The organism is Streptomyces zagrosensis (genome assembly GCF_014203645.1).
GTDB classification, from domain to species: Bacteria; Actinomycetota; Actinomycetes; order Streptomycetales; family Streptomycetaceae; genus Streptomyces; species Streptomyces zagrosensis.
Genome location: NZ_JACHJL010000007.1, coordinates 115,344 through 230,686 on the forward strand (window position 1 = coordinate 115,344; position 115,343 = coordinate 230,686).

The window sequence follows — 115,343 nt, forward strand, 5'->3', positions numbered from 1 at the left end:
CGCTGGAGACAGGCACCGTGACCCAGTCGCCAACAGAGCCACCGACCACGGCGCAGGACGCATGGCGATGGCGTACCCCCTGACGTGGCCGCAGGCTATGGGCATGCGCATCAGCTACGGCGCGGTGATCACGCTCCTGGTCGTCACCGGGCTCCGCGGGGTGATCATGAACGCCAACCCGATAGAGAACTGGCTCGGCGCGAAGTAACACGCCCGCGCCGGCCGCCCGCTCGTACGCACCATCGAGGCAAACGCCAAGGGAGATGAACACCATGCTGGACATCGCCGAGGAGCTCCACCGGTGGTGCGAGCGGGGGCTCGACTTCGCCGTCGCCACGGTGGTCGCCGTCAGCGGCAGCGCGCCCCGACTGCCCGGGGCCGCGCTCGCCGTGGACAGCCGGGGCGAGGCGGTCGGGTCGGTCTCTGGCGGGTGTGTGGAGGGGGCGGTATACGAGATGTGCGAGCGGGCCCTACACAGCGGCGAGAGCGCCGTCGAACGCTTCGGCTACAGCGACGAGGACGCCTTCGCCGTGGGCCTCACCTGCGGCGGTGTGATCGACATCCTGGTCACACCGGTGTTCCACGGCACCGGGCCGAAGAGCGCTGCGACCGCACCCTCGCCGGCCGGCGCTCCGCAGGCGGGTGCCTGCGCCGGCACTCCGCAAACACTCACCGAAGCGCTGGCCGTCGCCGCTCGCGGGCAGGCGGCGGCGGTCGCGCGGGTTGTCGCGGGCCCGGCCGACCTCATCGGCGGGGCCCTCCTCGTCCGACCCGGTGGCCAGTACACCGGCTCGCTCGGCGGCCACCTCGAACTCGACCGGACCGCAGCCTCCGAAACGGCCGCCCTACTCGACGCCGGCCGCACCGGCACCCGCACCCTCAGTGCGGCGGGCACCCGGTGCGGGCAGCCGGTCACCCTGCTGGTCGAGTCCAGTGTGCCGCCACCCCGCATGATCGTCTTCGGCGCCATCGACTTCGCGAGCGCGCTGACACGGGTCGGCAAGTTCCTCGGCTATCACGTGACGGTGTGCGACGCCCGCCCGGTCTTCGCCACCGCACGTCGCTTCCCGGACGCCGACGAGATCGTCATCGAATGGCCACACCGCTATCTGGACGCGCAGACGGAACGTACGGCTGAGCCGGTGACGGAGGCCGGGGCCGGGCCTGGGGCCGGGGCCGGGGCCGGGGCGCGGGAGTGTGGCCAGGGAATCGACGCCCGCACGGTGCTGTGCGTACTCACTCACGACGCCAAGTTCGACATCCCGCTGCTGGAACGCGCGCTACGGCTACCGGTCGGCTACGTCGGGGCCATGGGCTCGCGACGCACCCACCTGGATCGCCTGGACCGGCTGCGCGAAGCCGGTCTGACCGAGCGTGAACTGACCCGGCTACGTTCCCCGATCGGCCTGGACCTCGGTGCCCGCACGCCCGAGGAGACGGCCCTGTCCATCGCGGCCGAGATCGTGGCCAACCGCCGCGGCGGCAGCGGCATCCCGCTCACCGGCGCGCACACCCCGATCCACCACGACCCATCGGTACGCAGCGGGCGCCTCGGCTCGCTGGCCTGACCGGACAGGCCAGCGCCGGGCCGGGGCGCGCCACACAGGCGTGACGCCCCGACCCGGCGATCTCCTCCCCACCCCGGTCTTCAGCGGCCTCACGGCCGGCTCAGCGACGGGCCCCGGCGCTCTCCCGCACGTCCTGCGGGTCACGGTCTTCTGGGTCGGCCTCGTCCCCGTACTCGTCATCCGCGAGATCGTCGGCGTCGGCGTCGGCGTCGGCGTCCTCGCCCTCAAGCTCCGCGTGCGGGTCGGCGCCGACTTCGTCGTCCTCGTACTCGTCGTCGGCCTCGTCCTTGTAGGCACCCTCGCCCTGTTCGCCGCCGTCGAGGTCCTCGGGATCGGAGTCAGCGTCGCCGTCCTCGTCGTCCGCGGAGTCGTCCGCGTCCGCTCGGGCGTCGCGCTCGTCCGGGTCCTCGTGTCCGCCGCGGGGCTGCGATTCCTCTTCCTCCACGGCCTCCTCGTGGCTTTGGACGACCTCGCCATCCTCGACGGTGCCGCGCCAGCCATCCGTTGCCTCGCCGCGCGTCATGATGAAGGCGCGGTAGAGCTTGAGGTCGAGACGGGCCCGGCGGCCCTGTGCGCGCCAGAGGTTGCCGGTCTTCTCGAACAGGCCCTTGGGGAAGTATTCGAGGACCAGCAGCACCCGGGTGAGGTCGTCGGTGATGGGGTGGAAGGTCACCACACCCTTGACGGTTCCCTTGGCGCCCTCGGTGGTCCAGGTGATCCGCTGGTCCGGCACCTGCTCGGTGACGTTCGCCCGCAGACTACGGGTGGACTTGGCCACCTTCACCTTCCAGTTGCTGGTGGTGTCGTCCGTCTTCTCGACGCTGACGACGCCCTTGGCGAAGCGGCTGAACTCCTGGAACTGCGTCCACTGGTCGTACGCCTCGCGCACCGGCACACCCACGTCGATGTCCTCGACGATCACCACGCGCTTGGACGTACCACTGCCCCCAGGGCGGCCCTTGCCCTTGGCCTTACCGAATACGCTCTTGACCTTGTCCTTCACGGTCTCCCCGAGCTGCGACGCACCCGCGGACAGCGCTGCACGCGCCGGCGACTTGCCTTCGCTGAGCGCCTCACCGCCCTTGGCCAGCCCCTTGGTGAGGGCGCCGGCGCCCTGGCCGGGCTCGCCCAGACTGCTGACGCGTTGGCTCAGCCGGTCGCCGAGGGCGGATACGGCGTGTTCGGTACGGGCCTGGAGGTAGTTCCGCAGCTCCTCCTTGAGGTGCTCGGCGGCCGGGCTGCGGGTCACCTGGTCCTTGACGTTGTTGCCCTGTGCCTCAGCCACGGCCACCTCCCCGCTCGCTGGTCTTCCGCGGCGTCCTGGCGGTCTTCTTCCGCGTGTCCGACGTCTTCTCGCGAGCGGCGGAAGCGGTCTTTCGCGCGCTACCGGACGCCGTTTTCTTGGCGGTTCGGGGCGTCCGGGAGGCACGGGCCGACGCGCCGGAGGTCTGACGGGGGGCCTTCGTCCTCTTCTCCCGCGCGCCGCCCGCGCTCGGCTGCTCGTCCGCCGGTTCGTCGGCCTCGCCAGACTCTTCCGACTCTTCGGCTGCCTCCGGCTCATCGCGCTCGTCCGCGTCATCACGGGCGTCACCGTCGCGGGCGTCGTCGCGGGCCGTATCGTCATCGTCGCGCTGGCCGTCGAGGTCCAGCGTCCGTTCGTGCAGGGAGTCCGCCATGCTCGTCATGCGCCGAGTCAGCGCGGAGGTGGCCGCCGACTTTGTGGCATCCACCAGTTCCCCACGGACCTGCTCGTTGAGCGAGGAGAGCACCGGAGACTTGGCGGCCAACTCGGCGAGCTGCTTGGGATTGGTGCCCAGCTTCTTACCCGCCAGGAACATGCCCAGGCCGAGCGCCAGTTTCGCCTTCTTTGTACGCCCCAGGGCGTAGCCCCCGACGAGGGCCACACCTATCTTGGCGTTGTTGATCATCTCTGCTGCACCTCATTCTCCCGCGCTCAGAAGCGGGTTCGCGAACACCGCTGTCGGTCTTCGGCCGGGCCGAGGAGGCGAGTGCCCCGGGCGCGGGGACCTATGCGTGCGCCTCGAATCGCGCCGGGGCGCGGGGGCGGCGGGGGTACCGATAGGGCTGCGGCTTGGCCGGCCGCAGGTTCCCCTTTGGTAGGGAGGCGGTCGGAGCGCGTATCCCGGCATCCGTGCTGCTCACGGTCAAAGGCGGGTCGGTGCTGCACGCTGACGACCCGATGGGAGGGCGCTGGTTCCCTGCCGGGCCAGCGATTCAGGTGGTCCAGCGGGCCTTCGCACGGTTGGGCGCCCGCGTCTTCGCGTGATGGTGACTGATTGCCCGACCTGAAAGGGCCCCGGGCCCCGGGCCCCGAGGCCCCCGCGCTCAAGGCGCCGGCGCCCGCCCCATCCGGCCGCGCCCCCGCACACGGCCGCGCCCCCTGACGCGCCCGTGTGCGCTCCGGGCTTGCCCGTTACCCGCTACCGGTCCCTGCGGTACTGCGCCGCCGACCCCTTCGTGCCCTTGTCCTCGTACGCGCCCGCCGTGCCGCGGTCCACGTGGAAGGTGGTGAGGGTGGTGACGGGGGCGACCGGGTCGCGGCGGTCGGCGATGACGCGCATGTGGGTGCTCCAGCGCTTGGGTGTGACCTCGTGGATGTCGTAGCCGTAGCGGTTGCCCTCGAAATACTGGAGGTGGGGGTTGGCGGCGCCCATGAGCGGGCCGTTGGTCTTGTTCCACTCTGCGCTGTAGGCACCCGATGTGACGGAGTGGGCCGTGAACTCGGTGCCGATGACCGGGGACGAGGTGTCGTCGTAGTCGGGCCTGATGTCATCGACGAAGGCCGAGTGCCAGTCGCCGGTGATCACCACGAGGTCCTCAAGTCCGGCGTCGTGCACCCGCGTCAGCACCTCCTTGCGTTCGGTGAGGAAGCCGTCCCACTGGTCGGTGAACATATAGCCGCCGCCCGGCCTGCCGCGGAGTTGGCTGAGCATGATCGAGTTGGCCCAGCAGTGCCAGGCGTCTCCGGCGTTGCCCAGGCCGCGTCCCAGCCACTCCTTTTGTTGGGCGCCCAGGATGGTGCCGTCCGGCAGGTTCTGTGCGGAACGGTAGGAGCGCAGGTCGAGAATGGTCAGCTCCAGCAGGTCGCCCCAGCGCCGCAGCCGGTGGATCTCCGGGTCCGGCAGCGCCGAGTTGCCGGCGTCACGGTGGGGCATGTGCTCGTACCAGGCCTGGTACGCGGCGGCTCGCCGCTGCATGAACGGCGCCCCGCCACCGGTGCCGCTGTAGTCGTTGACCACCTCGTGGTCGTCCCAGGTCAAAAACCACGGATGGGCGGCGTGCGCCTCGCGCAGCGACGCATCGCCCTTGTACAGCGCGTGCCGTACGCGGTAGTCGGCGAGGGTGAGCACCTCGGGCGCGTTGTGGTCGCGCACATGGTCGCCGCCGACTGGGCCGTGCTCGTAGATGTAGTCGCCCAGGTGCATCACGAAGTCCACGTTCTCGCGGGCGATGCCCCGATGTGCCGCGTAGAAGCCGTCGTGGAACGCCTGGCAGTTGGCGGCGGCGAAGCGGACCTTCGAGACGCGGCCAGTTGGCGCGGTCTTGGTGCGGCCGACTCGGCTGCGCTTGCCAAGGGCCCGGAAGCCGTACCAGTAATGGCGCCCCGGGCGCAGGCCGTGAACGGGCACGTGCACGCTGTGGCCGAGGGTGGCCGACGCCGCGACGGTGCCGCTCGCCACCACTCGCCGCAGCTCGCGGTCCTGCGCTACGACCCAGTGGACTTCGACGATTTCCGGGAGCTTTTGTTCGGCGGCCAGCGGCTCGGGCGCGAGTCGGGTCCACAGCACGACGCTGTGCGGCTGCGGGTCACCCGATGCGACGCCGAGGGTGAACGGGGCCGGGTCGTAGTCCGCGCCCAGTGCCTCGGCGGCCTCCCGGGCCTGGGCGGGCGAGAGTCCGGCGCTGAGCGGCCAGACGACGTTGAGGGCGCCGGCGGCGGCAGCCGCCTTGAGCAGGTCACGGCGGTTGAGGTTCACGCCCGGCCTCCACGGTGATGGGTGAGGGTGAGGGACAGGGCGTCGGCGTAGCCGTCGTTGGAGGTGCCACCGCCGGAGCGGGTGAAGACGAGCAGGAGCCGCGCCGTACGTGACCTGGGTGGCACCGTGCCCGTGCTCGTACGCTCCACCAGGCCCGTACGGTTTTCGCGTTCGCCCGCGGCCACGGGGCCGAGTACGGCGAGGGCGAGCGGCGTCCCGTGGGCGTCGCGGAACTCGACGGAGAAGCGGGCACCGTCCTGCTGCCCCGCATAGCCGCCTAGCCAGGCGGCGGCGGTGAAGCGCACGGCACATTGATCGACCGCACGCCGCCCGGTGCGACCGTGTCTGGGCAGCCTGACGTCTTGGACCAGTGCCGTACGCGGGGAGTTGCCGCCGGAGAAGAACCGGCTGCCGCGTCTGGCGGGCCCGGGGTCGGCCGGCGAGGGGTAGCCGCCGCCGATGTCGTAGCCGATGAGCGCGGGCGCTCCCTGCGTGACGGCCCAACCGGTTACCGATGCGACCGGCTCGACATTGCCGCCGGGCCCCGCCTCGGCATCGCCATTGACCACCAGGTTCATCCGCGCCTCCAGGTGCTGAGGTGACGCGGGTGCGTCACGCGCCAGGCATCCCACCAGGGGCGCATGAACGGCGGGCGGCCTGCGGCGGAACGGGCCATGGCCGCACCTCGGGGCGCCGGATGGACTTCTTCCGTTTCCCGTCTGGGCAGGTCAGCCCACCGCCAGGGCTGTCAGCGCGGTTGGCTCGCGGAGAAATACGAGGCAGCAGCATGGGCGCATGTGCGAGCCTTCGTCTCTCAGACGCCGACCGGGTGGCCCCAGTAACCGTTGATGACGCCCCCACACACCCCGCGCCCCGCCCCCGCCCCCGCGGGACGCCGGCTGCGGACGCGCAGGTAGGCTCGCCTGTCGGTGCTGGCTAAGGGGGCGGCGATGGAAGGGCTACGGCACAGCGACCCGCCACGAATCGGAGAGTACGTCACGCTTGCCCGATTGGACGCAGCGAGCGATAGACGTGTGGCACCCGACCGCCGCTACGTGGCGCGCAGCGCGGACGGGGCACGCACCGTGCTGATGAGCCTGCCCGCGCCGGGCGCAGACCCGGGCCGCTGGGCTGCCGAGGCACGCTGGGCCAACCAGTTGACGCAGCCCGGGTTCTGGCCGGTGGCGCAGGTCGGGGGCACCGCGGCCTTTCCCTGGCACGCCACTCCTTACCGCCCCGTCCTGCCCCTGACCGCGGCCATCGCCGCACACGGCGGCCCACTGCCCGAGGAGTCCGTGCGCGTTATCGGCGCAGCGTTGGCCGAGGCGTTGGCGTCGGCACATGTGCTAGGCGTGTCCCACGGGGGCGTTAGCCCTGCCACGGTCCTGCTCACCGCGTACGGGCCGCTGCTGGCCTGCCTCGGAGCGACGCGCATAGCGGCGCTCCACGACCCAGCGGCGCGCGCAGCGGCGCCCGAGGGCACACCGCACGCCGAGCTGCCCGGCCTCGATCGAGGGTGCGTGGCGCCCGAGCAGTTCGCGGGCCAAGCCGTCGATCCGCCGGGCGATGTGTACGCGCTGGGTGCGGTCCTTGCGTATGTGGCGACCGGACATACCGTTCCGGAGCAGGTCGAGATCCCTGCCGGGCTGCGCACGGTGATCACGGCCTGTCTTGCGCGGGTCCCGGGGGAGCGGCCCGAGCCGGTGCGCGTCATGCAGGAGTTGGCGCCGGGCGCCGCGTACGGAACCCATGTCGAGCGCAGCGAGCCCATGTCGCTGCCGGGCCGCGTTGTTGCGGCGCTGTCCGAGCAGGCGGCGCGCGTGCTCGCCATGGAAATGCCTGCGAAGGTGCGTTGAGCCCTTGCCGTCCGCTCTGCTCCACGACGACCCCCACACCATCGGGCCCTACCGGCTGCTGGCCCGGCTCGGCGCCGGTGGCATGGGCACGGTCTATTTGGCCCGCACCGCTGGCGGGTGCACCGTGGCCGTCAAGGTGCTGCACCATCGGCTGGCCTCCGACCCGGCGGTACGCAGCCGTTTCCGGCTTGAGGCGGATGCGGCGCGCGTCATCGGTGGCCGGCACGGCGCCGCCGTCCACGACGCGGACCCGTCCGCGCCTGGGCCCTGGCTGGCGACCGAGTACGTGATCGGCCCGCCGTTGGATGACGCGGTGAAGACCGGTGGCGCCTTTCCTGAGCTCGCCGTGCGGGTGCTGGGCGCTGCCCTGGCGGAGGGGCTGGGGCAACTCCACCGCTCGGAGGTGGTGCACCGCGACCTCAAGCCGGCCAACGTCATGGTGACGACGTCAGGACCGAAGATCATCGACTTCGGGATCGCCCGGGCTGTTGGCGAGGAGCCGCTCACCCATGTCGGCAACGCCATGGGAACCCCTGCCTTCATGTCGCCTGAGCAGGCCGCGGGTGCGGAACACACCGCGGCGGGCGATGTGTTCGCGCTCGCCGGCGTACTCGTCTTCGCCGTCTCCGGACACGGTCCCTTCGGCGCGGGGCAGCCCACCGACTTGCTGTACCGCGTCCGGTACGCAGATCCGGACCTCGGCGGGGTGCCCCCAGAGCTCGTGCCCGTACTCGTGCGCTGCCTGGCCAAGAGCCCGGCGGACCGCCCGACGACCGGGGAGTTGGCCGCCGCACTCACCGAAGGCGCCACACTCATCCAGGGCTCAGCAGACTCAGCAAGCACAGCAAGCACAGCAAGCACAGCCCCGCGCCGCTTCGTGGACGTGCTGCCGGACGCTGTGCTACGCGAGATCGCACGGCGCGGTGAACACGTATGGCGGCCGGCCCCGCCCCGGCTGCCGCCCCCGCCTCCCGAGGCGCCGCCGGGGGCCGCCCCGAACCGCCCCGGCATGTCGCGGCGCCGGATGATGGCGGTGACCGCCGGCGCGGTGCTTGCCGGCGCCGGCCTGGCGGGCGGCGGCGCGTATGCCCTGCTCGGCGGCCGGGACGGCACGGACCGTGCGGACGGCAGCGACGGCAGCGACGGCAGTAACGGGGATGCCACGAAGCAGCCGAAGGGCATGCCACCGCCGCCCCGGATATGGACGTTCCCGGTGCGCCGCCCGGACGCATGGGGTGACGTCCTGCTGACCGAGCACGGGTTGGCCATCCCGGCGGGGATCGTGCTGACCGGCGTCAACGCCGAAGCGGCGTGGGTACTTGGCAGACGAACATGTCCGATGGGTGGCGGTGGGCCACCGACGGCACGAAGGTGTACGCGCTGCGCGAGCATGACGAGGGCGACCGGCTCGCCCTGTGCGAGATCGCCCCCACCGATGGCGCACTGGGCAAACCGTTGGTCGAGACGGCGGATTTCGCCGGCGATGAGGCCCGCAATCAACTGCTGTGTGTGGTGAAGGGCAGCGCCTACCTGGTGGCGCGCGCCTCCTCCGGGGGCCAGTGGCACCTGCTCGCCTTCGACCTGCGCACTGGCCGACAACGTTGGCGCGAGCCGGTGGCGGAGCCGGAGGACGCACGCCGACCACCGATGCTGTGCGGCGCGGTACGCGGCGACCAACTGCTGCTGTGCCGGGGCCTGCCGGACACCGATATGTTCGAGCTGTCCGCCCACGCCCTCGCCGATGGACAGAAGCGCTGGTCGCTTCACGAAAGCTCCGAGGGTGCGCCCCCCAGCCAACTCGCCCACGACGAACGGCACCTCTACCTCACCGGCACGTCGCTCCAGGCCTACCGGCTCTCCGACGGCGGCTCGGAGTGGCTGTTCGGCGAGCCGCGGGACGTCGGCAGCAGTGCGGGCGAGACCCGACTGTACGGGGCGCCCACCGTGCGGGACGGCGTCGTCTACTGCTCGGAGGGCGACCGTGGGGTGGTCGCCGTGGACGCCATCACGGGCAGCATCAACTGGCTGGAGAAGGATCTGAAAGGCAGGAGCCTGAACCGTGAGGTGCCGCCGGTGGTCGGCGCGAAGTATGTCTACAGCCTCGACGACAAGGGACTGCGCGCCGTGGACCTGCGCACGCGTCGCGCGGTGTGGACGTTCGAGACCGACGCGACCGTCCTGACCGCCGACCATCAGCGAGGCCGCCTGTACGCCCGCGAACTGCGGCAGACGTTCGCCCTGCCACTCGCCTGAGCGCCGGCCGCCCCCGGCACCTGTCGCCCCCACTCATAACCCGCAACCCGTCGCACACCACCTGGCACCCGCCACCCACCACCAAGACACCCGCCACCCACCACCAAGACACCCGTAGCCCACCAGGAAGGGACGCCGCGTGCAGCCGCTCGGCCTCGGAGATCCACTCCGCCTCGGCCCGTACCGCATAGCCGGCGTGCTCGGCCAGGGCGGCATGGGCAAGGTCTACCTCGGGCGGGACGCGACGGGGCAGGCTGTCGCGGTGAAGGTGCTGCTGCCCGACCTGGTGAATGACGGGAATCTCACGGAGCGCTTCGTTCGGGAGGCGCAGACCGCGCGCGCAGTGACCAGCGACGGTGTGGCCCGGGTACTCGGCGCGCAACTGGAGTCTGGACGGCCATGGATCGCGACCGAGTTCCTCGCCGGGCCCACGTTGGATGACGCGGTACGCCGGTACGGGCCGTTCGGTGACGCCCTGATACGGGAGGTCGCCCGTTCCTTGGCCAGCACGCTCCGCGACATTCATGCCACCGGCCTGGTCCACCGCGACCTCAAGCCGTCCAATGTGGTGCTGACCTCGGGCGGACCACGGATCATCGACTTCGGCATCGCCAGGCCTGAGCACGGTCTGACGCTCACCCAGACCGGCCAGGTCCCGGTCACCCCGGGATACGGAGCGCCGGAGCAGGTGCTGGGGCGGCGCGTCGGGCCGGCGGCGGACATCTTCTCGCTCGGCGCGGTCCTCGCCTTCGCCGCAACGGGCCGGCCGCCGTACTCGGGTGCGGCGGTGGCGGCGCTGCTGTACGAGGTGGTGCACGGCACCCCCGATGTGGAGTTGGTCCCCGCCCCGGTGCGGCACCTGATCGAACCGTGCTTCGCCAAGGACCCGGTCGCCCGGCCGCTGCCCGAGTGGGTCGCCGACGCCGCCCAACCACCCCACGGCTCCGAACGGCTGTGGACCATCGGCCCGTTGGCCGACGAGATTCGGGGCCTTGAGGCCGCGGCCCGGCGCCTGGTGGGGGACGAAGGACCGGCCGGCCCCCGACCGGGCCACGCCCCGGACCTACCAGCAGGCGGCGCCCGCCCCGCCCGCCGCCGGCTGCTGCTGGCCCTGGCCGGTGGGGGCGCCGTGCTGGCGGCCGGCGCGGGTGGAGTGGCGTGGTGGCTCACCGATCGCAGCGGAGGCGGCGGGGGTGGCGGCGCGCGGTCCAACCCGTTCGATGTGCCGCCAGCCGTGGACGTACGGCCCGCGCAACTCGGCTCCGACACCGGGACGCCGCAACCCCTGTGGGGCCCGGTGCAGGGAGTGGCCGACGCCGGGTCGCCGCCGCCGTTGCCGGTGCGGGACGTCGTGGTGTTCGCGGCGGCCGGCGGCGGCATCGCGGCCCACCGGGTCACGGACGGGACGCAGCGATGGCGGGCGGGCGCCGCGCACGCCGCCGCCGGCTATCTGTCCATCGCCGACCGGCTCGTGGTCACCGCGGATGCGGACGGCGTGCTGCGTACCTACGTCGCCTCGACCGGCGAACCCAAGTGGACCGCCGACGTACGGGCGAGCGCCCTGTTGGCCGCGGACGCCGACCACGTCTACGCGCTGACGTCCGAAGGCGCCCTGGTCTGCGTGGCGACGGCCGACGCAGGCGTGCGCTGGACGCGCCCCCCTGCCTTGCCGCTGCCCGGCGGGCGTCCGGCGGCGGCGCTCGGTGCGGGTGTCCTGGTGGTGTGCGGTGCCTCGGGTGACGTGGTCGCGGTGCGCGCCAAGGACGGTGCCAAGGCATGGGTGCGTAAGGGACAGGCCGCCGCCGCCCTGGCCCCCGCCATCGACGGCGGCACCGTCTTCCTCGGCGGTCACACCTTCGCGGGGGTGCGCGCAGGCGACGGCAAGGAACTGTGGAGCCGGGAACCACTGCACACCGTGCGGCGCGGGTCGTACGGCTGGGGTCCGCCCACGGTGGCGGGCGGCGAGGTGTTCACCCTGGACAGCGAGGCACTGCGCTACCTCCGCCCGAACGGCGAGGACGCCAGACCCGTGTCGTTCGTTGCGGGGGCGGCACCGCCTTGGCAGCCACCCGTCGTGCAGGCAAACAGCGTATGGGTGGTCGAAAGCCAGGGACCCGGTGTGAGCGGTCTACCGCGCTCCACCCGCAGCCTCGCCCAGTCCTACCCGCTCACGGGCGGCCGGGGCCGCACGGCCGCGGGCAGCGGGAACCGGTTGTTCGTCCTCAACACCGAGACGCTGCTTGCGCTCCCGGTCTTCTAGCTCCCGGACTGCTGCCGGACTGCTGGACGTGCGCACGCACGGGGCGGGGAGCCCTCCATGTTCACGAGGGCCACGAGGGCCACGAGGGCCACGAGGGCCCGAGGGCCACGGGGATGCTGCCGGTAGGCGGAGAGGGTCGCTGGGCAGGTGAGGGCTGCGGGGTTCCGATGGCTAGAGGGCCGGCGGGCCCTGCTCGATGCGGCGCATGAGGGGAGCGAGCCGGTCGAGTTCCTCGTGAATGGGGCGCCGTTCGTCCCACCAGGTGGCGCCCGCGTCGATCAGCGGCCCGAGCAGGTCGCGTGCGTGCGCCGGGTCGGTGGGGCTGGCGCCGCCGATGACGATATCGAACGGTTGGTCCCGCAGTGCGCCGCGATGCTCCCGGACATAGCCAACCAGATCGCGTACCTCATCGACGGACGGCGTTTGGCCATGCTTGGCCGAGTTGAAGAGCGGGATCGCGCCTTCCCACCGAGCGGCCCGCCGCATCGGGGGGCGATGCGGCCAAAAGCCGGCGACCCAGATGGGCACCCGCGGACGCTGCACCGGCGTGGGCAGCAAGGTCACGTCCTCGACCTGATAGTGCCGCCCGTGGTGGGTCACCGACTCGCCCGACCAGTAGCGGGTCAGCAACTCCAGGCCCTCATCCAGGCGTTCGGCGAGCACCTTGGGGTTGGTGGACTCGCCGAAGCTGCCGTACTCGTCCTCGATCGGCCCGCCAAGACCCACGCCCAGGATGACCCGCCCGCCGCTCAGCACGTCCAGGGTGGACACCTGCCGGGCGAGCTGCTGCGGTCGCCGCCGGGCAACCGGGGTGACCATGGGCCCGAGCGCGATCCGCGTGGTGGCCAGGGCCGCCGCGGTCAACAGCATCCAGGGGTCCCCGAACGAGCGGCGCAGCCGTTTCTCGTGCACCACGTGGTCCCAGACGAACAGAGCGTCCCATCCGGCTTCTTCCGCCGCTGTTGCCACCGTCGCCACAGTCCGCGGATCGGCGAAGTCTCCGAAGTTCGGGATGTTGAGGGAAAAGCGCATTCTGGCATGGTCCTCCAGGGCACAAGAGGCGGCAACCGCAATACCCGCCTGGCCGCCCGGCACTTGACCCCGATGCTTAGCCTTTCGGTGTCTGGCCCCCCGGCACCTGGTTCATGGCCGGTGTTCGGTGGCCCGCCGAATGGCCGTGCTTACCAGGGAGCGCAGCCAGGCGTGGGCCCGATCGTCCTCGTACCGCTGATGCCACGCGACGATCACGGGCACCGGTGCCGCATCGAGGGGGAGGGGAAGCAGGCGGAGCCCGAGCTCATCCGCAGCCGGGCGGCGAGGAGCGAACCTGTGACCTGCTCGTCGGCGCCGATGGCAGCTGGTCGCGGGTCCGGCCCCTGCTGACCGATGCCACGCCGACGTACACCGGTGTGAGCTTCATCGAGATCAGCATCGCGGAGGTCGAGCGCCGCCGGCCCGCGCTGTCGCGGCTGGTCGGCCACGGCAGCCTCTTTGCCTTCGCGGACGGCAAGGCGCTCATGGCGCAGCGCAACGGGGACGGTTCGGTCCGTACCTATGTCGGACTCAGCGTCCCCGAGGACTGGTTGACCACCTCGGGAATCCGCTGCGACCACCCCGCCCAGGCTCGCACCGCACTTCTCGGTCACTTCGCCGACTGGGCACCGCAGTTGACCGACCTCATCCGCTACTGCGACGACGCCTTCTTGCCCCGTCCACTCCTGATGCTCCCGGTCGGCCTGCGCTGGCCCACCCGGCCGGGGGTCACCCTGCTCGGCGATGCGGCCCACCTCATGTCGCCGTTCGCCGGCGAAGGGGCCAACCTCGCCCTCCAGGACGCCGGCGAACTCGGCCTCGCCATCGCAGAGTCGGGCGGCGCCGGCATCGCCGTACTGGAGAGTTACGAGCAGGCGATGTTCGAGCGCGCCACCCCGCACGCCGCACAGTCCGCTGCCAACCTCGAACTCTGTTTCTCTCCCGACGGCGCTCGCGCGATGGGCGCACTACTCAAGGAACAGGACGGCGGCGGCAAGGGCGGCGACGCACCGCTGTCTCAGTCGTCTCGCTTACCGCAGGCGGCACGGTGATCGACTGGATGCACATGGCCGAAACGCTGATCGCGTCCCCGTGGTTCTACGGCGTGCTCATCGCGGTGTCCCTGCTCGACTCCTTCTTGCCCCTCATACCGAGCGAGCCCGTCATCGTCGTCGCGGGCGTGTACGCGGCGAGCGGCGACACCCATCTCCTCGCCTGCATCGCTGCCACGGCACTCGGCGCGTTCTTGGGCGACCTGATCCCCTACCTCCTCGGCCGCCTGGTGGCAGAGCGCATCCGCGCCCGCCTGCGCCCCGGAACCAAGCGCCGGCGGGCGCACGACTGGATCGCTGGCTCACTGGCGGCTCGCGGCGGCTATGTGCTGATGACCTCCCGGTTCATTCCCTTCGGGCGCTATCTGGTCACCGTCTCGGCCGGCATGGTCGGCTACCCGTGGCGCAGATACGTCTGCTTCGCCGCCGTCGCGGGGCTGTGCTGGAGCACGTACACCGTGCTGATCGGCTACGTCGGCGGCGCCCTGTTCCAGGAGAACGACCTGGTGGCCGTGGGGGTGGGCCTGGGGCTCGCGTTCTTGCTGAGTGGCGTGATCGAGGCAGTGCGCTACGTCCGCAGGCGGCGCTCGGCGCGGCACAACCCGGCTGGGGAGCACGGCCATGCCGTGGGCCCCGATCTTGCCGGGAAAGCCGATCTTGCCGGGGAAGCCGACTTCGCGGCAGGGCCTGACCTCGCGGCCCTACCGGCGCCGCGCGGGCGCGGCTTTTGAGTTGCGCGCCGTGGCATGTAGGTACTCCAGCGCGTCGATGACCACGGTGCGGTCGTACCAGAACAGCCAGCGCCCGGCCTGGCGCCCGACGCGCTCCATGGCGTCGATTTGGGCGGTGGACAGGGGGCGCAGGACGTGATCGAGGTGGGCGGACACCATGCCCAGGCATACGCCGGAGTCGCTGGTCAGCGGCACGCTGTGGGCGGCCTTGCTGCCCGCGGCCAAAATCACCCGGCGCGCATCCTCGGTGAACACCGGCTCCTGCTCCACATCGTGCACGGTGATCTGCCTGTTCTCCTTCGCGGCCCGCGCGCAGGAGGTGCCATCTGCTCCGACGAAGTGGAAGAAGCGTACGAAGTCGGAGTTCAGGCCCACGTGCTTGGCCATCCGCAGTCCGCGTGCGGGTCGGTCGGCGAGTTGCACATTGCCCATGGTCGTATCGGTGATGGCCAGCACCTGGGAGAGAACGGCATCCAGCACGGCGCCCCGGTTGAGGTGACCGGGATCGTCGAGACCGAGGTGGTCCAAGGCCGGCGGGACGCGGCGGGTGCGCCCCGGAAACCACAGGTCTCGGTTCTCGTCCGGGCGCGGCGCCGCGACCAGCGCCTCCGCCAACGCGCGTAGCTTGACGTTGCGCCGCTGGGAGACGTGCTGCAACAGCGCGAAGGCGCTTTCCACGTCCGCGAGCCGGTAGCGCTCCTGCACCACCCCCTGGGCCTGGGCTATCAGTGGCCAGGCCACCGTGCGGGCCCGCAGGTGGTGGACTTCCTCACGCAACCGCTCCAACTCTTCCCGGTCGTCCTCGGTGACCTCGGCGCCCGTCCTGCACGTGTCGGTCATGGCCCGCACCCGCCCCTTCCTCGCTACCCCGTCGGTTCTGGAAGCCGATCCTCTACCCCGCGCCGCTCCCAGCATGCCCACGGTGTGCGCCAGCGCGGGCAGGCCGGTGTACTCCTCTGCTGCCTGCGCGCTAGCTGCTGCGTCTGCCTGGTCGGCGCAGGTCAAAGGCCCTACCAGCCCCCTACACCGGCGGCGCCCAGCGCGAGCCTTGGCCCCGTGGCCGTTTCCGTGCAGGGGCCTGGGGTACCCGGAAACCCGTGACGGGGCCTGCTCAGTCGTGAGCAGGTGCGCACGGGCGAAATGCGGGCATAAAACGGGTGAAACGCGGCGAAAGGGGACCCGTCAGCATGGGCCAGGCCAGCACAGCGGGCGCCACCGATGGGCCAGGGCCGCGCGCCGGCTCCTTGCGGGTGGTCGTCACCGGAGCCAGCGGCAACATCGGAACCAGCGTCGTACGCTCGCTCGCCGACGATCCGAACGTGGCCTCCATCCTCGCCCTGGCCCGCCGCCGGCCCGACTGGACCGCGCCCAAGACCACCTGGGCGAGCGTGAACGTCGCCGAAGACCCCGACCTCGCGGCGCACTTCGCGGGCGCCGACGCCGTCATCCATCTGGCCTGGCTGTTTCAACCCACCCGCGCCCCCGCCATGACCTGGCACAACAACGTCATCGGCAGCGAACGAGTCTTTAGGGCCGTTGCCGCGGCCCACGTACCCGCCCTCGTCCACGCCTCCTCCGTGGCCGCCTACGCACCAGGGCCCAAGGACCGCGCCGTGGACGAGGGGTGGCCAGCACACGGTTGGCCGGAGTCCGCGTACTGCCAAGAGAACGCCTATGTGGAGCGGCTGCTCGACCACTTCGGCCACGAGCACCCCGAGGTACGCACGGTGCGGCTGCGTCCCGGAATCATCGTCAAGCCCGAGTCGGCCAGCCAGCAGCGCCGCGTGTTCGTCGGCCCGTTCCTGCCCGGCGCCCTGCTCCATCCGCGGTTCCTGCGGGTGCTGCCGGACGTGCCCGGGCTGCGCTTTCAGGCCCTGCACACCGAGGACGCGGCGCGGGCGTTTCACCTGGCGGCGGTGCGCCCGGTAGCGGGGGCGTTCAATGTGGCGGCCGATCCGGTCGTCGATGCCCCGATGCTGGCCCGAATGTTCGGATCACGCGTCGTACGGGTTCCGCACCGTCTCGCGCGGGCGGCGGTGGACACCGCGTGGCAGCTGCGGCTGCTGGCCTCACCAGGTGGGCTCTTCGAGGCCGTACTGCGCTTCCCGCTCATGGACACCACCCGGGCCAGGACCGAACTGGGCTGGGAGCCCGCGCACACCTCGGAAGAGGCGATCACCGCGTTCCTGACCGGACTGCGGCACGGAGCGGGAATGGCGACGCCCCCGCTGGCGGCGGATTCCCCCGGCGGTCGGCTGCACGAGGTGGTCACCGGCATCGGCAGGCGCCCATGAGCGGGGGGCGTGCCGAACGTGCCGAACACGCCGAACACACCGAACACACCGAACACACCGAGCCAGGCCGTACCGCGGGCCGACTACACGCGATGGGGGAGCGGTCATGACCACAACGCCCGACGCGGTGATCGTGGGCTCGGGGCCCAACGGTCTGGTAGCGGCCAATGTGCTCGCCGACGCCGGCTGGCACGTCCTCGTGCTGGAGGCCCAGCCGCATCCAGGAGGCGCCGTACGCAGCGATCGCGGCGTACACCCGAACTACGTGAACGACGTGTTCAGCTCCTTCCACCCGCTGGCCGTCGCCTCGCCCGCCATCCAAGCCCTGCACCTGGAGCGTTGGGGCCTGGCCTGGAGCCACGCCCCCGCCGTGCTGGCCCACCCCCTGGCCGATGGGCGCTGCGCCGTACTGCACCGGGACCGGGAGCGCACCGCCGCGGGCCTGGACGACTTCGCTAGTGGCGACGGGGCGGCGTATCTGCGCCTGACCGACCTGTGGGAGCGGCTTGGCCCCGACCTGATGCAGGCGCTGTTCACCCCCTTCCCGCCGGTCCGCTCGGGGCTGGCGCTGGCGGCCAAGCTGCGGGCCGCCGGTGGCATGCGGCTGTTGCGCATGCTGACGATGCCGGTGCGCCGCCTGGGCGCAGAGGAGTTCACCGGAGTCGGGGGGCCGCTCCTGCTCGCCGGCTGCGCCCTGCACGCCGACCTGTACCCCGAGTCGGCGGGCAGCACCGCCTTCGGCTGGCTGCTGGCCATGCTCGGTCAGCAGTACGGCTGGCCGGTGCCGGTCGGCGGCGCGAGCGCACTCACCGACGCCCTGGTACGGCGCCTTGAGGCACAAGGTGGCCAGGTGCGCTGCTCCAGTGCCGTGCGGAAGATCGTGATCAGGGAAGGCCGGGCCGTGGGCGTGGTCACGGCGGACGGCACGAAGGTCGGCGCCGGGCGAGCCATCCTCGCGGACGTATCGGCGCCCGCGCTGTACGGCCACCTCGTGGACCGCGAACTCCTACCGGCCCGGCTACGCGACGACATCCGCCGCTTTCACTGGGACTACGCCACCTTCAAGGTGGACTGGGCGCTGAACGGGCCCATCCCGTGGACCGCACCCGATGCGGTCGGCGCGGGCACCGTGCACCTGGCCGAAGGCATGGACCACATGACGCGCTACAACGCACAGCTGTCCACCGGCCATATCCCCGACCGGCCCTACGCACTGCTCGGGCAGATGACCACCGCCGACCCCAGCCGCTCCCCGCGCGGCACCGAAGCAGCCTGGTCGTACACACACCTGCCACAGCGCACAGCCGGCGACGCGGGCGATGCCAGGCTGACCGGCCGGTGGGGCCCGGGCGAACGGGAGCTCATGGCGGAGCGCGTCGAAGCCGAGGTCGAACGGCTCGCCCCCGGCTTCCGCGACCGCATCACGGCGCGCCGCATACTCGCCCCGCCGGACCTGGAAAGCCGTAACGAAAGCCTGCACAACGGTGCGGTCAACGGCGGCACGGCCGCCGTCCACCAGCAACTCTTCTTCCGCCCCGTGCCGGGCACCGGGCGCCCCGAGACCCCGTTCACCGGCCTGTATCTGGCCTCGGCCTCCGCGCACCCGGGCGGCGGCGTGCACGGGGCGTGCGGGGCCAACGCCGCCCGCGCGGTGCTGCGCGCGCAGCGCCCCGTGGTGCGCCATGCGCTGGCGCCGGGTTGGGCGGCGCTGCAACGGGCCTTCACCTCGGGAAGCGAACCCACACACCGCGAGCGCCCGGCCGCCCCACCGTGACGTCCCACGTGGCCACCCCGGACCCCACCCATCTCGGCACCTCGGCACCTCGGCGTTACGGTGCCTCGGCAATCAGGAGACTTCATGGCAGAACGACACGTACTGATCCAGCGGCCCCCGCAGGCGGTGTGGGACGTCCTCAGCGACGGCAACCTCTACAGCCAGTGGGTGGTCGGCACCCACGACTCGAAGGAGGCCGACCCCGCCTGGCCCGCCGAGGGCGCCAATCTGCGCTACTCCATCCGCATCGGCCCCACGACCCTCCACAACGAAACGGTCGTCCGCATCTGCGAGGAGCCGCACACCTTGGAGCTGGAGTCGAAGGCCGGCTGGTTGGGGACGGCACGCATCGCCATCCGCGTACGGCGCTGGGCGACCGGCTCCCTGGTGACGCTGGACGAGCACCCGTTGTCGGGGCCGGGGGCCCGGCTGCACAACTCCGTCATCGACGCCTTTTTGCAACTACGCCATCGCAGCATGCTCGACCGGCTCGCCAAGGTAGTGGAGTCCCGCACCCCGGCCCCCGCCAAGGCCCCGTAGCGACGCCACGGGCCCCGCAACCGGCCGACCCTGCAACCGGCCGGTCCCGCAACCGGGCCGACCCTGCAACCGGCCGACCCCGCAACCGGCCGGTCCCGTACGCCGATATGCCGCGCCCGGGACGCTTGCCCCGTTGCCCCGTTGCCCCGTTGCCCCGTTGCCCCGTTGCCCCGTTGCCCCGTTGCCCCGTTGTAGCGCGGCCACGCGGCGCGTAAATAGGCGAGACGAAACGGTGCGGCTTGCGTTAGCGTACGGGCATGAGATTCTTCTACTTCCTGTGACGGACCGCGCAGCGGCCTGCCCCTCGTGACGTTCACCCGAGGCAGCGGGCCGCTTTCCCTGAGCGCGCCCATCGGCCCTTCAGCGGCCGTCCGTCCGTAGACCTTCAGGAACAACCGCTCCCGACGCCCCGGCGGCGCTCACTGCCGCCTGCTTGCCTGCCGTCCGACGACGTTTTTCGCCGTCCGACGCGTGGGGGCGGTTCCGGTTTGGAGAATCATGCACGCCCTCACCACCCCTGCGCGCGCCCGAGCCCAACTCATCGCGTCCGACGTCCATCTCGCCCGCGGTGGACGACCTGTCCTCGCCGGTGTCAGCCTGACCATCACCCCTGGTGCGCGCTGGGGCGTGGTCGGGGAAAACGGCCGCGGCAAGTCCACCTTGCTCCATGTGCTCGCGGGCGTCCTGACCCCCGACGCGGGCTCCGTGCGGCGGGTGGGGACCCTGGGTAGCGTCGAGCAGGAGATGGCGGCGGGCGAAGGCCAGACCGTGGGCGACGTCATCGCCGCGCATCTCGCCGACGCCCGCAGCGCGCTGACCGCCCTTGACGCGAGCGCAACCGCGCTCGCACACGGACGGGACGCAGCAGCCGAGGAGTACGAGGCCGCACTGGAGGCGGCCGAGGCGCATCAGGCGTGGGACGCGGACCGGCGGGTGGCCGTGGCCCTCGACGCCCTTGGCGCAGTGGCCGACCACGACCGCCCCCTGACCGCCATGTCGGTGGGGCAGCGCTACCGCGTACGCCTTGCGTGCCTGCTCGGCGCGGCCTACGACTTCCTCCTTCTCGACGAGCCGACCAACCACCTCGACCAGGCGGGACTCGACTACCTGACCGGCCGCCTCACCCAGTGGGACGGTGCGGTCGTGGTCGTCAGCCACGACCGGGCCCTCCTACGCGACGTGACGACCACGATCATCGATCTCGACCCGAGCGCGGACGGCACCCCGTCCCGCTATGGCAACGGCTACGACGGATACGTGAGCGGTCGCCGCGCGGCACGCCAACGCTGGGAAGAGGAGTACGCCAAGGAGCAGACGGAGCACGCCCGCCTCGCCCAGGACCTGGCAGCGGCGCAGCAGCGCCTGGTCTCCGGCTGGCGCCCGGACAAGGGCACCGGAAAGCACCAACGCGCCACGCGCGCCGCGGGGTTGGTCCGCTCCGTACGTCGGCGCGAGGACGTTCTCACCCGGCACCCGGTGTCGTTGCCCGAGCCGCCGTTGACCCTGGCCGCGCCGAGCTTGCCGGCACGCGCGGGGGTGGCCCTGGTCCGCGCCGATGAGGTCACCGTCGCCGGCCGTCTCGGCACGCCCGTCACCGTGACGCTGGAGTCCGGGGCACGGCTGGTGGTCAGCGGCCCGAACGGGGCGGGCAAGTCCACCGTGCTCGCCGTCCTCGCCAGGCGCCGCACGCCGGATACGGGCCATCTCCAGCACGCCCGGCGGGCCCGCATCGCCCTGCTCGGCCAGGAATCCGAGCCCCCCAGCCGGCTGCCGGCCCGTGTTGCCTACGACACCCACATCGCCGCCCTGGTCTGCGCCGGGCTGCTCGACGTGGAGGACACCGTGGAACTGGCGGAGCTCGGGCTGTTGGCACACCGCGACATGGACCGGCCGGTGCGCGAGTTGTCCATGGGACAGCAGCGGCGTCTTGACCTCGCCCTCGCCCTGGCTGCCCGCCCACATCTGCTGCTGTTGGACGAGCCCACCAACCATCTGTCCATCGCCCTGGTTGACGAGCTGACCGAGGCCCTGGAGGCGACGGCCGCCGCGGTGGTCGTCGCCACACACGACCGCCAACTGCGCCGCGACGTCGCCCACTGGTCCCACCTGGCCCTCCCGCCGACGTGGCACCTTCTGAACGATCAAAAACGGCGGGAGGTTAACATGTGAGCGCCGCCTAGCTCGAAAGATAAATCTGTGACTGTCAATGAGGACTCGTTCACTAACTGGAAAAACCGCGAGGAGATCGCGGAGTCGATGATCCCGATCATCGGGAAGCTGCACCGGGAGCGGGATGTCACCATCTTGCTGCACAGCCGCTCCCTGGTGAACAAGTCGGTCGTCAGCATCCTGAAGACGCACCGATTCGCCCGGCAGATCGCCGGTGAGGAACTCTCGGTCACCGAGACGCTGCCGTTCCTCCAGGCTCTCGCCGCGCTCGATCTCGGCCCGTCCCAGATCGACATCGGCATGCTCGCCGCGCTGTACCGGACCGATGACCGGGGTCTGTCGGTGGAAGAGTTCACCGCCGATACCGTCGCCGGCGCCACGGGTGACAACAAGATCGAGCGCCGTGAGCCGCGCGATGTCGTTCTCTACGGGTTTGGCCGCATTGGCCGCCTCATCGCCCGGCTTCTCATCGAGAAGGCCGGCTCCGGCAACGGTCTGCGGCTGCGAGCCATCGTCGTCCGCAAGGGCGCCGGCCAGGACATCGTCAAGCGCGCCTCTTTGCTGCGCCGCGACTCCATCCACGGCCAGTTCCAGGGCACGATCACCGTGGACGAGGCGAACAGCAAGATCATCGCCAATGGCAACGAGATCAAGGTGATCTACTCCGACGATCCGACCGCCGTGGACTACACGGCGTACGGCATCAAGGACGCCATCCTCATCGACAACACCGGCAAGTGGCGCGACCGCGAGGGCCTGTCGAAGCACCTGCGCCCCGGCATCGCCAAGGTCGTCTTGACCGCGCCGGGCAAGGGCGATGTCCCCAACGTCGTCCACGGCGTCAACCACGACACGATCTCGTCGGACGAGCGGATCTTGTCCTGTGCGTCGTGCACCACCAACGCGATCGTTCCGCCGCTGAAGGCGATGGCGGACGAGTACGGCGTGCTGCGCGGCCACGTGGAGACCGTCCACTCGTTCACCAACGACCAAAACCTGCTGGACAATTACCACAACTCCGACCGTCGTGGTCGCTCAGCAGCGCTCAACATGGTCATCACCGAGACCGGTGCCGCCTCCGCCGTCGCCAAGGCGCTGCCGGACCTCAACGCACGGATCACCGGCAGCTCCATCCGCGTCCCGGTGCCGGATGTTTCGATTGCGATCCTCAGCCTGCGGCTCGCACGCGAGACCACCCGCCAGGAGGTCCTTGACTACCTGCGCAACGTGTCGCTGACCTCACCGCTCAAGCGCCAGATCGACTTCATCAGCGCGCCCGACGCGGTCTCCAGCGACTTCATCGGCTCGCGGCACGCCTCGATCATCGACGCCGGAGCCACCAAGGTCGAGGGCGACGACGCGATCTTGTACCTGTGGTACGACAACGAGTTCGGTTACTCGTGCCAGGTCATCCGCGTCGTTCAGCACGTCTCCGGCGTGGAGTACCCGACCTACCCGGCCCCGGTGGCCTGACCTCGGCCCGTATCCGCCGCAGCCCCGTATCCGCCGCAGCCCCGTCATGCGGGCTGCGGCGGGCGGGCGTGCGCCGCGTCGCCGGTCTCGGCGGGCCTGGTGGAAGGCAGTTCTCCGGTGTGCGGGTAGCGGCCGGTGCGGCCCATGGCAAAAAACGCGCCGTTGGTGACGCGCAGGGCGAAGCGGTCGCGATGCAGCCGGTCGAGCACGTCGAGAATGCGCTGGGTGTCGCGTACGAGGCGAAACGCGACGGCAAGCGGTAGATGGCGGTCGCGGTGAACCGACAAAGGTGGAACGGGTCCGACTCCTCCGGCATGCCGCAGCCCCATCCCATCGATGACGCACTTGCGACTCTGTACCGCGTGGCGATGTGCGGCTGACCGGGCCGGGGAGGCCGCGGCCCGGCCGTCGATTTCTCTACATGGCCACCGCGGAGTTCGACGGTTGCGCGACGAAGGCATCGACTACGCCCTGCTTCTGCTCTTGCTGCGGCACATTCCACGGGTTGTCGTCCCGCAGCGGCACGGGCAGCAGGTCCTGCGGCACGCCCTGATAGGCGACCGGGCGCAGGAACCGTTCGATGGCGGCGCTGCCCACCGAGGTGGTGGTGGGTGTGGTGGTCGCCGGGAACGGACCGCCGTGCTGCATGGCGTGGGTGACCGAGACGCCGGTGGGCCACTGGTTCCACAGAACCCGACCGCTGCGGTCGGCCAGCACCGCGGTCAGCGCCCCGAGCTCGCTGCTCTCCGCCAACTCGCCCTGCACACTCGCGGTGAGTTGCCCCGGCAAAGCCGCCAACACCGGTACTAGATCAGCTAGTTGGCGGTACGTCACGATAAGCCCGAGCGGTCCGAAGCACTCCGCCGAGGCCGCGCTGCCGGCGGCCACGAACGCGTCCACATCCATGGCCAGAAGCCGCGGTGCGGGCTGGTGATCGTCCGCCGGCCACACCAGGCGGCGGGCGCCGGAAAGGCCGGACAGCTGCTCCGCTACGGTGCGGTACCCCTCCGCGATGCGGTTGCCGAGCATCGGTGCGGTGGGGGCCGCGCGCAGCAGTGCGGCGATCCGCTCCACGAGACCGTGCTCCCCGGCCGGGACGAACAGCAGCCCGGGGTTGGTGCAGAACTGCCCTGCGCCCAGAGTGAGTGAGGCGGCGTACCCGGAGGCGATCTCCTGCGTACGGCCGTACGCGGCCCGCTCGGTGACAACGACCGGGTTGGTGCTGCCCAACTCGCCGTAGAAGGGGATGGGTTCGGGGCGGTCGGCCGCGATCCGGGCGAGGAAGAGGCCGCCGCGCTCGGAGCCGGTGAAGGCCGCCGCGCGCAGGGCCGGGTGGCGCAGTGCGTCCAGACCGGCCTGTTCGCCCTCGATCAGGGCGAAGACGCCATCGGGCGCCCCGGCCCCGGCCAGCGCGCGCCGCACGATCGCGGCGGTCTCGCGCGACAGCTCCGGGTGGCCGGGGTGGGCCTTGACGACGACGGGGCAGCCAGCGGCCAGGGCCGAGGCGGTGTCACCGCCGGCCACGCTGAACGCGAACGGAAAGTTGCTCGCCGCGAAGACCAGCACCGGGCCGAGCGCGGTGCGGTACCTGCGCAGTTCGGGGCGTGGGCCGGTGGGCCAGTTCGGGTCGGCGCGGTCGATGCGTACGTCGTAGTACGCGCCCGACCGCGCCTGGTCAGCGAAGAGGCGCAACTGAAAGGTGGTACGCGTCAGTTCGCCGTTCAGGCGGGCAGTGCCCAGGTGGGACTCACGGTCCGCGGTGGCGATCAGCTCGGGGCGCGCCTCCTCCAGGGTGTCGGCGACCGCGGCCAGCGCCCGCGCCCGGTCGGCGGGGGCGGCGCGAGCCCAGGTGTGGGCGGTGCCGGCTGCGGCGATGAGGACACCGTCCACCGGGTTGTGGGCCGCGGCCGAGGCGTCGGGCGGATTCATCGAATCGTCCATGGGGGAGTTCACTCCTTCTTTGGAGGGGGCCGGTTTTCCTGGGTGTTGTGGTAGCCGAACCGGGCGTAGAAAAGCAGTCCTAGCCCCATCCGGAACGCGAAGCGAATCCAGGTCACCGGGTTGAGCTTGCTGATGAGCCAGACCGCGAAGAACACCTCAACGGCCGGTATCCACGGCACCAGCGACGTGCGGAAAGTTCGCGGCAACGTCGGCCGGGTCGTGCGCATGACCGCGCGGCGACCGTGACCACGACAAAGCATGACAAAGGCTGCCAGGATGCCGATGTTGGTGGTGCGGGCAGGGGAGCGCTAAGGGAGCGGGGGAGTGCTGGGGGAGGGGCAAGGTGTCGTGGAGGCGTTGACCGCTGTCAGAGCACGAAGCCGTGCGGGAACGGGTCGCGCGGGTCCAGCAGGTACGTGGCGGTGCCGGTGATCCAGGCCCGGCCGGATACCTGCGGAATCACCGCGGACAGGGGGCCGACCTCGGAGGTGGCGACGAGCCGTCCGGTGAAGTGGGTGCCGATGAATGACTCGTTGACGAAGTCGGTGTGCAGGGGTAGTTCGCCGCGTGCGTGCAACTGCGCCATCCGGGCCGATGTGCCGGTGCCGCACGGTGAGCGGTCGAACCAGCCAGGGTGGATGACCATCGCGTTACGGGAGTGCGCGGCATTGGAGCCGGGCGCAAGGAACTGCACGTGTTTGCAGCCGGCGAGCTGGGGATCGACTGGATGCACAGGTCGATCCTGCTCATTGACGGCCCGCATGACCGCAAGGCCGGCGGCGAGCACGTCGTCCTTGCGAGCATGGTCGAACGGCAGCCCCAGGGAGCCGAGTTCGACGATGGCGTAGAAGTTGCCGCCGTACGCCATGTCGTAGCGGACCGCGCCGAGCCCAGGCACCTGTACCTCGGCGTCCAGCCGCAGCGCGAAGGAGTCGATATTGCGCAGCGTGACCTGCTCGGCCACCCCGTCCCGCACGGCCACCCGGGCCTCGACCAGGCCGGCGGGCGTGTCGAGGCGGACCACGGTCTCGGGTTCGGTGACCTCGACCATGCCGGTCTCCACCAGCACGGTCGCGACCCCGATGGTGCCGTGGCCGCACATCGGCAGGAAGCCGCTGACTTCGACGTACAACACGCCCCAGGCGGCGTCGGGCCGGGTGGGTGGCTGGAGGATCGCGCCACTCATCGCCCCGTGGCCACGAGGCTCGTCCACGAGGTACCGGCGCAATCCGTCGAGGTGCTCGATGGCGTAGCGGCGGCGTTCGGCCATCGTGTCCCCGGGTATGGGGGCCACGCCGCCGGTGACGACACGGGTGGGCATGCCCTCCGTGTGCGAGTCAACGGCGCTCAGCGCCCGGCGGGACCGCATCAGAGCGACCGCTGTGCGAGGGCGGCGATCGCACGGGCCATGTCGGCCTCGACACCGGCACGCAGCACCGGGGAGAGCGGTCCGCGCGGCGGCCGGCAGGGCCCGCCGAACCGGCCGACCTGCTCCATGCCGAGCTTGATGGCCTGCACGAACTCGGTACGTGAGTCCCAGCGGAAGGCGGCCACCAAGGGCTCGTACAGGGCGCGGGCCGCGGCGAGTTGGCCGGTGGTGGCGAGTTCGTACAGGCGGGCCGACTCGGCGGGGAAGACGTTGGGGAAGCCGGCGAACCAGCCGGTGGCGCCCATCAGCAGGCTTTCGAGTACGACGTCATCGGCGCCGCTGACGATCTCCAGGCCCGGGGCCTGCTCCTTGATCTCCAGGACGCGCCGCACATCGCCGGAGAACTCTTTGATGGCGGCGACATTGTCGAGCTGCGCGATCTCGGCGACCAGGTCGGGGGTCAGATCAACCTTGGTGTCGATCGGGTTGTTGTACACCATGACCGGCAGGCCAACGGAGGCCACGGCCTCGAAATGGGCCAGAATCTCGCCTCGGTTGGCGCGGTAGACGGTCGGCGGCAGGCACAGCACGCCATCGGCGCCGTCCTCGGCCGCGACCTCCGCCCAGTGTTTGGCCTGGTGCGAGCCAACGCCGTGTACGCCCACGATCACGGTGCCGCGGCCACCAACGGCCTCGATCGCGGTGCGCGCGACCTTGCGGCGCTCCTCGTCGGTGAGCGAGGAGTATTCACCGAGCGAGCCATTGGGCCCAACGCCGCGGCAGCCGTTGTCCACTAGCCACTGGCAGTGTTCGGCGTAGCGGTCGTAGTCCACCGCGAGACCGGCCGGAGCGGCGGCGTCTTCGCGGTACGGCAGGGCCGTGGCCACGATGACTCCACCAAGGGGGCCGTGCGCGGCGTGCTGCGTGCTAGTCATCTAGGTAACTCCCATTGCCGAAAATAGGTGATAGTGAGCCAAACCAGCCAAGGCTTCAGGGCCTTAAGCGCCGTGGTGTTCGGGTGCTGCGTCGGGTGGCTCGGGCGGCCTGGCGAGTTCTCCGAGCCGGATGGGCTGGGCGAACGGCCGGTGGTGGGGGCCGGCTGCCGGGAGCCCATCGGCGGGGACGGCGTCGGGCGCCGCGCCGCGCAGCCGCGCGGCCAGTTCGGTGACGGTGGGGCCGCAGACGCGGGCCTGGCAGGGGCCGAGCCCGGCGCGAGTGGCGAGCTTTGCGGTACGCGCCGCTGCGCCGGGCTGCTCCTGTACGGCGCGGCACAGCGTGGCGTAGTCCGTTTCCTCGCAGCGGCAGACCAGCGTGCGAGGCCCCAGCCAGCCGGGCCAGGCCGCGCCGATCGGATGGGCGCGGGCGAGCCGGGCGGCGAAGTCGCGGCCCTGGTCACGGCTGCGCCGCAGCGCGGGCAGGGCGCGCGCGGCGGGACTGCCGCCCCCCGCGTACCAGCCGGCGACGGCTCCTTCGGCGCGGGCCGCGGGCGCGCCCGCGATGCCGGTGATCTCGCCGGCCGCCCACACGCCATCGGCCGTGGTGCGCTGCCGCGCATCGGTTTGTACGAACTGTGCGCCGGGCGTGCCGCGCAGGGCGCAGCCGGCGGCCACGGGCAATTCGAGCTGCGGGCTGAAACCATGGCTGACGCACACGGCGTCCACCGCGAGGGTGCGCTCGCTGCCGCGCACCACCGACCAGTCGGGGCGCAACCTGGCGGTGACCACTTCCTCGACCCGACCCGCGCCACGCGCCTCGATGACCGTACGGCCGGTGCGGAAGGGAACCCGGCCGCGGACCAACTGGCCCGTAAAGTCGATCAGTTCGCCGGCCTTGCCGAGTTGGGCGGCCAATTGCCACGGCTTACGGGACCAGCCGCGGGCCAGGACGGCGGCGGGGTTGGCCTCCAGGACCGCCAGGACCCGGGAACCTGCTTCCACCAGGGAGGCGGCCACCGGGAGCAGAAAGGGACCACTGCCGGCCACGACGACCTGCTCGCCCACCATGAGCCGCTCACCCTTGGCTAGAGTTTGGGCCGCTCCGGCGGTGAAGACGCCGGGCAACTCCCAACCCGGGAAGGGTAGGACGCGGTCGTGGGCACCGCAGGCGAGGACGAGCGCATCGGGTTCCAGGATCTGGCGCACCCGATGGGAGCCATCGGCGGGCCCCCGCAGGAGGTGGACGCGGGGTGGCCCCTGTTGGCCGGGGTCGCGACGTTCCAGCGCCCACACCGAGGTCTCGGGCCACCAGGCGCACCGCGGGTGGCCGAGCAGCTCGCGCCGCAGCTTCGCGAAGGCGGGCCAGCCGTGCTGGAGGGCTTCGGGCCGCGAGGCCGCGTACTCCTCGGGCGGCGTCCGGTGGTACTGGCCACCCAGCTGCCGCGCCGCGTCGATCAGCGTCACCTCCGCGCCCGCGCCAAGGGCCGCACGGGCGGCGGCGAGTCCGGCGGGCCCGGCCCCGACGACGGCTACCTGACGACCTGTCACAACACAGATCCATCAGGGGAGTCGGAGTCCCTGGGCACGGTGGACGCGTCCTGATCGCCGCTGTGGTGGGCCCCGTCCCGGCGTTGGGTGTGCACCGTGTCGCCGTCGTGAGCCCGGCGCAGACACGCGCGGACGTCGCGGTCGCCGTTGATGGTCACCAGACAGTCGAAGCAGGCGCCGATGCCACAGAAGAGGCCGCGCTGCGCGCCCGATGGGCCGGTGCGCCAAGACGGTCGGCCCGCCGCGAGCAGTACGCCCGCGATGCTCTGACCTGCGATGCCGTCCAAGGGCTCGCCATTGACGGTGATCCGTAGCGGTTGCTCCCGCCGGCCCGTGGCATCGCAGGCCGCGGGTATCAGCCTCGCGGTCATGAGTCCTCCTGCGTTGAGGTCTGTCCGAGGACGGCCGGGCGGTCGGCCTGGAAGGGTGCCGTGTCGATCGGTGCGGGGCGCCCGAGGACCAGCGCGCGCAGAAGCTGCGCGGTGCCAAGGCTGAGGCCGATGCCGGCTCCCTCATGGCCGCCCGCGTGCCAGAGCCCGGCGAGCCGCGGATCGGCGCCGACGACCGGCAGATGATCGGGAACGTAGGGGCGGAAGCCGCCGTACGCGCGCATCACCGAGGCCGTGGCGAGCACGGGAAACAGACGCAGTGCCTTGGTGGCGACGGCGGCGAGCACCTCGGGCCGCAGCCGGTCATCGAAGCCGACCCTGCGCCGCGAGGAGCCGAGCAGCACACTGCCCGCTCGGGTGGACTCGACGACGGCGGAGGTCTGGAGGCCGCCGTCGTCGCTGCTGACGGCGCCCACGTAGTCGGCGTCGTAGACCTTGTGGAAGACGGTGGGCGGCAGCGGAGTTGTCACGAGCACATCGCCGCGCCGCGGCCGGACGTCGATGGGGGCGCCGAGCCGCGCGGCGACCTCGCCCGCCCAGGGCCCTGCGGCGTTGACGAACAACTCGGCCTCCAGGAGTCCGGTGGAGGTGCGCAACCCGATGAGCCTGCCGCCGCGCGTGACGGCGCCGAGCACATCGCATCCGGTACGCAGCTCACACCGGAAGGTGAGGGCGTCGGCGAGCAGCGCGGTGGCCGCTGCCGCGGGTTGGACCTGTGCGTCGTCCGGGTAGTACACGGCCGCCTGGTGGTCCCGTGTCAACAGCGGCTCAATGGCGGCGAGTTGCCCGGCATCCAGGTGTTCCGCGCGTACTCCGGCGGCGCGCTGCCCAGCGGCGAACCGGGCCAGTGCGCGGGCGCCCCCGGCGGTGGTGGCGACCACGATGCCGCCCTTGGGCTCCCACTCGACGGCGCGCACCGACTCGGCTCCGCTGGCGGAACGATCAGCGATCTCGGCGAGCACCTGTGGCCATAGCTGGCGGGAGAGCTTGGCCAACTCCAACTCGGGGCCGGGGCCCTTGTCGGAGAGCAGGATGTTTCCCTCGCCGTGCGCGGTGGTAGCCGAGGCGGCGCCGCCGCGGTCCACGACGGTGACCGCGAACCCGGCGAGCGCCAACTCACGCGCGCATGCGGCGCCAACGATTCCGGCACCGACCACCACAGCCCGTGTTCCGCACATCGAACCCCCCCGTTCGTTTTATCGAACGACTTGAGGCTAGGAGCACTCCTTCGCAGTGTCAACGGTGTCAACGGGTATCGATGCCTGTCCATGAGACGCCCGGCGCAACGCGCCGCATCCCCTACGGGCGCGCCGAGCTAAGCCGCCCCGGCGCCCTCAGTGCCCTCAGTGCCCTCAGTGTTCTCAGCGCCCTCAGTGTTCTTTGCGGGCGGCGGCCTCGGTCTCGCCCGCCGGCCCCACGTGCGGCGGCGATAGGCGACGTTGGGCCGCTCCGTACTGGAGTAGCAGCACAGAGCGCACCGGGCCGTCGAGCGCGGTATACGTATGGGGCAGCAAGGCGTCGAAGCCCACATAGTCACCGGGCCCGAGTTCGACCTCCTGCTCCGCCACCCGCACACCGAGCCTGCCGGCCTGCACGATGGTGTGCTCGGTGCCGACATGGCCGAGCGAATTCCGCCGGGAATCAGCCTGTACCTGCTGGTCGTAGACCTCGAAGACGGTGTCGCCCGACTCGATGCGCTGGAGCGGACGCAGTTCGAGGCCCTCACCGCTCAGCACATCGACTTCCGCCGCGCGCACCACGCGCAGACCGCCGGGCGGGCGGGTGTCCAACAGATCGGAGATCGGCACTTCGAGCACCCGCGCGAGGCTGAAGACCGTTTCGATGGTCGGGTTCCCGGTGCCGGACTCCAGTTGCGACAAGGTGGCCTTGCCGATCTTCGAGCGCCTGGAAAGCTCGGAGATGGACAGCCCTTTCCCTAGCCGTAGGCGCTTGAGATTGACCGCCAGCATCTCCCGGATCGAGTCCGAGCCGTCAGGAGCGCTCACTGCATTTTCCTTCTCTCATGAAGACGACGACCTGAGGTGCCTGCCCTGGAGAGTCGTTCGCTTCAATGAACGAGCTCTCCGAGCCTGTTCATTATCTCGATCACTGGCAGGGAGCGCACAGTCCCCGCACCCTGCCCGTGAGCGGCACCTTCAGCCCGGTTCAACGGCGGGTGTACGACGCGGTGCACGAGGCACAGGAGGCAGGCATCGCGGCCGTGGCGCCAGGCGCGCGCTACCGTGACTTCCACGACGCCGCGCAACGCTACCTGACCGCCCGACTCGTGGAGTGGGGCTTCATCGAGGGCCCTGTTGAGCGTGCGTACGAGCTCGGCCTCCAGCGGCGGTTCACCATGGCCGGCACCGGCCACATGCTCGGTCTCGACGTGCACGACTGCGCCCAGGCGAGGTCGGAGAGCTATGTCGATGGCGTGTTGGAACCCGGTATGTGCCTGACCGTGGAGCCGGGACTGTACTTCCAACCGGACGATCTGACAGTGCCGCCGGAGTACCGGGGCGTCGGCGTGCGCATCGAGGACGACCTCGTCGTCACGGCCGATGGCAACGAGAATCTGTCAGCGGCGCTTCCGCGCTCCGCCCCGGAGGTCGAGGACTGGATGGCGCGACTGACACGCTGACCGGGCGCGGGCGCGGGCGCAGCGAGGCGTGGGCGCAGCGACGCGGTTGCGCCGCATGCCGTCCGCGCTGCCCAGAACCCACCCGGCCGGGGTAGCCCGCCCGGTCTGCGGCGCAACCCGAAACAGCCCGGTGCAGGCACCGCACGCCGTCTCGGGCCCCACCGCCACACTGCCCCGCCGAACCTGCCGAACCGCCGAACCCGCCAGATCGTTGAACCTGCCGAACCTGCCGAACCCGCCGAAGAGTAGACGGCGAACCATACGCGGTGAGCCGCTACGTACCGCTCAGCTGGTCAGCGCCGATGCCATGGCTCCCGGCGCGCCCGCCACCTCCGCCAGTGTCACCTGGCCGCGCAGCAGTTTGCGGCTCGCGGAGTCGGTGAGGCCGCGTCTGCCGTGCAGGGTGCGCTGGTTGTCGATGACGACGAGGTCGCCCGCCGTCCAACGGTGTTCGTACAGGTAGCGGTCCGATGAGAGATGCGCGCGCAGGGTGGTGAAGAATCGTTCCGACTCCGCCGCCGGCACGTGGGGCACCCGCACGTCCCAACTCGCCAGCGCTTCATCGGCCTGGAAGGGGAGGGCGAGGTTGAGCGACTTCACCCGGCCGTAGTCGCGAAAGGTGGGAATCGGGTACCAGCCCTGGGGGACGCTCGTGAAGTAGCCGCGTTCGGTCGCGACGTACTCCAGGTAGCCGCGGTCGAGCACCGCGCGCAGGTCGTCGGGGAGTTCCTGCCACGCCCTTATCTGGTCGCATACCAAGGTCGCGCCATCGGCCTTCAGCTCGCGCACCTCGGCGGCGTACAGGACTATCAGGTCAACCTGCGTGCTGAGCAGCACCCCGTCGGTGTGCAACGGGAGGCCGCCGCGGCCGGTGATGACCTTGCCTTCTTCGCGGGTGCCGTCCAGGTGCAGAATGTCCGTGAACCCGTACCCGACGCTGGCGTCGTCATCGTCCTCGTAGGAAATCGTGTCACCGAGCCCCGAGACGAACTCGCGGAACTCCTCCTCGGTGAACTGCTGGCCCTTTATGACCGCGACGCCGGACTCCAGCGCGAGTTCGCGCACGGTCTTCGGGTCGGCCCGTGCGCCGTCGTCCCGCAGTGCTCCAAACCCGGACGGGGTGAGCGCTGAAACATCGGACTGAGTCATCGTGTACCGCCTTTGCGCTGATGAAGAGTGACGAGGACGAGGTGTTACGAGACATCGCTGGACACCTGGGCAACCGCCCGGTCGTAGAGCTCACGGCCTGTCAGCGAAGCCAGCGGATTGTGTGTCGCGGCGGCGATCTGGGACGTCAGCAGCGCACGGTAGACGAGCGCCGTGCCGCCGGGCACACCAGTGTGTGCCTCGATGAGTTGGGAGAGATTGGCGCCGAGCCCATTGCCGTGGTGGATCGCGGTCTTCCGGCGCCACGCCACCGCCTCGGGCAGCAACGCCTGGGCCGCGAGCCGCAGATGGCCCTTTTCCCTGTGACGGAACGTCTTGACGCCCGGATCGGTCGCCAGCGCGACATCCAGTACGCCGGGGTGCCAGTACGGGTGCGTCAGCCGATAGCCGCGTTCGGCACCGAGCGCCGAGGTGAACTCCGACGAATAGCGGGTGCGCTCCACCGCCTCCCTGACCTTGGCGCCGATATCGCCGTCAATGTCATCGGCCGTCGCCATCCCCGAGTTCAGCAGATCCGACCCGTAGCCGGTGAACAGCAGCCGTTCCGCCGCGTACTCACCCCGGCAGAACGCGGTCAGCGCGACGCCGATCGCGATCGCCTCCGGCTCACCGTGGCCGAACGCGCGCACCGTGGCCGGAAGGGCTTCGACGATGTCATCGGCCCCCAGCGCCGTACGCCGCAGATCCAGCCCGATCGCGTGCGCGGCCTCGGCAGCGTCGTCGAACTCATCACCCCACTCGGTGCCGATGGTGTAGGCCGTCGCCGGCACACCGCACTCCGCGACCAGGGCCGCCACGAGCCCGGAATCCACCCCGCCGGACACCAGCACACCGGCCCGCTGCTCGGCGGACAGCGCACCGGCGATCGCCGCACGCAACGCGTCCACCTGAGCCTCGCCCGCGAGCAGCGCGTCATGGAACCTGATCGGCGCTTGCGCGACGTTGACCCGTCTGGTCCGTGTGCACTGCCACGTCCCGGAGGCCGGCCGCAGGTCCAGTTCGACCAGGTGCTCCAGGCGTTCGACGCCGACCACCGAGGACAACGGGCCGCAGTAGACCCCGATATCGTCCCGTAGCGCCGGGGTCGTCCCGGTCAGCGATGCGAAGGCCGAAGCGGTCGTCGGCAGGTCGGTGCCGACGACGAACCGGCCGGTTGCCGCCTGTGCCGCGAGGTATACCGGGCTGGTGTTCCGCTGCGACACCGTGACCCGTACCCGGTCGGCCGCGAGGTGGATGGACGTCCCGCCCGCCTCCACTTCGAAGGTCATTGCGTCGCCATCGGGGACGGGGGAGCACCCAGAAGCATGCACCCGCACGCTGCCCAGTGCGAGGGGTGACAGCACCTCGTCGAAGCCGGGAAGCGGACAGTTCGACACCACCAGCCACGGCATGCCGGTCATCGGCCCACCTCGGCCAGCTCGGCGCCCGCACCAATGACGCGGTGCATCTTGCGCTGCGCATCCCCCGCGGCGAACGCCGCCCGATGGGCCAGCTTTCCGGCCACCCTGGTCCGCTCAAGGCCCTCGATATACGTCGCGTTCAGGTATGGCTTCGTCTTGCGAAAGCCCGCCGTGGTGAAAGCGGCGGCGTGTTTGGCGTGGCGTAACGCGGTGTCCCGCAGACCCTCCGCCGGCACGACCTCGTGCAACAGGTTGTCCCGTTCCGACCGGCTGGCATCCCATTCGACGCAGGTCATCAGCATCTTTTGCATCACTGCCCGGCCGACCGCCTTCTCCAGCATGAAACCGCCGAATGTACACGCGATACCGAGTTCAAATTCGGGCATTTTCAGCAGACATCGGCTGCTGCCGATGCGATAGTCGGCGGTCAGTGCGAGCTGTAGACCGATGCCGATGGCATAACCGTCGATCGCCGCGATCAGCGGCCGATCCAGTCGAAGCGCCGCGACGTAGAGATCGGTCACCTGGTCGATCCACGCGTCCACCTCGTCACCACCGGTGAACTTCACCGTCTCGTGGAAACTGCCACCCACGCCGAACGATCGGCCGAGGCCGCTGAACAGCACGACCGAGCGCACCTCGTCATCACGCCCGAACTCCGCAAGCAGCCGAGCGAGTCCGTCCATGCGCGGCATCGACCACGGGTTGTGTCGATGCGCGTCGTCGAACTTGACCAGCGCGACCCCGTCCGCCACGGTCACACCGAAGCCGAACGCTCCATAGTCGTGAGCCATCGTAATCCGCCTCCAGGTTTTCCTTGAGTTCCTGCACAGGGAAATTCGGTAGCACGAGGAAAGGACGCCGGCGGGCGCCCATCACGTAACGTTCGACGCCTCTTTGCTGCGATTACCGAAGGGCCTCCGGCGTATATGCAACCCCAACCATCGTGTCTCGTCTCCGATAGGCCCGGAGGCTTCTTCCTGCACTGGGGGAAGAAGGCACAGGATTCGGGTGGTCATTCCTTTCCCCCCGTGCGTGCCATGAGTAGTGGGCGTGCGGCCACCACCCCGGCAGCGGTCACCGCCGTGAGCGCGGCCATGAGCCACCACAGCCCGGCGGGAGCTGAGTCGAGCAGCGCGGCCACCACGAACGGCACCAACGCGCCGAAGATTCCGGCCGCGATCTGGTTGAACGCCAGGAACGAGCCGAGTTCGGCGGCCGGCGGCAGATCGGTGAGTAGCGCGTAGCGCGCGTGCGTGGTCGCCAGTTCGCCCAGCGTGTAGATCACCATGCCGATGACCAGCAGGACGACCAGTGCGGTTCCGCTCAGTGCGGTGCCCAGCGCCATGGCCACCAGGAAGATCGCGACGAGCAGCGTGCCCGCGAGGAGTACCGAGATGTTTCCCCGGCGCTCCAGCGCTGAGGTGAGCGGCAGTTGGAGGACGATCAGTAGCCCGGTGTTGACGGCAAAGAGCATGCCGGCCAGCCAGGCGGGCGCACCAAGCGAGCCGACCAAATAGGCGGACATGCCGGTCTCCACCGCCAACGCGACCAGCCACAGCGCGGAGTTGATCGCGACGACCATGAGGAAAGGCCCGTCGTGCCAGGGCCCGCGACTGGCCTTGGCGCGATCCACGGGTGGAACCCGGGACGCTCGTAGCGGCCACAGCATGAGCCCCGCGAGCAGGAAGCTGGCGGCGTTGGCGAGGCCGAGCCACATCAGTGCCGTCTCACCGCCGACGATCAAGGCGCTGCCCAGCAACGCACCGCCGCCGATGCCCGCGTTGAAGACCGTACGGGTGAGCGCGAGCCACCGATTGCGTTCACCTTCCGGCGCGAGCGCGACCGCTAGCGCGGGTGAAGCTGCCTGCTCGGCCCGGTTGCACAGTGCGATCATGACGCTGAACAGGGCGAAGGCCGCGACGTGCTGGATCGCCACGTACCCGGTGAATCCGGCGGCGCGCAGCAGTGACGCCGCGATCAGCACGGACCGTGCGCCCGTCCGATCGATCAGCCGCCCGACCCAGAACATTCCCGGCAACGCGACCAGCGCCGTGCTGGTCAGTATCAGGCCCACCTGCGTGAGCGAAATGCCCAGCAGGGCGGGGAAGAACAGCAGCGTGTACGGGTAGAAGACGCCGGTGCCGAGCGCGCTCACCAGGCTGGAAAGGCCGAATGTCACGACCCCGCGGCCATGTGGCAACACGGCCCGTAGGCCCTTGCGTAACGGGGCCTTGGTGGCGCTCACCGGAGCACCTCTACCTGTATCTGGCCGAGTGCGGCGTCGGCCAGTCGCACCGCCTCGGCCGTGTTGGCGCCGACCGCGATGATCCGGCCGATGGTGTCCATGTTGCTGGTGGGCAGTCGGACTTCGTCGCCCACCGTGACCTCCAACTCCACGTCGATGCTGTCGGCGACCCGGTGGGCCAGCTCGACACCGTGCACGGCGTGCACGGTCCCCGTCGCACCGGCCGTGATGTACCGGGACGCCGCCGCCCGGTTCCGCACGGGTGTGACGTCGGCAGGCAGCCCGGTGTGTAGCCGCACTACCTGGGACGGCAGGTCGATCCCGGTGGCCTCGGCGATCAGGCGGGTGATGTCCCCACCGGCCGGGCGCGCGTTGATCTCCACCAGCTTCGCGCCGGTGCCGGTCACCTTCAGCTCCACGTGTGCCGCCCCGAAGTCGTGCCCGATGGCGTCCAGCGCGGCCTGCGCGACCTCGGCTGCGTCGCGGGACACCGGTTCGGGGAGCATCGAGGGGAAGCTCTCGCCGATTTCGACGAAGTGCGGGTGGGCGGCGAGTACCTTGTCCACCACGCCGAGCACCCGGCACCGCCCATCGATAAGCACGCATTCCACGCTCACCTCGTAGCCGACCAGATACTCCTCAACCAGTGCCCCCACGGGCTTGGCCTGCCCCCGAAAGTCACGCTCGTCCCCCACCAGGGCGCAAAAGTGTCGCCGCACTTCACCGGCGTCCCGGCACAGCCGTACGCCGATGCTGCCTGCTTCCGTAGCGGGTTTGACCACGCACGGATAACCCATGGCGTGGGCCGCGGCGACCGCGGCCTCCTCGGTGTCCGCCCAGGCGAACAGCGGCGCGGGCACCCCAGCCCGCGCGCAGGCCCGCCGCGTTTCGAGCTTGTTGCGAGCCCGGCGCGCCGCGTCCGGCGACAACCCGGCCAACCCAAGCTCCCTGGCGGCCTGCGCCACCACGGCGACGCTGTAGTCGGTGAACGTACACAGGCCGCGCACCTGACCCAGGTCCGTGGTGGACCGGACGGCGGCAACGACGGCGCTCGCCTCACGGGTGTCCGCCTGGACCACGCGATCGGCCAGGTCGGCAGGGCCGACCGGCACACCGTGCCCGGCGTAACGACCAGGGTCTCGGGCCACGAAGACGGTACGCAACCCCAGCCTTTGCGCCGCTACGAGCGGACTCAACCCAAAGTGCGAGAGCTGGGTCTCCACCACGAACAGCACGCCCTGCTGGCTCACCCGCGCTGTCCCAACGGCAACACATGGCAGCTCAACCGGCTCGACGCACAGCCGCGGGATCGCTTCGCGGTATCGCTGCCGATGCCGTACTGGATCGTCGCGACGCCGAGCTCGGCGGCGCGTTCCACGGCGAAGTAGTACAGGAGCTCGTAATACAGCGGCAGCTTCCCGAGGAAGCCATAGTCAAAGCCGCACTGCCGGGCGTACCACTGGTCGCCGCGGCGCAGCATCAGCGCGAATCCACGGATTGCGCCATCCGCCCGGCCAAGCAGCACGGACGCGTCATCTTCGAACCGGGCGGCAGCGGTGCCGATGGCCGCGGCGGACCGCTCAACCGGCCACGAAAGGCCGTACTTGGCGAGCAGTTGCACCTCCAACTCGGCAAGCGTGCCGATGATCTGGGGTGTGACGGGCTCGTGCGTGATGTTCAGGCCCGCCGCGCGCACCCTGCCGCGTTCGCTGAGCACGCTCAGCCGGCGTTTGCGCGGCAGCGCGGCCACGTACGCGGAAAACCCGGCCGGGTCGATCGGCAACGCGTGGTAGTTGCCCGACGTGAACGAGGAGTAGCCCCGGTCGCGCAGCACCTCAACGAGCACGGTGTCCCGCTCATCGACGTACGGGTACGACACCGAAGCGGAACTGCTGTCGGCGGCGATCTTCTCCGCCTCCGCGACCAGCAACTCGACGTCCTCGCGCGACGCGTGTAGTGGCCCGGCCGCGTGCAGCACGCGCGTGCGGCCCACATGCCTGCCGCCACAGTGCACCGTGGGCAGCAGCGACGTGGCGCCGCCTGCCAGCCGTCGCATGAGGTCGGCGGCACCGTCGAAGCCCTCGTCGGCGCAGCGGTCGAGTAAGTGGTCGATCCGCCCTGCCACCCACGGCACGTCCGCCGTCGCGAGTGCCGTGGCCAGCGCGGCAACCGGCTGGTCAGCGCGCTGTACGCACAGGTACCGCATCGGCGTCCGGGCAGTCTCCTCCACCACCCGCAGCCAGCGGTGGGACAAAAACAGGTCATCGGGGCCCGTCAGGCCATCCCAGTCGTCCACCGGTATGTCCGCGGTGTGTTCCCACCGTATGAGGGCGCTCTCGCCGCTACGCATGATTCCCCCTGATCCCCGACGCACTGTCCCTCGCCGGAATGCGTCAGGTCGTGTAGTCGGCGTTGATCCTGATGTATCCGTCAGTGAGATCGCAGCCGTAGACGGTGAACTCGCCCGAGGCGATGCCAAGATCGATGCCGATCACGACCTCGCCGCCCTTGAGGTGCGTCGTTGCGGCGGCCAGCACTTCATCGGTCGTGGGCGCCGGGTAGGTCTCCACGTTGCCGAAGCGGATCACCACCTTCGCGGGGTCGATGTCCAGGTCGTCCTCGCACTTGCCGATCGCCATCGCGACGCGGCCCCAGTTGGGGTCGGCGCCGTGCACGGCGGTCTTCACCAGCGGCGAGTTGACCACGGTCTTGCCGACCCGCTTGGCCTGCGCCTCGTCGCGCGCACCAACCACCTGTACCTCGATCAGCTTGCTGGCACCCTCACCATCGGAGGCGATCTTGCGCACCAAGTGCAGAGCGGCCTTGTACAGCACGGCCTCGAACTCGGCCTCGTCCACCGGACCCGCCAGGCCGTTGGCGAAGATCGCCGCACTGTCGCTCGTGGACGTGTCGGTGTCGATGCTCAGCGCGTTGAACGTCCGGTCGATCACCCGGCGAAACACCCGGTCAAGGACCGGCTGGTCCACCTGCGCGTCGGTGAAGAAGAACGTCAGCAGCGTCGCCATGTTCGGCTCGATCATTCCCACGCCCTTGGCGATGGCGGCGACCGTCGCGGCACCACACGGCAGCGCCACATGCTTGGCGACGGTGTCGGTGGTCATCATCGCCCGCGCGGCGGCCTCCAAGTCCGCTTCCGGCAGCGGCCACTCGACCGTTGCGAGCCCGGACCTGACCCGGTCCATCGGGTACTGCCGCCCGATGACCCCGGTGGACGCGATCAGCACTTCCTGTGGCGCGAGCCCGGCCGCCTCGGCGACGGTGGCGCGCACCTCGCGTGCGTTCGCCATGCCCTGGGCGCCGGTGGCAACGTTGGCATTACGGGAGATGACCACGACTCCGTACGCCGTGCCTGCCGCCGCCGACTCGCGGCTCAGCGTGACACTGGGCCCCACGAACCTGGAGCGCGTGAAGACCGCCGACACCACGGCGGGCACATCGGACAAGACGACGGCGAAGTCGTCCGCCTCGCTCTTGATCCCCAGTGCCGCTGTACGGCTGCGGAAACCTCGTGGGCCCGGTGACGACATGACGTCGCGTCCTTTCATCCGGTGCGTCGGGAACGTCGCAGCGAGTACACAATATGCACGACTACGAATGACCATACCCCGGGCCGATTCTCGTATGCCGGATGCAACGCCTCAATCGACAAGGGCGATTGGCCGAAAAAAGGCTGATGCTGGCACACCTGGCGGCACGCATGCTGGACAGCCCACTGCATGACCATGCAGTGTCGAGGGTGGAGGAAGGCCGCCAGCCGACGGGGGAAGCTGATGTGCACCGTGTTCTTCCGCGTCCGCGCATGTCTGGATGCGGCCCTCGTACTGGCCGCTGTGCGAGATGAGTTCTTGGACCGGCCGTGGGCGCCACCACGGCGGCACTGGCCCGCCCCGTACCTCATCGGCGGCCTCGATCTCGTCTCTGGCGGCACCTGGCTCGCCGTGCGTACCGACCGGCCCGCGGTCGCGGTGCTGGTGAACGGGCCGGGCGAGGCATCGGAAGTGCCCGGCAGCCGGGGCGTGCTCCCACTGCGGATGCTCGATCACGGCGAGCCGACCCAGGACGACGTCGCCGGGTTGCCTGGCTTCCACCTCCTGCACGCCGAACCCGGCCGGGCCCGAGTGATCAGTTGGGACGGGCGCACGCTGCGTGCGGTGGACGTGCCCGAAGGCGACCACATGCTGACGTACGGCGGACTGAACGCCCTTGACCACCCACGGGTCCGCCGCTTCCTCCCCAAGCTGGCAGGCCTCGCCGACGACGCATGGCCAACCCTGCTCGAAGACCCCGAGCCCCTCCCCGCCGCACCCCAGGCCCTGCTCGTCAACCGACGTGAGCTGGGCAAGCCGTACGGCACGACATCGGCGTCCCTCATCTCCATCAGCCGCAACGCACTCACCTACGACTTCACCTCGCAGCCGCACAACCCCGGAGCCTGGCACCGGGTGACCGACCGTTCGCCCAGCCACCCTGAGGGAGAACCGCCTTGTTGCAACCGTCATCTACCACCGGGCAGCGCGCGCCCGCCGTGCCCTCCTGGGTGGGCGCCGAGCCGACCTGGTCAGCCCGCCCCGCCGAACTCCTCGGCTGCCGAGGCGAGGTCGTCGCCACCGTGGACCACGCGAGTCGCCTAGTGCAGCAGCGCATGGTGAACCGCGCACGAGCGAGCGCTCCCGCGTTGCAGTCCATCGCGGACGACGAGTGGTTCGCGCTGTTCCGCCGCGCGGCCGAGACCGTGCGGCAGCGGATCGAAAGTGGGGCCCTTGACGCCGAGTTGGCGGCCCTCGCCTCGGCCTGCGGACTGCCGGTGCGCCGGGCCACCCGCGGCATCCTGGCCGTCGTGGACCAGATGCTGTACCTGGACAAGATCATGGCCGTGCAATCGCCGGACGGCACCACCACCGCGTACCGCACCGGCCGCACCCGGCACGGCTGGTCGTGGCTGCCCGCCGGGCGCACCGCGATGGTCAGGGTGCCCGCCAACTTCCCCACGATCGCCATCGAGTGGCTACAGGTGCTCGCCAGCAGGCGGCCGACCCTGATCAGTACCGCGAGGCACGATCCGTTCGTGGCGGCGATCTTCGTCGAGGCGCTGTACGAGGCGGGGCTGCCCGCTGGTGCCGTGTCGATCTGCCACGACAGTGCCGAAACCTTTCACCGGCTGGCCGACCAGGTCGTGTGGCCGGGTGAGCAGTACCCGCCGGGCCTGGACCCGACCAAGCTGAAGCTCTACCACTTCGGTCGCAGCAAGGCCGTCCTGCCGCAGGACCCCGGCGACGACGCGTGGGCGCGGCTCGCGCGGCTCGCGTTCCAGGGCTGTGGCCGGCTGTGCACCAACGTCAGCAGCATCGCGGTGCCATGGTCGGCGCACGAGGCGGCCGAACGACTCGCGGCCAAGTTCGCTAACTTTCCGGTGCTTCCGCTGGCCGATCCGCTCGCGAACGTCCCCGCATTCACCGACCTTGACGACTGGAACTACGTGGCCGGGCTGGTCGAACGCGAGATCGCGGCGGGAGCACAGGACGTCACGGCCCAGCTGACGGACGTGCCGCTGCGAGTGGAGTTGGACGGGACGCGGTTCCTGCGCCCCACCGTGTTGCTGGTGAAGCCGGACTCGCACCTGGTGCGCCTGGAGCTGCCGTTCCCGTTTGTCACGGTGACGGAGGTGCCGCGTGAGGAACTCGCGCACACCTGCCGGCAGTCACTCATCGTCTCGCTCGTGGGCGAGGACGCCGAGCTGCTCGACGAGCTCGTGGCCGAGCCGTCCATCTCCAAGGTGTTCCACGGCGAGCAGTTCGACCGGGGGTACGACCCGATCGACCCCCAGGAGGGCTACCTCGCCGACTTCCTCTTCCAGAAGAAGCTCGTGCTCCCCAACTGACCTGGAGACGTTCATGGTGAAGCCACCACCGTTGCACGCGGTATCCGACGAGCATGTGCGCACGATCGTGCGACGTCACCTGCACCCCGAGACCGGGTCCCCGTTCTGGTTGGAACGGGACCGCAGGCTGGGCGCGAACGCCTACTCCACGGTGGACGGATGGGCAGCAGCCCAAGAACTGCTGGGATTTCGTGACGAAGCCGACCAGGAGATCTTCGAGGAGGCGAGCCGCCGTCGCCCCGCCGAGGACTTCATCCCGGCCGACGTGGTGCAGGACGACGACTTCCTGTGGGCCGCGCAGACCGGAGGCACGACCGGGCTGCCCAAGCACAGCACGTGGGGTGGCGCGTACTGGAAGCATGTGCGCGACTTCTCCCACTACGCCATGGACACGCACGGCATCCCACACGGCTGCAACTGGCTGTACATCTCGCCAATGGGCCCGCACACCATCGGCAGGCTCGTCGTTGACTGGGCTGAGGCACGTGGTGGCATGTGCTTCTCGATCGACCTCGATCCGAGAATCGTGAAAATCTTCGGCGAGGAGGGCATGACAGCGGCGTACAACCGGTACGTCCAACACATCTGGGACCAGGTGAACGCGGTACTGGAGTCCCAGCGCATCGGCGTCATCTATGGGACCGCCCGGCTCCTTGAGATGCTGCCCGAGTACGTGGACGCCAAGCTGCTCAAGGACGTACGCGGCGTCGTCCACGCGGGCTCATCGATGCCGATGCAGTCCCACCGCCTGCTGCGTGAAGACGTCTTTCCTGGTGTGCCGATCGTCGGCATGTACGGCTCATCGACCACCAGCATCAGTTGGCAAAAGCCGTTCGAGCCGCAGGACGAGCACCAGCTCATCTACATCCCGAGCTCACCTTGGGTGACCATCGACATGGTCGGCGACGACAACGCCCCGGTCGCCTTCGGCGAGGAGGGTCGGGTGCGCGTGTGGCGGCTCACCGACGATCAGCTCCTGCCGGGCTTCCTCGAACGCGACCGGGCACGGCGCGTGGAGCCGTTCGGCGCGGCTGCCGAACTGTTCCCGTGGCCATGGATCGGCGACCCGTTCAGCCCGGAGTTCACCGAAGGCAGGCGGGTGGAGGGCGTGTACTGACGGTTGCCGGCGGTTGCGGCACGGTAGGCATGGCCAGGACAGTCAGGCTCACCCAACCCTGCCCGCCAGGGACCGATGGCGCGGCCGAGATCATCGATCTCGGCCGCGCCAACTCACAGAGGTGGCGTCACACGGCGGCGCCGGGCTTGACGGCGGAGGCCAACACGTAATCCAGCCGCGCCAGATCGCTGCGGAGCTCTGCGAGGTCGGCCGTCGCCCGCTTGAGCATCTGGTGGTACAAGGTGCTCACCCGCTGGCCGAAGGCCGGGTCCTGCACCGTACGGACGATGCAGGCCAGCCATGGCTCCCACGCCCGGTCCCGAATGCTGCGTACCTGCACCGTGCGGAAACCCGCCGTACCCAACTCTCCGGCGTACACGTCGCGATCGTGCCAGTTGCGGTCGTCCACCGCAGACCTGATCCAGTCCAGCGCCGGAGCGCGGAAAGCGGCGCGGGGGCCGCCACCGGGCAGCGGCACGATGTCGGCGATGGCCAGCGTCCCACCAGGCCGCAGCACTCGAAACGCCTCCCGGAAGAAAAGGGCGCGCGGCCGGTAGTGCATGGCCGACTCCAGGCAGACGACGTGGTCGAAGCAACCGTCCGGGAACGGCAGATCGGTCGCCGAGGCCAACTGAAAGAACAACTGGCCGCGGGCGTCCTCCCGGCGAGCCCTGTCGCGAGCCGCCGCCACCTGGTGCTGACTGATGTTGACGCCAAAGATCTGATGCGGCTTCCGTTCCGCAAGCCAGCGAAATCCCTGGTCACCGAAGCCGAACCCGCAATCTAAAACGGTGCTTCCGGGTCTTATGTCCGCAGCCTCGGCCAGCAGATCCGCCAGCGCCTCCTGGGCCCGGTCGTAGGTCTCCGCACCGGTAGTCCAATATCCGACGTTGAAGTACGTGCTCTTCTCCGACAGCAAATGCGCCGGAGTGAACATGTCGTAGACACCCCGCACTCGCGTGGTCCAGTCGCTGGCCAGCCGGCTGGTGAGCAGACCGCTGAGGAGCCGGGCATCGGCGCGTGGGGAGACCCGCAAGGGGAGAAACGTCATCGTCCTACCTTTTCGTACCAGGGGCATTCTGGGCGTTGCGACTGTAGACAGGTCGATCGTGAGGACGAGGTCATTCCGCGCACCCAGCGGCCACGCACGACTCATATCTCCACTGCGGTACGGCAGTTGGGGGGATGCCCACAGGCGGAGTCGGGGTCGCGGCCATCATCGTGGTCGTGGCCGCCGGCGGAGCCGGGGGCCAGTAGGCTGGTCGATGATGGCGGGGCTGGCTGCCCGCCTGGCTACCTGCCTGGCTGCGCCGAGCACGGCCGTGGAGTTGCCCTCACCCCGCCCTCTCGTGTCCTTCCGCTGCCCACAACGCGCTGAGCCCGACGGAGTGAACTCCCCATGCACAACTACGACATCAAGAAGGAACGGCGAGACCTCTACTCGGCCAAGCGCGACCGGTTCGAGATCGTCGATGTGCCGCCTATGAACTTCCTGATGGCGGATGGCCACGGCGATCCCAACACATCGGCCGGCTATCGCGCGGTGGTCGAAGCCCTGTACACGACGTCCTATGCCGTGCGTTCGATCGCCAAGAAGGAGGTGGGCCGCACCCACACTGTTGGCCCGCTGGAAGGACTGTGGTCCGCGGACGACCTGAGCGTCTTCACGTCCCGCGACTACGCTGAGTGGGTCTGGACGCTCATGATCGTTCAGCCGAGCTGGATCACCTCCGCCCTGGTCGATGAGGCGATGGATCAGGTCGCCAGGGCGAAGAACCTCAGCGCCGGGCACCGCGTGCGGTTCGAGGAGTACGCCGAGGGGCAGTCCGTACAGATCATGCACGTCGGCCCCTACGACGAGGAAGCACCCACGATCGCCCGGCTGCACCAGGAGTTCATGCCCGCTGAGAAGCTCGTCCCTCGCGGGCGGCACCACGAGATCTACCTCTCTGACGCCCGCAAGACGCAACCAGCCCGGCTACGCACGATCTTGCGCCAACCGGCCAGCCCGGCTTCCGCCTGACGGGTCGAGCGGATTCAATGACCTGATCCCGGAACTACGCTGGCAGTAGGCCGTCCTCGTACAGCTATCTCGCTTAGCAGGACGTAGCGCTACCAGTGCTGTCAGGGGTTGGCGCTCACGCTCGCTCTGGACGCCCGCCCGGCGAGACCGGTCCAGACCCCCCTAGACCCAGCACAAGACCGAGCACAGAACAGCCGGTTGACCGCCCGCCCACTGGTCGGCACCGTCACCTGACCCCTGGATGGTGCCGGCCAGCATCCTGTCCTCGCCCACCCGCAGGGCGCTGTTGCCGCGCGTGAGGTGCTGGGGCGGAACAGCATCGGCTGCTCGACAAGGGACTGCGATGCGCAAACGCAGCCGGAGGCCCTCTCACCTGTCGTAGTGGACTTCTGCGCGTACCCGTTCATCAGATCGTTCAGCGGCGCACCCGATAGCGCAGGTGAAGCACCCGGTTGCCTTGAATCACCGTGTCAGGATTCTCCAACAGGTGCTGCGCGTGGACCGGCCCGAAGTAGCGCTTTCCGGACCCGAACACGACGGGTACGACGTCCATGCGCACCTCGTCGATCAGACCCGCGGCAAGCACCTGGCCACCGACGTCGCCGGCGGCGACCTCGACCGTGCGGTCACCCGCAAGGTCCTTGGCCTTGGCCACGGCTGCCCCCACGCCGTTGACGAAGTGAAACGGCGCCTCGGGGTCCCAGCCCTCGGGCTTCGGCCGGTGCGTCACGACGACCACGTGGTCGATCCCGCTCGGCGGCTTCCCGTTCCAGCCGTCCGTCAGGTCGAAGACGTGGCGGCCGACGATCGTGACTCCGATCTGGTCCCAGTACGCCCGGGTGTAGTCGTAGGACGTCTGTGACACCTTCAGCGCGCCGCTCTCGTCCAACGGGACGTCACCGCTGGACAACCAGTCGAACAGCGGTCCGGGCTGGTCATTCTCGTCCGCGATGAAGCCGTCTACCGACACCGAGCTGTACATGACCACTTTGCCCACAGGGCTCTCCTCTGTTTTGGATTGCCTCAAATTAGCGTGTCGAGAGCTCTCGCTCTTGTAAGAAATCAATCGGCCGGCAGTGGCCAGCCGTCCAGCGCGTGGCCGGGATGTTCGCGCAGGAACCGCCGCCGAACTTCGACGTACCGGGTCGGCGTGAGCCCGGTGAACGCCCGGAACTCGTGGCCGAAGTGAGCCTGGTCGAAGTAGCCTGCGCTACCGGCGAGGTCGCCCCAGTCGATCGGTCCGGCGGGGTTGATGGCGAATACGGTGGCGGCGAAGCGGTAGGTGCGGGCCAGCCGTTTCGGTGTGACGCCGATGAGCTCCTTGAACCGCTGTGCCAGATGAGTGCTGCTGACACCCGCTGCCATGCTCAGGTCGCCGATCGCCACCGCCCCGCTGGTCGCCGCGATGACGCTGCTCGTATGGTGGACCAGCCCCAGGCCGGCGGTCCCGCACAGCCGTCGCATGAGCTCCTCTTCGAGCAGCGTCAGCATCTCGTGCGGTCCGTCCGCCGTGGCCAGCCGGTCTCGCAGCTCAGTAGTGGCGGGCCGGCCCCACACCTGCTCTATCGTCACCGGCCGGTCACACAGTTCGGCCGCGGGCATCGGCAGGAACGGCGCCAGGCCCCACGGCTTGACGTGCACGCCGACGGACCGGGTCCCTGGCGGATAGCCGAACTCGAAGGCGCGGGTAGGCATGGTGACCACGCAGCCGTCGGCGTACTCGGACGTCTCGATGTCGGTGCCGGCGCGGATACGAAACGGCGCCCCGAGGTTGATGATGAGCAGCGCCGCAGGCATCGGCGGCAGCGTCAGCCGGGCGTAGGGCGGCGCACCCTCTAGGTAGTAAAGGTCGTCGATCAGTCCGTCCAACGGCGGTCGCGGCACCCTGGACACGTACTCCACGCCCACAGTATCGCCGACGCCCCGCACCAACTACACCCTGAATTTCGAAGAGCCGGAGCTGCGGTGGCGACTCCAGCCGAATCCGATGCCGTTCTGCCATGTGGTGTCGCTGTGGCGGCTGCCGATGGCCGGTTCCCCGTGCAGGTAGACGGAATCAAGGGGGTGGGAGGCGGCTTCGAGATGGGCGAGAAGGCTGCCGCGGCCCGGCGCAGCGGGCTCGTGCCGCTCCAGCGACGGGGAGGGGCCGCCGAAGTGGGGCACGTTTCATTCTCCCCACATTCTCCCCAGCAACCTGAATGGCCTCGGTGAGGGCTGCGAGAGCCGTTGCGGGGGCGCAGAACGCGAGCTCATCGGCCGGTTACTCAGAGCCAGTCACGCCGCTTGAAAATCACGTACAAACTGGCACATACGATCCCCATCAGGGCGATCGCGAACGGATATCCGCCCACCCAATGCAGCTCCGGCATGTGGTCGAAGTTCATGCCGTAAATCGTTCCCACCAACGTGGGAGCAAACAAAATCGCCGCCCACGAAGAGATCTTCTTGATTTCTTCGTTCTGCTCGAACCCGGCCTCGGCGAGTGCGCGCATTTCGGCGTTTTGTTGTTGGGTGACCAGGGTCGCGTTGACCGCCAAAATGTCGGTGAGCGCCGAGCGGAAACCATCCACTCGTTCGCTGGTGTGCGTGACATGGTCGGCCACATCCCGCAGGTAGCGCTGAAGTTCTTCGTTGGTGCGGTACTTATCGAAGCCGGCCATCAGCGCTTGGAGCATGCCCACCAGGGGGCTGGCCGCTCGTTGGAACTCCACCATTTCGCGGGAGAGTTCGTAGATACGGCGGGACACCTCCGGGTCGCCTCGAAATACCTCGGTCTCGATCTCGTCCAAGTCGATTTGTACGCCCTCCACCACCGGCGCGTAGCCGTCCACCACGGCGTCGAGAATGGCGTAGAGCACCGCCTCGGGGCCCAGCGCCAGAAGGTCGGGCGTCGCTTCCATGCGGGCCCGCGCTGCCGACAGGTCGGGGGCCGCGCCGTGGCGGACGGTGATGACGAAGTCGGGGCCGACGAAGAGGTGCAGTTCGCCGAAGTCAACCTCTTCCGGCGCGTCCAGGTAGCGGGCGGCGCGCAGCACGACGAACAGCGTTTCGCCGTAGCGCTCCAGCTTGGGCCGCTGGTGGGCCTCAAGGGCGTCTTCGATGGCCAGCTTGTGCAGGTCGAACTCGGCGGCGATGGAGAACAGTTCCTCCTCGCTCGGCCGGTGGAGGTCGATCCACGCCATGCCGCCGTGCTGCTCGCGGAGTTCTCGGAAGGTGTCGGCAAGGGTGCTGGGCGAGCCGACGCGTAGGCCGTCGCGGTAGAGCGCGGCATCGATGGGACTCTGCGTTTCGGTGCTGTCCTGCGCGGCTTCTTCGCTGTTCGACGCGTTGGGCGGGGCAGGGGGAGTGGTGGCGGGGCGGCCGGCGGCTGAGCGTAGCCACGAGTGCCGCTTCGTCGGGCTCTGCGGCTCATGGGCGGTCGGCTGGGGGGTGTTGCCTGCTGTCTGTGAGGCGTTCTGCTGGGCGATTCGTCGCGCGTTCTTCGCGGACAGGGGAGTACGGGCACGGCGCTCGGCCATGGGGCATGTCCTTACGGTCGCGGGCTCGGGGGGCTTTGGGCGTCGCGCGAGCACCGCCATCGAGCCGCCGGGCCAGTCCACGGCCTCGGACTACGGTCGGCGAGCGGCGGCACCGCGCGGCGTACGACTAGGGGGTTCACCACTCATGGCGGACCTCACCTCCTCCTCGCACACATGACGGAACCGTCGAACAGGATATACACCTCATACGTCAGCAGCCGCGATGCCGGGGTGCCCACCGCGCCCCGCCGTGGCCACGGCTCAACCCCGTCATCGCCCCTTCCCCTTCCCCGTTATCGTCCCCTTCCCCGTTTTCGCCGCGGTCCCCACGCCCGTGCCCGTGGTGGGGAATCCGTGCGTGCCGGTGGCCGGTGGAAAACCGGTTGTGTCGGTGCCGGGCAACGGTTTGGATCGGGGCGGGACATGGCACCGGCACTGGGTCGGGGCCGGTCGATGAGGTGGTGTTGTATGCCCACGGCATGGCGGAACGGATCTCGCGCACGAGGACGGTCCGCACCGGTGACGCTCCGACCCGGCCAACACGGTTGGCCCGGTCACGACTGATCCGGCCCCTACGGACTCCTCGTACGCGAGCGGCGTATCTCGCGGTGGCCCGCATGGCCACCTAGCGGCCCCGATCACCCGTTCGTTCGACGTTCCCGGTGACCGCCTGCCATGGCGGTTCGGCCGTCGTGACGAGCTGCCTCAGCCGGCGCGTGCCGGCCGTGAGCCGATCGTGCCGCGTTCGCGCTGCGGCGCGCCCTTGGCGCGTACCGCACGCTCCGCACCTCACGCACTCGGCCAGGAGTCCCCTTCGTATGACCCGACCCAACAAGCGGGCGCGCGCCGCATACGGCCGCGCCCGGGACATCACCTCGTTCCGCTGTCTGCACTGTGGTCTCGACATCTCGATGAGCGCCGTGGGCACCAGCCATCGCAACCACTGCCCGCAGTGCCTGTGGAGTCGTCACCTCGACACCACTCCGGGCGATCGAGCGGCCGACTGTGGGGCCCGGATGGAGCCGCTGGCCATCACCGTGCGCGGTGACGGCGAGTGGGTGATCATCCACCGGTGCACCGGCTGTGGCGTCCTGCACGCCAACCGGACGGCCGGCGATGACAACGCCCTGCCGCTGACCCGGCTCGCGGTGCGGCCACTGGCTCAGCCACCGTTCCCCTTCGAACGGCTGGCCGGGCTGTGACGTCCTGAGTACGCGAAGGGCCCGGCGCTTCCTCGTGGATCGCCGGGCTTTTCGTCATCTCAAATGCGGGCCGTGGGATGGGCGGCCTTCTTCCAGAACGGCCATCACCAGCGTGTCGTAACGCTGGCCCTGCCAGACCAGCGCGTCGCGCAGCCCCGCCCGTCTAGCTGGAAGCCGCACTTCTCGTACGTACGCCTGGCGCTCTCGTTGTTTGATGCCGCCCACGATCCGGTACGCCCCGGTACGCACCACGCTCCGGTACGCACCACGCCCCGGCATGCAGCGCGGCCCGGGCCTGCGCCCTGTGCTGGCGGGTACGGGCGCGCCCAGCACCCAGCCACCGGCCGCGCGCCACCTGTGCCGTCACCTCAGCCGCCACCTCAACCACCGCACAGCCGCCGCGCGCCGTCTCAGCAGCCCGGACCCGCCGCACGCTGCCCACAAGCCCAGCAGCCGCCCCACAGCCGCCGCACGCCGCACGCCGCACGCAAGCCTGGCAGCAGCATGTGCCCGGCCGCAGGCCCGTTGCCAGGCCGCCCGTACGCCCCACGGGCGCGCTCCCGGTGCCTCGCTACGGCAGCAGCCCGGCCCGGCGTGCCGAGACCACCGCCTGGAGTCGGGTGTGGGCTCCCAGCTTGCGCATGGATGACCGCAGATAGCTCTTGACGGTTTCCGGGCGTAGCCCGAGCCGGGCCGCTGCCGTGGCGTTGGTGGCGCCCGATGCCACGCAGGCCAGCACGTCCACTTCGCGCGGGGAGAGGTCAGTCGAGGAGCGTGCGGGGGGCTCGAAGGGCTGGGTAGTGGCGGCGCCGGCCGGCGCGGCGGCCAGGCGGCCGAGCGCCGTGAGCAACTCGCGGCGCAGCGCCGGGTCGTGCACCCGCTGCGCCAGCGCCCGCAGTTCACCGTGCGCTGCCCGTACCTCTTCCCACGCCGCCGGGTCTGCCTCCCGCGGGTGTCCGGTGACGGCCAGCACCCGGTGGGCCTCGTCCTGCGCGGCATCGCGGATGGCTAGGGCCTGTTCCAGTTCGCGGGCCGCCTCGACGGCCACCGACATGGGGCGTTCCCCCAGCGCCATCGGCTGCCGCAGCGCCCCGTACAACACGCCTCTCACTCGGCGCCGTACCACCACGGGCACGGCCAGGACGCAGCGCAGGCCCTCTTCGGCGACGGCCGCGTCGTACTCGTGGCTGATGACCCGGGAGGCCGGGTAGTCGGCTACGCACACGGGCCGGGAGAGCGCCATGGCCTTGCCTCCCAGGCCGTTGCCGGTGGTGATGGTGAGGCCGAGCAGGGCAGGGGTTGCCGTTCCCGCCGCTTCGGCAATGCGGAATTGGCGCGTCCCCTCGAACAGTCCGCCGAACGCGATCGGCAGCCCGCCGCCTCGCCGCATGCGCTGTAGTGCGGCTCGCATCTCCACGGCCCCATACGTGTCAGCCACCGACACCTCCCCGTAAATACCGTCACCCCCGTCCGGGGGTAGTGAGACTCAGATCACTCGTCGCACGATGCTAGCGAGTGGTTTGGCAATGAGGAGGACATGTGGCGGCAATCAGTCCGACCGAAGAGTTCCGGGCGGCGCGGGATTTCTTGCTCCAGCACCGGGAGGACTACGCGGCGGCCTGTGCCGGGTTTGAGTGGCCGCGCCCTGCCGAGTTTAACTGGGCGCTCGACTGGTTTGACCCGATGGCCGGGCGAGTGGATCGCACGGCCTTGCACCTCGTGGAGGAGGACGGGTCCGAGGTCAGGCTCTCCTTCGCCGAGCTGCGAGAGCGCTCCAACCGGGTGGCCAACTGGCTGCGTGCCCAGGGCGTGGGCGCCGGTGACCGCATCGTGGTGATGCTCGGCAACCAGGCCGAACTGTGGGAGACGGGGCTGGCCGCAATGAAGCTGCGTGCCGTGGTCATTCCGGCCACCCCGCTGCTTGGTGCCGCCGACCTCACCGATCGGATCGACCGCGGCGGCGCCCGGTATGTCATCGTCCGGGCGCCAGATGTCGCCAAGTTTGACGAGGTGCCCGGCGACTACACGCGGATCGTGGTGGGTAGAGATATTCAATCGCCGGGCTGGCTCGCCTACGAAGACGCGTACGGCGCATCCGCGAACTTCGTGCCCGATGGGCCGACACTGGCCACCGACCCGCTGATGCTGTACTTCACCTCCGGCACCACTGCCAAGCCCAAGCTCGTCGAACACACCCACACCTCGTATCCCATCGGGCATTTGGCCACCATGTACTGGATCGGCCTCAAGCCAGGTGATGTCCATCTGAACATCTCTTCGCCCGGCTGGGCCAAACACGCTTGGTCCAATCTTTTCGCCCCATGGAACGCCGAAGCGACCGTTTTCGTCTTCAACTACAGCCGTTTTGATGCGACCCGACTCATGGCCGAGATGGATCGCTGCGCCATCACCACCTTCTGTGCCCCGCCCACCGTGTGGCGCATGCTCATCCAGGCGGACCTACGGGCGTTGCGCACCGCGCCGCGGGAGGTCGTCGCGGCGGGTGAGCCGCTCAACCCGGAGGTCATCGAGCGGGTACGGCGCGATTGGGGGGTGACCATCCGAGACGGGTTCGGACAGACCGAGACGGCCGTGCAGGTCGCCAACACGCCGGGCCAGCCGCTAAAGACCGGGTCCATGGGGCGGCCCACGCCCGGCTTCGCTGTCGTGCTCCTCGACCCGGTCACCGGCGCCCCCGCCGACGAGGGCGAGATCTGCCTCGACCTCTCCCGTCGCCCGGTGGGTCTGATGACCGGTTACGCGGGTGACCTGGAGCGCACCGCCGAGGCGATGGCCGATGGCTACTACCGCACCGGCGATATCGGCGCCCGCGACGCGGACGGCTACATCACCTATGTGGGCCGCGCCGACGATGTGTTCAAGGCGTCCGACTACAAGATCTCGCCGTTTGAGCTGGAGAGCGCCCTGCTCGAACACGAGGCCGTTGCCGAGGCCGCCGTGGTGCCCGCGCCCGATCCGGTGCGGCTGTCCGTGCCCAAGGCGTATGTGGTGCTGGCCGAGGGCTGGGAGCCGGGGCCCGAGACCGCTCAGGCGCTGTTCGCGCATTCCCGGGCGGTGTTGGCGCCCTACAAACGGGTGCGGCGCATCGAGTTCGCCGACCTGCCCAAGACCGTTTCCGGAAAGATCCGCCGCATCGAATTGCGCGAGCGCACCGCCCAGGGTGGCGGCGTCGCCGAATACCGTGAGGAGTCCCCATGACCGGCCCCACCGCGACCGGCCCCAGCACCGACACCACCCCGCCCGCCGCGGGCGAGCCCACCCGAGGTGGCGGCGCGGCAACGGGGCTCACCACGACGACGACGGCCGCTGGTGTCGCCGCGCAGCCCGGGCCGCAGCGACACGCCGAGCCCACCTCCGTGGGCCAGTCCCTGGCCCCCGGGCGGGTCGAGTCGGGCCAGTCCCCGCCCCAGCTCTCGTACGCCAGTGGCGCCGGCGATATCCCGCTGATCGGCGAGACCATCGGCGCCAACCTGGATGCCGCCATCGCCCAGTTCGGCGACCGCGAGGCGCTGGTGGACGTGGCCAGTGGGCGGCGTTGGACCTACGCCGAGCTCGGCACGGCGGTGGATGAGGTCGCGCTCGGCCTGATGGCCAAGGGCGTCGGCAAGGGTGACCGGGTGGGCATCTGGGCGATCAACTGCCCGGAGTGGGTCCTTGTGCAGTACGCGACGGCCAGGATTGGCGCGATCATGGTTAACATCAACCCGGCCTACCGCGTCCATGAGCTGCGGTACGTCCTGGAGCAGGCCGGCATTCACGTCCTGGTCTCCTCCATCGAGCACAAGACCAGCGACTATCGGCGCATGGTCGAGCAGGTCCGCGCCGACTGCAAGGCGCTGCGCGACGTCGTCTACATCGGCGCCCCCACCTGGGACGGCCTGGTGCGCGCAGGCGCCTCGGTGCCGCCCGAGCGGCTCGCCGAGCGGCAGGCCCGGTTGAGCTGCGATGACCCGGTGAACATCCAGTACACATCGGGCACAACCGGCTTCCCCAAGGGCGCGACCCTCTCGCACCACAACGTCCTCAACAACGGCTTCTTCGTCGGGGAGATGGTCGGCTACACCGAGAAGGACCGGGTCTGTGTGCCGGTGCCCTTCTACCATTGCTTCGGCATGGTGATGGGCAATCTCGGGGTCACCAGCCACGGCGCGTGTGTGGTGATCCCGGCGCCTACCTTCGACCCGGTCGCCACCTTGCACGCGGTCGAGCGGGAGCGGTGCACCTCGTTGTACGGGGTGCCGACGATGTTCATCGCCGAGCTGAACCTCCCCGACTTCGCCACGTACGACCTGTCCACGCTGCGCACCGGCATCATGGCCGGCTCGCCGTGTCCGGTGGAGGTGATGCGGCGGGTGGTGGCCGAGATGCACATGGACGAGGTTGCCATAGCGTACGGAATGACCGAAACATCACCAGTTTCCACGCAGACCCGGGTCGATGACGACCTGGAGCGCCGCACCGCCACCGTTGGCCGGGTGATGCCCCACATCGAGATCAAGGTGGTGGACCCCGCCATGGGGGTGATCGTGCCCCGCGGCGAGCCCGGTGAGCTGTGCACCCGCGGCTACTCGGTGATGCTCGGCTACTGGGAGGAGCCCGAGCGCACCGCGGAGGTGATCGATGCGGCGCGGTGGATGCACACGGGAGATCTGGCGGTGATGCGTGATGACGGTTATGTGCAGATCGTCGGCCGGATCAAGGACATGATCATTCGGGGTGGGGAGAACGTTTACCCGCGCGAGATCGAGGAGTTCCTCTACTCGCATCCGAAGATCGCCGACGTGCAGGTGGTGGGCGTGCCGGATGAGAAGTACGGGGAGGAGATCGCCGCCTGCGTCATCCTGCGCGACAGCGCGAACCCGCTCACCCGCGACGAGCTCGCACGCTTTTGCCGGGGCCGCCTGGCGCACTACAAGGTGCCGCGCTACCTGCGGCTGGTCGAGTCCTTCCCGATGACCGTCAGCGGCAAGGTCCGCAAGGTCGAACTGCGCGAAGAGGTTGCGCGCGCCCTCGTCCCCGAGCAGTCGCCGGCCCCGGCGGAACCCGGGGCTCCGGCCCCGCGCCGGTCCGTCGCCGAGGGGGCGCGCCGCCCATGACCTTGTCGTATGCGAGTGGCCCCGGCGGCAACGTGCCGCTGACCGGCGAGACGATCGGCGCGGCGCTGGCCGATACGGTCGCGCGGCACGGCGGCCACGAAGCGCTGGTGGAGGCGTCGAAAGACCGTCGCTGGAGCTATGCCGAACTGGATCAGGCGGTGACCGGCGTCGCCCGCGGGCTGCTTGCGTACGGGGTGCTGGCGGGCGATCGGATCGGCCTGTGGGCACCGAGCAGCGCCGAGTGGGTGATGGTCCAACTCGCCGCCGCCCGGGTCGGCGCCATCTTGGTCAGCCTCAATCCGGCCTATGCGGTCGGAGAGTTGGCGTACGCACTTGGCCAGAGCGGGGCGAGCGTGCTGATCGCCGCCAGTGAGCATCGCGGCACCGACTGCCGGGCGGTGGTGAGCAAGACGCGGGCCAACTGCCCGGAGCTGCGCACGGTCGTGCACCTGGACGACGCCTCCTGGCACGCCCTCCTCGCGGCGGGCGAGCAACTGCCCATGAGCCAACTGGTAGCACGCGAGGCCACGTTGAGCTGTGATGACCCCATCAACATCCAGTACACGTCGGGCACCACCGGCTTTCCGAAGGGAGCGACGCTCTCCCACCACAGCATCCTCAACAACGCCCGACTCACCGGCGCCCTGCTGCGCTACACCGAGCGCGACCGCATCTGCGTATCAGTGCCGCTCTACCACACCTTCGGCATGGTGGTCGGCGTGCTTGCCGCTGTTGGCCATGGAGCGTGCGTGGTGATCCCGGCGCCGACGTTCGACCCGGCCGCCACGCTGTACGCGATCGAGCGGGAGCAGTGCACCGCGTTGTACGGCGTGCCGACGATGTTCATCGCCGAACTGAACCACCCCGACTTCGCCACCCGCGACCTGTCCACGCTGCGCACCGGCATCATGGGCGGCTCACCGTGCCCCGCCGAGGTGGTGAAGCGCGTCATCGCCGAGTTGCATATGGATGAGGTCGCCGTAGCGTACGGAATGACCGAAACCTCTCCGATCGCCACCCAGACCCTGCTTCCGACGGCGGCGGACAGCGAGGTGGAGATGCTGGAGCGGCGCACCCAGACGGTCGGCGTGGTCCATCCGCATCTGGAACTCAAGGTCATCGACCCGGCGACCAGGTTGACCCTGCCCCGTGGCGAACGCGGCGAACTGTGCGTACGCGGTTACAGCGTCATGCTCGGCTACTGGGAGGAGCCCGAGCGCACCGCGGAGGTGATCGATGCGGCGCGGTGGATGCACACGGGGGATCTGGCAGTGATGCGTGCTGACGGTTATGTGCAGATCGTCGGCCGGATCAAGGACATGATCATTCGGGGTGGGGAGAACATCTACCCGCGCGAGGTCGAGGAGTTCTTGCACACCCATCCGAAGATCGCCGATGTGCAGGTGGTGGGCGTGCCGGATGAGAAGTACGGGGAGGAGATCGCCGCCTGCGTCATTCTGGCGCCAGGCGCACAGACGCTGACGGTCGAGGAGGTCGCCACGTACTGCGATGGCCACCTCGCCCGCTTCAAGACCCCGCGCCTGGTACGGATCATCGGTGCCTTTCCGCTGACCGCCAGCGGAAAGGTCCGCAAGGGGCAACTGCGCGAGGAGACCATCAAGGGGTTGCGCGCCGGCTGATGGCGCACTGTGCGGGCGCGCGGAGGCGCGGGCGCCGGCGTGCGGGGGTGAGGGAGCGGGCGTGCGGGCTCGGGCGTGCGCTGGCCGTGGGCGCGTTGGGCCAGGCACGCCGCTCACTCCTCGGGCGGGCCCATCCGGATCAGGTCGTCCGCCGGGTCGTTGACCGGCTGTGGCGTACCGGTGAGGTCCATGACGAACAGCGGCAGATAGAGCTCGTCCGCGCGGGATCTCGCATGGCGCGCGTACCCCGCCAGCGAGAAGAAGACGCTGACGGCCGCCTCGCTCAAGCCGTGCAGCCACAGGCACTCGATATCGCGGACACCGGTGGGCCGGGTGGTGGGATCGACCTGGGCGACGATACCGGGACCGCGCAGGTCAACGCCGGACGGGGCGCGGTCCTCCACCTGTCGCAGGCTCGTGAAGCCGAGCCACTTGAGGTACTGCCCGGCGGCGGTCACCACGTCCCGGCCGGTACGGATGGTTACCGGCTGGAACGCGGGGCGCAGCACCGCCGAGCTCGGTGCGGCATGCGCGGTGATGGCGCTCGCCGTGCCCGCGCCGCCGCTGGGCGGCAGAATCGGCCCGGTCTCCTCCGGCGCCTCGGCCACCGGCAGCCATATCACCGTGCCACAGGGACAGCCGAGTTCGGGGTGGGGCCAGTGGTCCCTGCGCCCACAGGAGTGGCAGCGCACCGCGACCCACGAGTCCTCCCAGGTGCGATGCTGCAACCGGGCGACGGGGCCGGGCAAGACCGGCAGGGTCAGTGGTGCACCGCACGCGCAGGGAAAGGTGGGCGGCGTGAACGAGTGCTCACGGCTGCACGCCGGGCACCGCACCGGCACGCTCTTGGCCATCGTCGGCTCCAGCAGGACACATGGAACAGGTGAATAGGTACGGGCCTATCGTCCACGATGTGCGGGGCGTTGGGGAGACGCCGAGCGGGTTTCGGCCGTAGCCTTCCACGACTTGTGCGTACTTGGGCGTCGATACTCGGGGCGCGTGGGGCGTACAGGAGTGAAGTGGTGTGCGCCGGCGTACGGCATGACGGACACGGCGCGCCGTGCTGACCACCCCCGCATCCGCGAGGGCGTCAGCGAGGCGGACGGCGGGCGTGCCGCCGGTGGCGGCCAGCCGGTCGAGCTTGGCCTGCTCCAGCGTGCAACCGCGCACGGGGCAGCCGGTCTCGTCATTGTCTGCGCGCAGTAGGTTGGGCCGGGTGAGACTCAGGGTTGAATGCACCACCGAGCCGCTTGATCTGGACCAGACGCCGCCACATGCGGTAGTGGCGCGGGAGGTCGTACGCGCCGCTGACCTCGACGCGGTCGATGCCAGCCCGTTCGACAACACTGCTGAGGGGCGCTCCGATGCCGTCCTTACGGCCGTGGCCACGCCGCTCCGCAGCTCCATCGATGCCGGCGCGCCGCGGGTGCCGCGGGTGCCGGTACAGGTCAACGTCGTAGAGGAGGGCGAGGCGTGACCGAGGCCAGGGAGCACCCGCTCGTCGCCGCGGTCAAGCCACTCATCGACGCCATGGGCGGCGAGATGATGCCGCCCGAGCGCGCCGATGGCGACGACGTCGTGCTCTCGTGGGAGGGCCGGGAAGTCCTCGCCGTACGGCTACCGCATCTGTCCGACTCGCTCGACCACATCCTGGCCGAGTTGGAGCGGCGGCACGGCATGCCGCTCGCGGACCTGGACCGCACGTCCAAGCAGTCAGTGGTACGCGTCCTGGAGACGCGCGGCGTGTTCGCCGTACGCCATGGCGTGGAGACGGTCGCCACCGCACTCGGGGTGAGCCGCTTCACCGTCTACAACTACCTGAACAGGGAGTCGAGTAGCCGGGGCCAGGGCTGACGCGAAGCCGCGGGCCGGGCACGAAGGCGGGCGGGTGTGTGGGGGTGGGGGCGTGGTGGGATGGGTTGGGGGGGCGTGGCGTGGGTTCAGGCCCGGTGAGCGCCCTGGTTGATGACGAACGCGGGCGCCTTCATGACCGCCGCGCTCAGCGCGGTCACGACCGCTGTCGAGTCCGTCTCGTGGGCGTGTGCCCAGCGGCACTGGTGCCGGGGCTCGCACGGGCATGAGCTCGCATCGCCGTCCGCCCCATGGACGTGATGGCCGACAGACCAGCCACCATCTACCACGAGGGTCAGGTCTTCGGGGAAGTCGATCGCGGCGGGCCGCTGCTCCACAGCGAGTACGCGGTGTGCGTTCGGCAACTCCAGGCCGAGCGCGTACGCTACCCGCCCCGCGGCTGCCATCACCTGCTCGCCGGGCCGCAGGATGACGCTCGGCACCTGCCACGGGCTGGCATCGTCACGGGTCTGGAGAACGCGCGGCCAGCCCGCCGACACGTCATTGGGTGCCGCGGGGGTCGGTGGTTTCCACACCAGCAGGGCCACGCGCACCGTCGTCACGACGCTCCTTCGGTGTTCCGACGAATCTCCGCCAGGTCCAGCCCGCATTCCTCGGGCGTCTTGCCGTTGTTGGTCATCAGCCCGGCCTTGTCCGCCCCGTCCAACCAGCAAAAGGCGCCGGGCCCGGCGAGTGCGTCCAGGGTGAGTTGTACGCGGTGGGGATTGGGCCGCAGGTTGCCGTGTTCCAGCTCGTCCGGGTCGAACAGGGCGGTTTCGTAGGCGAGTTGGAATTCGATGTCCGTCACCTGCTCCCACCCGCATACGGGATCGGACGCGTTGGTGCTGGTGCTGGTGCTGGTGCCGGTGCCGGTGCCGACTTCGGCGTGGGTGCTGGCGTCGGCGAGAAAGAACCGGAGCGTGGCGCCGTTGCTCAGGCGTACGGCGTGCTGCCCTGTCAGGGTGAGGTGCCTGGCGCTGATCATGCGTCGCTCACCTTCTCCTCACCCTGGTGCGCCTGGCGCCGGTGGTTGTGCAGCGCTTCCACTGCCTTGTGGTATCGCGGCCAGTCCCGCACCGTGTGGGCACGGTCCCGGAGGGTGATCACCGCGCGACACCGGGCGCACGGGGTGGCCGTGGGTTCGCTGGCGGCGTCCTCTACCAAGGGCACGTCGGCAGCCAACTGGTCTTGCCGGGCCAGCAGTTGCGTCAACTTGGCATCCGCCGGTTCGGGCGCTGGGGGCCAGTGCTCGGGGAGCTGGATCATCGGCGTGCCCCCTGACGGTAGTTGTCGTGGCGAAGCCGCTGACGCGGAGGCCGCGCGTCAGCCGTATCGGTGAGCTGCCTTGCCCGCGTTGCTGCGGGACCGCCGGGGTCAGGGGGCTTGGGGGATGTGTGCTTCCGAGACACAGTCCGCTCCTCTCTGTAGCGAATCCACTACCAGGGGTGTTGAGAGTCACCTAAGATCGGGAGCTATTCAAGCTTTCGAGGTGGGACGAAAGGTGGGTGATCACCCGTTGAACCGCAAGGAGTTGAACCCTGACAGCTCCCCACAAGCAGCCTTCGGAGCTCGTCTGCGCAGCTCACGTGAGAAGCGCGGTTGGACGCAGGATGAACTGGCCAAGCGGATGGAATACTCCAGCACGCACATCTCCTCAGTCGAAACTGGGCACAAACCCCCAACCTTGCGCCTATCGCGTAGTGCGGACCTCGCGCTGGGCAGCGGAGATGCGTTCGAGCGCGAGTATCGCGAGATTCGGCACGGCAGTTTGCTGGAGGGCTTTCCGGAGTACGTCGGGCACGAAGGCCGGGCAGTCGAGATCCGGCTGTATGAGATCGGGATCATTCCCGGACTGATGCAGACGCCGGAGTACGCACGTGTGTTGGCGGACAGCGCGGTGCGGCGAGGAACCATCACTCACGATCAGGCAGCCGAGCGAGTATCCGTCCTAGCGGAGCGGCAAGCGGCGCTGGAGCGGCTTCGGGCACCTACGGTTTTCGTAGTGATGGACGAGAGCTGCATCCGGCGCCCCGTGGGCGGGCCCGCGGTGATGGACGCACAGCTTGAGAGGCTGGTCGAGTTCGCCAAGCGGGCCACCACCGTGCTTCAGGTGGCGCCGTTCGCCATAGGGGAGCGCCGACCGTTCGACCTGCCGGTCACTCTGCTGACGCTGCCCGACCGGTCAGTCATGGCCTACGCGGAGTCCCAGGCCCAGGGGTGCCTGGACCGTGACAGCACGGCGGTGCTTCCTATGCTCTCCACATACCATCAACTACAGGCGGAAGCGCTCTCGCAGGCGGATTCTGTGGCCATGATCAACGACGTATTGAAGGGGCACCAATCGTGACAACCGACGATCCCCGCTGGATCAAGTCCAGCTACAGCAACAATGGCGGCCAGTGCGTGGAGGTCGCCGCCAATCTCGTCTCGCTCGGCACCGTGCCGGTCCGCGACAGTAAGGACCCTAGCGGTCCTGCCCTGGCCTTCGAGCCGGAGGCGTGGGCCGCGTTCGTGAGCGCGGTCAAGCACGGCGAACTCTCCGCCTGACGCGCCTTTACGGATACGAGCCCCGGCCACGGGACCTTGGGTTCTCGTGGCCGGGGCTCTGCCGTTCGCCCGGTGAAGTTCGGCGCCTACGTGAGCCGCTGCTCTCGCCCTTCCGCCACGTCACCGGTTGTGACCCAGCCACGTGCCGTAGCTGTTGAACGAGTTCGAGATGCGCCGCTTGGCCGCTTCGAGGCCGGCGTACGTCTCGCGCACCGTGGGGTAATAGCGCGTCTGCTGCGGAGCGAGCTTGCGAGCCTCTATGAGGCTCTTGAACGCCGCGTCCGGCTGGCCGGCCCACATCTGGGCCTGGGCCAACTCCGCGTGATGGTGCGCTAGTCGCGACGATGGCCAGTCGGCGGGGAACACCGTGTCCTTGGCCGACTTCACTGCCTCGGGGTACAGGTCCAGCTCAGCGAGGACGCTGACCCGGTGGACTTCGACGTTGGTCGGTCCGAACGAGAGCCAGTGGACCCTCTCCGCGCGGCCGGTTCGCTCGGCGATGCGGTGCGCCTCCAGCAGGTGTTCCTCGGCGGCGTTCTTGTCCTTGTCGCGACCGGCCAGCACGGCCGCGCCGAGGTGAAGTTGGCCTTTCAGAACGTCCTTCACCCGCCCGGGCTCCGCTTGGCCCAGCACGCCCATGCCGAGTGTGATCAGCCGCTTGCCGGTGCGGTAGTCGCTCGCGCGCAGGTAAGCCAAGGCCCGCAGGTACTGCCGCATACCGCTGAGCACGGGATCAGACGCGCGCTGCGCTGCCCAGCCCAGCCGGTCAAGTGCAGTGCTGCACAGGTCAGGGAAGCCGAGTTTGGTTGTCACGTCGTAAGCGGTCCGGTACAGACTGGCGAGTACCGTCCACGCCTGGTCGCTCGGAAGCGTGTGCACGGTTGTCGTCGTCTCGTGCAGAAGGGCCGGGAGGCCTGCCGCGACCCTTTTGATCTCCGTGGCCCGGACCAAGGCGCAGAGTTGGTCGGCAGCGTTGCGCAGCTCATCAAGGGAGCGGGGGGGCGACGTCTGGGTCGGGGCCCAGATCGTAGATGTTCAGTGCCTCCCGAATGGGCTGTATCCACCCGTCCAACTGGTCTTGGCGAAGCTCCTCCAGGTAGGGCTGGCCGGTGAGCCTCGTCACGGGCACGGACAGCGCTCGCGCCAAAGCCCCTAACACGGACGGGCTGGCAGGCAGCCGTTCCTGTTCGATCTTGGTCAGCGTCGAGTACGAGACCGTCGAGAGGTCTGCGAGAGCGCGTTGCGTCAGATGGCGCGTCTTGCGTTCATGCGCGATGCGGGCGCCGGTGCTGTTGAGGATGGGCGGTGGGGCCACGGGGCATCTCCTCCTTGAGGAAAAGTACCTCGTACCTGACCGCCGCTGATCCGTGCCTCGTGCGGTCGTGTTCGGGCGGCGTCTGTGACCGTGATCAACGATGCAGTGAAGGGGCACCAACCGTGACAACCAATGATCCCCGCTGGTTCAAGTCCAGCTACAGCAACAACGGCGGCGCGTGCGTTGAGGTCGCCGTCAATCTCGTCTCGCGTGGCATTGTGCCGGTCCGCGACAGTAAGGACCCCAGCGGTCCTGCCCTGGCGTTCGAGCCGGGGACGTGGTCCGCGTTTGTCGGTGCGGTCAAGAGTGGCGAGCTGTCCGTCTGACGCGTCCCCACGGACACGAGCCCCGGCCACGGAAGAGCGGTCGGGGCTCTGTCGTACCGCCGATGAGGGGCGGGGCTGCCTGGTCGTCGGCGGACACCCCGCTGTGCTCGCTCAGTTCGGCATTCGCCATCGCTTGCATCCCAATATGGATAGTGTCACTATCGACATACGGATAGCAACACTATCCATCGACGGTGGGGAGTGTGACATGGGTGCAGCACCGATAGCGGGGCGGGTCACGGCGGCGGCCGAGGGGGATGTGGTGGTCTTCCTCATCGGGATGCGGATCAACCGGTGGCGGGCGGTGCGCCACTGGCTGCCCGTCGCCATGGCCATGCCGCGCATGCTCAAGGAGCTCGCGCGCGAGAGGGGTATTGGGCTGCTGGCCTACCGGGCGTACACGGCCGGGCCGCGTACCTTCACGGTCGTGCAGCACTGGGAGTCGCGCGAGAAGTTGCTCGCCTACGCCGCGGCAGTGGAACGGCACCACCACCCCGCCTGGGGGGCGTTCAATCGCCGTGCGCGGAGCGCTGCGGGGAGTGTTGGCATCTGGCACGAGACGTACATCGTGCCGGCGGGCTCGTACGAGTCGATCTACAACGCCATGCCGCCCATCGGGCTCGGGGAGGCCCATGGGGTTGAGCCGGTTGGGCGGCGGGGCGAGCGGGCGGCGGATCGGCTCGCGGGCTCATGGCTTCGGGTTGATCGGTTCGGCCGCAGCTGAGCGGCTCGTGAGCGGGCGGTTGCGGGCCGGCAGAGCGACGACCTTCGTCGCAAGAGTCTCAACAAACTGTTGACGGGGTGTGGCGTGGGGAGTTAGCTGTCCGCAACGCAACGCAACGCAACGCAACGCAACGCGCCGCGCTGTCCCGCCTTTTCTCTCCTCTCTCTTGTCTCTCTTGCCCCGCACCGCGCGGCGCCCGTTGCCTCGGGCCTCTCCATTCCGTACCCGCTGCCCCGGGCCTCTTCCTTTTTTCCCTCGGTTTGACGACGGAGCAGATGAGGAACGCGGTGCGGCAGCGGAGCGACGACGCGCCGGAACGTGAACGCGAGACCGTCCGCGGCGAACTCGGCAAGAACCACCGCATCCGGCTGGCCCGCCTGTTGGCAGCAGGGCCGAGCGGACCGGCCGAAGCCGACGCAGACCAAGGAGCCGCCGTATGAGCACCGACACCACCGCATCGGTGTCCACTCACATCCTGGACACCAGCGTGGGTAGACCGGCCGCTTCGGTCAGCGTCGAGTTGTCTACCCGGACATCACCCCACGGCGCATGGACGGTGCACGGCACCTCGGCAACCGATGCCGATGGGCGGTGCGAGGACCTGCCGCCGCTGCCGGAAGGCGTGGCCCACGTGCGCCTGCACTTCGATGTTGGGTCCTACTTCGCCACCCAGGCCGACGGCCCAGGCAGCCCAACCAGCCCAACCAGCGTGCCCGGTGCAGCCAGCGCAGCAGCCCGCACCGCGGCCGAGGCACAGCAGGACGCCCCTCGCGCAAGGGACAGCGGAGCGTTCTTCCCGGAGGTGGCGGTCGCGTTCGCCGTCACGCCGGGCGAGCACTACCACGTGCCGCTGCTGCTCAATCCGTTCGGCTACTTCGTATACCGAGGGAGCTAGCACCGACATGTCCGCTGCATTCCCGACCGGCCGCCCCGGCGCACGCTTCGGCGCTGCCCGACCCGGGCCCGTCGTGCTCGGGCAAAACCAGTACGGCAAGGCCGAGAACCGGGTCGTGAAGATCACCCGGGAGGGCGCCACCCACCACATCAAGGACCTCAATGTCTCGGTCGCCCTCTCCGGCGACATGGAGGAGGTGCACCTGTCCGGCGGCAATGCCCACGTGCTGCCGACCGACACCATCAAGAACACCGTGTTCGCGTTCGCCAAGAAGCATGGCATCGAGTCGGCCGAGCAGTTCGGCATCCACCTCGCCCGGCACTTCGTCACCAGCCAGGAACCGATCAAGACGGCGCGCATTCGGATCGAGGAATACACCTGGGAGCGCATCGAGACCTCCGATGGCAACTCCCGCTTCGTCGGCGCGGACGAGGTCAAGCACTCCTTCGTACGCTCGGGTCAGGAGGTGCGTACCACCCAGATCGCCTACGACGGCACGTCCTGGCAGGTGGTCTCCGGGCTCAAGGACCTCACCGTGCTGAACTCCACCAACTCGGAGTTCTGGGGCTACATCAAGGACAAGTACACGACCTTGCAGGAGGCGTACGATCGCATCCTGGCCACCGAGGTGCATGCTCGCTGGCGCTACCACTGGTCCAGTGACGAGGACCGGATGCCGCAGTGGGACCGCTGTTACGCACAGACGCGCAAGCATCTGCTCCAGGCCTTCGCCGAGACCTACAGCCTCTCCCTCCAGCAGACCCTCTACCAGATGGGTTCGCGGGTGATCGACAGCCGGCAGGACGTGGACGAGATCCGTCTCTCGCTGCCCAACATGCACCATTCCCTCGTGGACTTGGAGCCGTTCGGGTTGGCGAACGACAGCGCGGATGGCGCCGTGTACTACGCGGCGGACCGTCCGTACGGCCTGATCGAGGCGACCATCTTGCGCGACGGTGCGACCCAGGCGATACCCGTGGACCTCACCAACCTCTGACCGCCGCGGCCCCCTAACGCCCCCGGCCGCGCCACCAGTTCCCGCGCTGGCGGCGGGGCCGTTCCGCCAGGGGACCGTTCCGCCAGTGAAGCCCGCCGTCCACCAGCAGCTCTTTCCTCGTCTCGGCACCCGAGGCAGCCGGCTCGGCGGCCCTATCAGCCGCCGCAGCCAGACCCGGCCCCGGCACCCACGCCTTCTCCCGGGCCCTGCCGTGCCCGCACTCGCTCAGACGACCACGAGGAAGCCCCTATGGCAGCCATCGGCAGTCCCACCAGATTCGGCAGGCCCGATAGGCCCGTCAGGTTCACCAGGACCAGGGATCTCGGCTGTGTGCGGCCGTGGTTCGTACGCCGGGGAGGACGCGGCGAGCGCGCCGGCGCGCATGGCCATCGAGAACTGCGCCATCGCCACGGTGGACGCACTGGACACCGAGCACGCCTCGGGACAGGTGGTCGTCACCGGGCATCGCATCGAGTCGGTGGGCCCGGAGCCGCCCCCGGCGACCTGGTGGGCGTGGCTCGTCGGGTGGACGGCACGGGTCATCTCGCCACCCCCGGGCTGGTCAACACCCACCACCACTTCTACCAGTGGCTCACCAGGGGGCTGGCGCAATACGCCAACCTCTTCGACTGGCTTGTCGCGCTCTACCCCACGTCGGCGAACTGTCTTGTGTAGCAGCAGTGTTGGCTCGCTGAAGGGCGTACGGCCGCACACCCATGGCTCCGAGATGGTGCAGGAGGAGCGATTCTGCGAGGAAGTCTTCGGGATGGCGCCGACTGGTGCATCGCACGGCATCACCGCTCCTCATCCCGCCCCGCACGCGCACTCCGGGCTCGAACAGGGCGAGAACGCGCGGATCGTTGCCACCGCCACCGCCACCGCCACCGCCACCGCCACCGCCACCGCCACCGCCACCGCCACCGCCATCGGCATTGGCCTGATTCCGATTGCGGCGCCGGTCTTTACCGCGCCTTCCCCGCGGACCTGTTGGCCGTCCTGGACTTCGGTATCAGCACCGGCTGCATCGTGGCCGTGGTGCTCAACGTGGTCGTCAACCACCTCGGCAGGCCAACGCCGCACCCCGCGGAGAGAGCGGACGGGGTACCGCAGCAGCCGGTGCCCGCCCCTGCCGTGCACTGACTCCGTGACTGCCCGCGCCGGGGGCTCCGGCCAGGCAGCGGCTCACCCGGGGCGCGGTCTGGCGCGGGTGGCGGATCGGGCGGCTGAGGGTGCCGTACGGTGACCCGCCCAGCGCCAGGCCAGGGAGGCACCGGCGGCCACCTGGGGCAGTAATGGCCGGCGGGTGGAGGGCAGCCCCCACCTGGGCCCGCAGGTTCCGCACCACCGCGCGTTGGTCTGGACCTGGCTATTGTCCCGGGCGTACCACGGGTCCAAGCTCGCTGCATGGACCTGGAGATGCGACATCTGAGGGCGATCCGGACGATAGCCGAAGCGGGTAGCCTCACCCGGGCCGCCGCCGTGCTCGGGCTCGCCCAACCCGCCCTGAGCGCACAGTTGAAGCGAATCGAAAGCACCCTGGGCGGCCGGCTGTTCGAGCGTGGCCGCTACGGAGTGCGGACCACCGCCCTGGGCGATTTCGTGCTGGACCGCGCCCGTATCCTGCTCCCCGCCGTGAGCCAACTGCAACAGGAGGCCGTACGGCTCACCCAGGAGGGCGGGCGCCCGCACGCCTTCCGGCTCGGCGGCACCCACGGCCCGCTGCTCGGGGGAGTGGTGGATCGGCTGGCCGCCGCCCATCCGGAGATGCAGGTGACCACCCGTATCTCCTGGTCGGAACGGGAGATCGCGGCCTCAGTGGCGGGTGGGCGGCTGAACTTTGCGTTGATCGGCACCTGCGGTGAGAGCACGCCTCCCGAGCCGGATCGGCTGGTTTGGCGTCAGTTCGCGGCCGACCCGGTCTTCATCCTGCTCAGTGAGGAGCACCCGCTGGCCGGGCAACCGGAAGTGAACCTGGCCGACCTCGCCAACGAGGCATGGGCCGATGTGCCAGGCGACGGCTGTTTTTGGGAGTGCTTCACCGCGGCTTGCACCCGAGCCGGGTTCCGCCCCAGTCGTGTCTACGAAACCGACACCGCCTCGTGTGTGTATCTGGCCCAGGTCGGCCGCGCCGTAGGTCTGTGTCGTGCCACCTTGCCCACTCCGCCCGGCCTGGTGACCAAGGCGCTGACCGGTACGCCGCTGATGTGGCGTCACCTCATCGGCTGGGACCCGTACGGCTTTGCGGCGCAGGTCGCGCCCGATGTGGTGGCGCACGCCCACGCGGCACACACCGAGGCCGCCGCCCGCAGCGAGAGCTACACGGCCTGGCTCGCCACGCACGGTACGGACGCCTCGGGCCCCGCCCCGGGCGCCCTCCCGGAGCCGTCCCTGCCGTGCGGAAGATCCCTGCCGTGACGGGTAAGGACAGCTGCCGTGCAGACAAAAGGGCTTGCGCATGTCAGGTCCATACCATTGGGGAGGGGGAAAACTGGAATCTTCTGCGGGACAGATCGCGCCACTTACGGTTTCGGCAACCCCCACCGAATCCGAGGAGACTCCCCATGCCCCACAGACACGCCACCATCGCGTGTGCCGCGGCAGCGGCGGTCGGCGCGCTCGCCCTGAGCCTGCTGCCCGGAACAGCCTCCGCCCGGCCGGCCGACCAGGCCGCGCCTTCGTCGGCAGCAGCGACCCTGCGCGTCGCCGACACCTCCCCCGTCGTCCTCGCTGCCATGCAGCGTGACCTGGGCCTGAGCAGCCCAGCGCAGGCCAAGCAGCGGCTGATTAACGAGGCCGACGCAGGCGCCATCGCCGGCCGACTCCAGCAGTCCCTGGGCGGCGACTTCGCCGGCGCCTGGGTGAGCGGCGCGGACTCCGCGACGCTCACCGTGGCCACCGCGGACCGCTCCGAGCTGGCCGCGATCACTGCCAAGGGCGCGCGCGCCAAGCTCGTACCGCACACGCTCGCCGAACTGGACGCCGCCAAGGCCAAGCTGGACCGCGCCGCGGTGAAGAGCGGCTCGGTCGACGCCCCGATCTGGTCCGTGGACGTCCGCTCCAACACCGTCGTGATCCACGCGGTCAAGAAGTCCGCCGCGCAGAAGCTGATCAGCGCCAGTGGCGTCAACAGCGATCTCGTCCGCGTCGAGTCCACCACCGAACGCCCCCGTCCGCTCTATGACATCAGGGGCGGCGACGCGTACTACATGAACGGCAGCGGACGCTGTTCCGTCGGCTTCGCCATCACCCGCGGTACGACGGAGGGCTTCGCCACCGCGGGTCACTGCGGCCGTGCCGGCACCACGACGACCGGCTTCAACCAGGTGAGCCAGGGCTCGTTCCAGGCGTCCACCTTCCCCGGCCGTGACACGGCCTGGGTCGCGACCAACAGCAACTGGAAGGCGACGCCGTTCGTCGCCAGCCAGGGCCAAAACGTCCAGGTCGCGGGCTCGACCCAGTCGGCAGTCGGCGCCTCGATCTGCCGCTCCGGCTCCACCACCGGCTGGCACTGCGGCACCATCACGCGACACAACACCAGCGTCACCTACCCCGAGGGCACCATCAGCGGCGTGACGCAGACGACGGTCTGCGCCGAGCCTGGTGACTCGGGCGGCTCGTACATCTCCGGTAGCCAGGCGCAGGGCGTCACCTCCGGTGGCTCCGGTGACTGCCGCAGCGGAGGCACCACCTTCCACCAGCCGATCAACCCCCTGATCCAGGGCTACGGACTGACCCTGAAGACCACCACCGATGGCCCCGGCCCCGGCCCCGGCCCGGGTGAGGGCACCTGGGCCGCAGGCACCGTCTACAAGGCGGGCGACCAGGTCACCTACAACGGCGGCACCTACCGCTGCATCCAGCCGCACCAGGCCCAGCCCGGCTGGGACCCGGTGAGCGCCCCGGCGCTATGGCAGAGGGTCTGATCGAAAGGTCCCACGGTGGCTGCACATCTGACCGGCCCAGAGCGCATCAGGACACCGGTACAGATGTGTGACCGGCCCCAGGGCGGCTGAGCAGCGCCCAGGCCAACGACCATTGCCGAGGGAGAAAGCGGGCGGTGCGGGACTGAGGGGTCCCGCACCGCCCGGCCTTCGTATTACCGGTTACCGGCCCCGCTCGACGTTCGTACCGCCCGGCCTTCGTAGCGCCGGGCTTTCGTACGGCTGGTGCCGCCCGGCCGCCGCACCGCGCCCACCGGGTGGACCAGCCGGCTCAGTCCAGCAGTTCGTAGGCGGGCAGCGGCAGGAAGTCCACGTAATCCTCGTCGAGTGCGACGCGTAGCAGCAGGTCGTGCGCCCGCTGCCAGGCGCCGGCGGCGAACGCGTCGTCATCTACCTCCGTGCGGATGGCGCCCAATTCCCTGGTCGCGACCTCGCGCACCAGGTCGGCGGTGACCCGCTCGCCGTTGTCGAGGACAACCCCGGCGTTGCTCCACTGCCAGAGCTGCGAACGGGAGATCTCGGCGGTGGCCGCGTCCTCCATCAGAGGGAAGATGGCCACGGCGCCGAGCCCGCGCAGCCACGCCTCGATGTACCTGACGCCCACCTGCACCGCGTTGACCAGCCCCGGGTACGTCGGACTGGCGTCCAGCGAGTCGATGGCGATGAGCTCGGCAGCGGTCACCGAGACATCCTCGCGCAGCCGGTCCTTTTGGTTCGGCCGCTCGCCAAGGACCTGGTCGAAGCAGCCGTCGATCCGTAGGTGCCGCTCCTCCAGGTGCCAGCCGCGCGGTCGCATCACCACCGTCGCCAGCTCATCGGCGGGGCGCAGGACGTAAGTCTTGCCGTCGGGGCTGGTGAAGTCGATGCGTCGCGCATAGGCGTCCAGCAGGTTGAGCTGGCCTGAGATTACGTTCCCCCAGGTGGGTGCCGACGCGTCCGCGAAGTCGGCGAGCCAGACGCGGGTGCCCGAGTTGAGCGCGTTGATGGTCATCTTGCGATCGGCCACTTCTGGCCAGTGGAGAACAATCTCCTTACGGTGGGTGGCTGGGTCAGTGGCCGGGACTTGGCCCGGGGCCGGGTTCGCAGCCGGGGGCGAGCAGCCGTAGGTCCGCCGGGGTGTCGATGTCGTCGGGCGTGGCAATGTCCGCGCACTCCACCAGCGTGAGGTCACGCGTGTGCGCCCGCAGGAAGTCCCGGGCGCCCCGATCACCGGACGCTCCCGCTGCCACCTGCGCCCAGTGCTTGCGGGCGAACAGCACCGGGTGGCCCCGCTGCCCCGCGTACGCCGCGGCCACCAGCGGCGCACCCGCTCGATGCGCCGCGATCACCCGGGCCACCGCATCGGCGCCCACGCCTGGTTGGTCCACGAGCATCACCAGCACCGCGGTGGCCCCGTGGGCGGCGGCGCCCACCGCGTCGAGGCCCGCGCGCAGCGAGGAGCCCATGCCCGACGCCCAGTGCGGGTTGCCGGTCACGACGCAGCCCGTCAGCTCGGCCCGCTCTCGTACGCGTTCCGCCGCAGCGCCGAGCACCACATGCACCGCCGGCGCGCAGCCGCCCCCGCGCAGCGCCCGCACCGCACGCTCCACCAGCGGTCGTCCCCGGTAGTCGAGCAACGCCTTGGGGCGTCCCCCGAGCCGCCGTCCGCCGCCCGCCGCGAGCACAAGCCCGGCGATGGGGGCCGGTCCGCCGGTGTTCGGTTCCTGTGGTGTCGGTGCCATGCGCCTTGCATACCGCACCGCGCCAACGGAAGGCGCCCGTGCCCGCTGCCACGCCCCGGGCCCTGCGCCCCGAGCCCAGGTCACAAGCCCGGACTTCGCTGGCGGGGCGTACCGCACCGGGTACCGGGCACGAGGGCTCGGCTAAGGTCGGGGCGTGCGTGGGTGAAACGGGGAGGACGAAGGTGGCGGAGGTCTTCGAGGCGCTGGGGAAGAAGGACCCGCGCCAGGTCGCGGGTTACCAGCTTGCCGCCAAGCTGGGCTCGGGCGGCATGGGCAAGGTCTACCTCTCCTACACCCCGGCCGGACGGCCGGTGGCGATCAAGGTGGTACGTCCCGACCTCAGCGAGGACCCGGAGTTTCGCAGCAGGTTTCGGCGCGAAGTGGAGGCCGCCAAGCGGGTGCACGGCCTGTACACCGCGCCGGTCATCGACGCCGAGACCGAGGGCGACACGCCTTGGCTTGCCACCGCTTATGTGCCGGGCCCCTCCCTACAGTCGGTGATCGACGACCACGGCCCGCTGCCCGTTGACACCGTGCTGCTACTCACCGCGGGAATGGCCGAGGCGCTCGCCGCCGTCCATGAGGCGGGCATCGTGCACCGGGACTTCAAGCCGTCGAACGTGCTGCTGGCGGCCGATGGTCCGCGCGTCATCGACTTCGGCATCTCGCGGGCCGTGGACTCCAGCTCGCTCACCGGTAGCGGCATGACCATCGGCACCCCGTCGTTCATGGCGCCCGAACAGGCCGAGGCCACCGAGATCACGGTGGCCACCGATATCTTCGCGCTCGGCCAAGTGGCCTGCTACGCCGCGTCCGGCGCCCCGGCGTTCGGTGAGGGCACTCCGCATGGCGTGCTTTACCGGGTCGTGCACAAGAGCCCCGACCTCAGCGGCGTGCCCGAGGAACTGCGCGGGCTGATCGGCCGGTGCCTGGAGAAGAGGCCGGCGGACCGGCCGAGTCCCGCCGAAATCATCGCTATGTGCCGCGCGGTGTCCCCGGGCGGCGAACTGCGCCGGGCCGACGACTGGTTGCCCACCGCGGTCGCGGCCGACCTCAGCAGCCGCGCCGCAGGGCCCGCGCCCACCAAAGCGTCGCCAACGGACGAAACGCTGGCCCGCGCCCGCACGACCGGCGGGGGCCAGGGCGCCGGCGCGGCGGCGTCCGACGAGGCACGGGATAGCGCGGGCAGCGCGCGAAATACGGGCAGCCCAGGCAGCCCAGGCAGCCCAGGCAGCATAGGGCGCACGGGTGGTACGAGCGCTGCCGGTGCGGCTGCCGGGGTGTTCGGACCGCCTCCGGGGCTGCCACCGGAAGGGGCTGCGCTGCAAGGGGGCGCACCGCAAGGAGGGCCGAGCCAGGGGCCGTACGCGGGCGGCACGACCGGCCCGCTCGGCGCCTTGGGGGCCGGGAGCGGACCGGGAGCCTCAGCAGATCCCGGTGCCGTCCATGCTGCTCATGGTGCCGGCGCTGCTCACGGTGCCGGCGCTGCCGATGCGGGCAAGGGGCGTGGCGCGCGGCGGATGGCCGCACTCATGGTTGCCGCCGTGCTCATCGTCGGTGCGGGGGGCGGCGCCGCGTACTACATCGGCAAGGACGACGACGGTGGCAGCCAGTCGCAGGGCCAGGGCGAGCGGAAGACCTCGCCTCCGTCGGACGGTTCGAGCGGCCCGGACGGCAAGCCTGCGGACGGAACGAAGGACCCGGTGGGCCCGGGCCCAAGTGGCGCCCCCTCCGGGGACGGTGACGGGAAGAACGACGGTGACGAAGATGGCGACGGGGGCGAGCCGACCGGCGTACCCAGCAGCCCAGGCAGCGGCGGGCCGGGCGCCATCAGCCCCAAAGGCGTTGATTACGATGACTTGTCGCTCCCCGATGGCTATCACCTGACGCTGGCCGCCGACCCACCGCGCCCCGACAACTCCGCGACGACGGCCGAGGACTTCGTGTACGACAACCCCGCCGCGCCCGGCAGCGCTGGCGGCAGCGTGCGTGCCGGGGACGGCGGCAAGCTGGTGCTGTTGCGGGCCGACGAGTACGGCTCCGCCACCGCCTGCCGGGACACCACCCGCTTCGCCTCCGAAATCAGCCTGGACCAACTCACCGCAGGCTCCCGGGTCTGCGTGCTAGCCGCCTCCGGGGACCTCGCCCTGATTACGTACCAGGGGGGCGCGCCGCAGGGCGATCCCAGCGACTACATCAGCCTGGACGTCACGGTCTGGCGGACCGGGCCCGCGCGCTCATGATGGCCGGGGCCTCGCGTACGTGAAGGAGTCGAGGTAACTGCGCCCGCGGCGGTGGCGTAATTGGGCACTTCCGATAGGGTCACCGCTGTCAAACGCAAGCATGAGGGGCCGCCCTGAAGGGGCCGGGGGACGATAATTCATGAACAGTGCGGATTCCGCGGGGGTCTTCAAGCCACTTGAGGGCGATGACCCGGTCATGGTCGCGGGCTACCGGCTGAGCGCCAAGCTCGGGGCCGGCGGCATGGGCAAGGTCTATCTGTCGTACACGCTCGGTGGCCGAGCGGTGGCCATCAAGGTGATCCGGCCGGAGTTCAGCGAGGACGCCGAGTTCCGGCGCCGCTTCCGGCAGGAGGTGAAGGCCGCCCAGCGGGTGCAGGGCCTGTACACCGCGCCGGTCATCGACAGCGACCCGGACGGTCCCACGCCCTGGCTCGCGACCGCTTACGTGCCCGGGCCCTCGCTCGCCGAGTCGGTCAGTCAGCACGGCAAACTCCCGGTCGCTACGGTGCTGTTCTTGGTCGCGGGCATCGCCGAGGCATTGCAGGTCATCCATGGCGCGGGCATCGTGCACCGCGATCTGAAGCCGTCGAACGTGCTGCTCGCCGACGACGGCCCGCGTGTCATCGACTTCGGGATCGCCCGCGCCGCCGACGCCACCTCGCTCACCAGCAGTGGCGTCACCGTGGGCACCCCGACCTTCATGGCTCCCGAGCAGGCGGCCGGCCGCAAGGTCACCTCCGCCACCGACATCTTCGCGCTGGGCCAGGTCGCGGCGTACGCGGCGATCGGCTCTCCCGCCTTCGGTGAGGGCACCTCGCACGGCGTGCTGTACCGCATCGTGCACGAGCAGCCCGACCTGTCCGAGCTGCCACCCGAGTTGGCCGAACTGGTCGGCGGCTGCCTGCACAAGGACCCGGACGCTCGGCCCACGCTCACTGACCTGCTCCGGTTGTGCCAGGCGGCGTCGGCTGAGACCCAGTTGCGGCGGCCCGAGGACTGGCTGCCGCGTGCCGTAGCAGCCGACATCACCGGCCGGGTGCCAGCGCCCGCCCCGCGCCAGGTCCCCGCGCCGCCACAGGCCGCGCCGGTGGCGGGTGCGGCCCTCGCAGCGGGCGCGGCCCCGATGCCGACCGCGGCGCCCGGCACGCCGCCGCCCCCGCCGCAGCAGGCACCTGGCAACGCCTACCCGGCGCAGCCTCCCGTCATACCGCCCGCGGGGCAGCCCGCCACCCCGCCGCCGCAGGCTCCGGCGACCCCGCCCACCCCCACCGCGGTGCCGCTTTCCGCCCAGCTCCCGGCCGCCGCGCAGCCGCCCACCCCGCAGCCCATGCCCACCGCCCCCGCGCCGACCCCCTTCCAGCAGGCCGCGCCGGTGCAGCAGCAGTACGGGTATCCGCAGGGGCAGGCGTCGGCGGCACCACAGTCCTACGGGTATCCGCAGCAGCAGGCCAGCCCGCAACAGGCGTACGGATATCCCCAGTCGGCCACTCCCGCGGCAGCCGGCGGCTACGGCCCGCCCGTCTACTCCACCGCTGCCCTGTCCGCCCCGACCGGGCCGACAGGCACTGGCCCGAACACGTCCGGCACCACGGTCGTCGGTTCGCCCGATGGCGCCGGTGGGCCGCCGCGCAAGAAGCGCGGCAGGGGCAAGTTCGTGGCGCTGAGCGTGGCGGGCCTCTTGGTGTTGGCCGGGGCCGGCGGCGTCACCGCGTACACGCTGCTCGCTGACGACGACGACAAGAAGTCGAGCCAGTCCGACGACAAGAAGAAGAACGACGAGGCCACGGACCCGTCGGCGGACGAAGTCAAGGACACCCCGTCCACGTCGCCGAGCGAGGAGCCTTCGGACGGCGGCACCCCTTCGGAGACGGCGCCAACCGCCGTCCCCGACCCCAAGCCGGTCGAGTACAACGGCATCAACCTGCCGGAGAGCTACCACCTGTTCTTCGCGGCCGACCCCATCGAGCCGGAGGACGGCGACACTGAGGAAGACGTCGTGTACGGCAACAACCTCGGTGACCCAGACCTCAGCACCAGGTCGAACGGCAGCAAGCTGATCCTGCTCAACAACGCGCAACAGGGCTCGCTCGAAACCTGCCGTAGCGAGACGCGGTTCACGACCTCGATCGGCCTTGACCGGCTCACCAAGGGCGCTCAGGTCTGTGTGCAGACCGGCTCGGGGCACGTCGGGTTGCTGACCTTCAACGGCATGGCACCCGAGGCGGACCCGAGCGACTACGTCAAGGTCGATCTCACGGTGTGGCGCAATGCGCTCGAAGTAGAGGACACGTCCTGAAGGACCGCTTCCCGCCGGCCGTTTCACCCCGCTTTGGCGACCAAATTTCGCCCTCCGTATAGCGCACCATGCAGAGAGTGGCGTTAACTGATCTGCGGCCTCCGCGCGTAGTGGAGTGCGGACGGCCATGGGTGGACGCATGAGATGGGGAGACGGTCAGTGTTGCCAAGCGAAAATGCGAGGTACGGTCGGCCATCCGAAGTCTTGGTTGCGGAGGGCGCCGTAGCAGTGGAACACAGGCGAGCGGTCGGCGGTGCAGGGGACCCGAGGGCGTCGGAGTTAGGGCGCGCGGTGTCCCAGTTGCGGTGTGAACTGGCCACATATCCGGCCGAGTTATCGGACCGGTCGGTAGCCGAGGAGGAACTGGCCGCCCTGGACGCGATGATGCGCGAGGGGTTGCCGGAGGTGCCGAGGCTGCGTAGCTCACTGCTGTTGATAGCGAGTTCGCTGGGCTCCGTGAGCGCGTTGGGATCGTCGGTGACGGCGGTTCGGGCGGCGATCGACCAGTTCGGCGACGTGTCACATCAGCGGGACCACACAAGAGAGCACTGAACTCGGGCGGGTCGCCATCACCCCCAGGCGGCCCGCCGCTTCGCCCCATCTCGCACCGCCCGGCCCGCTACGTCCACGCGAACCCCCGCCCCGCTGCCGGCGCCCGCGTCACCACACCACGCGCGTCCGGGCACCCGCGGGCCAGACGCCCGCCTCCCCGGGGTAAGCGCCTAGGCGGTACCCGTGTTGGCGAGGGCCGCCGATAGATCGTTGGCCACCTCCTTCAGGAGCGGCACGATCGTCTCCGTGGCGACGTCCGTTACGCGACCGGCTGGCCCCGAGATGGAAATGGCGGCGGCCGTGGGGGCGTTGGGCACGGGCACGGCCAGGCACCGCACACCGATCTCCTGCTCATCGTGATCCACCGCGTACCCCGCACCGCGTACCGCCTGGAGCGCGGACAAGAAGGCGTCGGGCGTGGTGATGGTCTTCTCGGTGGCGGCGGGCATGCCGGTACGCGCGAGCAGGGCCCGCACCTCCGCGTCCGACACATGGGCCAGCAACGCCTTGCCCACGCCGGTCGAGTGCGGCAGCACCCGGCGGCCGACCTCGGTGAACATCCGCATCGAGTGCCGGGACGGCACCTGGGCGACGTAGACGACCTCGTCACCGTCGAGCAGCGCCATGTTCGCCGTCTCGCCCGACTCTTCCACGAGCCGGGCCAAAAACGGCCGGGCCCAGGTGCCGAGCAGCCGCGACGCGCTCTCGCCCAACCGAATCAGCCGCGGGCCAAGCGAATAGCGGCGGTTGGGCTGCTGGCGTACGTAGCCGCAGGCGACGAGGGTACGCATCAGCCGGTGAATGGTGGGCAGCGGCAGACCGCTGCTCATGGACAGTTCGCTCAGCCCGACCTCGCCCCCGGCGTCGGCCATTCGCTCCAGCAGGTCGAAGGCGCGCTCAAGGGACTGGACGCCACCCGAGCTAGCGGTGGCGGCGGTCTTGGACCGGGCGGACGGGGGCACGTCGGCTTCCTTTCGAGGCGGGTGTGGTCGGCTGGCGCGCTGGCGGCCCGGCGGCCGACCGGCAACCGGCAGCCTACCCGCCTCCGAAGTTCCCCACCGAGCCGTCCACATGCTGCTATCGCCGATAGCAGGGGGTTTGTCTGTATCGCGGGAGAGCGGGGTTGAGGGGCCGTGAGCGAGAAGGCGTGACGGTGGCTCTATTTCGTGTTGTGGAATCGAAATTCTGCGAAGTGGAGTCACGTGCGGCGTGCCTGTCGTGGCCGCGGTGACGCCGGAAGGGCTGCCGAAGTCCTTGACGCTCGACGGAGGCGCGTAGGAACTCCTTCACCGAATCGTTGAAGGGGAGGGGGAGCCGAAGGGCGCAACCAGCGCCGACATGCCGCGAGACGTCGCGAGATACCGCGAGATACCGCGAGACGTCGCGAGGCGCCGCGAGGCGTCGAGATGGCAAGTGAGAAGCGGCAAGTAGCAGCAACGAAGCTGTGCGAGCAGCCGTGGTCGGGCCCAAGGCCCATATTGACGTGGGCATTTGGGGCGGTGCGATACCCGGCAACCTTGGCGAGTCGCACGTGCTGCACGAGGCTGGGGTGTTCGGGTTCACGTGCTTTCTCTCGCCGTCCGGTGTGGCCGAGTTCCCGCAGCTCGACCGGGCCGACCTCGCCGCCGTGCTGGGCGAACTCGCCTTGTTCGGCGGGCTGCGAATCGCGCATGCGGGAGTAGCGCACCATCTCGCGAGCGCCCCACCCCCGGCGGCCCGCGCTACGCCGACTTCCTTGCCGCACGGCCGAGAGCGGCCGAGAAAGCGGCCATCTCCGCGCTGATCCACGCCGCCCGCGACACCGGCGGCCGGGTGCACATACTCCACCTGTCGTCCAGCGTTGCGCTGCCGCTGATCGCCGACGCGCGACGCGATGGCGTACGGATCATCGTCGAGACCTGCCCGCACTTCCTGACCCTCACAGTTGAGGAAGTGCCGGACGGGGCCACGGAATTCACGTGCTGCCCGCCGATCAGGGAGGCCGCCAACCAGGACACGCTGTGGCAGGGCCTGCAGGAGGGCACCATCGACTGCGTCGTCTCCGACCGCTCGCCGTGCACCGCTGAGCTGAAGACTGACGACTTCGGCACGGCATGGGGCGGCATCTCCTCGCTCCAACTTGGCCTGCCCGCCATCTGGACCGCCGCCCGCGTACGCGGCCGGGAACTGGCGGACGTCGCGCGCTGGATGTCCACGGCCCCGGCCGCGCTGGCCGGACTCGCCGGCAAGGGCGCCATCGCGCCGGGCCTGGACGCCGACTTCGTCGTCCTGGCGCCGGAGGAGACGTTCACCGTGGGCCCGGCCGCGCTGCACCACCGCAACCGTGTCACGGCGTACGCGGGGAAGACCCTGCACGGTGTCGTACGGTCCACCTGGCTGCGCGGCGTGCAGATCGCCGATGCCGGCCGGCCGACCCCACGGGCCGCCTGCTGGTACGCCCCTGAGCGGGCCCGCCGCGGAGCCGGCGCTCGGGGCCCGGCGCCTACTTGGCGCCCAACTGGAAGAGCAAGAAGAGAAAGGCCGCGAAGATGTGCACGCCGACCAGATAGAACGAGACCCGGATGGTCAGCCCCCAGGGCGCGCGGTCCTCCTCGTTCATGACCTTGCTCCTGGCGCCGCCGTCCGCGCTGTTCGTGCTATCGGCGCTGTGCGCGCCGTCCGTTCCGGTCTCGGGTCCGAGCCGGTGCGCGGGCTGGTTGTTGGGCTGGTTGTTGGGTGGGTCGGTGGGTGCGTCGGTGGGCTGGTGCACGGGCTGATCGGCGGGCGTCTCGCCTGCGGCGGGCCGACTCGATGGGGCGTGCTCGGAACGCGGTCTCGGATCGCTCATGCTCGGTTCGTCCTTCCGATGGCACGGTGGTCGCGGTCGCCGAGACACAGCTCGGACGCCCCGCTTTGCAGCAGCGTGTGCACGAACAGCAACTCCGCACCGCCGGCCGAGGCGGCGGCGATGCGATGCGGGGTCATCGAGTCGAAGTGGGCCGCGTCCCCGACGTCGAGCACATGCGTCGCCTCGCCCAGCGCCAGCCGCATCTGCCCGCGCAGGACATACAGCCACTCCTCACCCGGATGCACCCGGACCAGTGCGTCCTGGGCACCGCCATGCGGTACATGCACGCGCAGCGCCTGGAGCGCACGGGCCGAGCCGCCTGCCCGCCAATACGTCCAGCCGCCGGCAGGCGAGGCCTCCATCCGGTCCGCCCGGACGATCGGGTCCTGCTCCGCGGGCACCTCCCCGAGGAGGTCGGATACCGTGGTCCCATACGTATGGGCCAGTGCGAGCAGCATCGGGAGCGAGGGCTGGCGGCGTCCAGTCTCCAGCCGTGAGAGATGAGCGGGGGAGAGGCCGGCGCGCTGGGCGGCCGACTCCAGGGTGATCCCGGAGCGCCGCCGCAGGTCGCGCAGCCGAGGCGCGACCGTGGGCAGGCCAGCGGCGGGCTCGTCGGAGAGCGTGGTCATATGACCGGTATAGCCGGGCCGTGCCTCGTAGGCAAAAGTTTTGCCTCTGAGGCAAAAAAGGCGACCGTGTGGGAGACCTCGCACGGGTCCTGTGAACCCTTGTGAACTCCTCGGAAACATCCGGAAGTTGTCGTTGACATGCCACTGTCTACGCGCGTCATGCTAGGAATATGAGGATTCCCCCACGCATCGCGCGCATTGGCGCCCTGAGCGCCCTCGCCACGACCCTTCTCATCGGTGGCCCGGCCGTCGCGGCCACCCCGACGTCAACCTCCACGGCCCCCACCGCGTCGGTCAGCATCTCCAGCGTCGTCGCTGTCGGTGACATCTGCTACTCGGCGCTGCCCGCGCAGGCCCACGACACACTGAAGCTGATCGAGACAGACGGGCCCTACCCGTACCCGCAGGACGGCACCGTCTTCCAGAACCGCGAGAAACTGCTGCCCCAGCAGCCGCAGGGCTACTACCACGAGTACACCGTGAAGACCCCCGGCTCGCCCGACCGCGGTGCCCGCCGCATCGTGACCGGCGACCGCAGCCAGGAGGACTACTACACCGCTGACCACTACAAGTCGTTCGACTTCGTCGATCACGGCTGCTGAACCAGCTACGGCCCGCTGGCGTGCGGGCCCGGTGAGCGAAGCGGCGGTCGGCCCCTCATTCCCGACCGCCGCTTTTGCGCTGGCCAGCGTCCTGCCGGGGGCATCGCGTGCGTGTCACTGTGCCTGCGTCACGGCGTGTGCGTCGCCGCATGTGCGTCACAGGGCGGGCGTCACCGGGTGCGTATCACTGCGTGTGCGTCACCGGGCTCACGACGGGGCGGACGGCCAGCGGAAGGTGGCGACCGCGCCCGCGGGAAGCTGGTAGACCAGCGAGCGCCCCGACTTGGTGACGGAGAACCTGGCGTCGGCGTCGGTCGCGTTCAGCACCACGGACACCCGGGAGCCGCCCGGGTTCTCGAAGGTGACGTTCTGCACCCTGCCCGGCCCCCCGGTGGTGGAGGCGATCCGGTGCGCGCCCCGGTTCACGAACTTGGATACGTGCCCCAGTACGTAGTATTCCGCCCCCTTGGCGTATCGGCCGTCGGCCACCTCCACCACGCCGTTGCACTGCGTACCGCACTGGCCGAAGTGCGGTCCACCGCGCTCGTTCAGAGCCAGGTTCCACAGCACCACCGTCTCCGCACCCGACCGGATGCCACGGATCACCAGGTGCTCCGTCTGCCACTTCAGTGTCCCGGCGAACGTTCGCACCGCATCGCCGCCGTCCACCCCCGAGCACGCGGTGAGGAAGACCCGGTGCCCCGCGTCCCGCGCCCGCTGCTGAGCCTCGGGCTGCCCTCGGTAGCAGTGAAAGGCCGCGCCACGTACCCGGTCGATGTCCTCGGTGGCGGCGAGCACTCCCAGCGGATATTCGGTGTTCGACCAGTTGTGGTCGTAAGCGAACAGGCCGGTCGGCAGCCCAGCGGCCGTCAGTTTCTGGTCCAACCGTCGCAAGAGGGCGGCTTGCTGGTCGGCGTTCATACGGTTGGGCCCGCTCGCGTGCGTCCACCGCGACGTCGATCGGCTGCCTGCTCCCCGCAAAGGCCGCATCCTCCTCCCGCGACAGCCGTTTGCTCCCATCAGCTGTGGTGACCCACACCTGGGCCGTGGTCTTCGCCGCCTGGTGCCGGGGCGTTGCGGAACCACCAGCGAACACCCCGGTGACAGCCGCCAGAAGGGCCGTAGCAACTAGTAGCGCACGAGGCTGGCGCGACGGTCCCGGCATGGACGGGGTTCGCACTCCTCGCATCGCGCGCTCCTTATCTGTTCACGTGGAAGGGTGCCCCACTGGCACGCTCGGTACCGCACGCACCACCCGTGACACCGGCAACCGCACCAATCCCCCCGCCGCTGTGTTTCTCCCCGGTTTGTGTTTTTCCCGCCCACCCGCCGTTGCGCCCCTGCCCCTGCCCCTGCCCCTTCCGCCGGCTCGCCCCGAACGTCGGCTGCCGCAGTCTGCGTGACGGTTCGTCGCTCCGCCGCGAGGCCCGACCGGTTGGCCATCTGGTGCTGCGCGCGGCGAGTGGGGCGCGGGGGCGCATGCGGATGCCCCCGGCGGCGCTGAGTGCGCCCCCGAGAGCCCGGATGTCAGTGCCAACCGATACCGTTTCGGTAGAAACACGTTCGAGGAGGCGTAAGGAGGAGGCATCGGTGACAAATGACTCCGAGGCGTCGTCACGCCCCGAGGTGGTCACCTGCGGTGAGGCCATGCTGCTGATGCTGGCCGAGCCGGGCGTGCCGCTGGACCGGGCGACCCACTTCCGCCGCTCGGTCGCGGGAGCCGAGTCCAACGTGGCGGTGGGCCTCGCCCGACTGGGTCACCGCGTGCGCTGGCTCGGCAGGGTCGGAGCCGATGCGGCGGGCGAGACGGTGCTGCGCGAACTTCGGGCGGACGGCGTGGACGTCAGCCAGGCGAGCACCGACGAGCAGGCGCCCACCGGCCTCTTGTTGCGGGACTGCCACTCCTCTCGCGCCATCGATGTGCAGTACTTCCGCGCAGGCTCGGCCGCCGCACATCTGAAGCCCACGCACCTACGTCCCGCCGCGCTCGACGGAGCTCAACTGCTGCATCTGTCGGGCATCACGCCCATGCTCTCGCCGACCGCGGCCGAGGCAACCCGACGACTGATCGAACTGGCCCGCGCCGCTGGTGTACCGATCTCCTTCGACCCCAACGTGCGGCACAAGCTCGGTGGGGCGGCCCAGTGGGCGCGGACCGTGGGACCGCTCCTCGGCGAGGCCGACCTGCTCTTCGCGGGCGAGGACGAACTGGAGTTGCTGACCGCGCGGCCCGCCGACGAGGCCGCCGCCGAACTGCTGAAGGGACGGGCGCGCACGATCGTGGTCAAGCGCACTGACCACTCGGCCACTGCCTTCACCGATGGCGGTCGCTGGGACCAGAAGCCGTTTACGGTACGGGTGGTGGACCCCATCGGCGCGGGCGACGCGTTCGCCGCCGGCTACCTCTCCGGCTGGCTGCGCGGCCTGCCCGTGTCGGAAGCGCTCGCCGAAGCGGCATGTGTTGCCGCGCTGGTCGTCCAGTCGCCCACCGACATAGACGGACTGCCGACCCCGGCCGTGCGGGACAGGACGCTCGCGGCCTACACGGAGGGAAACGACGTCGTGCACCGTTGACCCCATACAACGCCCGCACTCGGGGCCACTGCCTGGGGGTCGCGCGTCGTGCGGCCCATCGCGCAGCCGGGCGAGGGACGTACCGTCCGCGAGGGTGTGCGGGCAAGTCCGGACGTCGATGAACGATCACCGCTCGTCGGACGTTGTGAGAGTTGGTACGTCACGCCAGGTCAGAAGGCGACCCGAGCAGTGCCGTACCAGGGACCCGCCGGCTCACCACGGTCCCGCCAGCGGTACACAAGACCGGCGCAGGACGATGCGAGATTCCCGCGAGCGGCGCACTGCCGCCAGTGGTGGCCCGCAGTTCGGCCCGGTCCTCGTGTCCCGGCCGGCGTGCGCCCCGCACCTTGCACCACCCCGCGCACCGCACCACCCCCGCACCGCACGCACTTCGTTTCGCACCACTTGTTCCACCCGCCTGACCCGTCCGACTCCGCTTTTCCGGTCCGTCCCTTGCCCCCTGATCTTCTGTGATCTGCGATCTGGCTGTGTCGTTTCGTCTGTCTCGTCTGTGATATCTGTCCTGACCAATCCGAACGTGAAGAAGGGCGGCGAACTGCCGTGTACCGCTGGGAGATCACCCGGGCCGCGCTCGAACAGCGGGTCTTCGCCATCATCCGTGCCGAGAGCTACGACCAGGCCGCGGCGACGGCTGACACGCTGCTCTCGGCTGGGATCACCAGTATGGAGATCTCGCTCACCACTCCCTTCGCGCTGGAGGCCATCACCACCCTCACCCGTGAAGTCGGCTCCGACGCGGTGATCGGCGCGGGGACCGTGCTGGATGCCCAGTCGGCACGGTTGGCCGTGGAGGCGGGGGCGAGATACCTGGTCTCGCCCAGCCTGGACGCCGAGGTCATCCAGACCGGGCACCGATACGGCTTGCCTGTCTTCCCAGGCGTTGCCACCCCCACCGAGATGGTGCGCGCGATGGAGTTGGGGGCGGATGCGCTCAAGCTGTTCCCGGCATCCGCGTACGGGCCCGCCTGGCTCAAGGACGTATGCGCTGCGCTTCCGCAGGCGCCCGTGCTGCCCACGGGCGGCGTGACGCTGACGGAGGCGCCGGAGTGGATCGCCGCCGGCGCGGTGGCCTGCGGCGTGGGTGCCGCGCTGGCCCGGGGAGACCGGGACGTGGTGGCCAAGCGGACCGCGGACCTGCTGGCACGGCTGGCGGACGCGAGGGACTGATCCACGGAGCCGGCCCGCAGCCCGGCGTAATCCGGCTCGTGGTCGCTGCTCGCCCAGGTCTTACGCACGCCGCCCCGGTGCTCGGGCAGCGTCCGGCGCCCTGCCCACCGGCCCGGGTCAGGCCATCGCCTCGCAGGTCGCCAGGGCCGGATAGTCCGTGTAGCCCTGCGGGCCGTGGGTGTAGAAGGTCGTCGGGTCGGCGCTGGCCAGCGGGGCGCCGGCCGCTATGCGGCGCGGGAGGTCGGGGTTGGCGATGAAGGCCCTGCCGTACGAGACGAGGTCCGCCGTGCCTGCCCGCAACACCGCTTCGCCCGCCGCCGGCGTGGTCGGGTGGCCGTTCTCGCCGACGTTGGCGACGAGCGCGCCCGGCCAGTGTGGACGCAGATCGGCCAGCGCCGGATAAGCGGCCGAACCCTCGGTCAGATGCAGATACGCGAGGCCCCAGGGCGCGATCGCATCGAGCAGCGCCCGGTAGACGGGGCCCGGATCGGCCTCCACCATGTCGAACTGCTCGTTTCCTGGGGAGAGCCGCAAAGCGGTGCGGCCGGCACCGACCGCCGCCATGACGGCCCGCACCACCTCGGTGGCGAACCGGATACGGCCGGGCACGTCACCGCCGTACGCGTCGGTGCGCAGATTGGTGTTGTCGGCGAGGAACTGATGGATGAGATAGCTGTTCGCGCCGTGCAGTTCGACCCCGTCGAACCCCGCGTCGATGGCGCGCCGGGCCGCGTTGACGTGGTCCTCGATGGCGGTGCGGATGTCCTCGTACGTCATCGCTCGGGGCACCACCGGGTCGCTCGTGCCGACCCGAGTGTGGTGGACGTAGGGCAGCGGCACCGCTGATGGCGCGAGTGGCTGTCCGCCGTCGATCCTGGCCAGCGGGTGGGCGGCACGTCCGCCGTGCATGAGCTGGGCGAAGATCCGCCCGCCCGCCGCGTGCACGGCATCGGTGACCGCACGCCAGCCGTGTACCTGGGCGTCGGTGGCCAGGCCCGGCATCCGCCAGCCGGACTGGCCGCGCATGCTGGGCCAGATGCCCTCCGAGACGATCAGTCCGGCGCTGGAACGCTGGGCGTAGTAGTCGGCGACCCAGCGTGCGGGCACGCCTTCTTCGCTGGCCCGGTAGCGGGTCATGGGAGCCATCACGATGCGGTTGGGCAGCTCAAGGCCCTTGCCGTGGAAGGGAGTCAGCAGTGCGGAAACGGTGGGGTTCGGCATGCGAGAACCGTAAAATCTGACACCAGTGTCAATTTCAAGTCCGGGCCGCGAGATCGGGCCGCGAGGCCGGGCCGTGGGTGGAGTGGAACGAGGCGGGGGCAGCGTGCGCATCGGTGAGCTGGCACGGCGGACCGCGGTGAGCGAACGCTCGCTGCGCTACTACGAGAAGCTGGGACTGCTCAGCGCCGAACGTACGCCGGGCGGTCATCGCGATTTCCCAGCGACAGCCGTTGATCGAGTGATCTGCATCCAGCAACTGTTCGCCGCCGGACTGTGCGGCAGCAAGATCGGTGAGCTGCTGCCGTGTCTGCCGGGCGCCACCCCCGGGGCGAAGCCCTCCCCGGCGCTGGTGGAGGAGTTGCTTACGGAGCGGGCCAGGATCGACCGGATGATGCGCGATCTGGCCCACTCGCGCGACGTCCTGGACGAGGTCATCGGGGAGACCCGCGAGGTCGTCGTCGAGCCAAGGGAGCCGAAGGGCTGATGTCGGGCCAGGGGCCATGAGGGCATGACCCCTGGGGCCGCGGCCCAGGATCGTCAGCGCCGAGCCGCTGCGCGGCGGCGGCCGAGCCTGTTCCGACGTGCTGGATCGCGTTATGTCCGGACAATCAGACTTCACGACTTTCCGTCATCTTCCTGTCCGGATACCCTCGGCCCGTGGTGAAGCAAGGAGACTCAGCGGGCACATCGGGTTCCTCGGCGACCCTCCAGTTCAGCGTGGACCGTGGCAGCCCCGTGCCGCTGTACTTCCAGTTGGCGCAGCAGCTTGAGGCCGCCATCGAGCAGGGCAAGCTCGCGCCGGGCAGCCTGCTGGGCAACGAGATCGAACTGGCCGGGCGACTCGGCCTCTCCCGGCCCACCGTGCGGCAGGCCATTCAGTCGCTGGTGGACAAGGGCCTGCTGGTACGCCGCCGTGGCGTGGGCACCCAGGTGGTCCACAGCCAGGTCAAGCGCCCGCTGGAACTGAGCAGCCTCTACGACGACCTGGAGGCCGCCGGGCAGCAGCCCGCCACCCGGGTGCTGCACTACGCCGTCGAGCCTGCCACTGCCACGGTCGCCGCGGCCCTCGGAGTGCCTGAGGGTTCGGACGTGCTTTTCGTGGAGCGGTTGCGGCTCGCGCACGGCGAGCCCATGGCGCATCTGCGTAACCACCTGCCCAGCGGGCTGCTGACGCTGGGCAGCGCGGAGCTTGAACGGACCGGGCTCTACCGGCTGCTGCGGGGGGCCGGGATCACCCTGCACAGCGCCCGACAGACGGTCGGCGCCCGCGCGGCCACCGCCGAGGAGGCGGCGCAACTCGCCGAACCGCAGGGCGCGCCCCTGCTCACGATGGAGCGGACCACCTTCGACGACACCGGGCGTGCGATCGAGTTTGGCTCGCATGTCTATCGGGCGTCGCGGTACGCCTTCGAGTTCCAGCTCCTCGTGCGCCCTTGAGTCGGCGTCCGCGCCCCTGAACGGGCGGTCCCGCGCCGCGCCTAGGGCTGTGCCGACGCCTTGGCCTGTGCCGACTTGTGGTGCGGCCGGCAGGGCGGCGTACGCTGACCGGCTGCCCCTGGACCGTCCGACGGGTCCGCTGGAGAACTCGTCGTCAGAATGTTCTGACAAAGCATTGACGAGGTATGGCCCACGCCGTTAGAACTCCTCCAGTCGCCCCTGCGGCCCGGGAGAGAAGGCGGTTCCACCATGGAGCGCACCCGTACGGCACCTGCCCTGCGCCCCGCACGTACGGCAGCCATCGGCCGGCCTCCGCCGATGGCCGGCTAACGCCGCCGATCTCCGGCATCAGCGACCGGGGGGACGCGCCGATGGTGCGGGTGTGCGCCGCTCGCGGGACCCGCTGGACCCCCGCCGAGCAGCGGTGACGGATACTTGGGCGGCCGGGGCAGGTGAACGGTACCTGGCCGCACCGTGACAGACAGTGAAGAAGGGCAAGTCCTCGTGGCAAGGGTTCGGACAGGGGTACGCGCCGTGAGCGCCGTGCTGGCAGCGGTGGTCGGCGCGACCCTTGCGGGATGCAGCAGTACGGGCGGCAAGCGCGCGGAAGAGCGGGCCGCCAAGTCCGCACAGGGGCGCGCGGCGGTGGATACGCCGCGCTGGACCATCGCGATGGTCACGCACTCGGGCGACGGTGACACCTTCTGGGACATCGTGCGCAACGGTGCCGAGCAGGCGGCTCTCAAGGACAACATCAAGTTCCTCTACGCGCACAGCGACGAGGGCCAGCAGCAAAGCGAGCAGGTTCAGACGTACATCGACCAAAAGGTTGACGGCCTGATCGTCACGCTCGCCAAGCCGGACGCGATGAAGGCCGTCGTGGCCAAGGCGAGGAAGGCCGGCATCCCGGTCATCACGGTCAACTCCGGATCGGCCGAGTCCAAGGCGTACGGCGCCCTCAGCCACATCGGCCAGGACGAGACCATCGCGGGCGAAGCGGTCGGCGACGAGCTGAACAAGCGCGGCAAGAAGAAGGCTCTGTGCGTGCTGCACGAGCAGGGCAACGTCGGCCACGAGCAGCGTTGCGACGGCACCCGGAAGACCTTCAAGGGCGAGCTGAAGAACCTCTACGTCGAGGGCACCAACATGCCCGACGTCCTGTCCGCCATCGAGGCCAAGCTCCAGTCCGATGACGACATCGACACGGTCGTCACGCTCGGTGCGCCGTTCGCCGACACCGCGGTCAAGGCCAAGGCACAGGCGGGCAGCGACGCGGAGATCGACACCTTCGACCTAAACGAGAAGGTCGCCGAGGGCCTGGCCGATGGTGACCTGGGCTTCGCCGTCGATCAGCAGCCCTACCTCCAGGGCTACCAGGCCGTTGACCTGCTGTGGTTGTACAAGTACAACGCCGATGTGCTCGGCGGCGGCCAACCGGTGCTGACCGGCCCGCAGATCGTCACCAAGGACGAGGCGGACGAGCTGGCCGAGTACGCGAAGCGGGGCACCCGGTGAGCGGTTCCCCCCTGCACGGCGCCCACCCTCCGGCAGCCCTGCCCGACCTGGACGAACGGCTGCTGCACCGCTCGGTGCTGCGCCGCCTGATGAGTCGCCCCGAACTGGGCGCGGTGGTCGGCGCGGTCGCCGTCTTCGTGTTCTTCTGCGTCGTCGCCGACAGCTTCCTCCAGCTCTCCAGCCTCTCCACGGTGCTGTACGCGTCCTCGACGATCGGCATCATGGCGGTGCCGGTGGCGCTGCTGATGATCGGCGGCGAGTTCGACCTGTCCACCGGGGTGGCCGTCACCACATCGGCGCTGGTCTCCTCCATGTTCAGCTACCAGATGACGGCCAACGTATGGGTCGGCGTCGGGGTGTCGCTGCTGACGAGCCTGGCCATCGGCTTCTTCAACGGCATCGTCCTCGTCCGTACGGGGCTGCCGAGCTTCATCATCACGCTGGCCACCTTCCTCATGCTCACCGGCATGAACCTCGGCTTCACCAAGCTGATCAGCGGCGCGGTCTCCACCAAGACCATCGGTGACATGGAGGGTTTCGCATCGGCCCGCGAGGTCTTCGCCTCGCAGTACACCATCGGCGATGTGAACCTCAAGGTCACCATCGTGTGGTGGCTGGGCCTGGTCGCCGTCGCGACCTGGATCTTGCTGCGTACCCGGGCCGGAAACTGGATCTTCGCGGCCGGCGGCAACGCGCACGCGGCCCGCGCGGTCGGCGTCCCGGTCGCCCGCACCAAGATCGCGCTGTATATGGGCACCGGATTCGGGGCCTGGGTGCTCGGGCAGCACCTGCTGTTCTCGTTCGACAGCGTGCAGTCCGGCGAGGGCGTGGGCAACGAGCTGCTGTACATCATCGCGGCCGTCATCGGCGGCTGCCTGATGACCGGCGGCTACGGCTCGGCGATCGGCGCCGCCGTAGGCGCACTGATCTTCGGTATGACGAACAAGGGCATCGTGTACGCGCAGTGGGACGCCGACTGGTTCAAGTTCTTCCTCGGCGCGATGCTCCTCCTGGCCACCCTGCTCAACGCATGGGTGCGGAAGCGGGCGGAGGCGAGCAAGTGAGCGAGCGTAAGAAGCAGCCGCGGGACCAGCGCCCGCGAAGTCGTCTACACAAGGGGCCGGGGGAGAGCCCGCAGGAGAGCCTGCGTGAGGAAATCCCCGGGGCCGGCGACAGCGTGGGCTCCGGGGACAGCGAGGCCAGTGCGGGCATTGGGGACGCCGGGGCCAGCGTGGGCATTGGGGACACCGGAGGCACAGGAGGCACCGCAGGCACCGGCGCCACCGTGGACAGCGGGAAGGACGACGCGCCGCTGGTCGAGCTGTCCAAGGTCAGCAAGCACTACGGAAACATCAAGGCCCTTGAGGGTGTCTCTCTTGAGGTGCGGGCCGGGGAGATCAGCTGCGTCCTCGGCGACAACGGTGCGGGAAAGTCCACCCTGATCAAGATCATCTCTGGGCTGCACCAGCACGATGCCGGCACCTTCCACATCGAGGGCGAACCCGCCCGACTCGACTCGCCCCGCGCGGCCCTGGACCGGGGCATCGCCACCGTGTACCAGGACCTTGCCGTGGTGCCGCTGATGCCGGTGTGGCGCAACTTCTTCCTGGGGTCGGAGCCCACCAAGGGGCGCGGCCTGCTGCGCCGGCTGGACACGGCGCTGATGCGCGACACGACCCGCGCCGAGCTGCTGCGCATGGGTATCGACCTGCGGGACGTGGACCAGCCGATCGGCACCCTGTCCGGGGGTGAGCGACAGTGCGTCGCCATCGCCCGGGCCGTCTACTTCGGCGCCAAGGTCCTCGTCCTCGACGAGCCGACAGCGGCGCTCGGCGTGAAGCAGTCGGGCGTGGTCCTCAAGTACGTGGCGGCGGCCCGAGACGCCGGGCTCGGCGTGGTCCTCATCACACACAACCCACACCACGCGTATCTGGTCGGCGACCGCTTCGTCCTGCTGAAGCGGGGCGCGATGGCAGGCAGCCACGCCAAGTCGGAGATCACGCTGGACGAGCTGACCCGGCAGATGGCAGGCGGCAGCGATCTTGAGGAGCTGAGTCACGAACTGGCCCGCACGCCGACGCCGGACCTGTCGAGCGGGCGCGCCACGAGCTGACCGCGCAGCGATGGCGGACGTGCGGGACATTTAACTGGTATTGGGCTGTTTTTGTCGGTATTCACCCGTACTCGCCCGTACCCGCTCGGACGGCCGGGAGTGCCGCTCCGCCATGCGCCGCGTGGCGCGAGTGAGGCACAATCGCCACGGCGGGCCACACCCGCCACGCCCGACCGCACGCCGAGGCCGCTGGCCTCCCAAGACACCCGCAGGGACGCCGACTCTTGCGCGCACGCACCCGCAGCGACCGCACCCGCAGCAACCGAACCCGCGCACCGCGCGGGGCTGTCGCCGCCCCCCGCACCGGCGAGAGGGAACGTCGATGAGCCTGTACCGCGAGCGAGTGCACCGTGGTTCCGCCCGAGCCACGGTGCTGCGCACCGTTGGCACCCGCGAGCGTCGCTCGCATCTGACCGCGCCCCGGGTGCCGACCGTCGGCATCGACATCGGCGGGACCAAGGTCGCGGCGGGCGTCGTGGACGCTGACGGCAACATCTTGGAGCGCATCCGCACCGAGACCCCGGACAAGTCCAAGAGCCCCAAGGTCGTCGAGGACACCATTGTTGAGCTCGTGCTCGATCTGTCCGACCGGCACGATGTGCACGCGGTGGGCATCGGCGCGGCTGGCTGGGTGGACGCCGACCGCTCCCGAGTGCTGTTCGCGCCGCACCTGGCCTGGCGGGACGAGCCGCTGCGGGATCGGCTCGCGGGGCGGCTCGCGGTGCCGGTCATGGTGGACAACGACGCCAACACCGCCGCCTGGGCGGAGTGGCGGTTCGGCGCCGGGCGCGGCGAGGACCACCTAGTGATGATCACGCTCGGCACCGGCATCGGCGGCGCGATCTTGGAAGATGGTCAGGTCAAGCGCGGAAAGTACGGGGTCGCGGGAGAGTTCGGCCATATGCAGGTGGTGCCCGCCGGGCACCGCTGCCCCTGCGGCAACCGGGGCTGCTGGGAGCAGTACAGCTCGGGCAACGCGCTGGTGCGTGAGGCCAGGGAACTGGCGGCGGCCGACTCGCCGGTCGCGTACGGAATCATCGACCGGGTCGGCGGCAACGTCCAGGAGATCACGGGCCCGATCATCACCCAGCTCGCCCGCGAGGGTGACGCCATGTGCGTAGAGCTGCTCCAGGACATCGGGCAGTGGCTCGGCGTTGGCATCGCCAACCTCGCCGCCGCTCTCGACCCGTCCTGCTTCGTCATCGGCGGCGGCGTCAGCGCTGCCGACGACCTGCTCATCGGTCCCGCCAGGGACGCCTTCCGGCGTACCCTCACCGGACGCGGGTACCGACCCGAGGCCCGCATCATCAAAGCCCAGCTCGGCAACGAGGCGGGACTGGTCGGCGCGGCCGACCTGGCCAGGCTCGTGGCCCGAAGGTTCCGCCGCGCCAATCGGCGCCGGGTGGAGCGGTACGAGCGCTACGCACAGGCAGGACGCGGATGAGCGACGAGCCCCAGACGAGTGACACGCCGCAGGAAAGGCGCCGCTGGCCCCGCGCCGTGGGCCTCTTCCTGCTGATCGCCATCCCCGCCGGTTACATGGCCATCTCGGCCCAGAAGAGCCGGGGCAGCGGCGAGGACAAACAGGAGAACGCAGCGGCCACCGGGCTCACTCACAACTGGCCGAGCAAGGTCCAGCGGCGCATCTATGACACGCCGATCCCCTCCTACTCGGTAGACGTGGCCTACTACGAGACCAATTCGTGGAAGTCGAGCCGGATGTACGTCCAGTTCGTCACGTCCGCCAAGGGCTTGGACAAGTTCCTTAGCCGCTTCGATGTCACCCGCGACGTGCTCAATGACGGCCAGGTCACCATCGACGAGAAGTCGGCAAGCGCCGTGGGATGGAAGCTGGACGCCGACAAGAAGTGGGCGGGCGGCGTCATCGACCAAAAAGACCCGGAGCCGACGCTCGACATCACCGTCGATCTCGACAACCCGGACCATCCCAAGGTGTATGTGATCTCCACCGTCAAGCCGTGAGCACCCCGCGCCGGCCCGGGCTACGCCCACCGGCTGGCGCGAGGCTTCGTACCCGAGACGCGCGAGATGCTGGAGATGCGCGCGGCGCGCGACGGGCTGTATGAGTTCTACGCGGCACACGCGGCGAAGCTAGCTCAGGGGCAGGTTTCGCTATCCTTCACGGCGCCGAAGTCCACCTGAGTGGTCAGCGACTGGGTGCCGGGCCCAGGGGTTTGCGAGCAGACGATCCAGTTGCGGTCGTACACCTGGAAGCGGTTGTCGCCTGTCGCGTCATGCGAGGTCAGGTTGTAGAAGCCAGCCTCCTGGGCGGCGTCTTGTGCGGCCTGGAGCTGCTTGCCGACGAGGTGGGGAAGGGCGGCGGCTGCTACGTCGTCGGCTGTTTCCGTGGTGGCTTCGGCGGCGGGAGTGGGAGCTTTGGTCGCAGGCTTGTGGGTGGTGGGGGATGCCTCAGGGGTAGGCGATGCAGCGGGCTCAGTTGGTTGCACGTCAGGGGTGGCCACCCGTTCTGTTGCCTTCCGCTCCGCCGACGTGTTGTCGTCACCGTCGTTGTCGGTGATCGCTCCGATGGTGCCGATGAGCATGAGGGCCCCGAAGGTCACGCCGACGCTGATGAGGATCTTCTGCTTACGCGTCTTGGGCCGTGACGACGACGGCGGCGGCCCCCAGTTGGGGTCGGTCGGCTGTTGCGGGTAGTCGCTCAAGAGGTCCCCTACTCGTGATGGCCAGGTGTGACGTGTGGGGGGAGGCGACACAGTAGCGGGGATGAGGTGCAGACGAAGGCGAGGTGCCTCATCTGTGACCTTGCGGCGCCCCCGCGAAGGCCTTGGGGTCTCATGATCGCCGCACCACCCGAACCCCACCCGGAGGTCGGTGGCAGCTCCCTGTTGCACGTGGCATGGGGGACGACGGAATGCCCGGGTGAAGAGGGTGGCCGGGCGCTCATGGGTTGCGCCCGGATGTGCGGTGGGGGGTGGAATGCGGGTTAGTTGAGGGCAGAACCCTTCCCCCAGGTCACCGCTTCCGCTGCCAGCCGGTGTCGTCCCTGCCCTCTTGGCTATTTCGAGACGGCCCTGTCCCCTTCACCCGGGCACCCGATGCGGCGGCGATGCGCTGTTCGGCGATCCGGTCGGCGGCAACGCCGGGAAGAATGCCTTCTGTCTGGGCGTGTTCCAAGACCGTCAGTGCGGTATCGAAGATTTTTTCCACCCTCACCATCGTCTGACCTGGCGTAAGCCCACGCAGTTCCCCAGTGGCCTGGATCGCTCCGCCGGCGTTGACGACGTAGTCCGGGAGATAAAGAGTCCCTCGCTCCGCGAGCAAGGACTCGATGCCGGTGTGGGCCAGTTGGTTGTTGGCCGCTCCGCACACCACGTCGGCGGTGATCTCCCGGGCGACGTCGTCGTCCAGTGCCCCGCCCAACGCGCACGGGGCGTAGATGTCCATGCCCCGGAACCGCACCAGGTTCTCGGTGTTGTCGATGATGCCGATGCGGGGGAACTTCTCCGCTATGTGCCTCAACGGTTCCTGGCGTACATCGGTGACCACCACGCGAGCGCCCTCGTTGAAGAGGTGTTCCACCAGGCGGTGGCCGACCTTGCCAAGTCCCGCGACCCCGACCGTACGACCTTGCAGGGACGGCGTGCCCCAGCGGTGCAGTGCCGCGGCCCGCATGCCTTGGAGCACACCGAGGGCCGTTGCGATCGAGGGGTCGCCCGCGCCGCCGGTCTCCGATGAGCGGGTCAGGGTCCATCGGCATTCGCGTGCGACCACGTCCATGTCCGTCACGCACGTGCCGGCATCACACGCCGTTATGTACCGCCCGCCCAAGGAGTTCACGAGGCGCCCGAAGGCCAACAGCAGTTCCGCTGTCTTGGCCTCAGCAGGGTCGCCGACGACGATGGCCTTGCCCCCGCCGAAGTCGAGGCCGGCCATGGCGTTCTTGTAGGACATGCCTCGTGACAGGTTGAGCGCGTCCGTGATGGCCTCCTCGTCACTGTTGTACGGGTGGAAGCGGGCCCCGCCAAGCGCCGGTCCGAGAGCGGTGGAGTGGATCGCGACCACGCTCTTGAGGCCGGAGGCGGGGTCGTGGTGCAGCACGACCTGCTCATGTTCGAAGGACTCGGAGGTGAATCCGATGAGTGGCGCCTTGGGGCTGAACGTACTCATGTTGCTCCTCCTTGTGTGGAACGTTCCATCTCATTCATGTTGATTTCGGCACGCGGCACCGTGCTGTTGTGGGCGCTGGTGTCCCGAGTCGGATATCGGCCATCGGTCCTCGGCGGCGGATGTGGCGACCCTGCCGACGGCGCCTCACGCCGACGCCTCCGTAAGCTTCGACCGGGCCTGGCTCACGGCGAGGCAGCCAGGGGGCACACCCGGCGGGGGAGTGGTTCAGCCGGGCCCTGGCGAACTCGCCTGGTAGCGGACACAGCGCCCTACCAGGCGAGTCCGGGTACCTGCTGTACGTCGTGGGTAGCGGAGAGGGCGCTGAGGCTCTCCGGCCCCAGCCCCAGACACTGGGCAGGCTGCCGGCTTCACCGCCCAGGACACGCGGCGCGACGCTCAATGCTCCGATGCCTTTCCTGGCGTTGAGAAACATGGCCGTACTCCTCTGTCTCAGCGCGGGTGCCGCCGCCAGCGAGCGCCCTGGTGGAAGCCAGCAGACCCAACAGACCGGAACAGCGCCGTTGCCCGGGTGCGGCGGGCACGGGGGTGAGAGGAATGCGCGCCGCGGATCGAATCACCGGGGTCGCAGGCGCCGGAGCGTACGTAATGTCCGGGGGCGAGGGCACCGGCCGGGTATCGGGAGTTGCCCAGCGGGCGGCTACGGACGCGCGGGCCCGAGCGGTGTTCGAGCCACCGCGACCACGCTTCCCACCAGGATTCCTGCTGGGAGACGGAGTTGGCCGACCAGTCCCGGGGACTCGCGGGGAGTGTGCCCGTGCTGGTGCGGTAGGACGCTTGAGGGCGCGGTGGGTTGATGATGCTTCCTACATGTCCCGAGGGCACGAGGTGGAATGAGACATCGCCACCGAGCAGACGTGCGCTTTTGTACACCGTTTCCCAAGGAATGATGTGGTCGCGCAAGCCGGCTACCACGAAGGCGTCCTGGGTGACAGCGGAGAGCGCAATGGCACGCTCCATGATGCGAAGCTGGCCGCGGGCCAAGGTGTTGTCCGCTGCGATGCGCATGGTCTGGTCGAAAAGGACGCTGGGCACGTCTATCGCGTCCTCACTCCACGCCCATATGTCGAACGGTTGTGGCCGCTGTCCCATCAACCAACCGGCCACAAGGGGCTGCCAAACGGTTTCCCTGGAGCGCAGCAAGTCGAAGAGCAGGCTGATTCTGGTGCCGTCAACGAGACCGTTTTTGTTCGTAAGCATGCGGGTCAGCAAACGCACCTCGGCGTCCGGCGATTTCTCGTTTCCGTCGGGGCCTGTGTAGTCCAAGGCGGACATCAGCAGGGTCAGCGACGCCACTCCTGCCTCTTTTTCCGCTGCCAGCCAGGCGGCTGTGGATGCCGCAAACATTCCCCCGGCACACACCCCCACCAGATGTGCCTGCGATGAGCCGGTGATATCCAGTACGACATCCAAGGCACGCAGTGGAGCGTGCAGTAGGTACTCGTCCAGTCCCAAGGTGGTTTGACCAGGGTCGGGGTCGCGGAGGCTGATGGCGAATACCGTGTAGCCCTCGCGAACCGCCCATTCGGCGAGGCTTCGGCCGGGGGCCAGGTCGTATATGTAGAACTTGTTGACCCAGGCGGGAACGAGTAGCAGTGGTATCTGGTGTACCTGGGCGGTCTGGGCCTCGTACTGAATCACTTCGATCAGCTCGTTGCGGAACACGACCCGCCCTGGCGTGGCGGCCAGGTCCTCGCCCAGGTGATAGGTGCCGGGCGGCATCTTCGCGGGACGTCCCCGGCGGTACGCCAGGTCATGTAGAAGGTTGCCTGATCCGCGAATGAGGCTCGCGCCGCGTGAGGTTGCGGCGCGGCGCAGCGCGGCGGGGTTTCCCGGGAGGAAGTTCACGGGGGCCAGGGCTTCGGTCAGGACCTGGGCGAAGAACTGCACTTGCTGGCGACGGCGCGCTGGCAGATACGGCGTCTCCGCCACGGCCAGCGTCAGCTCGCGCCACGTCAGGTAGTGCTGAAGCAGACGCCGGTAGCCCGAATCAGAGTGCCAGGCCGGGTCGGTGAAGCGTTGGTCCGCAGGATCTGGAGTGCGCTCGTCTTCCAGGGACAGCATGCGCAACCAGGCCCAGCGGGAACGCAACATTGTGGTTCGCCCGTCCCTGGACATTGGGGGACGATCTTCGTCGTCATAGGCGTAAGGCAGGCTGCCGAAAGTCACCGGTCCGTCTCCTTGTCCGGGTCGGCAGGTGCACCGACGCTCGTTGTCCTGGCCCGAAGAGCTCGGCCCGGCTGTGGCTGCGTGGCGAGCCTGCTGCCAGCGGGCTGAGTATCCGGCGACGTTGTTTCCTGGGTACGGAACATAGGGCTGCACGCGAAACGTCGGTAGGCGCGTTTGTTGTCCGCGGCAATGTCCCGCACATACGGGTGTCATTCGGTGCGCGACGGTGGTGCGGCAGGAGGCCAAGCATGCCTCCGCGCCACCAATGCAATGACAGGCTCATATCTCACGTGGCGGCCTCAGCCCGGGGCCCCGACCATTTATTGGCTTCTGCCTTCCCGCCTACCGTTTCCTTGCACTCTTTCGTTCGGCTGCTGTCGCGGGAAGTCAGGGATCATCGCCGGCTGTCGGGGTGCGAAACGGCACGTGTGGAGCCTGGCTCTGTGCGATGGGCAGGAACAACGCCATTGCGGCCGGCAGCCACGCAAGACCGCGGCGAAGGGCGACAGCCGAAGCAGCGTGGGAATACGTTCCTGCCAACGGATTCCCACCGCTCCAGACGACCCGGCCACCTGGCAAAGAGACCCCTATCGGAGGACCGCTATGCGCAGCACGATGCCGGACGCCCCGCTCACCATCGCCCGCATCCTGCGGTACGGCTCCACGGTCCACGGCACCTCCACCGTGGGCACGTGGAACGGCGAGAGGTTCGATTCCAGGAGTTACGCCGAGGTGGGTGAGCGTGCCGCCCGCCTGGCCTACGCGCTCCGTGATCGGCTCGACGTAAGCCCTGGCACTCGACCGGAAAGCGGACAGAGCGTCATCGGCACCCTCATGTGGAACAACGCCCGCCATCTGGAGCTGTTCCTCGCGGTGCCCGCGATGGGAGCCGTCCTGCACACTCTCAACCCACGCATGACAGCGCAGCAGTTGACCCACACCATCGAACATGCTGGTGACCGTGTACTCATCGTGGACGCCACCTTGATGCGGCCACTCGCGCCCTTGCTGTCTCGGCTATCGCGCACCGTGCGGCACATTGTCGTCGCCGGCCCCGGCGATCGTGCCGCGCTGGCCGCATTCGCCGGTGAAGTGCACGACTACGAGGAGTTGATCGCCGACCGCGGCATCGACTACCCGTGGGAGGAAGAGCTCGACGAACGCACCGCCGCAGCGATCTGCTACACCTCTGGCACCACCGGAGACCCCAAAGGCGTGGTCTACAGCCATCGATCGATGTACCTCCACTGCTTCCAGGTGGTGGCGCCAAGCCACTACGACATCAACTCGCGCGACGTCCTGTTTCCCATCGCCCCCATGTTCCACGTGAACGGCTGGAGCATTCCGCACGCCGCCTTCTTCACCGGCGCCGACCTCCTGCTGGCCGACCGGCATTCCCGGGCCACTTCGCTCGCCCGCATGATCGAGCAGGGGCGACCGACCTTCAGCGCCGCCGTCCCAACCGTCTGGACCTCCCTTTTGGAGGAACTCGACACTCACCACTACGACACCGAAAGCCTGCGTCGGGTGTTCGTGGGCGGGTCCGCCTGCCCACCCGCTCTCATGGCCGCTTACCGCGACCGGCACTCCATCGATTTCCTGCATGGCTGGGGCATGACCGAAACCTTGGGGGCGGTGAGCGCGGCGCTTCCTCCCGCGAAGATGGGCGCGGACGAGGAATGGACGTACCGGATCAGCCAGGGGCGGTTCCCGACGTCCGTCCGGTTCCGGCTCGTCGACGCACACGGTGCCGTCAGGCCGCACGACGGCAGGGCCACTGGTGAGCTCCAACTCCGCGGTCCTGACGTCACCGAGGTCTACCACGGCGGCGTAGGCGCCCCTCCGATACGACCGCAGGAGAACTTCACCCCCGACGGCTGGCTGCGGACCGGGGACGTCGGCCGGATAACTCCGGACGGATTCCTGACTCTCACTGACCGCGTCAAGGACGTCATCAAGTCCGGTGGCGAGGCGATCTCCAGTGCAGCACTGGAGAACGCTCTGATGGAGCACCCTGCGCTCACCGAGGTCGCCGTCGTAGCGGTGCCGGACGACCGTTGGGGCGAACGGCCGTTGGCAGCCGTATCCGTGCGCCGAGGCCGTGCTATCGACCTGGAGGAGGTACTCGACTTCCTGGTTCAGCACATCGACGCGTGGATGGCTCCGGAGCGTTGGACGATCATGCCAGCGATACCGAAGACCTCGGTGGGCAAGCACGACAAACGACGTATCCAGCTTCAGTACGCGCAAGGCCAACTCGACGTCGTACACCTCGGCAGGCGATCCGGGGGCACGCCCTCCACCAGGCCGCCCGGGAGCGCGGAAAGTGAGGCGTGAAGCCGCTCCGACCTCACGCGGCCCGGTACGGGGCACAACCCTGGCCGCGCCTGTGATCCCTACCGCGAGATCGCGGAGTCGATGACCGCGGCCACCCACTCCCGGTCGCCATCTAGGCCGCCGTCCACCAGCACCGCCTGACGCATCTCCTCCCACAGCCCCGCCGCTGTCCACGCGGTGAAGCGACGGTGCGCTGTCGCCGGTGAGACCGCGAACGTCGGCGGCAAGCGACGCCAAGCGCACTCGCTGGTCAGCACGAACACCACGGCGGTGAAGACGTCGCGGCTGTCAAGCGGCGTGGTGCCGCCGCCTTGCCGCCGCGGGGCGAACTCGGGGATCAGCGGCTCGGCCAACGCCCAGAAGCGATCGGTCACCAGACGCCGTGAAAGAAGCTCTCCCATGTCCAACCAGCATGGCACTCGGCTCGCAATTCGCAGCCCCGCGGGCCATCTCATGTGGCGACACAGGTCCGCCGTGACGGCGCGCGGGCGCCCGCTCCCGAGCGGACCACCGTGGCCAGCGTCGAGTTCCCAAGACGTGGTGGAAGGCACCAACTTCACCGAGCCCGGAGCCGCCGTCGCACTCCGGCAGCGGCACGGCCGCAGCCGCATCCGTGCCAACGGCCGCTGCTTCCCCTGGGGCCGCATCAGCCTCAAGCGGTTGGTAGCGGGCCACCCACCCATGGCGCGGCGTATGGCGCGACCATCCATCCGAAGGAAGAAGGACACATGACACCCCGCCCGTCCAAAACCCACAAGACAGTCATGGATCACCTTCTGGATCGTCTGCACACCGTGGGCGTCAACCACTTGTTCGGCGTGGCTGGCGATTACAACCTTGCGGTCCTCGATCGTGTGCTCGATCACCGCGACGTGCGGTGGATCGGCACCGCGAGCGAACTCGGCGCCGCCTACGCCGCCGATGGCTACGGGCGCGTCCGGGGCTTCGGAGCGCTCCTCACCACGTTCGGTGTGGGGGAGCTGAGCGCGATCAACGGTGTCGCCGGCAGCTACGCCGAACGCGTTCCGCTGCTGCACATTGCTGTCGGCCCCACTCAGGCCACCGAGCACGCTGGGTCCGCGGTCCACCACAGCACGGGAGACGGGGACTTCGACCGCTTCGCGCGTGCGCACCGCCAGGTGGTCTGCGCCGACGCTGTCCTTCGCCCCAGCAACGCGATGGCCGAGATCGACCGGGTGCTGACCGCCTGCCTGCGTGAGAGCCGACCCGGATACCTCCGGTTGCCTCGCGATGTCGCACTGGGCGCTGCCCCGCCGCATCAGCCACTGGCCCTACCTCGCGGGCATGCCGCCGATGCCAACAGCCTCAAGGCCTTCCGCGTCGCGGCCAGTGCCCGACTCGCCGCCGCGGGCACGGTCGCGGTCCTGGCCGACTTCCTGGTGGACCGATTCAAGGCCCGCGCCGAACTGGCCGAGTTGTTGGCCGCCGGGTCCTTTCCGCACGCTGTCCTGGCAACGGGGAAAACGGTCGTGGACGAGAGCGCTCCCGGCTTCCTTGGCTTGTACGCGGGCGCCATGAGCGAGAAGCGGGTGCGTACCGCCATCGACAAGGCCGACCTGCTCATCCGCGCCGGAGTGCTGCTCACTGACATGACGACCGGCAAGTTCACGCACCGCTTCGATCCCGAGGTCGGCATTGACCTGGGGCCCACGGCCGCGACGGTGGACGGGACGACCTTTCCGAACGTGCCGCTGGCTGCCGCGCTGACCACACTGACGGACATCGTCAAGGGTCGGCGCGTGGTGAAGGTTCGCGGCACCGCGAGTACCGGTCACCGGGAGCCAGCCACGTCGGCGAAGCGGGCTCACATGCCCCTGCCCGGGCACGGTGCGCGTCGGTGCCGGCCCACACTGCGCTCGTTGCGCCCGCTCACCCAGGCGTATCTGTGGGATGCGGTAGGCGCTGCCATTCGGCCCGGCTACACGGTCGTCACCGACGAAGGCACCTCCCTCTACGGCGTGGTAGACCAGCGTTTCCCCAGCGGGGCACGGTTCATCGCACAGCCCCTGTGGGCCTCCATTGGCTACGGCCTACCCGCGCTGTTGGGAGCGCAGCTCGCTGACTCCTCTCGGCGCGGCATGTTGATCATCGGCGATGGCGCCGCCCAGCTCACTGTGCAGGACCTGGGCACCATAGGCCGTTACCGTCTCAAGCCCATCGTGGTGCTGGTCAACAACCACGGTTACACCATCGAGCGGATTACCCACGGTCTTCGCGCTGAGTACAACGACGTCGCCCGTTGGCGCTGGACCAGGATACCGACCGCCCTCGGGGTGCCCAGGCCCCTGGTGCTGACCGCCCGTTCGCAGGCGGCCTTGGACCGAGCCCTCGCCCGAGCTGCCACGGAGACTGACCGATTGGTCCTGGTGGAAGCGTTCACCGGCACGTACGACGTTCCCGCTACGTTCAAGCGCCTCGCCGTGACCAGGCCCGACAAGGCCCGATGGGTCGCCTGACGGAGCCCGTGCCACCGAGCGCAGCGTGCCAACGTGCACCTGCCGATGGCGGCATGCGCCTCCCAGCCGACCCCGTAGGAGGTGGGGTGTTCACCGGGAGGAGCGGCAGCGGCCTGCCCCGACCGGACGGCTGGTCGGGGCGAGCCGTGTTCCACCTCCACACTCCTCGCGCTTGGCCGGGGGCGGACTGGGGCAGAGGGGCCGCGGCCACCACGGTGAACGCGGACGCTACAGCCCTGGCCGAGTGCACGATGCTCCGCCTTTCGGTCAGCGAACCGCTTCGCGGTCGCCCGATGCGGCTCGGACGACGTGGGCGGGGCACGACCTGGCCGACACGCATGGGAGGTGATGTCAGTCATCGTCTGCTGTATGGAGTGCGCCGGCTTCCTCATGATGCCCCAGTGCCTCCAGACGGCTGCGAAATTCTTCGAGCTCGCTGGCACACTGCGCGGAACGTAGCCCACTGATCACCTGCACGGCCTGCGACGCGGTGGCACAGCTCTGTTCCACCTCCCCGAGTCGCAGTTCCGCCGATGCCAAAAGCAGCAGCCGCAGTGCTCGGCGCCGTACTCGACCCGGTGAACAGCCTTGTACTGCTTCCCGCGCCCATTGGGCAGCAGCCTCGGGCCGGTCCAAAACCTCGCAGCAGCGAGCCAGCTCCTCCGCCAGGTAAGCCCGGTCCACATGGGCGATGCGGTCCGGGTGCTCGTCGGGGCTGTCGCGCTCCAGCGCCTCGAACGCTTGCTCAGCAGCTTTTTCGTAAGAGCGCGCGTCACCCAGGAGGGCCTGACCGCGTGCTTCGGCCGCGTGGATGACCACGCGAGCCGTTGGACTGCTGCCTGCTCGCCCTGCTCCTTCCCGTGCCACCTTGGCGAGTTGGACGGTCTCACTCGGATTTCCGAGCAAGAGAGCCACATGGCTCATTCCGGACGCCAGCACGTAACCACCGAATGCGCGGTCGCCCCCCGCTTGCGCTAGGCGTAGCGCCTGCACGTAGTAACGCTGGGCGAGTCCGAGTCGGCCGGTATCAACGGCCATGTAGGCGGCGAGCTCCGTCAGTCGTGCGATGGTTGTGAGCAGTTCACGCCCGGTGGCTTCACGGTAGGGGCCGGCGAGAAGCACGGAAACGACGCTGTCGAGATAACGGACGACGACCGGGCGCATATGACCGCTTCCAAAGCCGTGATCGAGGTCGGCGAACGCGGCAGTAGTCGCTCGCACCGCCGCGACATCCGCAAGACCCACCGCGGGGACGCCCTCGACCGCGACACTGCGATCTGGCTCCGCGATCAGCCAGTCACGGCTGGGTTGGACAAGCACGGACGTAGCAAGCCGCTTCCCGGGCACAGGGCCGGCGTGCTGGATGTCGGCGCGCCACAGCGCGCATGCTTGCCGGACGGCCTCCACCACGGTCGGCTCGAACCGGAGACCCACGGTGGAGGGCGGGCCAGGACCTGTGCTCATGCCTATCTCATCGATCGTCACGGCACGCCCCAGCTTGCGCTCCAGTGCCTCGGCGATGATGACGGGGGCACGGCCGCGGGGCTGTTGCCCCCGAAGCCAGCGAGCCACTGACGTCTTGTCATATCGCAGATCGAGTCCATGCTCGGCACCGCAGGTGTTGACCCGACGGGCAAGCCCCGTACTTGAACACCCTGCCTCTTCCATCACGGCCCGCAGCCGTTCATTGACCTTCCGGTCAGTACGTGGTGGCACGGCCATAGCCTCATGTCTCCTTTGTAGCCCCCGTTTTGAGGAACCGGAGCTCACCGCCTGGGCGCGGCACGTCCGTCAACGTCCTTAGGCGGAACCGGACGACGTGGCCGGCGGCCGGCGGCCGGCGGCAGCGGATATGGCTGGATCGGTTTTCGGTTCTGTCGGAAACACGCTTGGCTCGAACAAGCGGGCAGTCATCAGTTCCCATCCTCAGTGCGCGCCGTGCAACTGCGGGCGTTCCGCCCTCCCCGACTCACCGAAAGCGGTGCGCGTCCTCACTGTTTCCTTGCCTTCCCCGCTCCATGGTCACGCTCTTTCGGACGCACGCGAAGGTCCGCTATATGCCCGGGCACGCACCCAGTGCGCGGCACCTGGTGAGTGGGCGTGCAAAGTGCAGGTGAGCGCGCGCCTGGGCCACGGCATGCCGTGGCCCAGGCCAAGACAAGAGGAACACCGACTTGGTACGCCCAAGGCCCCGGTATCAAAACTCCGGCGGCGGCGCGCCCGGGTGACCGAGTGACCGAAGGGGCCGCGCTTGGGCGCTCACTACACGGAATGCTACTAACGCACGCGCGCCAACAAGGTGCGGCAGACGCGTCTGCTTCGTCCCAGCCATCCGTCGACATTCAGCACTGGTCTGAAAAGTCCCATGACTCGACATTTCGAAATCACCCCGGCAAGCAGAGAAAGGACCAGGTTTTTTTATTGCCTGACGCTGTCGAGGCATCCATCACTGTCGTGATGGTCAGCGGTCCCTCATTGTTTCTGACGCAGGTCTGCCTCAGACGGCGACAGCGGTGCACGAGGCCGCACGTATGGCTGGCGATTACTAGGACTAGTGCACGGCACGCTTTCGTTCGAAGCAACGCTGCGTCGAGGGCGCACAGAAGGACGTCGCCTTCTTCGGCGCACATGCCAAGGAAGTATCGCCCGCGCATGCGCCGCCATTGGGGGCGTGCGCCCGGTGTGAGTAACACGGGGGGCGCGCAGGGCGCGCGCCTGCACGCCCAACCGGTGACCAACGGAGCGCTCACCTGCGGAGCAGCGAATCGCAGAGCGTCTCAACCGCCCGCCCCTGTGTGCATGTAACGTGCACCGGCTGGACGAGCTGAGCTCCTACCGCGGACGTACGCTGCGTGCCGATGGGCACGCGAAGGGATGTGCACGGCCAGTAGGCACCCGGCTCGGCGCATCAGGCGGCCTATGGAAGAAGTTCTGGCAGCGGTGTGACGACAGAGCCGCGGCGTCGGTGCCTGCCGCGGGCGATTGCGCCCTCCGCCGCGTCTGCGGTCGCGCACCACCGCCGAAATGCGCGACCTGTTCGGGCGCCGCTGCGTCCGCTCCACCGTACGCATGCCGCAGTACGAGCAGGCGCGCGCACCACCGGGTGAGGCCGCTACTGGGAGCGTCCCGTACGCCTGCCGCACCCCGATGCGCCCGCCCTACAGTGCTGTTTATTCGCATACCGAGCCTTCGCGTGAAAACGCCCAGGCGCCGCCGTTGGGTACCTTCCGCCTTCGCCGCGCACGGTGCAGGCGCCACTGCCCTACCTGGCCACTCGCGTGCTTCACCGCCAGGCTTCCGATTCGCTTCACCCGGGCCACTGACCAAGAGCCACGAGGCCCGGCCGCGAAACACCCCCATCCTCCGCGCAGGCACCACTCGGCCACACAGGCGCGTACTGCGAATTGTTCGGATGGCAAGAGACGGGAGACCAAGATGAACACAACCACCGCCATGCGGGAACAGGCGGTTGCCGAACACTGGATCGACGTGGAAGGGACATTGACCCGCTACCTTGAGGCCGGGCACGGAGACCCGGTGCTGCTCGTCCACGGCGAAGGCAGCGTTTCCGAGGAGTGGTACGGCATCCTCAAGGGCCTTGCCGGCAGCCACCGAACCATCGCCGTGGATCTGCCAGGGTATGGACACAGCGAACCGACCTCCGACGCCAGTCCGGTGGCGCTCGCCGCATTCGCGTGGAAGTTCGCCCAAGCGGTGGGTGCTGAGCGCCCTGCGATCATCGGGCACTCCCTCGGAGGCGCCGTGGCCGCCTACATGGCCCTGCAACGGCCGGACCACGTACCGTCCCTCGTCCTGATCAGCTCCGCGAGCATGGGGCGTGCCATCAACCCCGTGATGCTGGTGCTGGCCGTGACTCCCTTGGGCGACCTCACGAAATGGCTGATCCCGAGACTGTCCTTTGGGCCGCGCCTGCTCGTGGCGTCGGTAGCGGTGATAGGGGCCCTCCGCCCCTGGCGGCTCCCCGCTCGCTGGTGGACCAGTCAGATCGCGGCCGTCTCCTCGCCCGAAGCCCTGCCGACCACCCTGCGCTCCCTACGCTCTTCAACGGGGCTGCTGGGGCAGAAGAACCTGCTCACCGGGAGGTTGCGGGAACTACCGATGCCCACCCTCGTGGCCTGGGGGGTCCAGGACACGCTGGTTCCCTTCTGGCAGGCGATCGCCGCCCAACGCCGCCTGCCTGAAGGCCGGTTGAAACTCGTACTGTGCACCGGGCACCTCGTGCCGATGGAAGCCCCCAACACTCTTCTCAAGACCATCCGTCCCTTCCTCGCACATTCCGGTGACGCCATGGAAGGAGGACGGCGACGATGAGCGACGCAGCCGATGTGATCGTGGTGGGAGCGGGTCTGGCAGGACTCGTCGCGGCATACGAGTTGACCCGCGCCGGACGGCGAGTGGTCATCGTCGATCAGGAGAACCAGGCGAACCTGGGAGGCCAGGCGTTCTGGGCAGAGGGGGGCCTGTTCCTGGTCAACAGCCCCGAACAGCGAAGGCTGGGCATCAAGGACTCTTACGAGCTGGCGCTGGCTGACTGGTTGGCCTCGGCCGGGCACGACCGCGACAGCGAGGACCGATGGGCCCGCAAGTGGGCTGAGGCCTACGTAGGCTTCGCGGCCGGAGAAAAGCGTCCCTACCTGCACCGACTCGGACTGCGCCTGGTGCCCATCGTCGGCTGGATCGAGCGAGGGGTGGGCACCTCGACCGGGCACGGCAACTCCGTCCCTCGGCTGCACTACACCTGGGGAAGCGGGCCACAGGTCGTGCGGACTTTCCGCAGGCCCGTGCTGGCCGCAGCCGAACGCGGGCTGGTCACCTTCAAACACCGGCACCGCGTCGACGAGCTGATCGTCGAGGGAGGAACCGCTGTCGGCGTGCGCGGCTCGGTGCTGGTCCCGACGCAGCAACCGCGCGGCGTGCCCTCCCCGCGGCAGGAAGTGGGCACGTTCGAACTGCGCGCACAAGCGGTGCTCATCACCTCAGGCGGCATGGGCGGCAATCACGAGATGGTGCGGGCCCACTGGCCGACCGAGCGCCTCGGCCCCGCACCGGCGACGATGCTCACCGGTGTGCCGGCACACGTCGACGGGCGCATGCTCAACATCACCGAACGTGCCGGCGGGTCGGTGGTCAACCTCGATCGCATGTGGTTCTACAACGAGGGAATGAAAAACTGGGCTCCCATCTGGCCCGGCCACGGGGTGCGGCTCCTTCCCGGCCCCTCACCGCTGTGGCTCGACGCCACAGGACGGCGACTGCCCCCGCCGCTGTTCCCCAGCCATGCGTCCCTGGCGACACTGCGGCACCTCAGATCGACCGGTCACGACCATTCGTGGTTCATCATGACCCACTCAATGGTTGACAAGGAGTTCGCCTTGTCAGGGTCCGAGCAAAATCCCGATCTGACCGGCAAGAACTGCGCACTGCTGCTCCAGCGGTTCAAAAAGAGCACCATGGCGCCCATTCGCGCGTTCCTCGATCAGGGCGAGGACATCGTGCTACGCCGGACGCTGTCCACACTGGTCGAGGGCATGAACACCATCACCCCCGACACGCGCCTGGACTACGCGCGAGTGGAGCGGGAGGTAGCGGCCCGTGACCGGCAGGTCATCAACGATTACAGCAAGGACATGCAACTGATGTCCGTGCACAACGCGCGCGCGTACCTCCCTGAGAAGCTGGTCCGCATCGCCCCGCCGCACCGCCTGCTCGACCCCGCCCACGGCCCCCTGGTCGCCGTCCGCCTCCGCCTGCTTACCCGTAAGACACTGGGCGGGATACAGACCACTCTCGACTCGCAAGTCCTACAGTCGAGCGGCGCGACCTTCGACGGCTTGTACGCGGCCGGCGAGGCAGCCGGATTCGGCGGCGGAGGGCTGCACGGATACAACGCACTGGAAGGCGCCTTCCTCGGCGGCTGCATCTTCTCCGGCCGGGTCGCTGGCCAAGCCCTGGCCCGGGACCTGGCATGAGAGCAGCCGCCTGCGTTGGGCCTCCCCGGGGACCTGTGGCCGCCCCTGCAACACGCCGCCCCTGCAACACGCCGTGCAAGCACGAGCACGCCTGCATCCGCTGTCCGCTCCTCCAGATCGACCCGGGCCAGCGCGGCCCGCTCATCGAGCGCAGCCGCGGGGTGAAGGCATCGGGGCGACGTTGGCTTGGAGAACGCCACGATCGTCATTGCCAATACGCGGACGGCGAAGGGCAATCGGTACGTGGCGGAGAAAGACACCACGTCTCTTGCGGGGGAGCGGATTCTGCCGCTGCCAGCACTGGTGCTGCGAGCCCTCACAGCATTCCGGTTTCTCCAAGCCGAGGAGAGGCTCGCTTTGGGGAAGGCGTACACGGTTTCGGGCTACGTGCTGGCGCACGAGGCGGGCGACGCCTTTACGGTCGAGCAACTTCGCCGACGCGTGTACCGGCTTATGGAGCTTCTCGGGCTGCGGCGCGTCAGGCTCTACGACGCACGCTCGTCGTGCTTCACCTTCCTGGAACAACGGTTCCCCGGACCACGTCCTCGCGCGATGGGCCGGATATGCGAACGTAAAGACGACTAACCAGTGGTATGTCAAGCCGGACGTAAAAGGTCTGCGCGGAGCCGCCACCACGTGAAATGGCCTGCACGGGGGTGCGGCGGAGGAACAAGACTGAGTCACGCGGACCATCAGCCGAGCGACTTGCGAGCCGTGTGGCCAACAGGACGAGGGCGAGGCGCATTCGGGGTCCGCTTGCTGGTGTGGGCCAGTGGCTGTGACTGAGAGCATGTGGCTACGGCCAGGCCCTCTACCAAGCGTTCACCGTACGGTGTTCGAGCTGCTGTTGGGTGGGATTCCGGAAGGTTTCCAGTTGTCCACGCCGAGCCTCGTCCGTGCCACCACACTTGATGTTGCACTGCGAGCCGCCTGGAGGCCGTGGTCAAAGAGGAAAGCGTTGCTCGTAGCGACTGAAGGAGGGTGCGTGCCCGGAGCTCACTGCCGACACGGCTACGAGTACCTGCCGCGGAACGTACACCTGGGCTCTCATCGGCGGTTCGGCAGCTCCGGAGCAAGGCAAGGCCCGCTACGTCACCCCGGCGGTGTGATATCTCGTGACAGATGAAAGGCTCAGGCGGGTGAGTGAGACACCGATGAAAACCTTGCAATACCGCTTTGACGGACCAGAGGACGGCCCCGTCCTGATCCTGGGCCCCTCCCTCGGTACCACATGGCACATGTGGGACCGCCAGGTTCCCGAGCTGAGCCGCCGCTGGCGAGTCCTGCGGTACGACCTGCCGGGGCACGGCGGCTCCCCCGCTCACCCGGCCTCAGCCATCGGCGACCTGGCGGACCGCCTCATCGCCACGCTGGACCAGTTGGGCATCGACCAGTTCGGTTACGCGGGCTGCGCCATCGGCGGGGCCATCGGCGCTGATCTCGCCCTCAGACATCCGCACCGCGTTGCCTCGCTCGCGCTCATCTCTTCGTCGCCGCGCTTTGGCACCCCCGACTCCTGGCGCCAGCGCGGAGTCGTCATCCGCACCAATGGGCTCGACCCCATCGCCCGTACCGCCCCCGAGCGATGGTTCACGACGAGCTTCGTTACCGCGCAGCCCGCCATCGTCGACTGGGCGGTGCAAATGGTGCGTACCACCGACCCGGGCTGTTACATCGCCGCCTGCGAGGCGCTTGCCGCGTACGACATCCGTTCGCAGCTTGGTCAGATAGGCGCGCCGACGCTGGTCTTGGTGGGCGCCGATGACCAGGTGACGCCGCCCGCCGACGCCCGGGTGCTGGTCGCGGGTATCCCGGACGCCCGGCTGGCCCTGGTGCCAGGCACCTCGCACCTGACGCCCGTCGAGCAGCCCTCAGCCGCCACTGACCTGCTCGTACGGCACTTCGCCAGCTCCGGCCAGTCCTCGCACACCACGGGCATGACCGCCATCACAGCGGCCACCCCCAAGCCGGTGCTCACTCCCGCGCCTACGCCGCCCATGGCGCCCGCATCGCCGATAGCCGAGATCGCCCCGGCCGGGCAGCCGGCCCACGTGCCCACCGGGCAGCCGGACAGCAGGGCGCGCGGCATCAAGGTCCGCCGCGAGGTGCTGGGAGATGCGCACGTGGACGCGGCGGAGGCCGCCGTGGACGACTTCACGGCCGACTTCCAGGACTTCATCACCCGCTATGCCTGGGGCGAGGTATGGACCCGCCCCGCGCTGGACCGGCACACGCGCAGCGTGGTGACCCTCACGGCGCTCACCGCCCGCGGTCATCTCGACGAACTGGCCCTGCACACACGCGCCGCGCTGCGCAACGGGCTGACCCCTGCCGAGATCAAAGAGGTGCTGCTGCACACCGCCGTGTACTGCGGGGTGCCCGCGGCGAACGCCGCCTTCGCGGTGGCCCAGCGAGTCATCCAGGAGGAGACCCGCCCCGAGGCGTGACCGCGCGGCGTGGACCGCGTACGTGGAGAGCCTGGTGCATACGACACCGGAGCCGTTGCCTGGTGCGGCCGGGTCGTGCCACAGACGGCGCCGCGTGCGCGCGTAGCGTGGGCCAGCGCAGGCGGCGGAGAAGACAACGCGGAGAAGACAACGGGGAAGACGCGCGGTGCCGCGGGCCCCGGAGCAAGGCTGGCAGGGGATACCAGGGAAGAGGAGCGGTTGCTGATGCGGCTCACCAAGCAGGGACACTCCAGCGTGCGGCTGGAGCAAGAAGGACGCACGCTCGTGATCGACCCGGGGGCGTTCAGCGAACAGGACGCGGCGCTCGGCGCGGATGCGATCCTGGTCACCCACGAGCACCCGGACCACTTCGACGAGGGCCGGCTGCGGGCCGCCCTCGACGCCAACCCCGCCGCCGAAGTGTGGACGCTGCGCAGCGTGGCGGAGCAGATGTCGGCGGCCTTCCCCGGCCGCGTGCACACCGTCGGCGAGGGTGACACGTTCAGCGCGGCCGGCTTCGACATCGAGGTGCACGGTCAACTGCACGCCGTCATCCACCCGGACATCCCGCGCATCACCAACGTCGGGTACGTGGTGGACGGCGCGCTCTTCCACCCGGGCGACGCGCTGACCGTGCCCGACCGCCCGGTGCAGACCCTGCTGCTGCCGGTGCACGCCCCGTGGAACAAGGTCGGCGAGATCATCGACTATGTGCGCGCGGTTCGCCCGGCTCGCGCCATCGATGTGCACGATGGACTGCTCACCGACATCGCCCGCCCCGTGTACGACCGGATGCTCGGCCCGGACGGGCCCGGCGTGGCGCAGGCACAGCACGGCCGATTGGCCGTGGGGGAGAGCGTGACCCTGTGACCTGGGCCGGCTGAGCCGCGCCGTTTTGCGCGCGGGTCTGCCCGGGCTCGCCGCGCCTGCTGCGCCGGCCGCTGTCACCGAGGGAGCCGGCGACGCGCGGGGCGGAACCGCAGGTGGGGCCGGGGGCGAGGGCCGCTCGCGGCCGGTTGTCAGTGCCGGGCGGTAGGTTGGCGAACATGCGCATCGCGACCTGGAACGTCAACTCGATCACCGCCCGATTGCCGCGGATGCTGGCCTGGCTGGAGAGCAGCGGCACGGACGTGCTGTGCATCCAGGAGACCAAATGCTCGGCCGAACAGTTCCCCTACAACGAGCTGCGGGACCTGGGATATGAGGCGGCGGTCAACGCTACCGGCCGGTGGAACGGGGTGGCGCTGCTGTCCCGCGTCGGCCTGAGCGACGTGGTCATAGGGCTGCCCGGCGGCCCAGACTACGACGGTGCGCAAGAGCCCCGCGCGGTCTGTGCCACCTGCGGCCCACTGCGCCTGTGGTCGGTGTATGTGCCCAACGGCCGTGAAATCGATCACGATCACTACGCGTACAAGCTGCGCTGGTTCGAGGCGCTGGGCGCGGCCGTCGCGGGGGACGCAGCGCAGTCGCGGCCGTTCGCCGTGCTCGGGGACTTCAACGTCGCCCCGACCGACGAGGACGTGTGGGACCCCGCTCTCTTCGAGGGTGCTACGCATGTCACCCCCGCCGAGCGCGCCGCTTTGGCTGCGCTGCGCGAGGCGGGCCTTTCGGACGTGGTGCCCAGGCCGCTGAAGTACGACCATCCGTACACGTACTGGGACTACCGGCAACTCGCCTTCCCGAAGAACAAGGGCATGCGGATCGACCTGGTCTACGGCAATGCGCCGTTCGCCAAGGCAGTCAGCGATGCGTATGTGGATCGCGAGCAGCGCAAGGGGAAGGGCGCGTCCGATCATGCGCCGGTCGTGGTGGACCTGGACGTCTGAGCGCACGCCCACGGGCTTGACCGTTCCCGCTGGGCGGTCAGTTCGGTGGCGGGGCTGCGAGACTGGTCGTCGTTGACGCCCTCGAAGACGATCACCGTGCGTACTCCGCTCTACGCGAGCGCGTCGCGCTCCAGCCGATGCGGTTCGATGGAGGTGACGGACGTGCCGCGGGCGAGCGGCACGCTCACCGCGTACAGCCGGATCTTTCATCCGTTCGGTGGAATGATCGTCCGCGGTGGTGCGGTCGGTGGCCGTGCCGCCCAAGGCGGACCGGTCAGGTCATCAACCAACGGGCGGTCCGACATGTGTGGCATGAGGCTTGTGAGACGAGGCGGTGGAACGGTGGCGGCGCTGCGAAGAAGCCCCGCCGCGCGCCTGTGGTGCACACCCCCGGGTCGGTGCGACGCTGAGCAGTATGAACATCTCCTTCCTGGACCATTGGCGCAAGCGGCACGGCGCGGCGAGCGAGGCGAAGTCGCCGCCAACCGGGCTGGCGCGGGAAGGGCTGGCCGAGTTGCTCTCGGAGTGCGAACTGCTGCGGGCCCGCGCCGAGTCGGAAGACGTCGCCTTGGACGACACTGCCGCCTCCCTTGCGGCGCTTGACCAGTTGCAGCCGCGTTGGCGGGATGACCCCGAGGAGTCGCCGTGGCTGGGCACTGACGCGGGGCTGTATCTGGGCACGGTGATCGTGCGGACCGTGTCGGGTGCCGAGTGGCGGCTGAGCCCGGACGGCACTCCCGTGGTGGCACTCGACAGCGGCCGGGAGATCGATGTGGTGGCGGCCGGGCTGGCCTGGGCGGAGGACGGTGCGCCCGAGTTGTCGCAGCTGTACGCGGAGGTGGACGAGGGCTAAGCGTGGGCCCGGTAGCCCGGTAGCCCGGTAGCCCGGTAGCCCGGGCGCGGCGCGCCCATCGATCCGCCCGGGCCGCTCAGCCCGTGAAGGCGATGCCGTACGCCAGTCGCCAGCGGTCGGCCCGCACCACGAGGTCGGAGGTCTCCACCGGCTGGTCGTCCGCGTCGAAGTGGGTGCGCTCGACCACCGTCACGCACTGCCCAGCGGTGCAGCCCAGCGTCTCCGCCTCCGTCGTGGTCGCCGGCCGGGAGCCGACCAGTTCCACCGCCCGCACCACCTGGACGCCGATCGCGGCGAGCCTGCCGCGAACCCCTCGTTTGGCGTACGGGCCACGCTCGGGGTAGACGACGTCGGTGCCTTCGGTGAGGGCCAGCGGCTCCCAGCTGACGGCGAGTTGCAGCGGCTGGCGGTTGGCCAGGTACTCGTAGCGGGTGCACACCACGCGGACGGCCTCCGGCACACCAAGTCGTCCGGCGATGTGTGGCGGTGCTTGAGTGATGCTGGAGGACGCCTCCCAGCTCACCACCGTGTCGTCCCCGGTGGTTAATTGGGCCGCGAAGGGCGAGTCAACGGCTCCCGTCGAGCGCAACAACGAGCCGAGCGGCGCCCGGTCGGCGACGAACACACCGCGGCCGAACTGTCCTTCCGCGTACCCGGCCGCCTTGAGCACCCGCACGGCCCGATCCACGGTCTGATCGCTGGCCGCGTACGCGCGCTTGAGCTCGGAGCGCGAGGGGATGCGGGCGCCGACCGGCAGAGTGCCGACGTCGATCCGATGCCGCAGATCGTCGGCGATGCGTTGGTAGACGGGTTTGCTGTCACTCACCGCGGGCTCCTTCCCAGCCGGGGCTGACGCTCACAACTCGCCCACAGGCTAGGTACCCAGGCCCGTTCTGCGTACCTAGGTCAATTTGACGTCAATCGCCCGATAGGTGCGTGTCGCCCATGGAGCCCCCTTGGGGGGTGGATAGGTTGCGTTGACTGCGACACGCCTGAGAGTGGGTAGGGCTGCATATGGCCGTCGATCCTCTGATCGAACTGCGCGACGTCAACAAGTATTACGGGAAGCTGCATGTGCTGCGAGACATCGATCTCACCGTGGGGCGCGGGGAAGTCGTGGTCGTCATCGGCCCTTCCGGTTCTGGCAAGTCCACGCTGTGCCGGACGATCAACCGGCTGGAGAGCATCGAGTCCGGCACCATCACGCTGAGCGGCCGGCCGCTGCCCGCCGAGGGCAAGGCGCTCGCTCAGCTCCGTGCCGAGGTGGGCATGGTCTTCCAGTCCTTCAATCTCTTCGCGCACAAGACCGTGCTGGCCAACGTGTCGCTGGCGCAGATCAAGGTGCGCGGCCGGAAGAAGGAGCAGGCCAACGAGCGTTCCCGGGATCTGCTGGACCGAGTCGGCCTCGCCGCGCAGGCCGACAAGTATCCGGCCCAGCTCTCCGGCGGCCAGCAACAACGGGTTGCCATCGCCCGGGCGCTGGCCATGGACCCCACGGTGCTGCTCTTCGACGAGCCGACGTCGGCGCTCGACCCGGAGATGATCAACGAGGTTCTTGAGGTGATGCGGCAGCTCGCCCAGGAGGGGATGACGATGGTGGTCGTCACCCACGAGATGGGCTTCGCGCGGTCGGCCGCGAACCGGGTGGTGTTCATGGCCGACGGCGCGATCGTGGAGGACCGCGCGCCCGAGGAGTTCTTCAACGCTCCGAAGAGCGACCGCGCCAAGGACTTTCTGTCCAAGATCCTCAAGCACTGAGCGGGCGGCACCGACATGCGCAACTCTTTCCCGCCCCAGGGCGCAGGCGGGGGCCGGGCCCTGGCCCCCGACGATGGTCTGATGCTGGCCCCCGGGGATCGTTCGACCCGGGCTCCAGGCGCCACCGACCCGATCAAGGCCCCCGGTGCGCCCGCGGCCAAGGCCCCCGGCAGGGCCCCGGCCCCGGCCCCGGCCCCGTTGCCGGTCGCCGGTCAGTCGCCGGCACCGGTGCCGGCGCCGAGCCGCTCGCCCGCGACCGTGCGCGGCGCCGTCCGCCGCGCCCTCACCGCGGCCGTGCTCGCCGCGCTCGCCCTGGCCACCACCGCCTGCGGCAAGGAGGGCAGCCCGCCCGCGAAGGGCCCGCAACCCGACGAACTGCCGCGTTACCGCGTGGCCCAAGGCTTCGAGCTGAACGACTCGGCCACCTGGCGAGGGGCCAAGCGGCGCGGCCGACTGGTGGTCGGCGCCAAGGAGGACCAGCCGTACATGGGGGAGAAGGACCCGGCCACCGGCCGATACAGCGGCTTCGATATCGAGATCGCGAAGATGATGGCCGCCTCCCTCGGCTTCGACCCGCGGCGCATCTCCTTTCGGACCATCGCATCCGCCAACCGCGAGACGGCGCTGCAAAACGGCCAGATCGACTACTAC

The 115,343-nt window shown here is 69.6% G+C and carries 101 protein-coding genes and 7 pseudogenes (1 of these 108 only partly in view); 60 read left to right on the forward strand and 48 right to left on the reverse strand.

The features are described from left to right. Positions 1-272 precede the first annotated feature (272 nt). A complete protein-coding gene (locus tag FHS42_RS15310; RefSeq protein WP_184572952.1) occupies positions 273-1,568 on the forward strand; it encodes an XdhC family protein in 1,296 nt (431 codons plus the stop codon). A gap of 100 nt (positions 1,569-1,668) precedes the next feature. On the opposite strand, the gene FHS42_RS15315 is transcribed toward FHS42_RS15310, so the two are convergent. The 4 genes from FHS42_RS15315 to FHS42_RS15325 all read right to left on the reverse strand — a co-directional run bounded on the left by FHS42_RS15315 (position 1,669) and on the right by FHS42_RS15325 (position 6,144). Beyond that, positions 1,669-2,853 (reverse strand): SRPBCC family protein, encoded by a 1,185-nt coding sequence (locus tag FHS42_RS15315; RefSeq protein WP_312866884.1) that lies wholly within the window; start codon positions 2,851-2,853, stop codon positions 1,669-1,671. After that, positions 2,846-3,496 (reverse strand): hypothetical protein, encoded by a 651-nt coding sequence (locus FHS42_RS37070; protein ID WP_246494832.1) that lies wholly within the window; start codon positions 3,494-3,496, stop codon positions 2,846-2,848. The genes FHS42_RS15315 and FHS42_RS37070 overlap by 8 nt, the downstream gene beginning before the upstream one ends. A gap of 513 nt (positions 3,497-4,009) precedes the next feature. Further along, complete coding sequence (locus FHS42_RS15320; protein ID WP_184572772.1) at positions 4,010-5,566, reverse strand: alkaline phosphatase D family protein; 1,557 nt, start codon at positions 5,564-5,566, stop codon at positions 4,010-4,012. Next, complete coding sequence (locus FHS42_RS15325; RefSeq protein WP_184572773.1) at positions 5,563-6,144, reverse strand: phosphoesterase; 582 nt, start codon at positions 6,142-6,144, stop codon at positions 5,563-5,565. The genes FHS42_RS15320 and FHS42_RS15325 overlap by 4 nt, the downstream gene beginning before the upstream one ends. 456 nt (positions 6,145-6,600) lie before the next feature. Here FHS42_RS15325 and FHS42_RS15330 point away from each other — a divergent pair, with 456 nt between their 5' ends. The 4 genes from FHS42_RS15330 to FHS42_RS38620 all read left to right on the forward strand — a co-directional run bounded on the left by FHS42_RS15330 (position 6,601) and on the right by FHS42_RS38620 (position 11,935). Next, positions 6,601-7,422, forward strand: coding sequence for a protein kinase family protein (locus FHS42_RS15330; RefSeq protein WP_312866885.1), 822 nt, complete (start codon positions 6,601-6,603; stop codon positions 7,420-7,422). 4 nt (positions 7,423-7,426) lie between these two features. Continuing rightward, a complete protein-coding gene (locus FHS42_RS15335; protein WP_184572775.1) occupies positions 7,427-8,938 on the forward strand; it encodes a serine/threonine-protein kinase in 1,512 nt (503 codons plus the stop codon). After that, entirely contained in the window at positions 8,932-9,675 is a 744-nt protein-coding gene (locus FHS42_RS15340) for an outer membrane protein assembly factor BamB family protein (protein ID WP_184572776.1), read from the forward strand. Before FHS42_RS15335 ends, FHS42_RS15340 begins: the two co-directional genes overlap by 7 nt. 139 nt (positions 9,676-9,814) lie before the next feature. Next, positions 9,815-11,935: a serine/threonine-protein kinase gene (locus FHS42_RS38620; protein WP_184572777.1), complete on the forward strand. Its 2,121-nt coding sequence runs from the start codon at positions 9,815-9,817 to the stop codon at positions 11,933-11,935. 171 nt (positions 11,936-12,106) lie between these two features. On the opposite strand, the gene FHS42_RS15350 is transcribed toward FHS42_RS38620, so the two are convergent. Then, positions 12,107-12,967 carry an LLM class flavin-dependent oxidoreductase gene (locus FHS42_RS15350; protein WP_184572778.1) on the reverse strand — a complete coding sequence of 287 codons (861 nt, stop codon included), beginning with the start codon at positions 12,965-12,967 and terminating at the stop codon, positions 12,107-12,109. Positions 12,968-13,191: 224 nt separating this feature from the next. Here FHS42_RS15350 and FHS42_RS38625 point away from each other — a divergent pair, with 224 nt between their 5' ends. After that, a complete protein-coding gene (locus tag FHS42_RS38625; RefSeq protein ID WP_184572779.1) occupies positions 13,192-14,019 on the forward strand; it encodes an FAD-dependent oxidoreductase in 828 nt (275 codons plus the stop codon). Further along, on the forward strand, positions 14,016-14,750 hold the full coding sequence (locus tag FHS42_RS15360; protein WP_184572780.1) for a DedA family protein: 735 nt from the start codon (positions 14,016-14,018) through the stop codon (positions 14,748-14,750). The genes FHS42_RS38625 and FHS42_RS15360 overlap by 4 nt, the downstream gene beginning before the upstream one ends. On the opposite strand, the gene FHS42_RS15365 is transcribed toward FHS42_RS15360, so the two are convergent. Beyond that, complete coding sequence (locus FHS42_RS15365; protein ID WP_184572781.1) at positions 14,721-15,590, reverse strand: ANTAR domain-containing protein; 870 nt, start codon at positions 15,588-15,590, stop codon at positions 14,721-14,723. The genes FHS42_RS15360 and FHS42_RS15365 overlap by 30 nt on opposite strands. A gap of 347 nt (positions 15,591-15,937) precedes the next feature. On the opposite strand from FHS42_RS15365, the gene FHS42_RS15370 reads away from it, so the two are divergent. The 5 genes from FHS42_RS15370 to FHS42_RS15390 all read left to right on the forward strand — a co-directional run bounded on the left by FHS42_RS15370 (position 15,938) and on the right by FHS42_RS15390 (position 23,000). Continuing rightward, on the forward strand, positions 15,938-17,044 hold the full coding sequence (locus FHS42_RS15370; RefSeq protein WP_184572782.1) for an NAD-dependent epimerase/dehydratase family protein: 1,107 nt from the start codon (positions 15,938-15,940) through the stop codon (positions 17,042-17,044). A gap of 106 nt (positions 17,045-17,150) precedes the next feature. Then, positions 17,151-18,818: a phytoene desaturase family protein gene (locus tag FHS42_RS15375; protein WP_184572783.1), complete on the forward strand. Its 1,668-nt coding sequence runs from the start codon at positions 17,151-17,153 to the stop codon at positions 18,816-18,818. Between the two features lie 84 nt (positions 18,819-18,902). Continuing rightward, positions 18,903-19,358 carry an SRPBCC family protein gene (locus FHS42_RS15380; protein ID WP_184572784.1) on the forward strand — a complete coding sequence of 152 codons (456 nt, stop codon included), beginning with the start codon at positions 18,903-18,905 and terminating at the stop codon, positions 19,356-19,358. A gap of 498 nt (positions 19,359-19,856) precedes the next feature. Then, positions 19,857-21,527: an ATP-binding cassette domain-containing protein gene (locus FHS42_RS15385; protein WP_184572785.1), complete on the forward strand. Its 1,671-nt coding sequence runs from the start codon at positions 19,857-19,859 to the stop codon at positions 21,525-21,527. A gap of 27 nt (positions 21,528-21,554) precedes the next feature. Continuing rightward, positions 21,555-23,000, forward strand: a complete 1,446-nt coding sequence (locus FHS42_RS15390) for a glyceraldehyde-3-phosphate dehydrogenase (protein WP_184572786.1) — start codon at positions 21,555-21,557, stop codon at positions 22,998-23,000. Between the two features lie 44 nt (positions 23,001-23,044). On the opposite strand, the gene FHS42_RS15395 is transcribed toward FHS42_RS15390, so the two are convergent. Continuing rightward, a complete protein-coding gene (locus FHS42_RS15395; RefSeq protein WP_184572787.1) occupies positions 23,045-23,287 on the reverse strand; it encodes a hypothetical protein in 243 nt (80 codons plus the stop codon). On the opposite strand from FHS42_RS15395, the pseudogene FHS42_RS37080 reads away from it, so the two are divergent. Further along, positions 23,264-23,380 (forward strand): annotated as a pseudogene (locus tag FHS42_RS37080) (hydrolase); the annotation flags it as partial. The gene FHS42_RS15395 and the pseudogene FHS42_RS37080 sit on opposite strands and share 24 nt — an antisense overlap. A gap of 37 nt (positions 23,381-23,417) precedes the next feature. On the opposite strand, the gene FHS42_RS15400 reads toward FHS42_RS37080, so the two are convergent. The 8 genes from FHS42_RS15400 to FHS42_RS15435 form a co-directional block, all read right to left on the reverse strand. After that, a complete protein-coding gene (locus tag FHS42_RS15400) occupies positions 23,418-24,941 on the reverse strand; it encodes an aldehyde dehydrogenase (NADP(+)) (RefSeq protein WP_246494834.1) in 1,524 nt (507 codons plus the stop codon). Positions 24,942-24,949: 8 nt separating this feature from the next. Beyond that, on the reverse strand, positions 24,950-25,168 hold the full coding sequence (locus tag FHS42_RS15405) for an amino acid permease C-terminal domain-containing protein (protein WP_184572788.1): 219 nt from the start codon (positions 25,166-25,168) through the stop codon (positions 24,950-24,952). Positions 25,169-25,308: 140 nt separating this feature from the next. Continuing rightward, complete coding sequence (locus FHS42_RS15410) at positions 25,309-26,310, reverse strand: proline racemase family protein (RefSeq protein WP_184572789.1); 1,002 nt, start codon at positions 26,308-26,310, stop codon at positions 25,309-25,311. Beyond that, positions 26,310-27,245, reverse strand: coding sequence for a dihydrodipicolinate synthase family protein (locus tag FHS42_RS15415; RefSeq protein WP_184572790.1), 936 nt, complete (start codon positions 27,243-27,245; stop codon positions 26,310-26,312). The genes FHS42_RS15410 and FHS42_RS15415 overlap by 1 nt, the downstream gene beginning before the upstream one ends. A 63-nt stretch (positions 27,246-27,308) precedes the next feature. Continuing rightward, complete coding sequence (locus FHS42_RS38630) at positions 27,309-28,793, reverse strand: FAD-dependent oxidoreductase (protein WP_184572791.1); 1,485 nt, start codon at positions 28,791-28,793, stop codon at positions 27,309-27,311. Continuing rightward, positions 28,790-29,164: a (2Fe-2S)-binding protein gene (locus FHS42_RS15425; RefSeq protein ID WP_184572792.1), complete on the reverse strand. Its 375-nt coding sequence runs from the start codon at positions 29,162-29,164 to the stop codon at positions 28,790-28,792. Before FHS42_RS15425 ends, FHS42_RS38630 begins: the two co-directional genes overlap by 4 nt. Next, positions 29,161-30,360, reverse strand: a complete 1,200-nt coding sequence (locus FHS42_RS15430) for an NAD(P)/FAD-dependent oxidoreductase (RefSeq protein WP_184572793.1) — start codon at positions 30,358-30,360, stop codon at positions 29,161-29,163. The genes FHS42_RS15425 and FHS42_RS15430 overlap by 4 nt, the downstream gene beginning before the upstream one ends. A gap of 192 nt (positions 30,361-30,552) precedes the next feature. Then, positions 30,553-31,188, reverse strand: a complete 636-nt coding sequence (locus FHS42_RS15435; RefSeq protein WP_312866886.1) for a helix-turn-helix domain-containing protein — start codon at positions 31,186-31,188, stop codon at positions 30,553-30,555. Between the two features lie 125 nt (positions 31,189-31,313). Between FHS42_RS15435 and FHS42_RS15440 the strand changes: the two are divergent. Then, positions 31,314-31,823 (forward strand): annotated as a pseudogene (locus FHS42_RS15440) (M24 family metallopeptidase); the annotation flags it as partial. A gap of 285 nt (positions 31,824-32,108) precedes the next feature. On the opposite strand, the gene FHS42_RS15445 reads toward FHS42_RS15440, so the two are convergent. The 7 genes from FHS42_RS15445 to argJ form a co-directional block, all read right to left on the reverse strand. Next, on the reverse strand, positions 32,109-32,972 hold the full coding sequence (locus FHS42_RS15445) for a TauD/TfdA dioxygenase family protein (protein ID WP_184572794.1): 864 nt from the start codon (positions 32,970-32,972) through the stop codon (positions 32,109-32,111). Positions 32,973-33,016: 44 nt separating this feature from the next. After that, positions 33,017-34,390: an asparagine synthase C-terminal domain-containing protein gene (locus FHS42_RS15450; protein WP_184572795.1), complete on the reverse strand. Its 1,374-nt coding sequence runs from the start codon at positions 34,388-34,390 to the stop codon at positions 33,017-33,019. Beyond that, positions 34,387-35,151 (reverse strand): enoyl-CoA hydratase/isomerase family protein, encoded by a 765-nt coding sequence (locus FHS42_RS15455; RefSeq protein ID WP_312866887.1) that lies wholly within the window; start codon positions 35,149-35,151, stop codon positions 34,387-34,389. Before FHS42_RS15455 ends, FHS42_RS15450 begins: the two co-directional genes overlap by 4 nt. A gap of 254 nt (positions 35,152-35,405) precedes the next feature. After that, the gene (locus FHS42_RS15460) at positions 35,406-36,638 is read right to left on the reverse strand and encodes an MFS transporter (RefSeq protein WP_184572797.1); all 1,233 of its coding nucleotides are present in this window, start codon (positions 36,636-36,638) and stop codon (positions 35,406-35,408) included. Continuing rightward, positions 36,635-37,888, reverse strand: coding sequence for an ATP-grasp domain-containing protein (locus FHS42_RS15465; RefSeq protein ID WP_184572798.1), 1,254 nt, complete (start codon positions 37,886-37,888; stop codon positions 36,635-36,637). The genes FHS42_RS15460 and FHS42_RS15465 overlap by 4 nt, the downstream gene beginning before the upstream one ends. Beyond that, complete coding sequence (locus FHS42_RS15470; protein WP_184572799.1) at positions 37,885-38,988, reverse strand: GNAT family N-acetyltransferase; 1,104 nt, start codon at positions 38,986-38,988, stop codon at positions 37,885-37,887. Before FHS42_RS15470 ends, FHS42_RS15465 begins: the two co-directional genes overlap by 4 nt. A 43-nt stretch (positions 38,989-39,031) precedes the next feature. After that, complete coding sequence (argJ, locus tag FHS42_RS15475; RefSeq protein ID WP_184572800.1) at positions 39,032-40,186, reverse strand: bifunctional glutamate N-acetyltransferase/amino-acid acetyltransferase ArgJ; 1,155 nt, start codon at positions 40,184-40,186, stop codon at positions 39,032-39,034. Between the two features lie 243 nt (positions 40,187-40,429). On the opposite strand from argJ, the gene FHS42_RS38635 reads away from it, so the two are divergent. Genes FHS42_RS38635 through FHS42_RS15485 form a run of 3 tightly spaced genes read left to right on the forward strand, consistent with a single transcriptional unit; the run spans position 40,430 to position 43,654 of the window. Beyond that, positions 40,430-41,290 (forward strand): NRDE family protein, encoded by an 861-nt coding sequence (locus FHS42_RS38635; RefSeq protein ID WP_312866888.1) that lies wholly within the window; start codon positions 40,430-40,432, stop codon positions 41,288-41,290. Continuing rightward, positions 41,197-42,537, forward strand: coding sequence for an aldehyde dehydrogenase family protein (locus FHS42_RS15480; protein ID WP_312866905.1), 1,341 nt, complete (start codon positions 41,197-41,199; stop codon positions 42,535-42,537). The genes FHS42_RS38635 and FHS42_RS15480 overlap by 94 nt, the downstream gene beginning before the upstream one ends. Positions 42,538-42,550: 13 nt before the next feature. Further along, positions 42,551-43,654: a class I adenylate-forming enzyme family protein gene (locus FHS42_RS15485; protein ID WP_184572802.1), complete on the forward strand. Its 1,104-nt coding sequence runs from the start codon at positions 42,551-42,553 to the stop codon at positions 43,652-43,654. Positions 43,655-43,781: 127 nt separating this feature from the next. Here FHS42_RS15485 and FHS42_RS15490 read toward each other — a convergent pair whose 3' ends face one another. Then, positions 43,782-44,705: a class I SAM-dependent methyltransferase gene (locus FHS42_RS15490; RefSeq protein ID WP_184572803.1), complete on the reverse strand. Its 924-nt coding sequence runs from the start codon at positions 44,703-44,705 to the stop codon at positions 43,782-43,784. A 348-nt stretch (positions 44,706-45,053) separates the two neighbouring features. Between FHS42_RS15490 and FHS42_RS15495 the strand changes: the two genes are divergently transcribed. Further along, a complete protein-coding gene (locus FHS42_RS15495) occupies positions 45,054-45,677 on the forward strand; it encodes a GyrI-like domain-containing protein (protein ID WP_184572804.1) in 624 nt (207 codons plus the stop codon). Between the two features lie 415 nt (positions 45,678-46,092). Here FHS42_RS15495 and FHS42_RS15500 read toward each other — a convergent pair whose 3' ends face one another. The 4 genes from FHS42_RS15500 to FHS42_RS15515 all read right to left on the reverse strand — a co-directional run bounded on the left by FHS42_RS15500 (position 46,093) and on the right by FHS42_RS15515 (position 49,195). Continuing rightward, positions 46,093-46,674 (reverse strand): dihydrofolate reductase family protein, encoded by a 582-nt coding sequence (locus FHS42_RS15500; protein ID WP_184572805.1) that lies wholly within the window; start codon positions 46,672-46,674, stop codon positions 46,093-46,095. A 65-nt stretch (positions 46,675-46,739) separates the two neighbouring features. Then, the gene (locus FHS42_RS15505; RefSeq protein ID WP_312866889.1) at positions 46,740-47,579 is read right to left on the reverse strand and encodes an AraC family transcriptional regulator; all 840 of its coding nucleotides are present in this window, start codon (positions 47,577-47,579) and stop codon (positions 46,740-46,742) included. A 30-nt stretch (positions 47,580-47,609) separates the two neighbouring features. Further along, on the reverse strand, positions 47,610-47,840 hold the full coding sequence (locus FHS42_RS15510) for a hypothetical protein (protein ID WP_184572806.1): 231 nt from the start codon (positions 47,838-47,840) through the stop codon (positions 47,610-47,612). A 101-nt stretch (positions 47,841-47,941) separates the two neighbouring features. Next, complete coding sequence (locus tag FHS42_RS15515) at positions 47,942-49,195, reverse strand: magnesium and cobalt transport protein CorA (protein WP_184572807.1); 1,254 nt, start codon at positions 49,193-49,195, stop codon at positions 47,942-47,944. An 818-nt stretch (positions 49,196-50,013) separates the two neighbouring features. On the opposite strand from FHS42_RS15515, the gene FHS42_RS15520 reads away from it, so the two are divergent. Then, positions 50,014-50,397: an RNHCP domain-containing protein gene (locus tag FHS42_RS15520; protein WP_184572808.1), complete on the forward strand. Its 384-nt coding sequence runs from the start codon at positions 50,014-50,016 to the stop codon at positions 50,395-50,397. A 54-nt stretch (positions 50,398-50,451) separates the two neighbouring features. On the opposite strand, the gene FHS42_RS15525 is transcribed toward FHS42_RS15520, so the two are convergent. Together FHS42_RS15525 and FHS42_RS15530 are read right to left on the reverse strand one after the other, a co-directional pair. Further along, positions 50,452-50,649 carry a hypothetical protein gene (locus FHS42_RS15525; RefSeq protein WP_184572809.1) on the reverse strand — a complete coding sequence of 66 codons (198 nt, stop codon included), beginning with the start codon at positions 50,647-50,649 and terminating at the stop codon, positions 50,452-50,454. Positions 50,650-50,968: 319 nt separating this feature from the next. Next, positions 50,969-51,808, reverse strand: coding sequence for a helix-turn-helix transcriptional regulator (locus FHS42_RS15530; RefSeq protein ID WP_184572956.1), 840 nt, complete (start codon positions 51,806-51,808; stop codon positions 50,969-50,971). A 128-nt stretch (positions 51,809-51,936) separates the two neighbouring features. On the opposite strand from FHS42_RS15530, the gene FHS42_RS15535 reads away from it, so the two are divergent. From FHS42_RS15535 to FHS42_RS15545, 3 genes are read left to right on the forward strand one after another with little or no spacing between them, the layout of a single operon-like run. Next, the gene (locus tag FHS42_RS15535) at positions 51,937-53,616 is read left to right on the forward strand and encodes an AMP-binding protein (protein ID WP_184572810.1); all 1,680 of its coding nucleotides are present in this window, start codon (positions 51,937-51,939) and stop codon (positions 53,614-53,616) included. After that, positions 53,613-55,514 (forward strand): AMP-binding protein, encoded by a 1,902-nt coding sequence (locus tag FHS42_RS15540; RefSeq protein WP_246494837.1) that lies wholly within the window; start codon positions 53,613-53,615, stop codon positions 55,512-55,514. Before FHS42_RS15535 ends, FHS42_RS15540 begins: the two co-directional genes overlap by 4 nt. After that, complete coding sequence (locus FHS42_RS15545) at positions 55,511-57,154, forward strand: AMP-binding protein (protein ID WP_184572811.1); 1,644 nt, start codon at positions 55,511-55,513, stop codon at positions 57,152-57,154. The genes FHS42_RS15540 and FHS42_RS15545 overlap by 4 nt, the downstream gene beginning before the upstream one ends. Positions 57,155-57,267: 113 nt before the next feature. On the opposite strand, the gene FHS42_RS15550 is transcribed toward FHS42_RS15545, so the two are convergent. Beyond that, positions 57,268-58,008: a hypothetical protein gene (locus tag FHS42_RS15550; protein WP_184572812.1), complete on the reverse strand. Its 741-nt coding sequence runs from the start codon at positions 58,006-58,008 to the stop codon at positions 57,268-57,270. 145 nt (positions 58,009-58,153) lie between these two features. Here FHS42_RS15550 and FHS42_RS39100 point away from each other — a divergent pair, with 145 nt between their 5' ends. Genes FHS42_RS39100 through FHS42_RS15565 form a run of 3 tightly spaced genes read left to right on the forward strand, consistent with a single transcriptional unit; the run spans position 58,154 to position 59,008 of the window. Next, positions 58,154-58,360: a hypothetical protein gene (locus tag FHS42_RS39100; RefSeq protein WP_184572813.1), complete on the forward strand. Its 207-nt coding sequence runs from the start codon at positions 58,154-58,156 to the stop codon at positions 58,358-58,360. A 10-nt stretch (positions 58,361-58,370) separates the two neighbouring features. Beyond that, complete coding sequence (locus FHS42_RS15560) at positions 58,371-58,631, forward strand: hypothetical protein (protein WP_184572814.1); 261 nt, start codon at positions 58,371-58,373, stop codon at positions 58,629-58,631. A gap of 53 nt (positions 58,632-58,684) precedes the next feature. After that, positions 58,685-59,008, forward strand: coding sequence for a helix-turn-helix domain-containing protein (locus FHS42_RS15565; protein WP_184572958.1), 324 nt, complete (start codon positions 58,685-58,687; stop codon positions 59,006-59,008). An 86-nt stretch (positions 59,009-59,094) separates the two neighbouring features. Here FHS42_RS15565 and FHS42_RS15570 read toward each other — a convergent pair whose 3' ends face one another. From FHS42_RS15570 to FHS42_RS15580, 3 genes are read right to left on the reverse strand one after another with little or no spacing between them, the layout of a single operon-like run. Further along, a complete protein-coding gene (locus tag FHS42_RS15570) occupies positions 59,095-59,568 on the reverse strand; it encodes a hypothetical protein (protein WP_184572815.1) in 474 nt (157 codons plus the stop codon). Then, entirely contained in the window at positions 59,565-59,990 is a 426-nt protein-coding gene (locus FHS42_RS15575) for a hypothetical protein (protein WP_184572816.1), read from the reverse strand. Before FHS42_RS15575 ends, FHS42_RS15570 begins: the two co-directional genes overlap by 4 nt. Next, complete coding sequence (locus FHS42_RS15580; RefSeq protein WP_184572817.1) at positions 59,987-60,271, reverse strand: hypothetical protein; 285 nt, start codon at positions 60,269-60,271, stop codon at positions 59,987-59,989. Before FHS42_RS15580 ends, FHS42_RS15575 begins: the two co-directional genes overlap by 4 nt. Before the next feature lie 250 nt (positions 60,272-60,521). Here FHS42_RS15580 and FHS42_RS15585 point away from each other — a divergent pair, with 250 nt between their 5' ends. Next, entirely contained in the window at positions 60,522-61,352 is an 831-nt protein-coding gene (locus FHS42_RS15585; protein WP_184572959.1) for a helix-turn-helix domain-containing protein, read from the forward strand. Beyond that, on the forward strand, positions 61,349-61,552 hold the full coding sequence (locus FHS42_RS15590) for a DUF397 domain-containing protein (RefSeq protein ID WP_184572818.1): 204 nt from the start codon (positions 61,349-61,351) through the stop codon (positions 61,550-61,552). The genes FHS42_RS15585 and FHS42_RS15590 overlap by 4 nt, the downstream gene beginning before the upstream one ends. Positions 61,553-61,672: 120 nt before the next feature. Here the strand turns inward: FHS42_RS15590 and FHS42_RS39105 are convergent. Then, positions 61,673-62,852, reverse strand: a pseudogene (locus FHS42_RS39105) (helix-turn-helix domain-containing protein). 137 nt (positions 62,853-62,989) lie between these two features. Here FHS42_RS39105 and FHS42_RS15600 point away from each other — a divergent pair. The 6 genes and pseudogenes from FHS42_RS15600 to FHS42_RS15625 all read left to right on the forward strand — a co-directional run. Beyond that, complete coding sequence (locus tag FHS42_RS15600; protein WP_184572819.1) at positions 62,990-63,193, forward strand: DUF397 domain-containing protein; 204 nt, start codon at positions 62,990-62,992, stop codon at positions 63,191-63,193. 208 nt (positions 63,194-63,401) lie between these two features. After that, the gene (locus FHS42_RS15605; RefSeq protein WP_184572820.1) at positions 63,402-63,917 is read left to right on the forward strand and encodes a DUF4188 domain-containing protein; all 516 of its coding nucleotides are present in this window, start codon (positions 63,402-63,404) and stop codon (positions 63,915-63,917) included. Between the two features lie 257 nt (positions 63,918-64,174). Then, positions 64,175-64,357, forward strand: a pseudogene (locus FHS42_RS15610) (hypothetical protein); the annotation flags it as partial. Beyond that, the gene (locus FHS42_RS15615) at positions 64,354-64,812 is read left to right on the forward strand and encodes a hydroxyisourate hydrolase (protein WP_184572822.1); all 459 of its coding nucleotides are present in this window, start codon (positions 64,354-64,356) and stop codon (positions 64,810-64,812) included. The pseudogene FHS42_RS15610 and the gene FHS42_RS15615, both read left to right, overlap by 4 nt. A gap of 7 nt (positions 64,813-64,819) precedes the next feature. Further along, a complete protein-coding gene (pucL, locus tag FHS42_RS15620; protein ID WP_184572823.1) occupies positions 64,820-65,809 on the forward strand; it encodes a factor-independent urate hydroxylase in 990 nt (329 codons plus the stop codon). Positions 65,810-66,191: 382 nt separating this feature from the next. Further along, a pseudogene (locus FHS42_RS15625) lies at positions 66,192-66,469 on the forward strand (8-oxoguanine deaminase); the annotation flags it as partial. 144 nt (positions 66,470-66,613) lie between these two features. On the opposite strand, the gene FHS42_RS39110 reads toward FHS42_RS15625, so the two are convergent. Continuing rightward, positions 66,614-66,868 carry a hypothetical protein gene (locus tag FHS42_RS39110; protein WP_184572824.1) on the reverse strand — a complete coding sequence of 85 codons (255 nt, stop codon included), beginning with the start codon at positions 66,866-66,868 and terminating at the stop codon, positions 66,614-66,616. Between the two features lie 345 nt (positions 66,869-67,213). Here FHS42_RS39110 and FHS42_RS15635 point away from each other — a divergent pair, with 345 nt between their 5' ends. Together FHS42_RS15635 and FHS42_RS15640 are read left to right on the forward strand one after the other, a co-directional pair. Beyond that, positions 67,214-68,224, forward strand: coding sequence for a LysR family transcriptional regulator (locus FHS42_RS15635; RefSeq protein WP_184572825.1), 1,011 nt, complete (start codon positions 67,214-67,216; stop codon positions 68,222-68,224). Between the two features lie 146 nt (positions 68,225-68,370). After that, complete coding sequence (locus FHS42_RS15640) at positions 68,371-69,732, forward strand: carbohydrate-binding protein (RefSeq protein WP_184572826.1); 1,362 nt, start codon at positions 68,371-68,373, stop codon at positions 69,730-69,732. 289 nt (positions 69,733-70,021) lie between these two features. Here FHS42_RS15640 and FHS42_RS15645 read toward each other — a convergent pair. Next, positions 70,022-70,750: pseudogene (locus FHS42_RS15645) on the reverse strand (hypothetical protein); the annotation flags it as partial. 49 nt (positions 70,751-70,799) lie between these two features. Further along, positions 70,800-71,471, reverse strand: coding sequence for a nucleotidyltransferase family protein (locus FHS42_RS15650; RefSeq protein ID WP_184572827.1), 672 nt, complete (start codon positions 71,469-71,471; stop codon positions 70,800-70,802). A gap of 182 nt (positions 71,472-71,653) precedes the next feature. Between FHS42_RS15650 and FHS42_RS15655 the strand changes: the two genes are divergently transcribed. The 3 genes from FHS42_RS15655 to FHS42_RS15665 all read left to right on the forward strand — a co-directional run bounded on the left by FHS42_RS15655 (position 71,654) and on the right by FHS42_RS15665 (position 76,562). Then, complete coding sequence (locus FHS42_RS15655; protein WP_312866893.1) at positions 71,654-73,714, forward strand: serine/threonine-protein kinase; 2,061 nt, start codon at positions 71,654-71,656, stop codon at positions 73,712-73,714. Positions 73,715-73,853: 139 nt separating this feature from the next. Then, positions 73,854-76,010, forward strand: a complete 2,157-nt coding sequence (locus tag FHS42_RS15660) for a serine/threonine-protein kinase (RefSeq protein ID WP_184572828.1) — start codon at positions 73,854-73,856, stop codon at positions 76,008-76,010. 228 nt (positions 76,011-76,238) lie between these two features. Continuing rightward, on the forward strand, positions 76,239-76,562 hold the full coding sequence (locus FHS42_RS15665; RefSeq protein ID WP_184572829.1) for a DUF5955 family protein: 324 nt from the start codon (positions 76,239-76,241) through the stop codon (positions 76,560-76,562). A 170-nt stretch (positions 76,563-76,732) separates the two neighbouring features. Here FHS42_RS15665 and FHS42_RS15670 read toward each other — a convergent pair whose 3' ends face one another. Further along, positions 76,733-77,524 (reverse strand): IclR family transcriptional regulator, encoded by a 792-nt coding sequence (locus tag FHS42_RS15670; RefSeq protein ID WP_184572830.1) that lies wholly within the window; start codon positions 77,522-77,524, stop codon positions 76,733-76,735. A 494-nt stretch (positions 77,525-78,018) separates the two neighbouring features. Here FHS42_RS15670 and allB point away from each other — a divergent pair. Beyond that, a pseudogene (allB, locus tag FHS42_RS15675) lies at positions 78,019-78,977 on the forward strand (allantoinase AllB); the annotation flags it as partial. A gap of 67 nt (positions 78,978-79,044) precedes the next feature. Here the strand turns inward: allB and FHS42_RS37110 are convergent. Together FHS42_RS37110 and FHS42_RS15685 are read right to left on the reverse strand one after the other, a co-directional pair. Further along, entirely contained in the window at positions 79,045-79,389 is a 345-nt protein-coding gene (locus FHS42_RS37110; RefSeq protein WP_246494841.1) for a DUF6126 family protein, read from the reverse strand. Continuing rightward, the gene (locus FHS42_RS15685; protein ID WP_184572831.1) at positions 79,386-80,018 is read right to left on the reverse strand and encodes a helix-turn-helix domain-containing protein; all 633 of its coding nucleotides are present in this window, start codon (positions 80,016-80,018) and stop codon (positions 79,386-79,388) included. The genes FHS42_RS37110 and FHS42_RS15685 overlap by 4 nt, the downstream gene beginning before the upstream one ends. 170 nt (positions 80,019-80,188) lie before the next feature. On the opposite strand from FHS42_RS15685, the gene FHS42_RS15690 reads away from it, so the two are divergent. Next, positions 80,189-80,620 (forward strand): guanyl-specific ribonuclease, encoded by a 432-nt coding sequence (locus FHS42_RS15690; RefSeq protein ID WP_184572832.1) that lies wholly within the window; start codon positions 80,189-80,191, stop codon positions 80,618-80,620. Between the two features lie 207 nt (positions 80,621-80,827). On the opposite strand, the gene FHS42_RS15695 is transcribed toward FHS42_RS15690, so the two are convergent. After that, entirely contained in the window at positions 80,828-81,541 is a 714-nt protein-coding gene (locus FHS42_RS15695) for a glycoside hydrolase family 30 beta sandwich domain-containing protein (RefSeq protein WP_246494843.1), read from the reverse strand. 669 nt (positions 81,542-82,210) lie between these two features. On the opposite strand from FHS42_RS15695, the gene FHS42_RS15700 reads away from it, so the two are divergent. Next, positions 82,211-83,194: a sugar kinase gene (locus FHS42_RS15700; RefSeq protein WP_312866894.1), complete on the forward strand. Its 984-nt coding sequence runs from the start codon at positions 82,211-82,213 to the stop codon at positions 83,192-83,194. 561 nt (positions 83,195-83,755) lie between these two features. Then, positions 83,756-84,382, forward strand: coding sequence for a bifunctional 4-hydroxy-2-oxoglutarate aldolase/2-dehydro-3-deoxy-phosphogluconate aldolase (locus FHS42_RS15705; RefSeq protein WP_184572835.1), 627 nt, complete (start codon positions 83,756-83,758; stop codon positions 84,380-84,382). Between the two features lie 117 nt (positions 84,383-84,499). Here the strand turns inward: FHS42_RS15705 and FHS42_RS15710 are convergent, their stop codons facing one another. Continuing rightward, positions 84,500-85,603: an alkene reductase gene (locus FHS42_RS15710; RefSeq protein ID WP_184572836.1), complete on the reverse strand. Its 1,104-nt coding sequence runs from the start codon at positions 85,601-85,603 to the stop codon at positions 84,500-84,502. Between the two features lie 103 nt (positions 85,604-85,706). Here FHS42_RS15710 and FHS42_RS15715 point away from each other — a divergent pair, with 103 nt between their 5' ends. From FHS42_RS15715 to FHS42_RS15745, 7 genes are all read left to right on the forward strand, one after another. Then, on the forward strand, positions 85,707-86,087 hold the full coding sequence (locus FHS42_RS15715; RefSeq protein ID WP_184572837.1) for a MerR family transcriptional regulator: 381 nt from the start codon (positions 85,707-85,709) through the stop codon (positions 86,085-86,087). A 233-nt stretch (positions 86,088-86,320) separates the two neighbouring features. Beyond that, complete coding sequence (locus FHS42_RS15720; protein WP_184572963.1) at positions 86,321-87,040, forward strand: GntR family transcriptional regulator; 720 nt, start codon at positions 86,321-86,323, stop codon at positions 87,038-87,040. Positions 87,041-87,544: 504 nt separating this feature from the next. Next, positions 87,545-88,555 carry a sugar ABC transporter substrate-binding protein gene (locus FHS42_RS15725; protein WP_184572838.1) on the forward strand — a complete coding sequence of 337 codons (1,011 nt, stop codon included), beginning with the start codon at positions 87,545-87,547 and terminating at the stop codon, positions 88,553-88,555. Positions 88,556-88,644: 89 nt separating this feature from the next. Continuing rightward, positions 88,645-89,619: an ABC transporter permease gene (locus tag FHS42_RS15730; RefSeq protein ID WP_184572964.1), complete on the forward strand. Its 975-nt coding sequence runs from the start codon at positions 88,645-88,647 to the stop codon at positions 89,617-89,619. Positions 89,620-89,840: 221 nt separating this feature from the next. Continuing rightward, on the forward strand, positions 89,841-90,668 hold the full coding sequence (locus FHS42_RS15735; RefSeq protein WP_312866906.1) for an ATP-binding cassette domain-containing protein: 828 nt from the start codon (positions 89,841-89,843) through the stop codon (positions 90,666-90,668). Positions 90,669-90,990: 322 nt separating this feature from the next. Then, on the forward strand, positions 90,991-92,112 hold the full coding sequence (locus tag FHS42_RS15740) for an ROK family glucokinase (RefSeq protein WP_184572839.1): 1,122 nt from the start codon (positions 90,991-90,993) through the stop codon (positions 92,110-92,112). Beyond that, entirely contained in the window at positions 92,109-92,651 is a 543-nt protein-coding gene (locus FHS42_RS15745) for a hypothetical protein (RefSeq protein WP_184572840.1), read from the forward strand. The genes FHS42_RS15740 and FHS42_RS15745 overlap by 4 nt, the downstream gene beginning before the upstream one ends. A gap of 134 nt (positions 92,652-92,785) precedes the next feature. Here the strand turns inward: FHS42_RS15745 and FHS42_RS15750 are convergent, their stop codons facing one another. From FHS42_RS15750 to FHS42_RS15760, 3 genes are all read right to left on the reverse strand, one after another. Next, positions 92,786-93,352, reverse strand: a complete 567-nt coding sequence (locus FHS42_RS15750) for a hypothetical protein (protein WP_184572841.1) — start codon at positions 93,350-93,352, stop codon at positions 92,786-92,788. A 310-nt stretch (positions 93,353-93,662) separates the two neighbouring features. Next, a complete protein-coding gene (locus FHS42_RS15755; protein WP_184572842.1) occupies positions 93,663-94,817 on the reverse strand; it encodes a Leu/Phe/Val dehydrogenase in 1,155 nt (384 codons plus the stop codon). A gap of 450 nt (positions 94,818-95,267) precedes the next feature. Next, entirely contained in the window at positions 95,268-97,004 is a 1,737-nt protein-coding gene (locus FHS42_RS15760; RefSeq protein WP_184572843.1) for a PHA/PHB synthase family protein, read from the reverse strand. A 603-nt stretch (positions 97,005-97,607) separates the two neighbouring features. Between FHS42_RS15760 and FHS42_RS15765 the strand changes: the two genes are divergently transcribed. After that, entirely contained in the window at positions 97,608-99,341 is a 1,734-nt protein-coding gene (locus tag FHS42_RS15765; protein ID WP_184572844.1) for a long-chain-fatty-acid--CoA ligase, read from the forward strand. Between the two features lie 59 nt (positions 99,342-99,400). On the opposite strand, the gene FHS42_RS15770 is transcribed toward FHS42_RS15765, so the two are convergent. Continuing rightward, on the reverse strand, positions 99,401-99,742 hold the full coding sequence (locus FHS42_RS15770) for a transposase (protein WP_184572845.1): 342 nt from the start codon (positions 99,740-99,742) through the stop codon (positions 99,401-99,403). A gap of 363 nt (positions 99,743-100,105) precedes the next feature. Here FHS42_RS15770 and FHS42_RS15775 point away from each other — a divergent pair, with 363 nt between their 5' ends. Then, positions 100,106-101,818, forward strand: coding sequence for an alpha-keto acid decarboxylase family protein (locus FHS42_RS15775; RefSeq protein WP_184572846.1), 1,713 nt, complete (start codon positions 100,106-100,108; stop codon positions 101,816-101,818). A 351-nt stretch (positions 101,819-102,169) separates the two neighbouring features. Here FHS42_RS15775 and FHS42_RS15780 read toward each other — a convergent pair whose 3' ends face one another. Continuing rightward, entirely contained in the window at positions 102,170-103,540 is a 1,371-nt protein-coding gene (locus FHS42_RS15780; protein ID WP_184572847.1) for an NsdA family TPR-like regulatory protein, read from the reverse strand. A 1,713-nt stretch (positions 103,541-105,253) separates the two neighbouring features. On the opposite strand from FHS42_RS15780, the gene FHS42_RS15785 reads away from it, so the two are divergent. The 7 genes from FHS42_RS15785 to FHS42_RS15815 all read left to right on the forward strand — a co-directional run bounded on the left by FHS42_RS15785 (position 105,254) and on the right by FHS42_RS15815 (position 112,934). Further along, on the forward strand, positions 105,254-106,150 hold the full coding sequence (locus FHS42_RS15785) for an alpha/beta fold hydrolase (RefSeq protein ID WP_184572848.1): 897 nt from the start codon (positions 105,254-105,256) through the stop codon (positions 106,148-106,150). Beyond that, positions 106,147-107,808, forward strand: coding sequence for an FAD-binding dehydrogenase (locus FHS42_RS15790; RefSeq protein WP_184572849.1), 1,662 nt, complete (start codon positions 106,147-106,149; stop codon positions 107,806-107,808). Before FHS42_RS15785 ends, FHS42_RS15790 begins: the two co-directional genes overlap by 4 nt. Positions 107,809-107,994: 186 nt before the next feature. Beyond that, a complete protein-coding gene (locus FHS42_RS37115) occupies positions 107,995-108,393 on the forward strand; it encodes a hypothetical protein (RefSeq protein ID WP_184572850.1) in 399 nt (132 codons plus the stop codon). Positions 108,394-108,947: 554 nt separating this feature from the next. Then, positions 108,948-110,255 (forward strand): bifunctional 3-oxoadipate enol-lactonase/4-carboxymuconolactone decarboxylase PcaDC, encoded by a 1,308-nt coding sequence (gene pcaDC, locus FHS42_RS15800; RefSeq protein WP_184572851.1) that lies wholly within the window; start codon positions 108,948-108,950, stop codon positions 110,253-110,255. 225 nt (positions 110,256-110,480) lie between these two features. Next, the gene (locus FHS42_RS15805; protein ID WP_184572852.1) at positions 110,481-111,125 is read left to right on the forward strand and encodes an MBL fold metallo-hydrolase; all 645 of its coding nucleotides are present in this window, start codon (positions 110,481-110,483) and stop codon (positions 111,123-111,125) included. Between the two features lie 176 nt (positions 111,126-111,301). After that, the gene (locus FHS42_RS15810) at positions 111,302-112,081 is read left to right on the forward strand and encodes an exodeoxyribonuclease III (protein WP_184572853.1); all 780 of its coding nucleotides are present in this window, start codon (positions 111,302-111,304) and stop codon (positions 112,079-112,081) included. A 415-nt stretch (positions 112,082-112,496) separates the two neighbouring features. After that, complete coding sequence (locus tag FHS42_RS15815) at positions 112,497-112,934, forward strand: DUF6278 family protein (protein ID WP_184572854.1); 438 nt, start codon at positions 112,497-112,499, stop codon at positions 112,932-112,934. Between the two features lie 76 nt (positions 112,935-113,010). Here FHS42_RS15815 and FHS42_RS15820 read toward each other — a convergent pair whose 3' ends face one another. Further along, positions 113,011-113,760: a GntR family transcriptional regulator gene (locus FHS42_RS15820; protein WP_184572855.1), complete on the reverse strand. Its 750-nt coding sequence runs from the start codon at positions 113,758-113,760 to the stop codon at positions 113,011-113,013. Positions 113,761-113,948: 188 nt separating this feature from the next. Here FHS42_RS15820 and FHS42_RS15825 point away from each other — a divergent pair, with 188 nt between their 5' ends. Both FHS42_RS15825 and FHS42_RS15830 read left to right on the forward strand, forming a co-directional pair. After that, on the forward strand, positions 113,949-114,692 hold the full coding sequence (locus FHS42_RS15825; protein WP_184572856.1) for an amino acid ABC transporter ATP-binding protein: 744 nt from the start codon (positions 113,949-113,951) through the stop codon (positions 114,690-114,692). Between the two features lie 258 nt (positions 114,693-114,950). Beyond that, positions 114,951-115,343: the beginning of a glutamate ABC transporter substrate-binding protein gene (locus FHS42_RS15830; RefSeq protein WP_184572966.1), read on the forward strand. Its footprint extends 525 nt past the window's final position; 393 of the gene's 918 nt are visible here — the first part of the coding sequence; the start codon lies at positions 114,951-114,953; its stop codon lies off the right edge, out of view.

Excerpts from the sequence above, each read along its gene's own strand:
- FHS42_RS15310 (WP_184572952.1), top strand. The coding sequence starts at position 273 with ATGCTGGACATCGCCGAGGAGCTCCACCGGTGGTGCGAGCGGGGGCTC.
- FHS42_RS37070 (WP_246494832.1), bottom strand. The coding sequence starts at position 3,496 with ATGATCAACAACGCCAAGATAGGTGTGGCCCTCGTCGGGGGCTACGCC.
- FHS42_RS15325 (WP_184572773.1), bottom strand. The coding sequence starts at position 6,144 with ATGAACCTGGTGGTCAATGGCGATGCCGAGGCGGGGCCCGGCGGCAAT.
- FHS42_RS15350 (WP_184572778.1), bottom strand. The coding sequence starts at position 12,967 with ATGCGCTTTTCCCTCAACATCCCGAACTTCGGAGACTTCGCCGATCCG.
- FHS42_RS15365 (WP_184572781.1), bottom strand. The coding sequence starts at position 15,590 with ATGACCGACACGTGCAGGACGGGCGCCGAGGTCACCGAGGACGACCGG.
- FHS42_RS15370 (WP_184572782.1), top strand. The coding sequence starts at position 15,938 with ATGGGCCAGGCCAGCACAGCGGGCGCCACCGATGGGCCAGGGCCGCGC.
- FHS42_RS15375 (WP_184572783.1), top strand. The coding sequence starts at position 17,151 with ATGACCACAACGCCCGACGCGGTGATCGTGGGCTCGGGGCCCAACGGT.
- FHS42_RS15380 (WP_184572784.1), top strand. The coding sequence starts at position 18,903 with ATGGCAGAACGACACGTACTGATCCAGCGGCCCCCGCAGGCGGTGTGG.
- FHS42_RS15385 (WP_184572785.1), top strand. The coding sequence starts at position 19,857 with ATGCACGCCCTCACCACCCCTGCGCGCGCCCGAGCCCAACTCATCGCG.
- FHS42_RS15400 (WP_246494834.1), bottom strand. The coding sequence starts at position 24,941 with ATGGACGATTCGATGAATCCGCCCGACGCCTCGGCCGCGGCCCACAAC.
- FHS42_RS15405 (WP_184572788.1), bottom strand. The coding sequence starts at position 25,168 with ATGCGCACGACCCGGCCGACGTTGCCGCGAACTTTCCGCACGTCGCTG.
- FHS42_RS15410 (WP_184572789.1), bottom strand. The coding sequence starts at position 26,310 with ATGCGGTCCCGCCGGGCGCTGAGCGCCGTTGACTCGCACACGGAGGGC.
- FHS42_RS15415 (WP_184572790.1), bottom strand. The coding sequence starts at position 27,245 with ATGACTAGCACGCAGCACGCCGCGCACGGCCCCCTTGGTGGAGTCATC.
- FHS42_RS15425 (WP_184572792.1), bottom strand. The coding sequence starts at position 29,164 with ATGACCGCGAGGCTGATACCCGCGGCCTGCGATGCCACGGGCCGGCGG.
- FHS42_RS15430 (WP_184572793.1), bottom strand. The coding sequence starts at position 30,360 with ATGTGCGGAACACGGGCTGTGGTGGTCGGTGCCGGAATCGTTGGCGCC.
- FHS42_RS15445 (WP_184572794.1), bottom strand. The coding sequence starts at position 32,972 with ATGACTCAGTCCGATGTTTCAGCGCTCACCCCGTCCGGGTTTGGAGCA.
- FHS42_RS15450 (WP_184572795.1), bottom strand. The coding sequence starts at position 34,390 with ATGACCGGCATGCCGTGGCTGGTGGTGTCGAACTGTCCGCTTCCCGGC.
- FHS42_RS15470 (WP_184572799.1), bottom strand. The coding sequence starts at position 38,988 with ATGCGTAGCGGCGAGAGCGCCCTCATACGGTGGGAACACACCGCGGAC.
- argJ (WP_184572800.1), bottom strand. The coding sequence starts at position 40,186 with ATGTCGTCACCGGGCCCACGAGGTTTCCGCAGCCGTACAGCGGCACTG.
- FHS42_RS38635 (WP_312866888.1), top strand. The coding sequence starts at position 40,430 with ATGTGCACCGTGTTCTTCCGCGTCCGCGCATGTCTGGATGCGGCCCTC.
- FHS42_RS15485 (WP_184572802.1), top strand. The coding sequence starts at position 42,551 with ATGGTGAAGCCACCACCGTTGCACGCGGTATCCGACGAGCATGTGCGC.
- FHS42_RS15490 (WP_184572803.1), bottom strand. The coding sequence starts at position 44,705 with ATGACGTTTCTCCCCTTGCGGGTCTCCCCACGCGCCGATGCCCGGCTC.
- FHS42_RS15495 (WP_184572804.1), top strand. The coding sequence starts at position 45,054 with ATGCACAACTACGACATCAAGAAGGAACGGCGAGACCTCTACTCGGCC.
- FHS42_RS15515 (WP_184572807.1), bottom strand. The coding sequence starts at position 49,195 with ATGGCCGAGCGCCGTGCCCGTACTCCCCTGTCCGCGAAGAACGCGCGA.
- FHS42_RS15520 (WP_184572808.1), top strand. The coding sequence starts at position 50,014 with ATGACCCGACCCAACAAGCGGGCGCGCGCCGCATACGGCCGCGCCCGG.
- FHS42_RS15530 (WP_184572956.1), bottom strand. The coding sequence starts at position 51,808 with ATGCGAGCCGCACTACAGCGCATGCGGCGAGGCGGCGGGCTGCCGATC.
- FHS42_RS15540 (WP_246494837.1), top strand. The coding sequence starts at position 53,613 with ATGACCGGCCCCACCGCGACCGGCCCCAGCACCGACACCACCCCGCCC.
- FHS42_RS15545 (WP_184572811.1), top strand. The coding sequence starts at position 55,511 with ATGACCTTGTCGTATGCGAGTGGCCCCGGCGGCAACGTGCCGCTGACC.
- FHS42_RS15550 (WP_184572812.1), bottom strand. The coding sequence starts at position 58,008 with ATGGCCAAGAGCGTGCCGGTGCGGTGCCCGGCGTGCAGCCGTGAGCAC.
- FHS42_RS15565 (WP_184572958.1), top strand. The coding sequence starts at position 58,685 with ATGGGCGGCGAGATGATGCCGCCCGAGCGCGCCGATGGCGACGACGTC.
- FHS42_RS15575 (WP_184572816.1), bottom strand. The coding sequence starts at position 59,990 with ATGATCAGCGCCAGGCACCTCACCCTGACAGGGCAGCACGCCGTACGC.
- FHS42_RS15580 (WP_184572817.1), bottom strand. The coding sequence starts at position 60,271 with ATGATCCAGCTCCCCGAGCACTGGCCCCCAGCGCCCGAACCGGCGGAT.
- FHS42_RS15605 (WP_184572820.1), top strand. The coding sequence starts at position 63,402 with ATGGGTGCAGCACCGATAGCGGGGCGGGTCACGGCGGCGGCCGAGGGG.
- FHS42_RS15615 (WP_184572822.1), top strand. The coding sequence starts at position 64,354 with ATGAGCACCGACACCACCGCATCGGTGTCCACTCACATCCTGGACACC.
- pucL (WP_184572823.1), top strand. The coding sequence starts at position 64,820 with ATGTCCGCTGCATTCCCGACCGGCCGCCCCGGCGCACGCTTCGGCGCT.
- FHS42_RS15635 (WP_184572825.1), top strand. The coding sequence starts at position 67,214 with ATGGACCTGGAGATGCGACATCTGAGGGCGATCCGGACGATAGCCGAA.
- FHS42_RS15640 (WP_184572826.1), top strand. The coding sequence starts at position 68,371 with ATGCCCCACAGACACGCCACCATCGCGTGTGCCGCGGCAGCGGCGGTC.
- FHS42_RS15650 (WP_184572827.1), bottom strand. The coding sequence starts at position 71,471 with ATGGCACCGACACCACAGGAACCGAACACCGGCGGACCGGCCCCCATC.
- FHS42_RS15660 (WP_184572828.1), top strand. The coding sequence starts at position 73,854 with ATGAACAGTGCGGATTCCGCGGGGGTCTTCAAGCCACTTGAGGGCGAT.
- FHS42_RS37110 (WP_246494841.1), bottom strand. The coding sequence starts at position 79,389 with ATGAGCGATCCGAGACCGCGTTCCGAGCACGCCCCATCGAGTCGGCCC.
- FHS42_RS15685 (WP_184572831.1), bottom strand. The coding sequence starts at position 80,018 with ATGACCACGCTCTCCGACGAGCCCGCCGCTGGCCTGCCCACGGTCGCG.
- FHS42_RS15690 (WP_184572832.1), top strand. The coding sequence starts at position 80,189 with ATGAGGATTCCCCCACGCATCGCGCGCATTGGCGCCCTGAGCGCCCTC.
- FHS42_RS15695 (WP_246494843.1), bottom strand. The coding sequence starts at position 81,541 with ATGAACGCCGACCAGCAAGCCGCCCTCTTGCGACGGTTGGACCAGAAA.
- FHS42_RS15710 (WP_184572836.1), bottom strand. The coding sequence starts at position 85,603 with ATGCCGAACCCCACCGTTTCCGCACTGCTGACTCCCTTCCACGGCAAG.
- FHS42_RS15730 (WP_184572964.1), top strand. The coding sequence starts at position 88,645 with ATGAGTCGCCCCGAACTGGGCGCGGTGGTCGGCGCGGTCGCCGTCTTC.
- FHS42_RS15740 (WP_184572839.1), top strand. The coding sequence starts at position 90,991 with ATGAGCCTGTACCGCGAGCGAGTGCACCGTGGTTCCGCCCGAGCCACG.
- FHS42_RS15745 (WP_184572840.1), top strand. The coding sequence starts at position 92,109 with ATGAGCGACGAGCCCCAGACGAGTGACACGCCGCAGGAAAGGCGCCGC.
- FHS42_RS15755 (WP_184572842.1), bottom strand. The coding sequence starts at position 94,817 with ATGAGTACGTTCAGCCCCAAGGCGCCACTCATCGGATTCACCTCCGAG.
- FHS42_RS15765 (WP_184572844.1), top strand. The coding sequence starts at position 97,608 with ATGCGCAGCACGATGCCGGACGCCCCGCTCACCATCGCCCGCATCCTG.
- FHS42_RS15770 (WP_184572845.1), bottom strand. The coding sequence starts at position 99,742 with ATGGGAGAGCTTCTTTCACGGCGTCTGGTGACCGATCGCTTCTGGGCG.
- FHS42_RS15775 (WP_184572846.1), top strand. The coding sequence starts at position 100,106 with ATGGATCACCTTCTGGATCGTCTGCACACCGTGGGCGTCAACCACTTG.
- FHS42_RS15780 (WP_184572847.1), bottom strand. The coding sequence starts at position 103,540 with ATGGCCGTGCCACCACGTACTGACCGGAAGGTCAATGAACGGCTGCGG.
- FHS42_RS15785 (WP_184572848.1), top strand. The coding sequence starts at position 105,254 with ATGAACACAACCACCGCCATGCGGGAACAGGCGGTTGCCGAACACTGG.
- FHS42_RS15790 (WP_184572849.1), top strand. The coding sequence starts at position 106,147 with ATGAGCGACGCAGCCGATGTGATCGTGGTGGGAGCGGGTCTGGCAGGA.
- FHS42_RS15805 (WP_184572852.1), top strand. The coding sequence starts at position 110,481 with ATGCGGCTCACCAAGCAGGGACACTCCAGCGTGCGGCTGGAGCAAGAA.
- FHS42_RS15810 (WP_184572853.1), top strand. The coding sequence starts at position 111,302 with ATGCGCATCGCGACCTGGAACGTCAACTCGATCACCGCCCGATTGCCG.
- FHS42_RS15815 (WP_184572854.1), top strand. The coding sequence starts at position 112,497 with ATGAACATCTCCTTCCTGGACCATTGGCGCAAGCGGCACGGCGCGGCG.
- FHS42_RS15825 (WP_184572856.1), top strand. The coding sequence starts at position 113,949 with ATGGCCGTCGATCCTCTGATCGAACTGCGCGACGTCAACAAGTATTAC.